General features: G+C 42.8%; 81 protein-coding genes, 1 pseudogene and 1 riboswitch (1 of these 83 only partly in view). Of the genes and pseudogenes, 76 read left to right on the forward strand and 6 right to left on the reverse strand.

Annotated features, from left to right (window positions below; all coding sequences use genetic code 11):
• A protein-coding gene (locus LI288_RS12640; protein ID WP_227090723.1) for an HAD-IC family P-type ATPase crosses the window boundary here: on the forward strand, positions 1-978 show its final stretch. The gene continues 1,377 nt to the left of window position 1, outside the view; 978 of the gene's 2,355 nt are visible here — the last part of the coding sequence; its start codon lies beyond the left edge, outside the window; the stop codon is at positions 976-978.
• Between the two features lie 36 nt (positions 979-1,014).
• Here the strand turns inward: LI288_RS12640 and LI288_RS12645 are convergent, their stop codons facing one another.
• The gene (locus LI288_RS12645) at positions 1,015-2,034 is read right to left on the reverse strand and encodes an ABC transporter substrate-binding protein (RefSeq protein ID WP_331464653.1); all 1,020 of its coding nucleotides are present in this window, start codon (positions 2,032-2,034) and stop codon (positions 1,015-1,017) included.
• Between the two features lie 200 nt (positions 2,035-2,234).
• Between LI288_RS12645 and LI288_RS12650 the strand changes: the two genes are divergently transcribed.
• From LI288_RS12650 to kduD, 19 genes are all read left to right on the forward strand, one after another.
• Complete coding sequence (locus tag LI288_RS12650) at positions 2,235-3,011, forward strand: PHP-associated domain-containing protein (protein ID WP_227090724.1); 777 nt, start codon at positions 2,235-2,237, stop codon at positions 3,009-3,011.
• 93 nt (positions 3,012-3,104) lie between these two features.
• On the forward strand, positions 3,105-4,514 hold the full coding sequence (locus LI288_RS12655; protein ID WP_022431629.1) for a methyl-accepting chemotaxis protein: 1,410 nt from the start codon (positions 3,105-3,107) through the stop codon (positions 4,512-4,514).
• A 133-nt stretch (positions 4,515-4,647) separates the two neighbouring features.
• A complete protein-coding gene (locus LI288_RS12660) occupies positions 4,648-6,294 on the forward strand; it encodes a putative manganese-dependent inorganic diphosphatase (RefSeq protein WP_022431630.1) in 1,647 nt (548 codons plus the stop codon).
• A 50-nt stretch (positions 6,295-6,344) separates the two neighbouring features.
• Positions 6,345-7,217, forward strand: coding sequence for a methionyl aminopeptidase (locus LI288_RS12665; protein WP_022431631.1), 873 nt, complete (start codon positions 6,345-6,347; stop codon positions 7,215-7,217).
• A gap of 298 nt (positions 7,218-7,515) precedes the next feature.
• Positions 7,516-7,674: a spore coat associated protein CotJA gene (locus LI288_RS12670; protein WP_227090726.1), complete on the forward strand. Its 159-nt coding sequence runs from the start codon at positions 7,516-7,518 to the stop codon at positions 7,672-7,674.
• A gap of 90 nt (positions 7,675-7,764) precedes the next feature.
• The gene (locus LI288_RS12675; RefSeq protein WP_227090728.1) at positions 7,765-8,289 is read left to right on the forward strand and encodes a spore coat protein CotJB; all 525 of its coding nucleotides are present in this window, start codon (positions 7,765-7,767) and stop codon (positions 8,287-8,289) included.
• A 3-nt stretch (positions 8,290-8,292) separates the two neighbouring features.
• Entirely contained in the window at positions 8,293-8,898 is a 606-nt protein-coding gene (locus tag LI288_RS12680; RefSeq protein ID WP_022431634.1) for a manganese catalase family protein, read from the forward strand.
• A 110-nt stretch (positions 8,899-9,008) separates the two neighbouring features.
• Positions 9,009-9,716, forward strand: coding sequence for a DUF6062 family protein (locus tag LI288_RS12685; protein WP_227090729.1), 708 nt, complete (start codon positions 9,009-9,011; stop codon positions 9,714-9,716).
• Between the two features lie 15 nt (positions 9,717-9,731).
• Positions 9,732-10,634, forward strand: a complete 903-nt coding sequence (locus tag LI288_RS12690; RefSeq protein WP_227090730.1) for a DNA-3-methyladenine glycosylase family protein — start codon at positions 9,732-9,734, stop codon at positions 10,632-10,634.
• Positions 10,635-10,822: 188 nt separating this feature from the next.
• Positions 10,823-11,107: a co-chaperone GroES gene (gene groES / locus LI288_RS12695; protein WP_022431637.1), complete on the forward strand. Its 285-nt coding sequence runs from the start codon at positions 10,823-10,825 to the stop codon at positions 11,105-11,107.
• A 59-nt stretch (positions 11,108-11,166) separates the two neighbouring features.
• Positions 11,167-12,792 (forward strand): chaperonin GroEL, encoded by a 1,626-nt coding sequence (groL, locus tag LI288_RS12700; RefSeq protein ID WP_022431638.1) that lies wholly within the window; start codon positions 11,167-11,169, stop codon positions 12,790-12,792.
• Between the two features lie 183 nt (positions 12,793-12,975).
• A complete protein-coding gene (locus LI288_RS12705; protein WP_227090732.1) occupies positions 12,976-13,485 on the forward strand; it encodes a DUF6106 family protein in 510 nt (169 codons plus the stop codon).
• A 109-nt stretch (positions 13,486-13,594) separates the two neighbouring features.
• Positions 13,595-15,055 (forward strand): IMP dehydrogenase, encoded by a 1,461-nt coding sequence (gene guaB, locus LI288_RS12710; RefSeq protein ID WP_022431640.1) that lies wholly within the window; start codon positions 13,595-13,597, stop codon positions 15,053-15,055.
• Between the two features lie 269 nt (positions 15,056-15,324).
• Positions 15,325-15,924 carry a chemotaxis protein CheX gene (locus tag LI288_RS12715; protein WP_022431641.1) on the forward strand — a complete coding sequence of 200 codons (600 nt, stop codon included), beginning with the start codon at positions 15,325-15,327 and terminating at the stop codon, positions 15,922-15,924.
• A 42-nt stretch (positions 15,925-15,966) separates the two neighbouring features.
• Positions 15,967-16,329 (forward strand): response regulator, encoded by a 363-nt coding sequence (locus LI288_RS12720; RefSeq protein WP_022431642.1) that lies wholly within the window; start codon positions 15,967-15,969, stop codon positions 16,327-16,329.
• 31 nt (positions 16,330-16,360) lie between these two features.
• The gene (gene truA, locus LI288_RS12725) at positions 16,361-17,101 is read left to right on the forward strand and encodes a tRNA pseudouridine(38-40) synthase TruA (RefSeq protein WP_227090734.1); all 741 of its coding nucleotides are present in this window, start codon (positions 16,361-16,363) and stop codon (positions 17,099-17,101) included.
• Between the two features lie 85 nt (positions 17,102-17,186).
• Complete coding sequence (argS, locus tag LI288_RS12730; protein WP_227090736.1) at positions 17,187-18,953, forward strand: arginine--tRNA ligase; 1,767 nt, start codon at positions 17,187-17,189, stop codon at positions 18,951-18,953.
• 136 nt (positions 18,954-19,089) lie between these two features.
• Entirely contained in the window at positions 19,090-20,106 is a 1,017-nt protein-coding gene (locus tag LI288_RS12735) for a glycosyltransferase family 2 protein (RefSeq protein WP_227090738.1), read from the forward strand.
• A gap of 11 nt (positions 20,107-20,117) precedes the next feature.
• Positions 20,118-20,879: a 2-dehydro-3-deoxy-D-gluconate 5-dehydrogenase KduD gene (gene kduD / locus LI288_RS12740; RefSeq protein WP_022431646.1), complete on the forward strand. Its 762-nt coding sequence runs from the start codon at positions 20,118-20,120 to the stop codon at positions 20,877-20,879.
• A gap of 131 nt (positions 20,880-21,010) precedes the next feature.
• Here kduD and LI288_RS12745 read toward each other — a convergent pair whose 3' ends face one another.
• Positions 21,011-21,532, reverse strand: coding sequence for a hypothetical protein (locus LI288_RS12745; RefSeq protein ID WP_227090740.1), 522 nt, complete (start codon positions 21,530-21,532; stop codon positions 21,011-21,013).
• Positions 21,533-21,705: 173 nt separating this feature from the next.
• On the opposite strand from LI288_RS12745, the gene LI288_RS12750 reads away from it, so the two are divergent.
• From LI288_RS12750 to LI288_RS12880, 27 genes are all read left to right on the forward strand, one after another.
• A complete protein-coding gene (locus LI288_RS12750; protein ID WP_227090742.1) occupies positions 21,706-23,868 on the forward strand; it encodes a sensor domain-containing phosphodiesterase in 2,163 nt (720 codons plus the stop codon).
• A 76-nt stretch (positions 23,869-23,944) separates the two neighbouring features.
• On the forward strand, positions 23,945-25,267 hold the full coding sequence (locus LI288_RS12755) for a dihydroorotase (protein ID WP_227090744.1): 1,323 nt from the start codon (positions 23,945-23,947) through the stop codon (positions 25,265-25,267).
• A gap of 37 nt (positions 25,268-25,304) precedes the next feature.
• Positions 25,305-26,228, forward strand: a complete 924-nt coding sequence (gene pyrF / locus LI288_RS12760) for an orotidine-5'-phosphate decarboxylase (RefSeq protein WP_227090746.1) — start codon at positions 25,305-25,307, stop codon at positions 26,226-26,228.
• 19 nt (positions 26,229-26,247) lie between these two features.
• On the forward strand, positions 26,248-27,015 hold the full coding sequence (locus tag LI288_RS12765) for a dihydroorotate dehydrogenase electron transfer subunit (RefSeq protein WP_022431651.1): 768 nt from the start codon (positions 26,248-26,250) through the stop codon (positions 27,013-27,015).
• Positions 27,015-27,917: a dihydroorotate dehydrogenase gene (locus LI288_RS12770; protein WP_022431652.1), complete on the forward strand. Its 903-nt coding sequence runs from the start codon at positions 27,015-27,017 to the stop codon at positions 27,915-27,917. Before LI288_RS12765 ends, LI288_RS12770 begins: the two co-directional genes overlap by 1 nt.
• A gap of 44 nt (positions 27,918-27,961) precedes the next feature.
• A complete protein-coding gene (locus LI288_RS12775; RefSeq protein ID WP_227090747.1) occupies positions 27,962-30,061 on the forward strand; it encodes an ATP-dependent helicase in 2,100 nt (699 codons plus the stop codon).
• Between the two features lie 171 nt (positions 30,062-30,232).
• Positions 30,233-31,351, forward strand: a complete 1,119-nt coding sequence (locus LI288_RS12780; RefSeq protein ID WP_227090749.1) for a 5-methyltetrahydropteroyltriglutamate--homocysteine S-methyltransferase — start codon at positions 30,233-30,235, stop codon at positions 31,349-31,351.
• Positions 31,352-31,564: 213 nt separating this feature from the next.
• Positions 31,565-32,425, forward strand: coding sequence for a MerR family transcriptional regulator (locus LI288_RS12785; RefSeq protein WP_227090751.1), 861 nt, complete (start codon positions 31,565-31,567; stop codon positions 32,423-32,425).
• Between the two features lie 186 nt (positions 32,426-32,611).
• Positions 32,612-33,637, forward strand: a complete 1,026-nt coding sequence (locus tag LI288_RS12790) for an NAD(P)H-dependent amine dehydrogenase family protein (RefSeq protein ID WP_227090754.1) — start codon at positions 32,612-32,614, stop codon at positions 33,635-33,637.
• Positions 33,638-33,838: 201 nt separating this feature from the next.
• Positions 33,839-34,897 (forward strand): FAD:protein FMN transferase, encoded by a 1,059-nt coding sequence (locus LI288_RS12795; RefSeq protein WP_227090755.1) that lies wholly within the window; start codon positions 33,839-33,841, stop codon positions 34,895-34,897.
• A 135-nt stretch (positions 34,898-35,032) separates the two neighbouring features.
• On the forward strand, positions 35,033-36,529 hold the full coding sequence (locus LI288_RS12800; RefSeq protein ID WP_227090756.1) for an FMN-binding protein: 1,497 nt from the start codon (positions 35,033-35,035) through the stop codon (positions 36,527-36,529).
• A gap of 162 nt (positions 36,530-36,691) precedes the next feature.
• On the forward strand, positions 36,692-37,318 hold the full coding sequence (locus LI288_RS12805) for a glycerol-3-phosphate acyltransferase (protein ID WP_227090758.1): 627 nt from the start codon (positions 36,692-36,694) through the stop codon (positions 37,316-37,318).
• A gap of 5 nt (positions 37,319-37,323) precedes the next feature.
• Complete coding sequence (locus tag LI288_RS12810; RefSeq protein ID WP_227090760.1) at positions 37,324-38,433, forward strand: MGDG synthase family glycosyltransferase; 1,110 nt, start codon at positions 37,324-37,326, stop codon at positions 38,431-38,433.
• Between the two features lie 184 nt (positions 38,434-38,617).
• Entirely contained in the window at positions 38,618-40,417 is a 1,800-nt protein-coding gene (locus tag LI288_RS12815; RefSeq protein ID WP_227090762.1) for a methyl-accepting chemotaxis protein, read from the forward strand.
• Positions 40,418-40,686: 269 nt separating this feature from the next.
• The gene (gene pyrE / locus LI288_RS12820) at positions 40,687-41,367 is read left to right on the forward strand and encodes an orotate phosphoribosyltransferase (protein ID WP_227090764.1); all 681 of its coding nucleotides are present in this window, start codon (positions 40,687-40,689) and stop codon (positions 41,365-41,367) included.
• A 176-nt stretch (positions 41,368-41,543) separates the two neighbouring features.
• Positions 41,544-41,696, forward strand: coding sequence for a hypothetical protein (locus tag LI288_RS12825; protein WP_022431665.1), 153 nt, complete (start codon positions 41,544-41,546; stop codon positions 41,694-41,696).
• Positions 41,697-41,722: 26 nt separating this feature from the next.
• Positions 41,723-42,190: a VanZ family protein gene (locus LI288_RS12830; protein WP_331464654.1), complete on the forward strand. Its 468-nt coding sequence runs from the start codon at positions 41,723-41,725 to the stop codon at positions 42,188-42,190.
• Complete coding sequence (locus tag LI288_RS12835) at positions 42,187-42,504, forward strand: DUF6142 family protein (protein WP_022431667.1); 318 nt, start codon at positions 42,187-42,189, stop codon at positions 42,502-42,504. The genes LI288_RS12830 and LI288_RS12835 overlap by 4 nt, the downstream gene beginning before the upstream one ends.
• 161 nt (positions 42,505-42,665) lie before the next feature.
• Positions 42,666-44,726, forward strand: a complete 2,061-nt coding sequence (locus tag LI288_RS12840) for an aminopeptidase (RefSeq protein ID WP_227090766.1) — start codon at positions 42,666-42,668, stop codon at positions 44,724-44,726.
• Positions 44,727-44,837: 111 nt separating this feature from the next.
• A complete protein-coding gene (purE, locus tag LI288_RS12845) occupies positions 44,838-45,344 on the forward strand; it encodes a 5-(carboxyamino)imidazole ribonucleotide mutase (RefSeq protein WP_022431669.1) in 507 nt (168 codons plus the stop codon).
• A gap of 57 nt (positions 45,345-45,401) precedes the next feature.
• Positions 45,402-46,427 carry a phosphoribosylformylglycinamidine cyclo-ligase gene (purM, locus tag LI288_RS12850; RefSeq protein ID WP_022431670.1) on the forward strand — a complete coding sequence of 342 codons (1,026 nt, stop codon included), beginning with the start codon at positions 45,402-45,404 and terminating at the stop codon, positions 46,425-46,427.
• A complete protein-coding gene (purN, locus tag LI288_RS12855; protein WP_022431671.1) occupies positions 46,421-47,011 on the forward strand; it encodes a phosphoribosylglycinamide formyltransferase in 591 nt (196 codons plus the stop codon). The genes purM and purN overlap by 7 nt, the downstream gene beginning before the upstream one ends.
• A 20-nt stretch (positions 47,012-47,031) precedes the next feature.
• Positions 47,032-48,306: a phosphoribosylamine--glycine ligase gene (gene purD, locus LI288_RS12860; protein ID WP_227090768.1), complete on the forward strand. Its 1,275-nt coding sequence runs from the start codon at positions 47,032-47,034 to the stop codon at positions 48,304-48,306.
• Positions 48,307-48,488: 182 nt separating this feature from the next.
• Positions 48,489-49,253 carry an NYN domain-containing protein gene (locus LI288_RS12865; RefSeq protein ID WP_227090770.1) on the forward strand — a complete coding sequence of 255 codons (765 nt, stop codon included), beginning with the start codon at positions 48,489-48,491 and terminating at the stop codon, positions 49,251-49,253.
• A gap of 207 nt (positions 49,254-49,460) precedes the next feature.
• A complete protein-coding gene (gene trkA, locus LI288_RS12870; RefSeq protein ID WP_227090771.1) occupies positions 49,461-50,819 on the forward strand; it encodes a Trk system potassium transporter TrkA in 1,359 nt (452 codons plus the stop codon).
• 74 nt (positions 50,820-50,893) lie between these two features.
• Positions 50,894-52,333, forward strand: coding sequence for a TrkH family potassium uptake protein (locus LI288_RS12875; protein WP_227090773.1), 1,440 nt, complete (start codon positions 50,894-50,896; stop codon positions 52,331-52,333).
• An 8-nt stretch (positions 52,334-52,341) separates the two neighbouring features.
• A complete protein-coding gene (locus LI288_RS12880) occupies positions 52,342-53,124 on the forward strand; it encodes an alpha/beta hydrolase-fold protein (RefSeq protein WP_227090775.1) in 783 nt (260 codons plus the stop codon).
• A gap of 15 nt (positions 53,125-53,139) precedes the next feature.
• Here the strand turns inward: LI288_RS12880 and LI288_RS12885 are convergent, their stop codons facing one another.
• Complete coding sequence (locus LI288_RS12885; protein WP_227090777.1) at positions 53,140-53,928, reverse strand: TIGR03915 family putative DNA repair protein; 789 nt, start codon at positions 53,926-53,928, stop codon at positions 53,140-53,142.
• Between the two features lie 36 nt (positions 53,929-53,964).
• Complete coding sequence (locus LI288_RS12890) at positions 53,965-55,398, reverse strand: putative DNA modification/repair radical SAM protein (RefSeq protein WP_227090779.1); 1,434 nt, start codon at positions 55,396-55,398, stop codon at positions 53,965-53,967.
• Between the two features lie 182 nt (positions 55,399-55,580).
• Between LI288_RS12890 and LI288_RS12895 the strand changes: the two genes are divergently transcribed.
• The 28 genes and pseudogenes from LI288_RS12895 to LI288_RS13030 all read left to right on the forward strand — a co-directional run bounded on the left by LI288_RS12895 (position 55,581) and on the right by LI288_RS13030 (position 85,626).
• Positions 55,581-55,766: a hypothetical protein gene (locus LI288_RS12895; RefSeq protein ID WP_022431679.1), complete on the forward strand. Its 186-nt coding sequence runs from the start codon at positions 55,581-55,583 to the stop codon at positions 55,764-55,766.
• A gap of 30 nt (positions 55,767-55,796) precedes the next feature.
• Positions 55,797-56,066, forward strand: coding sequence for a spore coat protein (locus tag LI288_RS12900; protein ID WP_022431680.1), 270 nt, complete (start codon positions 55,797-55,799; stop codon positions 56,064-56,066).
• A gap of 191 nt (positions 56,067-56,257) precedes the next feature.
• Positions 56,258-56,812: an HdeD family acid-resistance protein gene (locus LI288_RS12905; protein WP_227090781.1), complete on the forward strand. Its 555-nt coding sequence runs from the start codon at positions 56,258-56,260 to the stop codon at positions 56,810-56,812.
• A 35-nt stretch (positions 56,813-56,847) separates the two neighbouring features.
• Positions 56,848-58,536 (forward strand): ABC-ATPase domain-containing protein, encoded by a 1,689-nt coding sequence (locus LI288_RS12910; RefSeq protein ID WP_227090784.1) that lies wholly within the window; start codon positions 56,848-56,850, stop codon positions 58,534-58,536.
• A gap of 116 nt (positions 58,537-58,652) precedes the next feature.
• Entirely contained in the window at positions 58,653-60,695 is a 2,043-nt protein-coding gene (locus LI288_RS12915; protein WP_227090786.1) for a hypothetical protein, read from the forward strand.
• An 828-nt stretch (positions 60,696-61,523) separates the two neighbouring features.
• A complete protein-coding gene (locus LI288_RS12920; RefSeq protein WP_022431685.1) occupies positions 61,524-62,819 on the forward strand; it encodes a homoserine dehydrogenase in 1,296 nt (431 codons plus the stop codon).
• A 9-nt stretch (positions 62,820-62,828) separates the two neighbouring features.
• Positions 62,829-63,425, forward strand: a complete 597-nt coding sequence (locus tag LI288_RS12925) for a ribonuclease H1 domain-containing protein (protein ID WP_227090787.1) — start codon at positions 62,829-62,831, stop codon at positions 63,423-63,425.
• Positions 63,426-63,459: 34 nt separating this feature from the next.
• Positions 63,460-64,785 (forward strand): MATE family efflux transporter, encoded by a 1,326-nt coding sequence (locus LI288_RS12930; RefSeq protein WP_022431687.1) that lies wholly within the window; start codon positions 63,460-63,462, stop codon positions 64,783-64,785.
• A 48-nt stretch (positions 64,786-64,833) separates the two neighbouring features.
• Entirely contained in the window at positions 64,834-66,315 is a 1,482-nt protein-coding gene (locus LI288_RS12935) for an alanine/glycine:cation symporter family protein (RefSeq protein ID WP_227090790.1), read from the forward strand.
• Positions 66,308-66,835, forward strand: coding sequence for a nitroreductase family protein (locus LI288_RS12940; RefSeq protein ID WP_227090791.1), 528 nt, complete (start codon positions 66,308-66,310; stop codon positions 66,833-66,835). The genes LI288_RS12935 and LI288_RS12940 overlap by 8 nt, the downstream gene beginning before the upstream one ends.
• Positions 66,836-66,853: 18 nt before the next feature.
• On the forward strand, positions 66,854-67,438 hold the full coding sequence (locus LI288_RS12945) for a phosphatase PAP2 family protein (RefSeq protein WP_022431690.1): 585 nt from the start codon (positions 66,854-66,856) through the stop codon (positions 67,436-67,438).
• Positions 67,439-67,617: 179 nt separating this feature from the next.
• Complete coding sequence (locus LI288_RS12950) at positions 67,618-67,980, forward strand: GntR family transcriptional regulator (protein WP_227090793.1); 363 nt, start codon at positions 67,618-67,620, stop codon at positions 67,978-67,980.
• A pseudogene (locus tag LI288_RS12955) lies at positions 67,981-68,148 on the forward strand (ATP-binding cassette domain-containing protein); the annotation flags it as partial.
• Positions 68,149-68,307: 159 nt separating this feature from the next.
• Positions 68,308-70,701, forward strand: coding sequence for a phosphoketolase family protein (locus LI288_RS12960; protein WP_227090794.1), 2,394 nt, complete (start codon positions 68,308-68,310; stop codon positions 70,699-70,701).
• 177 nt (positions 70,702-70,878) lie between these two features.
• Positions 70,879-71,499 (forward strand): DUF4867 family protein, encoded by a 621-nt coding sequence (locus tag LI288_RS12965; RefSeq protein ID WP_227090796.1) that lies wholly within the window; start codon positions 70,879-70,881, stop codon positions 71,497-71,499.
• Positions 71,500-71,622: 123 nt separating this feature from the next.
• A complete protein-coding gene (locus LI288_RS12970) occupies positions 71,623-73,107 on the forward strand; it encodes an L-fucose/L-arabinose isomerase family protein (protein ID WP_227090798.1) in 1,485 nt (494 codons plus the stop codon).
• 87 nt (positions 73,108-73,194) lie between these two features.
• On the forward strand, positions 73,195-74,697 hold the full coding sequence (xylB, locus tag LI288_RS12975; RefSeq protein ID WP_227090800.1) for a xylulokinase: 1,503 nt from the start codon (positions 73,195-73,197) through the stop codon (positions 74,695-74,697).
• A 79-nt stretch (positions 74,698-74,776) separates the two neighbouring features.
• A complete protein-coding gene (gene fsa, locus LI288_RS12980) occupies positions 74,777-75,430 on the forward strand; it encodes a fructose-6-phosphate aldolase (protein ID WP_022431697.1) in 654 nt (217 codons plus the stop codon).
• Positions 75,431-75,519: 89 nt separating this feature from the next.
• Positions 75,520-76,710 carry an ROK family protein gene (locus tag LI288_RS12985; RefSeq protein WP_227090802.1) on the forward strand — a complete coding sequence of 397 codons (1,191 nt, stop codon included), beginning with the start codon at positions 75,520-75,522 and terminating at the stop codon, positions 76,708-76,710.
• Positions 76,711-76,744: 34 nt separating this feature from the next.
• Entirely contained in the window at positions 76,745-78,616 is a 1,872-nt protein-coding gene (locus LI288_RS12990; RefSeq protein WP_227090805.1) for a DUF2079 domain-containing protein, read from the forward strand.
• Between the two features lie 22 nt (positions 78,617-78,638).
• Positions 78,639-79,697: a histidinol-phosphate transaminase gene (gene hisC / locus LI288_RS12995; RefSeq protein ID WP_227090807.1), complete on the forward strand. Its 1,059-nt coding sequence runs from the start codon at positions 78,639-78,641 to the stop codon at positions 79,695-79,697.
• Between the two features lie 28 nt (positions 79,698-79,725).
• Positions 79,726-80,340, forward strand: coding sequence for an epoxyqueuosine reductase QueH (locus LI288_RS13000; protein ID WP_022431701.1), 615 nt, complete (start codon positions 79,726-79,728; stop codon positions 80,338-80,340).
• 93 nt (positions 80,341-80,433) lie between these two features.
• Positions 80,434-81,045: a hypothetical protein gene (locus tag LI288_RS13005; protein ID WP_022431702.1), complete on the forward strand. Its 612-nt coding sequence runs from the start codon at positions 80,434-80,436 to the stop codon at positions 81,043-81,045.
• 3 nt (positions 81,046-81,048) lie between these two features.
• The gene (locus LI288_RS13010; protein ID WP_022431703.1) at positions 81,049-81,729 is read left to right on the forward strand and encodes a hypothetical protein; all 681 of its coding nucleotides are present in this window, start codon (positions 81,049-81,051) and stop codon (positions 81,727-81,729) included.
• 120 nt (positions 81,730-81,849) lie between these two features.
• A riboswitch (THF riboswitch) is annotated at positions 81,850-81,948 on the forward strand.
• A 72-nt stretch (positions 81,949-82,020) separates the two neighbouring features.
• The gene (locus LI288_RS13015) at positions 82,021-82,593 is read left to right on the forward strand and encodes a folate family ECF transporter S component (protein WP_227090808.1); all 573 of its coding nucleotides are present in this window, start codon (positions 82,021-82,023) and stop codon (positions 82,591-82,593) included.
• Between the two features lie 178 nt (positions 82,594-82,771).
• Positions 82,772-83,311: a phosphodiesterase gene (gene yfcE / locus LI288_RS13020; protein ID WP_022431705.1), complete on the forward strand. Its 540-nt coding sequence runs from the start codon at positions 82,772-82,774 to the stop codon at positions 83,309-83,311.
• A gap of 129 nt (positions 83,312-83,440) precedes the next feature.
• On the forward strand, positions 83,441-83,824 hold the full coding sequence (locus LI288_RS13025) for a hypothetical protein (protein WP_227090810.1): 384 nt from the start codon (positions 83,441-83,443) through the stop codon (positions 83,822-83,824).
• A gap of 107 nt (positions 83,825-83,931) precedes the next feature.
• Complete coding sequence (locus LI288_RS13030; RefSeq protein ID WP_227090812.1) at positions 83,932-85,626, forward strand: S8 family peptidase; 1,695 nt, start codon at positions 83,932-83,934, stop codon at positions 85,624-85,626.
• Between the two features lie 93 nt (positions 85,627-85,719).
• Here LI288_RS13030 and fucO read toward each other — a convergent pair whose 3' ends face one another.
• Together fucO and LI288_RS13040 are read right to left on the reverse strand one after the other, a co-directional pair.
• The gene (fucO, locus tag LI288_RS13035) at positions 85,720-86,868 is read right to left on the reverse strand and encodes a lactaldehyde reductase (RefSeq protein WP_227090814.1); all 1,149 of its coding nucleotides are present in this window, start codon (positions 86,866-86,868) and stop codon (positions 85,720-85,722) included.
• Between the two features lie 63 nt (positions 86,869-86,931).
• Positions 86,932-88,608 carry a bifunctional diguanylate cyclase/phosphodiesterase gene (locus LI288_RS13040; RefSeq protein ID WP_227090816.1) on the reverse strand — a complete coding sequence of 559 codons (1,677 nt, stop codon included), beginning with the start codon at positions 88,606-88,608 and terminating at the stop codon, positions 86,932-86,934.
• A gap of 323 nt (positions 88,609-88,931) precedes the next feature.
• On the opposite strand from LI288_RS13040, the gene LI288_RS13045 reads away from it, so the two are divergent.
• On the forward strand, positions 88,932-91,619 hold the full coding sequence (locus LI288_RS13045; protein WP_227090818.1) for a calcium-translocating P-type ATPase, PMCA-type: 2,688 nt from the start codon (positions 88,932-88,934) through the stop codon (positions 91,617-91,619).
• The last annotated feature ends 372 nt before the right edge of the window (positions 91,620-91,991 follow it).

The following is a 91,991-nucleotide window of genomic DNA, read 5'->3' on the forward strand; positions in this document are numbered from 1 at the left end:
CATCCCAAAGCAGCGGCGGCAGTTGCAAAAAAGGCAGGGATTGCAGAAGCAGACAGATATATTGATGTTTCACAGCTTTCTGATGAAGAACTGGAAAAAGCTGCACCGGTGTATACGGTATTTGGCAGAGTATCGCCGGAACAGAAAAAGAAACTTCTTTTGGCACTCAAAAAAGCAGGCAATGTTGTTGCCATGACAGGGGACGGTGTCAATGATGTGCTGGCATTAAAAGAAGCGGACTGCAGTATTGCGATGGCATCCGGCAGTGAAGCGGCATCCAATGCGGCACAGATTGTTCTTTTGGATTCTGATTTTGCAAGGATGCCGTACGTGGTATTAGAGGGCAGACGCGTGGTCAACAATATCCAGCGTTCTGCTTCGCTGTTTCTGGTGAAAAATCTGTTTTCTATGTTGATGACACTGTTTACATTTGTGGCAGTCAGTAAATATCCGCTGTATCCGACACAGTTGTCTTTTTTGGGAACATTCACCATCGGTACACCGGCATTTTTACTGGCAATGCAGCCGGATAAAAGCCGCATAGAAGGACATTTTTTAACCAATGTCGTGCTTTTGGCACTGCCTGCGGCACTGACGGATTTTATACTGCTGGCAGTGCTTAACGTTGCAGGAAATTGTGCCGGCATCGGACATGAGCAGCTTTCTACAATGTGTATCATGATATTGCTGGCTGTCGGAATGGCAGCACTTATAAGAATCTGTATGCCGCTGGATAAAATCAGAACAGGCATCTGTATACTGATGGCATCCGGGGCAGTATTCAGTGTGCTGTTTTTAAAGCCGCTGTTCGCATTGTATCCGTTGTCACCGGTATGGGTAATGGTTACGGGGATTTTAATGGCAGCAGCAGTTCCGGTCTTTGCAGTGATGTGCCGTCTGGTGCTGTTACAGGTTCAAAGGCATGCAAAGCACAGCAAAAAATTCCGCGAACGACTCGGACGGCACTTTAAATCATGAAATGAAAAAGCGGCAGAGTTAAATCTTACATATGGCTTAATATGAAACAGATTCGGCCGCTGCCTGTTTGGAATATGTTGTGGTGACAAGGTCTTCATAAGGAACATCCGTGTTTGACTCGCCGTAGTTTCGTAAAATATCAGTCAGCAGTGTGAAACTTTCTTTGGAAAATACCGTATCGGTTTTCCATGTGTCCTGATTCTGATATCGTGCAACAATGACGGCGATATCGTTTTGGGTATTTTCCGGAAACTGTGGCGCAATTACCGCAGCAATTTCTTCGGCGGAGTGGGAATTACAGTAGTCAAGCCCTTTTTGAATGGCTCTGGTAAAGCCAGCAATCACATCGGAGTTTTTAGAAAGGAAGCTCTTTTTGGCACAATAGGCAGTATATGGCACATAGCCGCTTTCCACGCCCAAAGAAGCCACGACAAATCCGGCGCTTTCCTGTTCCAGAAGTGTTGCGGACGGTTCAAATTCCACGGTATAATCGGCAATGCCGGACGAAAATGCCGCGGCAGTTGAGCCGAAATCTACGTTTTGAATAATATTGACGTCTTCTTTAGTCAGTCCGTTCTTTTCTAAAATATATTCCAAAAGCATCTGTGGCATACCACCTGCCCTGCCGCCAAGAATCGTTTTTCCGCGCAGGTTTTCCCATGAAAAATCATCTTCTGCCGTTCTGGATACCAGAAAGTTGCCGGCGCGCTGTGTCAACTGGGCAAAATTGACGGCGTAATCCGATGCACCCTGTGCGTATACATAGATAGAAGATTCAGAACCCATAAGGCCAATCTGTGCATCATCTGAAATCAGGGAAGTCATAACGTTGTCAGCGCCGAATCCGGTCACAAGTGTAAGGTCAATGCCTTCTTCCTTAAAATATCCCAATTCAATTGCCGCGTACTGTGGTGCATAAAAAACGGAGTGCGCAACTTCATTTAAAGTGATGGATGTGCTGCCGGTGCTTTTTGTTTTGCTGCAGCCCATACATGTACAGCACAGGCAGACAACAGAAATACTGCATAAAATTTTAAGACAGTTCCGATAATTCATAAACAAAATCCTTTGATAGCAGAGTTATTTTAATATATGAAATAAGGGACCGGAAAGTGAAAAAATATGGAAAAAAAGGTGGCGCTGTGTTATAGTGTAGCTGGTTATGAAATTGTCAAATGATTTATAATGATAGGTAATATAAATGTTAAAATTTGTTTTTGACACTTATGTTAAAAAATACAGAATGGAGAATAAAAATGAAGCTGGATATGCATTGCCATACAAAAGAGGGGTCAATTGATGCAAAAGTGCCGATTCAGGAATATATCACGAAGCTGGTAAAAGAAGGCTTTGACGGAATGCTGGTAACAGACCACAACTCCTATGACGGCTACCGCAAATTTGAAAAGATTGCAAAGAATCTGCATCTGGAAAAGCCGTTTACGGTATTAAAGGGCATTGAGTATGATACAAGGGATGGCGGTCATGTGATTGCGGTACTGCCGGACTGTATAAATGATGCTTTTATGGAAATCCGTGGAATGACACTGGCGCAGTTAGAAAAGATTGTGCATGAAAGAGGGGGCATTTTAGGGCTTGCACATCCTTACGGGCCGGGATTTTTTGCATTTACCAATACGCGATTTGGTAAAAAACACAATGAATTCCTGGAAAAATTTGATTTCGTGGAAACATTTAATGCCTGCACCAGACCGTGGGCAAATGCCTGTGCTGATAATCTGGCAGGCTGTCTGCATAAGCCGAAAGTGGCAGGGTCGGATGCACATAAGATGCGCGTAGTCGGGGCAGCATATACAGAATTCACACAAAAAATTGCAAACAACAATGATTTAATCCGGGCAATTAAAGAAGGATGGGTGCAGGCACAGGGCGGCAGTGTTTTAAAAGAAATGGAAGAGGAGACAAATTTTCTGCTGCAAAAGGCGGCAAATGCAGGGTACTGGGTTTACAATAAACTGGGAGCATTGTGGAACTGGAAGAAATTGCGCTGGATTAGGAAAAAAATTTTGTAATATATGCAAAAAATAAGCAAAAATAAGTATTATTTTTTGTTATTATGTGATAAAATACGACTAAGATAAAAGCGAATCAGAGAGGTAATAGATATGTTTGGAAAAAAGACAGCAAATGGTTATTCAGAAGAAAAGGACTTGCAGCTGCTTATGCAGGCAATGGATGGTGTGATTGGCGGTAATTATGAAGATATTGATACAAGCGCATTTCAGAATCCGGCATATGGAGAAAAGTTTAATGAACTGATTCATGCATATAAGCGTTCCAATAACAATTTTGTAATGCGTCTGAATCAGGCAATGGGTTCAATCGGTGATAACTCTTATGTAAAAAAGACATTAGATCAGGTTCAGTCCCAGACAGAATCCATCCGGGATATGGAAAATGCAAGCCGTGACATGGAAACATCTATTAACAATATTTCGGAAGCAATGTCACATATCCGTGAGAATACACATGATGTCATTGCAACCGCTGACAGTAGTACGGAAAATATGAACAACAGCATACAGGTTGTCAATGAGTCTTCTGAAAAGATTCAGGCAATCAATGAACAGGTACAGGAATTTCAGGGCAAGATTGATAAAATCGGTGAAATTGTCGATGTGGTAAAGAAGGTTGCAAGCCAGAGTAATCTGCTGGCGTTAAATGCATCTATTGAAGCTGCAAGAGCAGGAGAAGCAGGAAAGGGCTTTGCAGTCGTTGCTGATCAGGTAAGACAGTTATCCGGCAATACCGCAGAATCTGCAGAAGACATTGTTAAATATGTAGCAGAACTGCGTACGGATATCGGGGAACTGGCACTTTCCATGAATGAAACAACCTCCAAGCTTGCAGAGGGCAATGAAAAGGTAGAACAGTCATTGGAATCAATCCGACAGATGAATCAGCAGATGAATCAGATTAAGGATCGTGTTGACAATGCTTTTGAGGATATTGATACACAGACAGACGTAACAAAAGACTTTACAAGGCAGATTGAAAGCATTTCCAAGAGTTATAAAGAACTTTCTGATGACTGTACGGAAATGGGAACGCATGTCTATAAAATCGGGCGTTACATTGATACAACAAGAAGTGATATGGTACGTGGATTTGCTGAGATTACACAGCAGGACTGGCTGGATGTATTTATTAATGACCACTTTATCCTGATGTGGAGAGTTTATAACAATGCCGTTGATTTTGAGCGGTTAAGAAAAGAACAGCTGAATAATCCGAAGACCTGTAAAATCGGTAAATGGCTTGCTGCACAGACGAATCCACAGATTACAGGCAGTGCAGAATTTAAAGAAGTTATTGAAACGCATAATAATATCCATAAATATGCGACACTTTCATGGGAGGCAAAAGACCGTGAGGATATTCAGGGAGCCATGGATTATTTCCAGCAGACATATGATGCATATTATGTTTATAAGAAAGCGGTTGAGAATCTTAAAAAGCTGCTGGCACGTCTGGGAGAAACAGATAAGACCAATATTGTTGTTTTCACAAATTAGTGCAGCGTGCTTACAGACAGATTAAACAGACAAAATAAAGGCAAAACGGTTGAAAACCATAAAGAACTGTTATAGTATGTATGTTAGGTAGAAACGGTACAGCTATAACAGTTTTTTAAGTGGAGAGGTGGATATGGAAGGAAAGGAAACAGTTTATGTGATTGGACATAAAAATCCGGATACAGATTCTGTATGCTCAGCAATTTGTTATGCAAGACTAAAAGAAAAAATAACAGGACAGCATTATGTGGCAAAACGTGCAGGACATTTAAATGAAGAAACGCAGTATGTCATGGATAAACTGGGTGTACAGCCGCCGGAATATATGAAGGATGTCAGACCGCAGGTGCGGGATATCCAGATTCGAAAAACACCGGGTGTTTCTAAAGAGATTTCAGTAAAAACGGCGTGGACCCTGATGAAAGAGCAGAATGTCGTGACACTTCCGGTAACAAAAGAAAATGTGCTGGAAGGACTGATTACGATTGGAGATATAGCAAAATCGTATTTTCAGGTTTATGACAGCACCATTCTTGCAACAGCCCAGACACGGTATCAGAATATTGTGGATACATTGGAAGGAACGGTTGTTGCAGGGGAAGCAGACGGTATTTTTAAAGAAGGAAAAGTTGTGATTGCGGCGGCTAACCCGGATATGATGGAAAATTATATCGGGACAGGGGATATTGTTATTTTGGGAAACCGCTATGAGGCACAGCTGTGCGCAATTGAAATGGAGGCAGGATGCCTGATTATCTGTGAAGGCGCACAGGTGTCAAAGACCATCACAAAAGTGGCAAAGGAACACAACTGTCTGTTAATTACAACTAAATTTGATACATATACGGTAGCAAGACTGATTAACCAGAGTATGCCGATACGTTTTCTGATGAAAGAAAAAGAAGGAATTGTCAAATTTCAAACAGAAGACTTTATTGAAGATATCCAGACGGTTATGGCAAAGCTTCGCCACCGGGATTTTCCGGTCGAGGATACACAGGGCAATTATGTGGGGATGATTTCCAGAAGAAATTTACTGGGAGCAGGAAAGAAAAAATTGATTCTTGTTGACCACAACGAAAGGGGTCAGGCAGTCAATGGCGTTGAAACAGCGGAAATTCTTGAAATTATTGACCATCACCGGCTGGGGGCAATTCAGACGGTATCACCGGTATTTTTTAGAAACCAGCCGCTTGGCAGTACGGCAACGATTATTTATCATATGTATCAGGAAAATCAGGCGGAAATTGATAAAAATACAGCGGCGCTGCTGTGTTCGGCAATCATTTCCGATACATTGATTTTTAAATCACCGACGTGTACGTCGGATGACGTGGCAGCGTGCATGCAGCTGGCAAAAAAGGCAGAGCTGGATATTGAAACATATGGGCGGGAAATGTTCCGTGCCGGAAGCAATTTATCCGGTAAATCTGCAAAAGAAATTTTTTATCAGGATTATAAAAAGTTTTCCGTTAACAATGTTGCAATTGGTGTCGGACAGATTAATTCTATGAGTGCGGAGGAGTTAGAAAAAGTAAAACCGCGTCTGGCAGAATTTATACAGGGCGTTGTACAGGATAACAGTGCGGGAATTGTTTATTTTCTGCTCACTGATATTGTATCGGAATCCTCTGAGGTACTTTGTGCGGGTAACAATGCCAATGCTGTGATTTATCAGGCGTTTGGCGTAGAAGTAAAGGATGCTTGTGTAAAGCTGCAGGGTGTCGTATCCAGAAAGAAGCAGTTTTTCCCGGCAATTGTGGAGGCATTACAGCAGTAACGGATTTTAGAAAAGCAGAAAAGAAAAATAAAAAGAAAAGAGGAAAACAATTGAAAAAGCTGACAAAGGACCAGCCATGCTGGTGCAAGAGTGGAAAGTTATACGGTGAATGCCACATGGATTTTGATAAAAAAATTGAAATGTACAGAAGAAAATTTCATAAGGTTCCACCGCGGGAAATTATTAAAAATGAAGCACAGTTACAGGGAATGCGTGAAAGCAGCAAGATTAATATTGCAGTACTTGATTATGTGGCAGAACACATTTGTGCAGGTATGACGACAGAAGAAATCGATCAGATGGTTTATCAGAAGACAACGGCAATGGGGGGTATTCCGGCACCGTTAAATTATGAAGGGTTTCCAAAGAGCGTATGTACTTCCATTAATGAACAGGTGTGCCATGGAATTCCTTCCAATAATGTACAGTTAATTGACGGCGATATTGTCAATGTGGACTGCTCAACCATTTATAATGGATATTTTTCAGATTCATCCCGGATGTTCTGTATTGGAAATGTTTCCGAAGAAAACCAGAAGCTCGTGCGTGTGGCAAAAGAGTGTGTGGAGCTGGGCTTACAGCAGGTAAAACCATGGGGACATTTAGGTGATGTGGCACAGGCGATTCAGGACCATGCAAAGGAAAACGGATATTCTGTTGTCCGTCAGGTCGGTGGTCACGGTATCGGACTGGAATTCCACGAAGCCCCATATGTCAGCTATGTGATAAAAAAAGGCACTGGAATGGTGATGGCACCGGGCATGGTATTTACAATTGAACCGATGATTAATATGGGAACAAGTGAGATTTACATTGATGAACAGAATGGCTGGACAATCTATACGGATGATGAAAAGCCGTCAGCACAGTGGGAAATTATGGTACTTGTAACCAATGACGGATATGAAGTGATGTCGTGGTAATAAAAAATGGATAAAAAAGCTCCGGATAATGCCGGGGCTTTTTTTGATGGGTGCGCCTGGCGGCGCACGTTTCTAAGTATCACGGACAGAAATCTGATACAAGGCGTACATGGTGGATGAGCTGACTTAGGACAGCAAAGTCCAAAAGGCAACCGTAACCCATGTATGTAGATCAGGCAAGTAGACGAGGAAAGACTGGCAGTCTTTTAGTGTGGCGGGGCAAAAGAGGGGAAGAACTCTTTTTGTGTGAAATCATATAATAGTATTAAATAAATTATATGGAGTAAGTATGGATTGTATGAATAAAAAAAATCCGCCGCAGGTTGTGGGCATGACATATGTGCCATGGCAGCACTGGGGCGAGGTGTATGAACCATGCAGAGCATTAAAATACGGAACATTGTTTCCAATATTAAATAAGCCGTTTGTCGGCTGCAGATGCGACAGAAGCCGTTAACGGGCAGAAAGCCGGTTAAAATGCAGAGTGCAGGCAAACAGCGGCATTGCGGACTCTGTGAAACAGTATGCCGCGTATAAAGAGAGGAGCATGGCAAACGTGAAGGATATGAGAAATCCATATATGCCAGGTAGAGGGGATTCCTGCGGCTGTCAGGGAATCCGGCCGGAGCAGGCAGGCAGTAAAAATCCTGCCGGTAGAAGGGCAGGAGAAAACTGTCCGTGTACTGACAGAATGGGAAGAGAAATGAGAATGCCAAACAGAATGGAGCATCGTCTGCCAATGCAGGGATGCCAGGAGAATATGCGTCTGGTGCCGGAAAACAGAATGTCAGAAAGAAGACTGCAGTCTGTACAGAATCAGCAGTGTAACAAAAGCCGTTATATCGCAGATGTGTATGAGCTGGGATTTGTTATGGTGGAAACGGCGCTGTATCTGGATACCCATCCCGATGACGGTGAAGCACTGGCATTTTATGCCGATATGAAGCATCAGTACGCAGAAGCAGTGCGGCTTTACAATGAAAATGTAGGTCCTTTAAGTTTTTATCATGTAACAAATGAAAACTACTGGAACTGGGTTGCAACACCAATGCCGTGGGAAATGGAGGGTTAAACGATGTGGAATTATGAAAAAAGATTACAGTTTCCGATTCATATTAAGAATCCCAATCCGGCACTTGCGGCAATGATTATCAGTCAATACGGAGGCCCCGATGGGGAGTCCAGCGCCTCCATGCGTTACCTGTCCCAGCGGTATAGCATGCCGTACCGTGAAGTTTCCGGGCTTTTGACGGATATCGCGACAGAGGAACTCTCACACCTGGAGATGGTCAGCGTTATGGTACATCAGCTGACGAGGAACTTAAGCGTTGACCAGATTAAGGGGACACCGTTTGAAGCGTATTATGTAGACCATACGACTGGAATCTGGCCGCAGGCGGCAGGAGGAATTCCGTTTAATGCGTGCGAGTTCCAGTCTAAAGGCGATGCGATTACAGATTTGGTTGAAGATCTGGCAGCAGAGCAGAAAGCCCGCTCAACCTATGACAACCTTATCCGGCTTACGGACGATGCAGATGTATTAGAGCCGCTGCGGTTTTTACGTCAGCGTGAAATCGTGCATTTCCAGCGTTTCGGTGAGGCACTTTCTTTAGTGCAGCAACGCTTAGACTTTAATAATTTCTATGCCTTTAATCCCGAATTTGATAAAAAATGTAAATAGCATTTGTGCATACAGTATGATACAATCAAAGAGTTTAGAAGGGGCTGCCGCAAAGAGTGCCGGCGGCCCTGTCTGTTATGCAGGCAGTATACATAAAAAGGAGTATAAAAATGAAAGAAAAGATATATACGATTCCCGTTAATGATGCATTTGACAAAGACTGCGAGTGTCCACTCTGCGCAATGTATCAGGAACTGGAAAATAATGCGGTAGAATATACGATGGGACCAAGTTACATGGAAGACGATATCCGTGCCGAAACAGACAAAATGGGATTCTGCCGGAAGCATTTGAAAAAGATTTATGCTGTAGAAAACCGTCTGGGATTTGCACTGGTGATGAAGACACATATGGACAAGGTGATTAACGAGATTGAAAAAAGAAATGAACAGCCGGTAAAGGCAAAGACGCTGTTTAAAAAGGCAGAAACACCGTCAGCATGTGATTATATTAAAGAACTGGAACAGTCCTGCTTTGTGTGTAACCGTATACAAAATACATTTGAGCGGTATGTGGATACGGTGCTGCATTTATATCAGTCTGATGCAGCATTTAAAGAGAAATACCTGCACAGCAAGGGTTTTTGTACAGCGCATTACGGCATGTTAATCGAGCGCGGTGCACAGAAGTTTTCGGGCAGTACGGCAGAAAACTTCCGTGTGGATACAGACCGACTGTATCTGGAAAATATGAAGCGTGTGCGTGATGATGTGGCATGGTTTATCAATAAATTTGACCATAAATATGCAGACGAGCCGTGGAAAAATGCGAAGGATTCACTGACGCGCGCCATGACAAAGGATAATTCAATTTTATAGCAGAAAGGACAAGCAATGCAGATTTCTTATGATGAGGGAAATGTTGTACTTACAGAAGTGAGGGATTTTGATCTTGCGCAGACACTAGAATGTGGGCAGTGTTTTCATTTTAAAAAACTCGCCGAACAGGAATATGCAGTCTGTGCATTTCATAGACTGTTACGTATCCGTCAGGAAAAAGACAGCGTAATTTTGTTTGATACGGCGATGCAGGATTACGAAATGATATGGCGGGATTATTTTGACTTTGGCAGGGACTACGGCAGGATAAAGGCGGCGCTTTTACAGACGGACGATACGTTAAAGGAAGCAGTGGAAACCATGCAGGGCGTACATATTTTACAGCAGGAATTTTTTGAAACTTTAATTTCCTTTATTATATCGCAGAATAAGCAGATTCCGCATATTAAGAAGATTGTGGAAACGCTTTCGGAGCGTTTCGGGGATGATCTGGGTGAAATAAACGGAATGCGATTCTTTGCCTTCCCAACGGTCAGCCAGATGTGCAATGTCACGGAAGAAGACCTGCGGGACTGCAAAACGGGCTTCCGAGCGCCGTATATTGTAGATGCGGTGCAGAAAACGGCAGACGGACAGATATCGGAGGCTGCATTAAAAGCGGCGGATACCGCAGAATGTGAGAAAATGCTGACAAAGATAAAAGGGGTCGGCAGTAAGGTTGCAAACTGCTGTATGCTGTTCGGGCTGGATAAGCGCGATGCATTTCCGGTGGATGTGTGGATTAAGCGGATTATGGAGCAGCTTTATTTTTCGGGAAAGGAAACGGACAAAGAAAAAATTGCGGCATTTGCAAAGACACGTTTTGGAAGCTACGGCGGCTATGCCCAGCAGTATCTGTTTTTTTACGGAAAAACAGTGCGTATCGGCACGCAAAATCAAAAAATTAAAAAAGTATAATCTAATTATTAAAAACAAAAGATATTTCCAATTATCTGTTGACAAACAAAAGGCAGAGTGATATTTTAATGATATTGAAATTAGCACTCAAATTAAATGAGTGCTAACAAGGAAAATAATAGCAGCTGTCGTATACAAGTTCGGGGCGGCGCAAAGGCAGCCTTACCGGCGGCGGAATGGAGGATAATATGAAGTTAGTACCATTGGGAGACAGAGTTGTAATTAAAGCGTTAAAGGCAGAAGAAACGACAAAATCAGGCATTGTATTACCGGGTCAGTCAAAGGAAAAACCACAGCAGGCAGAAGTTATTGCAGTTGGTCCTGGTGGAGTTGTAGACGGCAAGGAAGTAACAATGCAGGTTAAGACAGGCGATAAAGTTATTTATTCTAAATATTCAGGAACAGAAGTGGAATTAGACGGCGAGGAATATATCATCGTAAAACAGTCTGATATCCTTGCAATTATGGAATAGAAAAATCTGGTAAAAGCAGTTTTGATACAGTATAAAATAGAAATCGGAGGTCAAATATCATGGCAAAGGAAATTAAATATGGCATTGATGCAAGAAAAGCTCTTGAAGAAGGTGTAAATAAGTTAGCAAATACAGTACGTGTAACATTAGGACCGAAAGGAAGAAATGTTGTTCTGGATAAGTCTTACGGTGCTCCGTTAATCACAAACGACGGTGTTACAATTGCAAAGGACATCGAACTGGAAGACAAATTTGAAAACATGGGCGCACAGCTTGTAAAGGAAGTTGCTACAAAGACAAATGATGTAGCAGGTGATGGTACAACAACAGCAACCGTTCTTGCACAGGCAATGGTAAATGCAGGTATGAAGAATCTTGCAGCAGGCGCTAATCCAATCGTGTTAAGACGAGGCATGAAGAAGGCAACGGAGTGTGCTGTAGAAGCGATTGCAAAGATGAGCGAAAAGGTAACAGGCAAGGATCAGATTGCAAAGGTTGCTTCTATTTCAGCAGGTGATGCAGAAGTCGGACAGATGGTAGCAGATGCAATGGAAAAGGTTTCTAACGACGGTGTTATCACAATCGAAGAATCTAAGACCATGAAGACAGAACTTGACCTTGTAGAAGGTATGCAGTTTGACAGAGGATATATTTCAGCTTATATGGCAACAGATATGGATAAGATGGAAGCAGTTCTTGATAATCCATACATTTTAATCACAGACAAGAAGATTTCTAACATTCAGGAAATCCTTCCGCTCTTAGAACAGATTGTACAAAGCGGTGCAAAGCTGTTAATTATCGCTGAAGATGTTGAAGGTGAAGCACTTACAACATTAATCGTCAACAAGTTAAGAGGTACATTCAATGTTGTTGCTGTCAAGGCTCCGGGCTACGGCGATAGAAGAAAAGAAATGTTAAAGGATATTGCAATCCTTACAGGCGGTCAGGTTATTTCAGAAGAATTAGGACTTGAATTAAAGGATGCTACAATGGATATGCTCGGCCGTGCAAAGTCTGTTAAGGTTCAGAAGGAAAATACTGTTATTGTTGACGGTGAAGGCGAAAAGTCTGCAATCGAAGCAAGAGTTGCACAGATTCGTGCACAGATTGACGAAACAACATCTGATTTCGACAGAGAAAAGTTACAGGAAAGACTTGCAAAGCTGGCAGGCGGCGTAGCTGTTATCAGAGTCGGCGCTGCAACAGAAACAGAAATGAAGGAAGCAAAGCTTCGTATGGAAGATGCTTTAAATGCAACAAGAGCAGCCGTAGAAGAAGGTGTTATTTCTGGTGGTGGTTCTGCTTATATTCATGCTTCTAAGGAAGTGAAGAAACTGACAGAAACACTGATAGGTGATGAAAAGACAGGCGCAGAGATTATCTTAAAGGCACTCGAAGCTCCGTTATACCACATTTCAGCAAATGCAGGTCTGGAAGGTTCTGTTATTATTAATAAGGTAAGAGAATCTGAAGTGGGAACAGGTTTCGATGCATTAAACGGCGAATATGTCAACATGATTGATGCCGGTATCTTAGACCCTGCAAAGGTTACAAGAAGTGCATTACAGAATGCTACAAGTGTTGCATCTACACTGCTTACAACAGAATCCGTTGTTGCAACAATCAAAGAAGATGTTCCGGCAATGCCGGCAGGCGGTGCGGGCGGTATGGGAATGATGTAATTCCTGCTGTTAAAATGCATAAAAATAAATATTTTTTGGCTGGACGGTAAAACGGGCAGCAGACTGAAACCGGCAGAGGTGACAGATTTTGTCAAATCTGCCGGTTTTTATTGCTTTTTAGTACAAAAAGGATTATGATAGTAACAGACAGGCTGGTTTAAACTCCGGCAGAATGGAGAATTTATGTATAATATTACAACAGAACAGATTTTAAAAACGAAAGCCCCAAAGCAGGCGGCAGTATTTAAGACCGTTATGATTCTTGCATGTATTCTTGCAGTCACAACGATTCCGTCAACTTATGCACTGGGAATTCTGCTCACAGCGATATTTGCGGTATTTACGGTGATATTGTTTAAATATTACAATGCAGAGTATGAATATTCATTAGTGGACGGTGAGCTCACAATTGATAAAATTATGTCACAGTCCATGAGAAAACGCTGCGGGGTATACAATATTGCAAAAGCATCCATGCTTGCGAAACCGACCTGCCAGGCAGCGCTTGGAATGGAACACAAAAAACTGCGGACCGCAGAATACACTTCCAATACAGCACCAGAAAAGACGGTTGTTTTATATACAATGGATGCAAGCAATGAAATGGTGCGCATCATCTTAGAACCGGATGAAAAGATGCTTGAGGCACTTCGGGCGGGTGTACCGAAAGCCGCAGACCGCATGGATGAATAAAAAAGTGAATGTACAGAAAAAAGTGTTTGACATTATCAGCGTATTTTGTTATATTGTCAAATAATACACAAAACACATTAAAATGAAAGAAAGAGAGGATACAGTAGAAATGGGTACAATCATTGGCGAAGGCATTACATTTGATGACGTGTTATTAGTTCCACAGTATTCAGAAGTAACGCCGAATATGATTAATCTGTCAACACAGTTGACAAAGAACATTAAGTTAAACATTCCATTGATGAGCGCGGGAATGGATACTGTTACAGAGCACAGAATGGCAATTGCCATGGCAAGACAGGGCGGTATTGGTATTATTCATAAGAATATGTCTGTAGAACAGCAGGCAGAAGAAGTGGATAAGGTAAAGCGTTCGGAAAATGGCGTTATTACGGACCCATTTTATCTGCATCCGGACAATACACTCGAAGATGCAAATAATCTGATGGGTAAATTCAGAATTTCAGGTGTGCCGATTACAGATGATGATGGCAAGCTGGTGGGTATCATCACCAACAGAGATCTGAAGTTTGAAGAAGATTATAAAAGACCGATTAAGGAATGTATGACAAGCGAGAATCTGATTACAGCACCGGTTGGCATTACATTAGACGAAGCAAAGAAGATTTTAGGCAAGGCAAGAAAAGAAAAACTTCCGATTGTAGACAGCGAATTTAAGTTAAAGGGTCTGATTACAATTAAGGATATCGAAAAGCAGATTAAATATCCGTTATCTGCCCATGATGCACAGGGAAGACTGCTCTGCGGCGCCGCTGTCGGTATTACGGCAAACGTTATGGAACGTGTGGAAGCCCTTGTAAAGGCAAAGGTTGACTGTATCGTAATCGATTCTGCACACGGTCATTCAAAGAACATTATCACTACATTACAAAATATTAAGGCTGCATATCCGGACCTTCAGGTAATTGCCGGAAACATTGCAACAGGTGCAGCTGCAAAGGCTCTTTGCGAAGCAGGCGTAGATGCGGTTAAGGTTGGTATCGGACCGGGTTCTATCTGTACAACACGAGTTGTTGCAGGTATCGGTGTACCACAGGTAACAGCAGTTATGAGTGCTTACGAAGAAGCGAAGAAGTACGGTATTCCGGTTATCGCCGATGGTGGTATCAAGTACTCCGGAGATATCGTAAAAGCAATCGCAGCAGGCGGCAACGTATGTATGCTCGGAAGTCTGCTTGCAGGCTGTGACGAAAGCCCGGGAACATTTGAATTATTCCAGGGAAGAAAATATAAAGTATACAGAGGCATGGGTTCTATCGCTGCCATGGAAAACGGCAGTAAGGACAGATACTTCCAGACCGGCGCTAAGAAGCTGGTACCGGAAGGTGTTGAAGGACGTGTGGCATATAAGGGACTTGTAGAAGATACCATCTTCCAGTTAATGGGTGGTCTTCGTTCCGGTATGGGATACTGTGGCGCGCAGGATATTCCGACATTACAGGAAACAGCACAGTTTATCAAGATGTCATCTGCAGCATTAAGAGAGAGTCATCCACATGATATTCATATCACAAAGGAAGCTCCAAACTACAGTGTAGAGGATAAGTAAAAAACAAATAATCATAACAAGACAGCCGTCCGGTAATGTGTTGACCGGGCGGCTGTTGTTATGTTCAAGGAAAATATTATTACAGGCACAGTAACAGAAAAAGAGCGGAGAATGCCAGTGCTGCCCGAATATGGTATGATATCATTTTATTGGGAAACTGCTTGATTAATATAGTTTATGTGTTGTATAATGTAATAAATAATTGTGCTGATATTCATAGGGGATTGTACGAGCAGTATAATGATGGATGGGTTAAGAGAGGTATAGCAATGAAGGATATGATGTTTGGCGGGTATATCGCCCGCAACCACGTTGGCAACAATCTGACAGACAGGGAACTGCGGGTATTAAAAGATGGGGATATTGATGCAATGGTGTCTACATTTGTAAAGATGCGTCAGGAGGAGTATATTTTACAGTTAAAGTGTGTATTAAAAAGCCTGAAACATTATCTTGGTGACGAAATGACACTGGAAAAGATTACGATAAAAGAGGAGTATGAAGGGGATTTTATCGGCAGTCAGATGATGGATGGCGATATGGATATTTTCTTTGGGATTATCGGAAGCGATGAGGTATTGTTAAAGGTTGCATCGGATTTTGCAATGGAAGATTTTCAGGAATTTGATATGGATGCATACGATGCAGTCTGCGAACTGATTAATTGTACGAATGGTGCATTTGCAACAAGACTTTGCGATGATGATATAGATGTGGTATTATATCCACCGGTATTTTATGATAACGTGCATATTACAAGTGAAAAAGGATTTTATGTCGTAACCATCGGTTACGAAGGCAGTCAATTTGACTTGATTATGGCAATCAATGAGAATGTGGAGCTTGCCAGCCAGGAAACCTATTTGTAAAGAAATGAAAAAACCGCAAAAGCGGAGGAATGGAGAAATAGTATGGTTACAGTATTAATAGTAGATGACTCAAGAACATCAAGACGTTTTTTAAGAAATATGCTTACAGAGGCGGGATACGAAGTTGTAGCAGAAGCAGTTGACGGCGAAGATGGCATGAAAAAATATGAGGAATTTAAACCGGATATTGTTACAATGGATATTACCATGCCAAAGCTGGATGGGATTGATGCAGTCAGTGAGATTTTAAAGATTAATCCGGCAGCTAAGATTGTAATGGTTACCGCAGCCGGACAGAAGACCAATATTGTAGAAGCATTAAAGAGAGGTGCGGCTGATTTTATCCAGAAGCCGTTTGAGAGCAGTGCAATCGTATCTGTACTCGAAAAGGTTATGGGAGAATAATAAAGCCGTATAAGCGGCAGAATGAGGCAGTATGTATAATTACAGAATTTTGATACAGTATGACGGCGGACGTTTTGACGGATGGCAGCGTCTTGGCAAAGATGCTTCGGAAAATACTGTGGAATTTAAAATTAAAGAGATTTTAAAAAAGATGACAGGTGAGGAAGCAGAACTGTTCTGCGGGTGCAGAACAGAAAAGGGCGTTCACGCTTATGGACAGGTGGCTAATTTCAAGCTGAATTCCAGACAGAACTGCATGGAATTAAGGAATTATCTGAACAGATATCTGCCGCGTGACATTGCCGTGTTGAAAGTGGAAGCAGTTGATGAACGTTTTCACAGTCAGCTGCTTGCAAAGGAAACAACGTATCTGTATCGGATTGATACGAAGTCTATTGCCAGTGTGTTTGAAAGAAAGTATAGTTACCACACATTTCATCCGCTCGATTATGAAGCAATGAATAAAGCAGCCGCTTATTTTCTTGGAAAGCATGACTTTAAGGCTTTCACCACAGCAAGAAAGAGCAAGTCTACCGAACGGGAAATTAAGAATATTACTATCAGCTGTGATGAAAGCGGTATTGTGCAGCTGCGTATTACGGCAAATGATTTTTTGCATAATATGGCAAGGCTGATGATAGGAATTCTGCTGGATGTTGGAACCGGTCTAAAAAAGCCGGAAAATGTACGGGACATTCTGGATGGAAAAGATGTTCAGATGTCACTGCCGGCAGAAAGTTATGGACTGTTTTTGGAAGAAGTCCGATATTAGTGTATGATGAGGTGCTGTTTCGTTAATGAACATAGATTCTTAATGAAGCAGCCCTTTTATATAGTAAAAAGAATTGGAGAGAGTCATGAATACAATTGTTGAAAAGATTACGGAACAGTTACAGAATGCATTTGCCGAATGTGGTTATGATAGAAAGTATGCAAAAGTTTCTTTATCAAACCGCCCGGATTTGTGCGAATATCAGTGCAACGGTGCGATGGCAGCGGCAAAGGAATACAAAAAAGCACCTTTTATGATTGCAGATGAAGTTGTTGCAAAATTGGACAAAAATCCGCTGTTTGACCGTATCGAAAGCGTTAAACCGGGATTTATCAATATTATTTTAAGCGGACAGGCAGTTGCAGACTATGTCAATGAAATGACACAGGCAAAGCAGTTTGGTTATGAAAATCCTGAAAAGCCAAAGACGGTCATTGTGGATTACGGCGGAGCCAATGCGGCAAAACCGCTTCACGTAGGACATCTGCGCTCTGCGGTAATCGGTGAGAGTGTAAAGAGAATCCAGCGTTTTGCGGGCAATAAAGTAATCGGTGATGTACATCTTGGCGATTGGGGTCTTCAGATGGGATTAATTATTGAAGAACTGCGTGATAGAAAGCCGGAACTTCCGTATTTTGACGAGCAGTTTACAGGTGAATATCCGGCAGAAGCACCGTTTACCATTTCCGAGCTGGAGGAAATCTATCCGGCAGCCAGTGCAAAATCCAAAGAAGATGCAGCATTTATGGAAAGAGCGCATAATGCAACCTTAAAGCTGCAGAGCGGGGATAAGGCATGTACGGCAATCTGGAAACATATTATGGCAGTTTCCAAAGCGGATTTAAAGAAAAACTATGATAATCTGAATGTGTCCTTTGATTTGTGGAAAGGGGAAAGCGATGCACAGCCGTATATTCCGTCTATGGTACAGGAGATGATTGACAAGGGACTGGCTTACGAAAGTCAGGGTGCTATGGTTGTGGATATTCAGGAAGAAGGCGATACCAAAGAACTGCCGCCATGTATTGTCAGAAAATCAGACGGTGCCGCACTGTATGCAACTTCCGATTTGGCAACGCTGGTGGAAAGAGAAAAACTGTATCAGCCGGATGCTTATATTTATCTGGCTGATAAAAGACAGGAACTGCATTTTACACAGGTATTCCGTGTGGCAAAGAAAGCAGGCATCGTAAATCCGCAGGCAGAAATGACATTTTTAGGCTTCGGAACAATGAACGGAAAAGATGGAAAGCCGTTTAAGACACGTTCAGGCGGTGTGATGCGTCTGGAACATCTGATTGCCGATATCAATGAAGCGGTCTATAAAAAGATGATGGAAAACCGTACAATGGATGAAGAAGAAGCAAGAGCAACGGCAAAGATTGTTGGACTTGCAGCCTTAAAGTACGGGGATTTATCCAATCAGGCATCCAAAGACTATGTATTTGATATTGAACGTTTTGCATCATTTGAAGGAAATACAGGTCCATATATTTTATATACAATTGTAAGAATTAAATCTATTTTAAACAAATATACCGATAGCGGAAAGACACTGGAAAATCTCAGCATTAATCCGGCGGACTCCGCAACGGAAAAGGCATTGATGCTTTCTCTGGCAAAGTTTTCGGAAATTATGGCGGCAGTCTATACAGAAAAAGCGCCGCATAAGCTGTGCCAGTTTATTTATGAAGTATCCAACGCATTTAACGGATTCTATCACGATACCAAGATTCTTGCAGAAACAGACGAAGCAAAGCAGAAGGGCTATATTGCGTTAATTTGTCTGACAAAAGCCGTATTAGAGCAGTGTATAGAACTGCTGGCAATTGAATGCCCGGACAGAATGTAGGAATATATAAGAATATCAAAAGAAAAAGCTAAGATTTTGTGCGGCCGCAGATAAGAAAAGGACGGTATGCTGTACAGGTCAGAAGCTTAGAGGGATAGGATTTATAGAAGGAGGAAACGGAAATCCGTATAAAGTTATGAAATTATTATCATTTGCTATTCCATGCTACAATTCGGCGGCATATATGGAAAAATGTATTCAGTCTGTTCTGGCAGGCGGTGAGGACGTAGAAGTTATCATTGTAGATGATGGTTCTACCAAAGATGAAACAGCAAAAATTGCAGATGAATATGCAGCAAAATATCCGACGATTGTTAAGGCGGTTCATCAGGAGAACGGTGGACATGGACAGGCAGTTAATACAGGACTGGCACATGCAACGGGTAAATATTTTAAAGTGGTTGACAGTGATGACTGGGTGGATTTAAAAAGTTACCGCAGAGTACTGGCAACGCTCAAAAAATTTGACGAGGCAGAAGAACCGGATATGGTCATTGCAAATTACGTCTATGAAAAAGTGGGTGCAAAGCGTAAGAAAGTCATCCATTATGACAATGTATTTCCGGAAGAAACTCTTTTTACATGGAATGATATCGGACATTTTAAGATGGACCAGTACATTTTAATGCATACGGTTATTTATAAGACGGAATTGCTGAAAAAATGTGGATTGCAGCTGCCAAAACATACATTTTATGTGGATAACATTTTTGTATTTGAACCACTGCCGTATGTTAAGAAAATGTATTATATCAATACGAATTTTTACCGCTATTTTATCGGCAGGGATGACCAGTCTGTCAATGAGACGGTCATGATTTCAAGAATTGACCAGCAGCTGCGCGTTACACGCAGAATGGTAGATTTTTATACAGAGCAGAAAATCAGCAATCAGAAATGCCGTATGTATATGCGCAATTATCTGCGTATTATGATGGAAGTATCATCGATCTTTCTGATTCTTTCAGGCACACCTGAAAATTTTGCCAAAAAGCAGGAATTGTGGAATTATGTCAAGGCAAAGGATAAGGAAGTTTATAAAATGCTTCGTTATAGTATGCTTGGTTTTTCAGTCAATCTTCCGGGGAAATCCGGCAGATGGATTTCAAAGACAGGTTACAAAGTAATGAATAAGTGGATTGGATTTAACTAGGAGGAATGTGAATGATTCTTGATTTGTTTAAACTGGATGGAAAAGTTGCAGTTGTGACCGGTGCCAATACCGGACTGGGACAGGGAATGGCAGTCGCACTTGCCGAGGCAGGTGCAAAGGTTGTCGGTGTCGGAAGACGTTCCTGTGCGGAAACGAAAGAAAAGATTGAAGCATTTGGCGGAAGCTTTACAGAGGTATTGGCAGATTTGTCAACAACCGCAGCAGTAGATACCGTACTTTCCGGTGCATTGGACGCGTACGGCAGAGTAGATATTCTGGTAAATAATGCAGGAATTATTAAGCGCTGTGATGCTGTCGATGTGACAGAAGCAGACTGGGATACGGTCATTGATATTAATGAAAAGGTCGTCTTTTTCTTAAGCCAGGCATTTGCAAAGCAGTATATCAAGCAGCAGGACGGCGGCAAGATTATCAATGTGGCTTCCATGCTTTCCTATCAGGGCGGAATCCGCGTGCCTTCCTATACGGCAAGCAAGAGTGCCATTATGGGGCTGACAAAGGCGCTTGCCAATGAATGGGCAAAATACAACATTAATGTCAATGCGATTGCGCCGGGTTATATGGCAACGAACAATACCGCACAGCTTCGCAGTGATGATGACAGAAGTGATGAGATTCTTTCAAGAATTCCGGCAGGCCGCTGGGGAACACCGGAAGATATGCAGGGCGCAGTTGTATGGCTGGCTTCCAAAGCATCGGATTATGTAAATGGCTACACTGTAGCGGTAGACGGTGGCTGGCTCGCACGATAAACGATGTAAAAAAGCAACGTAAATAAAAACCGCAGGAACTTCCGGTAAGCACAAGTCATAAGACAGGTGCAGATACAAAATGTTCCTGCGGTTTTATTTTTAAATTAAAAGACTTTGTGACCCTGATATCATTAAAATAATACGCGGCAGATATTTTGATTGACATTCTTTTTAATAAAATCTGCGGCGGCATGACGTTCCTGTTCAGGCATATCTGCCTGACACAGCATGACGGTCATTTTCCCTTTCTCAAAAAACATATAATAACCAAACTTATCATAAATGGTTGTAAAATCGTCCCAGCTATAATTATAGGTCAGTTCAAATTCCGGGATTTCAGCAAGGATGCCGCTTTCCATCAGTGTAATTGTACATGGTGCGGATTCGGAAGCATCTCTGTTCTTTAAGTGATAATTCACGCTGCTTTTAAACTGGAAACCAAAAATATAAATGGGATAGCACCAGCATGCTGCATAAATGACGGCAAGATAAGAAGAAAAGCAGCCGAGTGCAATGCAGACAATTGTAATCGCGGCGGGAAGCCATGTTAAAATCAGCTCGATGGGATTTCTGATAAAACGGTTCCAGAATACAATCTTAGAATATTCTCTGCCACTTGCCTTGAGTGTGGTTTCGTATTTAATATAATCCATAATGTTCTCCGTTCCAAAGTGCAGGACACTTTGTTCTTTAAGTCTATATCAAATAATACCATGCCGGCAAAATGAATACAATGAAAAATAAATAAAATTCTAACTGAAGGTTTCCAAACCTGTGCAAATAAGGTATAATAGTACAAAACACAAGTTTTGGGGTATGAGGTAAAATGAAGGTGAAAAGTCAGGTCATGTCTAACATTGTTCGTATGCTGGAAAATGAAGGACCTTTTAAAGATGTCATTTATGTCATTTTGGAAAATGTATCAAAGTATCTGAAAATGCCGGATGTCACTGTTATGCAGTATGATGAAGAAAGAACCTGTCTGTATCCGGTACTTTCCTATGGCGGCAGACACCATCTGATACAAGCTGCAGAAGTGCAGGCGGCAGCGGCACAGACTGCGCCGCAGGGAACTGTAGAACGGCAGGTAAAAGCGGCGGCAGATAGTCCGCTTTATGGTGAGAAACTGTGCTATTACAGGGCAGACACGGCACAGGAGCCGGTGCGTATGGCACTTGCGGATGCAAATATCAAAACGAGCGTGACGGCTCCGGTAAAAGCGGAAGATAAAGTCCGGATGTATCTGTGTGTATCGGACAGTACAAACGATGTAGAACTGGATGCAGAACAGCTTCGTTTTGTATCGGATGTAGCAAATGTAATTCAAAGCATTATGCAGGAACGTATCAGCAAAGATTCCTTATCCTATTCCTATGAGGTATTAAAGGGAATTCTTGGAAGTATTGATTCGGGTATTATGGTGTATGACAGACAGACGAAAGAAGTGCTGTTTGAAAATGATATTGTGAAAAACTGCAATGATATTAAACGGGTCATTCAGACCTGTGTGACATTTTATTTTACAGGTGAAAATACAAAAAGCATCCAGGAATACTGTGATGCCCAGTCCGGGCTGTGGTACGAGGTCCGCTTTTCGGATTTGAGGTGGTTAAACGGCAATCCGGCAGTAGTCTGCACGGCGGTTGATGTAACACAGAAGAAAAAGAACCAGCAGAAAATCGAGTATCAGGCACATAACGATTTCCTGACCGGTTTGTATAACCGTATGAAATGTGAAAATGATCTGCGCCACATTGTCCGTAAAGCGGTGCGGGACAAAGAAAAAGGTGCCGTGCTGTTTATGGATTTGGACGATTTTAAACATATCAATGACGGACTGGGACATCAGTACGGCGATGTACTGTTACAGCAGGTCGCCGCAGGACTGCAGGGAATTGCGGGAATCCGCGGACACTGTTACAGAATGGGCGGTGATGAATTTGTCATCATTATTCTGCCGCAGTATTTTAATATCTGGGAAAAGATTGTTAAAAATATTATTGCGATGTTCCGTAAACCGTGGTATCTGATGGAAACAGAATACTTCTGTACGATGAGTATGGGTGTTGCCTTTTTTCCGGACGACGGAACGGAAGTGGACGATATTATAAAGACGGCGGACATTGCCATGTATGAGGCAAAGAAAGCCGGTAAGAACCAGTACAGCATTTACGACAATACATCGAGTGAAAATGTCAGCAAGCGGCTGGATATTGAAAATAATATGCGGCAGGCAGTGGCCTCAGAGATTCAGGAGTTTCTGGTATACTACCAGCCGGTAGTAGATGCAGTGACAAAAAAATGCACATCCTGTGAAGCACTGGTGCGATGGGACAGCAAATCTCTCGGATTTATGGGACCGAGCGACTTTGTACCGCTTGCAGAATATCTTGGACTGATTACCTCCATCGGGGACTATGTGTTAGAAGAAGCCTGCAATCAGTGCAGATACTGGAACGAGCACGGCTATCCCGACTTTCATGTCAATGTCAATTTGTCGGTAGTTCAGCTGCTCCAGAAAGATGTGGTAAAAAATATTGAAAAAATCCTTTTAAAGACGGGTGTAAATCCAAAGAATATTAATCTGGAAATCACGGAGTCCTTTGCTATTAACGATATGAACCGTGTCCTTGAGATTATCAAGGGGCTTAAAAAATTAGGTCCGCGGATTGCATTGGACGATTTTGGAACCGGATATTCTTCGTTAAATTATATCAAGCAGCTTCCGCTGGATTTAATCAAAGTGGATAAGACATTTATCGATGATATTCTGGAAGATGAATATGCACAGGCATTTGTACGGCTGATTGTGGAACTGTCAAAAACCATCGGCACGAAGCTGGTCGTTGAAGGCGTGGAACATCAGGAACAGTACGAGCTGCTCAGAGGTCTGGGGGTGCATTATATACAGGGATTCTATTTTGGAAAACCGGCAGCTGCAAAAGATTTTGAACAAAAGTACTTAGCATCATGGAAGCCGGAGCAGTAAGGAAGAACCATAAATATAAGAACAATAAAAGAAATTAAAATGCGAGGGCGGCGCATGCCGCAGAAATGAGGTAGAGATGAGAACAATTATCAGAGGTGGCAGGGTGTTAGACCCGGCAAGCAGCACAGACGGCATCAGGGATATTCTTGTGGAAGACGGTATTATTAAAGAGGTTGCAGAACATATCAGTAACGATGCGGAAAATGTAATTGAGGCAGAAGGTCTTTATGTCATGCCGGGACTGATTGACCTGCATGTACATTTCCGGGAGCCGGGATTTGAACATAAGGAAACAATCCGTACCGGAGCCAGAGCAGCGGCAAGAGGCGGATTTACAACCGTTTGTGTCATGCCGAATACCAAGCCGGTTGTAGACAGCGTGGAAATGGTGAAGTATGTGATTGACAAGGCAAAGGAAGTAACAGATATCCATGTTCTTCCGATTGCAGCAATTACGGCGGGACAGGACGGAGAATTTATCACAGATTTTGAAAATCTGTACAAAAACGGTGCGGTTGCGGTCAGCGAAGACGGCAAGTCTGTTATGAATGCGAGAGTGGCAAGACAGGCAATGCGTCTGGCTGCGGAAGTCGGAATCCCTGTATTTGCACACTGCGAAGATAAAAATTTAGTTGCAAGAGGTGTGATGAATGCCGGCAACAGAGCCAAAGAACTCGGACTTTACGGCATTATGAATGCGGTGGAAGACGTCATTGTGGCAAGAGATATCCTGCTTGCAAAAAACACAGGCGCAAGACTGCATCTGTGCCACTGCTCAACCGTGGACAGTGTGAAGATGACAAAGCTTGCAAAGGAAGAAGGAATAGATGTAACAGCAGAGGTTACGCCACACCATTTTACACTGACGGAAGATGATATCACAGGTGATGATGCAAACTACAAAATGAATCCGCCACTGCGTGCTAAGGCAGACCGCGAAGCGTTAAAGGAAGGCTTAAAGGAAGGGGTTATGGATGTGATTTCAACAGACCATGCACCGCACCACAGAACAGAAAAAGAGCGTCCGTTTGCTGAAGCACCATTTGGCATTACGGGACTTGAAACTTCTGTGAGCCTGACGATTACGGAGCTGGTGGACAAGGGTGTTTTAACACCGCTTCAGATGGCAGAACGCATGAGCTATAAGCCTGCGCAGATTATCAACAGCGACAAAGGAACACTGCTTCCGGGACGTGCGGCAGATATTACGATTATCGACCCAAATGAAGAATATGTGATTGACAGCACCCTGTTTGCATCCATGGGAAAAAATACACCGTTTAACGGAAAGACAGTTAAGGGCAGAGTCAGATATACAATGTCAGACGGCAAGGTTGTATATTCATACAGGCCGGGCTGTGAAATTATAGTAGACAAAGACGTTCCAAAACTCATATAATAAATACGCCTGTACCGGCAGAAAGAGGAAGACAAAAATGATTAACAAGTTAGTAGACAAAATTAAAAAGCAGAACGCACCGGTTGTAGTCGGATTAGACCCGATGATGAAGTTTATACCGGAACATTTAAAGAAAGCCGCATTTGCGGAATACGGTGAAACATTAGAAGGTGCGGCAGAAGCAATCTGGCAGTTTAACAAGGCGATTGTAGATAATATTTATGATATTGTACCGGCAGTCAAGCCACAGGTTGCAATGTATGAGCAGTTTGGCATTGAAGGCATGAAGGTATTCCAAAAGACCGTAGACTATTGTAAGTCAAAGGACATGGTCGTTATCGGTGACGTAAAGCGTGGGGACATCGGTTCGACATCAGAAGCGTATGCCGTTGCACACTTGGGAAAGGTGCAGGTTGGAAGCAAGAAGCTTTCCGCATTTAACGAAGATTTTGCAACGGTGAATCCGTATCTGGGTTCAGATGGCATCAATCCATTTGTAAAGGTCTGCAAGGAGGAAAAGAAGGGTATCTTTATTCTTGTTAAGACTTCCAATCCGTCCAGTGGCGAATTTCAGGACCGTTTAATTGACGGCAGACCGCTCTATGAGCTGGTAGGTGAAAAGGTTGCCGAGTGGGGCAGTGAATGTATGGGTGATGACTACAGTTATGTCGGAGCCGTTGTCGGTGCAACGTATCCGGAAATGGGCAAGACCCTGCGTAAGATTATGCCAAAGGCTTATATTTTAGTACCGGGTTACGGTGCACAGGGCGGTAAGGCAGAGGATTTGGTACATTTCTTTAACGAAGACGGTTTAGGTGCGATTGTCAACAGCTCAAGAGGCATTATTGCGGCTTATACAAAGGAACAGTACGCAAAATTCGGTGAGGAGCATTTCGCAGAAGCTTCCAGACAGGCGGCACTCGATATGATTGCCGACATTAACGGTGCATTACACAAGTAGGCGGAAATGAGGAGCAGAAATGGCATATAGAGAAAAAGTAACGATTGTACGTGCAGATGAAATCGCAACGGACATTTATGAAATGTGTTTTTCAACAAAAAATATTGCAAAGGAAGCAAAGCCGGGACAGTTCGTGTCCGTCTATTCTAACGACGGTTCGCGGCTTCTTCCGCGCCCAATCAGTATCTGCGGCATTGAGGGTGATACCCTGCGCATTGTATACCGGGCAATCGGAAAAGGCACACAGGAATTTGCAACAATGCACGCAGGACAGACCCTTGAAGTACAGGGACCGCTTGGCAACGGCTATGACATTTCAAAGGTATCAAAGGAACGCAAAGCGATCTTGTTTGGCGGCGGTATCGGGATTCCGCCGATGTTGGAGCTGGCAAAGCAGTTAGATTGTGAAAAGAGCATTGTATTGGGTTACCGTGATGAATTGTTTTTAAATGATGAATTTGAAGCATACGGTAAAGTGTATCTGGCAACAGAAGACGGCAGTGCCGGAACAAAGGGCAATGTATTGGATGCCGTAAAGGCATGCGGCATTGAAGGTGACATTTTATTTGCATGCGGTCCGACACCGATGCTTCGTGCTATTAAGCAGTATGCAAAAGAAAACGGACTGGAATGTTACCTGTCCTTAGAAGAAAAAATGGCATGCGGAATCGGTGCGTGCCTTGCCTGTGTATGCAAGTCCACACAGGTAGACGACCATTCGAAGGTACATAACAAAAGAGTCTGCAAAGAAGGACCGGTATTTAACGCAGAGGAGGTAGAACTGTAATGAATTTATCCGTAAATATTGCAGGAGTTGAATGGAAGAATCCTGTTACAACCGCTTCCGGCACGTTTGGTTCCGGTATGGAATATGCAGAATACGTTGATTTGAATAAGCTCGGTGCCGTAACGACAAAGGGCGTTGCCAATGTACCGTGGCCGGGTAATCCGACACCGCGTATTGCAGAAACCTACGGCGGCATGATTAATGCAATCGGTCTGCAAAATCCGGGACTGGATACGTTTATTTCAAGAGATATTCCGTTTTTAAAGCAGTATGATACAAAGATTATTGTCAATGTCTGTGGAAAAACAGAGGAAGATTATGTCGATGCGGTGGAAAAGTTAAGCGAACAGCCGGTGGACATGCTTGAAATCAATATTTCCTGCCCAAATGTCAAGGAAGGCGGTATCGCTTTCGGTCAGAATCCGGCTTCGGCAGAACGGATTACGGCGGCAGTGAAAAAGGTCGCAAAGCACCCGGTTATTATGAAGTTAAGCCCGAATGTAACCGATATTACGGAAATGGCAAAGGCAGTAGAAGCGGGCGGCGCCGATGCGGTTTCACTGATTAATACGATTACGGGCATGAAGATTGATATTAACAGGAGAACATTTGCAGTTGCCAATAAAACAGGCGGTATGTCCGGTCCGGCAGTAAAACCGGTCGCAGTACGCATGGTTTATCAGGTAGCCAATGCAGTCCGTCTGCCAATCATAGGTATGGGTGGTATCGCAACCGCAGAAGATGCCCTTGAATTTATCATGGCAGGCGCGAGTGCGGTAGCTGTCGGCACGGCAAATTTCCATAATCCGACAGCAACCGTTGAGATTGTAGACGGCATCGCCGCTTATATGAAGAAAAATAACATTGAAGACATTCATGAACTGATTGGATGTGTAAAATAATAACCGCTGACGCTGCGGAGTGGAAGCGGCGCAGGAGGTAGAAAATGTCACAAAGACAGGCAACAAAGGAACAACAGCAGATTATAGAAGCAACAGAAGGCAATATCCGCGTGCGTGCGGTACCGGGTTCGGGAAAGACATTTGCACTGACGAAACGAATCGTCTATCTGATATTGGAGCTGTATGTCGAGCCGTCGTCCATCGTTGCCATGACATTTACCAATAAGGCGGCGAATGAAATGAAGTACCGTCTGAAAAAAATGATAGGGGACTTTGCAACGTGTTATGCGGGAACCTTTCATGGATATTGTAATTTAATTCTAAAAGAAGAAATCTACCGCCTTTCTTATCCGAAGACTTTTGTGATTCTGGATAAGAAAGCGCAGGTGGATTTGATTCGTGAAGTCGCCGATGAACTGGGATTTTCGTTAAAAGATTTTACGGCAAAGGAATATGCGGACAAAATCTGTGAGGAAAAGCAGGACAGAGCCTATATTCCGCTGATGTTAGATACCGGCAGGGAAGCCCTGCAAAAGAAAATCAGTCACACACAAGATCCGTTTTATCAGGTGTACTATTCTTATCTGAAAAAACAGCGCGATAATTATGTGCTGGATTTTGAGGATATCATACAGTTTGCAATCTACATTCTCACGCAGTATAAAGAGGCACTCGAAAAATGGCAGGGACGCTGTCAGTATCTGCTTTGTGACGAATATCAGGACGTAAATAAAAATCAGGAATATTTACTTTATTTATTAAGCGGAAAATATCATAACCTGACAGTCGTGGGCGATGACGACCAGTGCATTTACGGCTGGCGCGGGTCAGATGTGGAATATATGGTGCATTTTAATGAGCGGTATGAAAATGTTGTGGATTATTCGTTAAGCCGTAACTTCCGCAGTACGCCGGAGATTGTAGCGGCGGCAAATTCTTTAATTGAGAAGAACCAGAACCGTCTGGAAAAGCAGATGTATACCAAAAATCCACATGGCGCAAAGCCGGTGTATAACTGTCTGCCGTATGAAAAAGACGAAGCGGTATGGATTGCAGAACAGATAGACGCGGCGGTTTCAACCGGGAAAAAATATGCGGACCATACAGTACTGGTGCGGGCGGCTTCCCAGACAAGGGCGTTGGAAGAAGCCTTTCTTGCAAAGAAAATCCCGTATAAGATTTTAAACGGTGCAAGATTTTATGATTCGGAGGAAATCCGTACGGTGCTTGCCTATCTGCGCATGGTTTATGCACCGAATGATTTGGATTTCTTATGGACGATAAAAAGACCGCGCAAGGGTTTCGGCAAGAAATCCATAGAAGATTTGAAAAAATATGCCGCAGAACACGAAATTGGGCTGTTTCAGGCGCTCGGCGAACAGATTGAACAGGGCATTGTCAAAAAAGAGGTTATTGATACTTATTATAAAAATATATCGGAATTACACAAAGAATATGATAAGTATTCATGCAAAGAGCTTGTCAACCGGGTACTGGATTTCGGATACCGCGAGGAACTGGAGCAGGACGTGGAACAGCGAAGGCTGGATAATGTGACGGAACTGATAACAGCCATTGCCGCAATGGAAGCGGAAAATCAGGATAAGCTTTCGCTGGAAGAACTGCTGGCACATTTTGCATTGTTTACGGCTCAGGATGATGACGATGAAAAAAATGTTGTGAAAGTCATGACGATTCACACGGCAAAGGGCCTGGAATTTGATATTGTGTTTATCTGTGGACTGGTAGACGGGCAGTTTCCAAGCAGGCGCCTGCGCAATGAAGATGAGCTGGAAGAAGAACGGCGGCTGTTTTACGTGGCGGTGACACGGGCAAAGACACGGCTGTATCTAAGCAGCTACGCGGCAAAGTCGGAAGGCTTTCCGGTGCGTCCGTCGGCATTTATACAGGATATTGACTACAACCTGCTGGAATGTGTGGGAAATGTCGTCCAAAACGGTCAGACCACACCGCAGATGCTGCCGAAGAAGACCTTTGATGTGGGCGATAAAGTAGAGCATAAAATTTTCGGTGTCGGAACGATTGTAGACATCAATCTGTCCACCCAGTCGTATGAAATTGATTTTGAAAAATTAACCGGAACGAGAAAGATTATGTTTCGTGCAGAGTTAAAAAAAGTGTAAGCTCCTTATCAGGAGTGGTGATAAAAAGTGTAGGCTGTCAGTGCGGCTTACATTTTTTTAGCTTACAGATATAGTTTTAAACTATGGACAACCTTAATGAATTCATATTATACAGATAGGAAAATGTCCGTTATAATACGACAAAACAAAGGAAGCAGGAGGAAACATAAAGTGAGCCAGTTATATACACCTTTCAGATATGATTTTGTAGGAAGCTTTTTAAGACCGGAGTATTTAAAGAAAGCAAGAGCGGATTACGAAGCAGGAGCAATGAGCGCAGAGGAATTGAAAAAGACAGAAGATAAGGCAATTACAGAGTTGGTTGCAAAGCAGAAGGAGGCAGGTTATCACGTTATTACAGACGGAGAATTCCGCCGTGCAACATGGCATCTGGATTTTATGTGGGCATTTGACGGAGTCGGACACAGCAAAACCGAAACGGGACTTCCGTTCCACGGTGAAGCTGCAATGATTGATGATACATATGTGACGGGAAAGATTTCTTATAAGAAAAATCATTCGTTTGTAGAGCATTTTAAATTTGTAAAGACACTGGAAGATGAAAATACGGTTGCAAAGCTGACCATTCCGGCACCGGCACAGTTTCTGGAACAGATGATTATGCCTTTTGCATGGAGCAATACCAAGAAATTTTACGATACGCAGGAAGAAGTGGCAAAGGATATTGCCGAAGGATACCGTGAATTTATCAAAGAGGTTTATGCAGCAGGCTGTAGAAATCTTCAGTTGGACGACTGCTCATGGGGCATGGTGGTAGACCCGGCGGCTTGTAAATTATTCGGCGTAACACCAAAGGGACTTGAAAAGATTAAGGAACAGCTTTTAGAGATTAATAACAGCGCGCTTGAAGGAAAGCCGGAAGATTTAATTGTCAATACACACGTATGCCGCGGCAATTTCCATTCTACCTATGCAAGCAGCGGTGCTTATGACAGCGTAGCGGCAACATTATTTGCAAAGGAAAATGTCAATGCATATTATCTGGAATTTGATGATGAGCGTTCAGGCGGATTTGAACCGTTAAAATATGTAGAGGGCGATAAGAAAGTTGTACTCGGACTGGTTACAACAAAGTCCCCGAAGCTGGAAGATGCGCAGGCAGTAATTGACAGAATCCACGAGGCAGCAAAATATGTGCCGTTAGACAGACTGTATTTAAGTCCGCAGTGCGGATTCGCTTCCTGTGAAATCGGTAACAAGCTCACAGAAGAAGAACAGTGGGCAAAGCTGGCACTGGTAAAGGAAATCGCAGAAAAGGTGTGGGGATAAATAACAGATTCATATTAGAATGTAAAAGAATATGTCAGACAGACATACAGGGTATTTTTATATATGCCCGTGTAATTTACGAGGATGGTCGGGGTTAATGTAAAACTATAAAAAGCAGTCCCGGATTGGAAAAATAAGAATATTTATGATAAAATAAACTCTAATGTTACATTAGGGTTTATTTTTTGGCATTAAAATGTCTGCAAAATAGGAATGAAAAATTATATGGAGAAAAAAGACAGATATATCAGCATCGGTGAAATGGCAAAAATCAACCGCACAACTGTACCGACACTGCGGCTGTATGATTCAATGGGACTGCTGACACCGTATTACACAGACGAGGAAACACATTACCGGTATTATGACATCAAGCAGAATGCCCGGTTTGATATGATTCAGTACATGAAAGAACTGGGCATGGAATTAAAAGAAATTAAAGAATTGTTCGATAAACAGGATATTAATCTGATTGAGCAGATTTTACGGCAGAAAAAGGAACAGACGGTTGTCCAGATGCAGGAATTAAAATTTAAAATGCAGGCGATTGACAGGACGGTTGCAAGCATTGAACGGTATAAGAAATCGCCGAAAAGCGGCACGATTACACTGGAATACATACCGGACAGGACGATTTACTCGATGTGTGTGGATACCAATTTTTACGATTATAACATTGATATGTACGAATTGATTTTAAAGCAGTTAAAAAATAAGCTGATGGAATTTCATATTCCGCAGGTTTATTACTGCAATGCAGGGACGATTATGCGGCGGGAGCTGTTTGAAAAACTGACCTTTTATTCGGAAGAAATCTTTATCTTTGTAGATGACGATTTTCCGATGAAAGACTGTGTGCAGACAATCGAGAATGGCATGTATGCATGTATTTATACGGAAGATTTTGATGAGGAACGCGACTGTGCGAAAAAGCTTTTGGCGTACTGCCGCGAACACGGCTATCAAATCTGCGGTGATTATATTTGCGAAGAAATTATGGAAATGAACGTCTTTGACAGCCGCAAGCGCTCGATGTATCTGCGGCTTCAGGTGCCGGTAAAAATGGAAAAATAGGCTTGACTCTCATCTAAGATTAGACATTATACTGAATACAACGGAAAGTTAAATAATTAACAATCAGTTCGCGTAATATATGCTGAATAGTGAAAAGCGAAAGCGTGAATGAGGATTCGTCTGAAACTGTCCTTGCACCGCAGGACACAGATTTTAAAAGGAAGCGGTGTAGAATTGGAGGATGTTATGGAGAAGATTAAAGTAATTCAGTATGGCTGTGGCAAGATGAGCAAGTACACAATGCGGTATCTGTATGAAACCGGCTGTCAGATTGTCGGTGCAATCGACTGTAATCCATCTATTGTCGGCATGGATATCGGCGATTATGCGGGACTGGGTGTAAAGACCGGCGTATTAATCAGCGACAATGCGGAAGAAGTGCTTGACAACACGGATGCGGATATTGCCGTTGTAACGCTGTTTAGTCTGGTAAGTGACTGCTTTCCACATTATATGAAATGTCTGACACGTGGAATCAGTGTGATTACAACCTGTGAAGAAGCAACGTACTGCTGGACAACAGACCCGGTTCGTGCCAATATCTTAGATGTTACCGCCAAGAAAAACGGTTGTACTTTTGTAGGAAGCGGCATGGAAGATATTTTCTGGGTGAATATGGTCGGCATGGTAGCAGGCGGCTGTCACAAGATTGAAAAAATTGAAGGCGCAGTCAGCTATAACGTAGAAGATTACGGACTGGCACTTGCAAAAGCTCACGGCGTAGGCTTAACATCGGAAGAATTTGAAAAACAGATTGCACACCCGGAGGAGATTGAACCTTCTTATGTATGGAATTCCAATGAGGCACTTGCATCAAAAATGGGCTGGACGATTAAGAGCCAGACACAGAAATGTGTACCGTATTTCCATGACAGTGATTTGTTCTCATCAACCATGAATGCAACGATACCGAAAGGCAACTGTATCGGTATGGCGGCAGTTGTAACTACCGAAACATTCCAGGGACCGGTTATTGAAACACAGTGTATCGGCAAGGTTTATGGTCCGGACGATGGTGATATGTGCGACTGGAAGATTACAGGTGAACCGGATACGGAATTCCATGTTGTAAAACCGGCAACGGTTGAGCATACCTGTGCAACGATTGTCAACCGGATTCCGGCAGTGCTGCGCGCTCCGGCAGGGTTAGTTACGATGGATCAGCTGGAGGAAATCGCTTATCCGACATATCCAATGGAATACTATCTGTAGTTTAAATATTAAAACTGGAATAACAGAATACTGTGCAGACATGGTTTGTAAAAAAAATCCCCGCATAAAGAGAGTCGAACAGATTCTCTTTATGCGGGGATTTTTTTTTGCGGATTTTGGACACGATGTAGCAGCTTGACAATTCCAACGATGTGGCATATAGTTTTACGTGACTAACTACGGTCAGAATGGAGAAACAAAATGACAAAAGCAGCGATTATATTAAAGAAAACAGCCGTCGCCGCAATGTGCGTGATACTGGCGGCAGGCATGACGGCATGCGGCAAAAAAGCAGACAGCGTGCAGAGCGAAAGTGTTTCAGAAAATGACAAATATTCATCCGATATTTTTGCAATGGATACCTACATGTCATTGACGGCATACGGAGCAAAGGCAGAGGATGCCGTGACGGCAGCAATTCATGAGATTCAAAGACTGGATGCGATGTTTTCGGTAGGAAATACGGACAGTGACGTCACAACTGCCAATATGCAGGGAAGCGCTACAGTGTCTGACGAAACAGCATATTTAGTGGAGCAGTCCCTTGAAATTTCAAGAAAGACGGACGGTGCATTTGATATTACAATCTATCCGGTCATGGAGCTGTGGGGATTTACCACGAAAAATTACAAAGTGCCGCAGGCGGACGAATTACAGGAAACGTTAAAAAGAGTATCCTATGAAAATGCATCGTTAAAGGACCACGAACTGGTCTTAAAAAATAATGCGCAGATTGATTTTGGCGGTATTGCAAAGGGGTATACGTCCAGCCGTGTCATGCAGATTTTTAAGGAATATGGCATTGAACACGGCATGGTCAATCTCGGCGGCAATGTGCAGACACTCGGCACGAAAACGGACGGTACGGCATGGCGCGTAGCCATTCAGAGTCCGCAGGGAGGCAATCAGTATCTTGGCATTCTGGAAACCAGCGATCAAGCAGTCATTACATCCGGCGGATATGAGCGTTATTTTGAAGAAAACGGAGTGACTTACCACCACATTATCGACCCAAAGACCGGGTATCCGTCAGACAGCGATTTGACGTCTGTTACGATTGTGTGCGCAGACGGAACAAAGGCAGATGCGCTGTCTACCTCATTTTTTGTAATGGGACTTCAAAAGGCAGAAAGCTTTTATGAAAATACGGATTTGGATTTTGATGTTATTTTACTTACAAAAGACAATCAGATTTATATTTCTGAGGGAATTGCACAGAATTTTACCTCGGATTACACCGTAAATGTCTTGAAAAAGTAGTTGATAATTATTGTCAGTAACAGACCTTGACAGAAAAGGATTCTATATTTATGATAGAGCAGAGTTAGAAAAAGCTAACAGTAGTACATCTTTCTAACTTGGATAATAAAAAACGAACTTGATAAAGGAGAAATTATGTTACTGATTATTGCGCTTGTGATAGCTTCCTTATTTGTATACTTTTTAAAAGACAAGCTAAAGCAGTATCCCAATATTTTTTACATCGGTGCGGCAGTTGTAACGATTGTTATTTTCAGCCTGCGCACGGTGGCAATGCCGCAGTTTGTACGGCAGAATATTGTGGGCATTTTTGCAAAGGGAACGATAGGAACGGCATTTTTTATCATTGTCATGATAACAGGTGCATTGCCGAGAGGTTCAAAGCTTATCGGACCGCTCATGCGGATTCGCGGGGAATTGTCCATTATGGCGGCAATTCTGGTGCTTTCGCACAACCTGACCTACGGCATGACGTATTTTAAGATGTTATTTTCGGCACCGGCGGCATTACCGGCAGTCCAGCGGTGTGCAGCGGTGATCAGTCTGATACTGATTGTATTGATGATTGGATTAACGGTGATTTCATTTCCGGCAGTCCGCAAAAAGATGAATCCGAAAAAGTGGAAGCAGATTCAGCGGAGCGCCTATGTATTTTATGGACTTTTATATGTACATATTATGCTGATTAATATTCCGTATGCGCGCATGGGACTACACATGTATGCCGTAAATGTGCTTGTATACAGTATCGTATTTGCAGGATATGCGGCGATGCGTATCCGTAAATGGGTGCTTACAAAAAATCCGGATGCCGACAGCATTTTTATAAAGAAAGTCAGTGTGGCAGTATCTGTGTGTGCAGTGCTTGTGTGTACTGCGGCATTTTCAATGTGTTTTATGCGGAACGGAAATAAAGTATCTGCGCAGGAAACGGCGGCAGATAAAACACTGAGTCAGACACAGACAGAAAAAGGTGTAAAAAAGAACGGAGAAGCAGGCACAACGGCAACAGTTTCAAATGCGGACGGTGTGACACAGGAACAGCAGACTTCGGGCGAATCCGGTGATAGCGCAGGTGATTCACAGGAAGCACAGGAGAACGAGAACGCGCAGGACGGTGAAAATGCGGCAACGGCGGCAGTTGAAAACACAGCCGGAGAGGAGAATAGACAGGAAAAACAGGACACTGACAGTCAGAACTCCGGCAGTTCCGGCACAGTATCTGAAAGTGGCAGTGATACAAATAGCAGTGCGGGCGGAAGTTCGGGTTCGGACAGCGACAGTGCGGGTCAGCCGGCGGAAGAAAGAACAGAAGCAGCACCCAAGCCGACAGAAGCACCGAGAACATTTAAGGCAGACGGCGATTATACAGGAACTGCCGTATGCGATACATACGGATACACGGTTACGGTTGTTGTGACAATTTCAGGTGATGCCGTTACAGGCGTATCCGCATCGGCAACGGCAGGAGGCGCAGATGAAATGTTTTTCTCACAGGCAAATGCCAAAGTTCCGGGAGCGATTCTTGCAAACGGTGGTGTCAGTGGTGTGGATGGTGTATCGGGTGCGACAAAGTCCAGCAATGCCATAAAGGCGGCATATACGAGTGCGTATCAGTCTGCAAAAAATTAAAAATATTTTTAAATAAATATCAGGCACCAACAAAAGCAGGGAATGTCCAAGTGGACAGACCCTGCTTTTCTAAAGCTGTTAGTCTGACAAAGAATTGACGAAAAAGGCGGGAAGTGCCATAATGAAAATACAAATATCAGAGCGTAATCAGGAGGGAAAAAGATGCCATATGCAGTAATATATGCATTGATTGGATATTTATCCGGCAGTGTATTATATGCGGAAGTATTTTGCAGAATTTTTGGTAGAAAAAATGCAATTGAGCAGAGCAGGGATGCCAATCCGGGAACGGCAAACGCATTTTTATACGGCGGGTTCTGGTGCGGAATCTGCACATTGATTTTTGATATGGCAAAGGGCTTTGTCCCGGTTTATGCCTATGTTCACATGACACAGATGAATTTAGCAGAAAGCAACGGACTGGCACTGGTGCTGGCAGCACCGGTAGCGGGACACATTTTCCCTGTCTGGCATCATTTTAAAGGTGGAAAGGGAATTGCAGTCAGTTTTGGCAGTCTGCTCGGACTGATACCGATGTGGTATCCGGTACTTTCTCTTGCGGTGTGTTTTTTATTCTTTTCACTGGTAATACAGATTTCACCGAACTTTTACCGAACCGTAGCGGTATACATTGTAAACTGGCTCATCATTGTATTTTCAGAGACTAATCTGCCCAAAGCCGTGCATATCGGTGTAGGATTGATATCGCTGCTGATACTGCTTAAAATGCATATGAGCCAGGAAGAACGTGAAAAAATGACATTTCAGTTATTGTGGATAAAGAGGTGATACCGATGAATGTTTTAATTTTATCCTGCGGAACAGGCGGTGGACATAATGCCGCAGGGGCAGCAGTCCAAAAACAGCTCCAAAAACAGGGACATCAGGTGGTAATGATAAATCCTTACCAGCTAAAAAGTAACAGACTGGCAGGTGTGATTGATAAAGTGTATATCGGTCTGGTACAGAAAAACAGCACACTTTTTGGATTCGTATACCGGCTGGGAGAATTATACCGCCGTCTGCCGTTTCCGTCACCGGTTTATTATATTAACCGTAAAATGGCATATATTTTACAGGAGTATCTTTTACGACATCCGGCAGATGTCATCATTACACCGCATTTATATCCGGCGGAGATTATCACAAATATGAAAAAAATGGGGATGGAAGTGCCGCCAAGTATTTTTGTGGCTACCGATTATGCATGTATTCCGTTTACGGAAGAAACCGACTGCGATGATGTTGTGATTCCGTCAGAAAAGCTGATACCGGAATTCAGGAAATACGGAATTCCAAAAGAAAAGTTATATCCGCTTGGGATACCGACGGCGGACACGGGTGTAGAGCGCATTTCACCGGAAGAAGCCAAAAGACAGCTGGGGCTGGATCCTGCAAAAGAGTATTTATTAATTGCGGGCGGCAGCATGGGGGCTGGTGCGTTGGAGGAAGTTGTGGAAATTCTTTACCGTGTGCGTTCCCTGCATAAATGTAAGCTGATTATGGTCTGTGGAAACAATCAGCAGCTGTACAGCCGGCTGCAGAAGCGGTATGCGGACAAAATTGAACTGGTCGGATATACTGATAAGATGCCGCTGTATTTAAAGGCAGGCAGTATCTTTATTACAAAGCCGGGTGGGCTTTCAAGCACAGAAGCCGCCGCTGCACGGATTCCACTGATTCACATCTGTCCGATTCCGGGCTGTGAAACAAAGAATATGCAGTTTTTTAAAAAGACAGGCATGGCACTGGCAGTCACCAATCCCAAAGAGGAGCTGACCGCGGCAGTTCTGTCATTACAAAAACAGGAAAACCGCAAAAAAATGATTCAGTGTCAGGAAAAATATGTGCCGGGAACAGCAGCAGCGCAGCTTGGACAGTTGGTGGAAGAAGGGAAAGAATAAATAATGATAAATAATTGACGAAGTGTGTAAAAAGTGACATAATAAATATAGATTGTACGTGATGGGAGACAGAAACCTGGGAAGGACAAATGCATTTTTTGTACGTTGGATTCCGGTGTGTGGTCTGTACATTGAAAATGCATGTGAGTAAGGACGAACGGGAAACAATGACAGCAGGATTATTATGGGGAAAGAGGTAAAGAGTATGAATAATGTAAAGGTAAGAACAAAGCTGATTATTGTAATGCTGGCCGCATTTTTGGCAATGACGGCATGTGTTGTTTTTTCGACAGAATCTATGAAGGCGATGCAGACAAAGGCACTGGAAGCGATAGAGTCAGATAAGCGTGCATCTTATGATGAGATGATTCAGAATCAGGTTGACAATGTGATTTCATTGTGCCAGAACATTTACACACAGTATGAAGCAGGGGTGTATACCAGAGAAGAGGCAAAAAAACTGGCAGCAGATGAGATACGTCAGCTCCGATATGGGGATGGCGGCTATTTCTGGGTTGATCAGTATGATGGAACCAATGTTGTGCTGCTTGGCAGTCAGACAGAAGGAACGAATCGTCTGGAAACAAAGGATGGCAACGGTTACCAAATGGTAAAAGAGATTATCCGTGTAGGAAAGCAGGCTGAAGGAGGCTTTACAGACTATGTTTATCCGAAGGAGGGTGAAACCGATAATCAGCCTAAACGTTCTTACAGCAAAGCATTTGCACCATTTGAATGGGTTATCGGAACAGGAAATTATACGGATTATATTGATGAAAAAATAGATGGTATACGGTCAGAATATGCGGCTTATGTGCTTGGCAGGGAAGGGATTTTTATTGGTCTGGTCATTGCAGTTGAAGTTTTACTGATTATCCTGCTGATTGTCATTACACGCAGTATTACCGTGCCGTTAAAGAAGGCGGTAGTTTCTATAAAGACAATGGGGCGGGGAGATTTTTCACAGCCGACTGCCCCGGCACTTTTAAAGAGAAAAGACGATTTCGGGCAGCTTTCAGTATTCCTTGAAAATATGCGTTGTGAAGTAGGTACATTGATTGGTGAGGTAAAAGGCCAAGCATCGAATATCAGCGGTATGGTTGAGGAGATTGATGAAAATGTCCGGTCCCTTGACCATGAAATTGAAGAGGTGTCAGCTACAACACAGGAACTGGCAGCAGCCATGGAAGAAACTGCGGCATCCTCACAGCAGATTGATGCAATGTCACATGAAATTGAAACGGCAGCGAAAAGCATTGCAACACGTTCACAGGATGGTGCGCTTGAAGCAGACAGTATCCGTGACCGTGCAGTTGTGATTAAGGATACAACGCAGAAAAAATATGAACATACACATGAAATTCATGAAGACATTAGTGACCATTTGACAAAGGCACTGGAAGATATTAAAATCGTAGACCAGATTGGCATACTGGCAGAATCTATTATGGGGATTACGGCACAGACGAATCTTTTGGCTCTTAATGCATCCATTGAGGCGGCAAGGGCAGGAGAAGCCGGAAAAGGCTTTGCGGTTGTTGCCGAGCAGATTCGTGTACTTGCTGAACAGTCCAAGGAAACGGTTTCTAATATTCAGGAAGTAACACAAAGTGTTGTGGGTGCGGTTGATAATCTTGCAGGGGATTCTGCAAGACTGCTTGAATTTGTCGGAACAGATGTTGTACAGAATCTGGAAGACTTTTCACAAATGGCAGATTCGTATAATGATGATGCGCAAAAGGTTGACGAACTGGTTACGGATTTTTCGGCCTCTTCAGAAGAATTGCTTGCTTCTATCAGTGGGGTAATGAATGGTATTGGTGATGTAAGTAAGGCGGCATCGGAGGGAGCTTCCGGTACAACGGATATTGCACAAAAGACAACTGTTGTGGTTGAAAAATCGTCAGATATTAAAGAAAAAGCTTCTAAGGCACATGCATCGGCAGATGTATTAAAGTCACAGGTTGAAAAATTTATCGTATAAGAGTATGCCGGCCGGGTGTAGAAACAGGCTTTCTTTTCGGCTGCATATATTGATTGGGCAGTTTGTATTGCAAATTGCCCTTTTTCTTCCAAAAACAACCATATATTGAAACACCGGGAAATTTATGCTAGAATAAAAAGAAATGTCAGGGTCAGAAGGTCTAAAACCACATAAGTCTGCTTATAGGTGGGTGAGTGACCTTTTGTCGCCAACATTAAAAAGATATTAAAAATTGTTAAAAGTATTACAAACAGGAGGCTTTATAGATTATGGAACAGTACAAACAGGAATTTATAGAATTTATGGTAGACTGCAATGTGTTGCGGTTTGGTGAATTTACTTTAAAGAGCGGCAGAAAGTCCCCGTTTTTTATGAATGCAGGACTTTATGTAACGGGTGCACAGCTTGAAAAGCTGGGTGAGTATTACGCGAAGGCAATTCACGATAACTACGGTGATGATTTTGATGTGCTGTTCGGACCGGCTTACAAGGGTATTCCGTTAAGCGTGGCAACAACCATGGCATATCACAGACTTTACGGTAAAGAAATCCGTTACTGCTCTAACAGAAAAGAAGCAAAAGACCACGGCGATGCAGGTATCTTACTGGGCAGCCCGATTAAAGACGGAGATAAAGTAGTTATTATTGAAGACGTAACAACTTCCGGTAAATCCATCGAAGAAACATTTCCGATTATTCAGGCACAGGGCGATGTGACAATCAAAGGCTTAATGGTGTCTTTAAACAGAATGGAACGTGGCAAAGGCGAAAAGAGTGCCCTTGTTGAAATTCAGGAAAAGTACGGTTTTCCGGCAAATGCAATTGTCAGCATGTCAGACGTTGTAGAACATTTATACAACAAGCCTTGCAACGGCAAGGTGGTTATTGATGATGAAATTAAGGCTGCCATTGACAAGTATTACGAAGAATACGGTGCGAAGGAAGCATAAGGAAGTAAATGTTTGCGAAATGAGGATAGTGTGAAAAATAACGCTGATGCGCTTATTTTTCACACGGAGATTTGTTTCTGAGCGAAAACAAATCTCCATGATTGCAGATGAGAAATCGCCTGCGCGAATTTCTCATCGCAGCTTCGCGATAAAGTCGCTCAGAAATGAGGAGTAGTATGGACGAAAAGTTATATAAAAAAATCAAGTCAATTGGCGCCGGGAATATTGTTTTTGGCATTATTTCAGTCGTATGTGGTGTTACAACAGGAGTTTTGCTGATTGTAAATGGTGCAAGACTTCTGGCACATAAATCCGACACATTATTTTAAGCGTATCAGGAAGGTATGGGCATTGTGTGAAAAATAGAAAAATGAAAAAGACATTGAAATGGCTGATTTTTATTGCGTATATTGCTGCACTGGTATATTTTATGTTCTTTGCGGAAATTCTCGGAAGGACGGATGTATCACGCACGTACCGGTATAATCTTGTACCATTTAAAGAAATCAAGCGGTTTGTTAATCACTTCTGGCAGCTTGGTCTGACGGCGGTGCTTGCCAATATTGCGGGAAATGTGGTAGCATTTATGCCATTCGGGTTCTGCCTGCCGCTGATTGCAGACCATCGGATTAAGTTTTTTGGGTGTATGCTGTATACATTCGGGTTAAGTCTTGCAATCGAACTGATTCAGCTTGTATCTAAAGTGGGAAGTTTTGATGTAGATGATTTAATGCTCAATACACTCGGTGGTGTATTGGGCTATCTCACGTTTTTGTGTTACAAAAAAATGTGTCAGTTTCATAGGAAAAGGAAAAAATCATGAAACTTTTTAATAAATATAAATTTTCGGATAAAAGCCAGACCTTGGGGGGCATGATATCAACAGTCATGGGATTGGCGGCACTGGTGTCGTTTGGCTATGGCATTTATATTGCATTCCAGGCAAAAGGAAACGCAGGACTCGAGGTAGGAAGCCTTGGACTGCTCAGTTTCATGCTTTCTGTTATTGGGTTGGTTATCGGACTGTTAAGCTTTAAAGAAGAAGATAAGTTTTATACATTTTCAAGAGCAGGTTCCCTGATGTGTGGTATTTTTGCAATATTTATGGTAGCAGTGCTGATGATGGGCATAGTGTGAAAAATATGCTTGATAGCATATTTTTCACACGGCTATTTGTTTCTGAGCGAAAACAAATAGCCATGATTGCAGATGAGAAATCGCCTACGCGAATTTCTCATCGCATCTTTGCGACCAGTCGTTCAGAAATGAGGTATAGTGTGAATAGTGAGGATTTGTAAATGTTTGAAGATAATCTGAAGGAACGATACGGTCTGGCAATTGATCGTATTGCGGAAATTAAAGAAAATTCAGAGATAGAAGATGCCGGACTGGCAGCATATTTTACGTACACGGCAGAATTTCTTTTACTTGTGGATAAATGGAATGAGAAAAGAAAAGCCGGTGGATATGATAAACTGCCATTGGAAGAATTGCAGCACTGGAATACGGTTTTGTATGAAGACATTATCGGGAAACAATATGATAACAGCTTTGCCAATCCGTCTTATGCCTGTGCACGGCTTGGAGAAGACATAGGCAGGATTTTATCGTTTTTGTATACAGAACTGCGCGGGTGTATCGTGTTTGCAGCAGAACAGCGTAAAGCTGATTTTACGGTATTGTTAGAACTTTTTGTTGAATGTTACTGCATTTGCAAGGACGGTGAAAATATTGCGGCACAGTTAAAGGATTCCATTTACTGGTATATGAGTGATTACAGCGATGATTTTATCGAGTACAGGGTGCGGGAGCAGTTAGACCCGTCGCTGGATTTTGCGGTGCGCATTATTATGGACAGCGATTTGACGGATTTGAGATATTTATACCGGTATGGTGAGTATATTACGGAAAATGAACTTCGTACCGCAGCATTTTTAAATACGCTTTCCCAGACAGAGATTGAACAAATGGCATCGACCTTTACGGAAGGATACCGCATCGGATTTGAACTGGGCAATAAAGATATCAGCAAAAAGAAACTGGTTAATATCCGTTACTGCATCGGATTTGAACGGCTGGTAAGAGAGGAAATCCGTCAGTTTGAACAGATGGGCTTAAAGACGACGATATATCGTGCGGCACAGCATTCTATCAATAAGCGCATGCACCACAAAATCGGTTATTACGCAACCAGCCCGAACAAGCAGATGGACTACGACCATCGTTTTGACAATGCGTTGTATTTAGATGCGCAGTTTGTTGAAAGGAAGCTTGGGGCACTTCGCTTTGCATATGAACAGCATAAGGAAGCAGCGGCAGTTTTTGGCGGTCCTGCGGTCATGGAAGTGTTCGGCGAAAATCCGTTTGAGCCGGAAGATAAAAAAGAAGCCCTGCATTTAGATGAAAAACAGCAGAAGCTTTCTGTAAAATATGACAGCGAGTCTTCGGCAGTTGTCAATAAATATATTAAAGGCGAGGAAAGAAGCTTTACGATTATTGCATACCCGCTGCCGGAAATCAGTGAAAATGCGGACGAATATGAAAAAATCTTTCATGAAATCGTGCGGATTAATACCCTCGACTACAATCAGTATAAGGAAATCCAGCAGACGATTATTGATACCTTGGACGGCGCGGAATACGTGCATGTCAAAGGATGTGGTAATAATCAGACGGATATGCGTGTGTCTCTGCAGAAAATCACCAATCCGCAGAAGGAAACGGTTTTTGAAAACTGTCTTGCCGATGTCAACATTCCGTTGGGAGAAGTCTTTACCTCTCCCGTTTTAAAAGGAACAGAAGGCATTTTAAATGTCAGCAGTGTTTATCTGAATGATTTGAAATTTATTAATTTAAAGGTGTCTTTTAAAGATGGTATGGTCACGGATTATTCCTGTGATAATTTTGAAGATGCGAAAAAAGGCAGACAGTATTTTAAAGAAAATGTGTTATTGAACCATGACACCCTGCCAATCGGTGAATTTGCAATCGGAACGAATACAACAGCGTATGTGATGGCAAATCAATACGACATTGTATACAAGCTGCCGATTCTTATTGTGGAAAAAATGGGACCGCATTTTGCAATCGGTGATACATGTTATTCCAGAGCGGAGGACAATATTGTATACAATCCGAACGGTAAGGAAATTATTTCACGGGATAATGAAATTTCCATACTGCGAAAGACCGAGCCGGAAAAAGCATATTTTAACTGCCATACGGACATTACGATTCCGTATGATGAAATCGGCAGTATTTCGGCAGTATCGGAAGATGGCAGCGAAACCGTCATTATTGAAAACGGCAGATTTGTACTTGCAGGCTGTGAAGAATTAAACAAACCGTTTTTAAAATAACAGTTTTTGGATTAAGATATTGACGGAAAATATAAAACAAAGTACAATTAAATAATACTACAAATAAAATCAAAATGCAGGTATGAACCGGCAGAATGGAGGAATCAAGTTATGGCAAAAGTAGGAATTGTGATGGGAAGCGATTCTGATATGCCAGTTATGGCAAAGGCAGCAGATATTCTTGAACAGCTGGGAATCTCTTATGAGATGACGATCATTTCGGCACACAGAGAACCGGATGTATTCTTTGAATATGCAAAGACAGCAGAAGAAAAGGGATTTAAGGTTATTATTGCAGGTGCAGGAATGGCAGCACATTTACCGGGTATGTGTGCGGCAATTTTTCCGATGCCGGTCATTGGTATTCCAATGCACACCACTTCTTTAGGCGGCAGGGATTCTCTTTATTCGATTGTACAGATGCCAAGCGGTATTCCGGTTGCAACCGTAGCCATTAACGGCGGTGCCAACGCAGGACTTCTTGCAGCGAAGATTCTTGCAACATCCGATGCAGAACTTCTTTCAAAGTTAAAGGATTATTCTGCGGGCTTAAAGGAAAGCGTACAGAAAAAAGATGCGCACCTTCAGGAAGTCGGTTATAAGAATTATACAAAATAATTATAGATTGAACGCTACAGAAAAATTAAGCTGCAAGGCAGCAGAATGGAGAAAAAAATGGATTACAAAAAAGCAGGTGTGGATATTGAAGCCGGTTACAAATCAGTTGAATTAATGAAGGAGCATGTGGCAAAGACCATGCGTCCGGAGGTGCTTGGCGGTCTGGGAGGATTCTCAGGTGCATTTTCAATGGATAAGTTTAAGGATATGGAAAAGCCAACACTTGTATCCGGTACAGACGGTGTCGGTACAAAGTTAAAGCTTGCTTTCACAATGGATAAGCATGATACAGTCGGCATTGACTGCGTGGCAATGTGTGTTAATGATATTGCATGTGCAGGCGGTGAACCGTTATTCTTCTTAGATTATATTGCGTGCGGTAAGAATGAACCGGAAAAGATTGCACAGATTGTAAAAGGGGTTGCAGACGGCTGTCTTCAGTCCGAATGTGCATTAATCGGTGGTGAGACCGCAGAAATGCCGGGATTTTATCCGGTAGACGAATATGACCTTGCAGGTTTTGCAGTCGGTGTTGTAGATGAAAAAGATTTAATTACAGGAAAAGACATCAAAGCCGGGGATACTTTAATCGGTATTGCATCAAGCGGTGTACACAGCAATGGATTTTCTCTGGTAAGAAGTGTATTTAAAATTACAGAAGAAGCATTAAATACATATTATGATGCATTAGGAAAAACTTTAGGTGAAGCATTACTTGCTCCGACAAAGATTTATGTAAAGACATTAAAAGAAATTAAAAATGCCGGTGTAAAGATTAAGGGCTGCAGTCATATTACAGGCGGTGGTTTTTATGAAAATGTTCCTAGAATGTTACATGACGGTGTACATGCAGTCATCGAAAAGAACAGCTATGAAGTACCTGCAATCTTTAAGATGCTTCAGAATGACGGTGAAATCGAAGAAAAGATGATGTACAATACCTTTAACATGGGTATCGGTATGGTACTTGCTGTTGATCCGGCAGATGCAGACAAGGTGTTAGCCGCTGTTGCAAAAGCAGGTGAAACAGGTTATGTAATCGGTCGTGTAGAAGCCGGTGAGAAGGGAGTAACTGTATGCTAAGAGTTGCAGTTCTGGTTTCCGGAGGCGGAACAAATCTCCAGGCAATTATTGATGCCGTAAAAGACGGTACAATTACCAATACAGAGCTTGTAGCAGTTATCAGCAACAATGCCAATGCATATGCGCTGACAAGAGCAAAGGAAAACGGGATTGAAGCACTCTGCATTTCTCCGAAGGACTATGCAGACAGAGCAGATTTTCATAAGGCGCTGCTTGAAAAGATCAATGAGCTGAAGGTGGATTTAATCGTTCTGGCCGGGTATCTTGTTAAGATTCCGGAAGAAATGGTACACCAGTACAGCCACCGGATTATTAATATCCATCCTTCTCTGATTCCATCTTTCTGCGGTGTGGGCTACTATGGTCTGCACGTGCATGAAGCGGTGCTTGAAAAAGGTGTAAAGGTAACAGGTGCAACCGTTCATTATGTAGATGAGGGAATGGATACCGGAGAAATTATCGCGCAGAAGCCTGTTATGGTAGAAGAAGGCGATACACCGGAAATCCTTCAGAAACGTGTAATGGAACAGGCAGAGTGGAAATTGCTTCCTGCTGCCATTAATATGATAGCTAATCAGAAATAAGAATATTGGAGAGGTAAAAGATGAAAGTACTTGTAGTAGGAGGCGGCGGCAGAGAGCATGCAATCTGCTGGAAGATTTCAAAGAGCAGTAAGGTGTCAAAGATTTACTGTGCGCCGGGAAATGCAGGAATTGCAGAAGTTGCTGAATGTGTCAACATCAAAGCAATGGAATTTGATAAGCTGGCAGCCTTTGCAAAGGACAATCAGATTGACCTGACGGTTGTCGGTATGGACGACCCGTTAGTCGGCGGTATTGTTGATGTATTTGAAGCAGAAGGTTTAAGAGTGTTCGGACCGAGAAAGAATGCAGCGATTCTGGAAGGTTCTAAGGCATTTTCAAAGGATTTGATGAAGAAGTATCATATTCCGACAGCGGCTTATGAAACATTTACATCACCGGAAGAAGCCAAAAAATATCTTGAAACATCAAAGTATCCGATTGTGTTAAAAGCAGACGGACTGGCACTCGGTAAAGGCGTTTTAATTTGTGAAACAAAGGAAGATGCAATGGCTGGTGTCAACGAACTGATGTTAGATAAGAAGTTTGGTTCGGCAGGCAATACCATTGTCGTAGAAGAATTTATGACAGGCCGTGAAGTGTCAGTACTTTCGTTTGTAGACGGTAACACGATTAAGATTATGTCTTCTGCGCAGGATCACAAGCGTGCAAAAGACGGCGATCAGGGCTTAAATACAGGTGGTATGGGTAATTTTTCACCAAGTCCGTTCTATACAGATGAAGTGGATGCGTTCTGTAAGAAGTATGTTTATCAGGCAACGGTAGATGCAATGAAAGCGGAGGGAAGACCGTTTAAAGGTGTTATTTTCTTCGGATTGATGCTGACACCGGAAGGACCGAAAGTATTAGAGTATAATGCAAGATTCGGTGATCCGGAAGCACAGGTTGTTCTTCCGAGAATGAAGAATGATATTATTGATGTATTTGAAGCCTGCATTGACGGCACACTTGATCAGATTGACTTACAGTTTGAAGACAATGCATGTGTCTGCGTTGTACTGGCATCTGACGGTTATCCGCTGGCATACGAAAAGGGCTTTGAAATTACGGGAATGGAAAATTTCAAGGATAAGGACGGATATTATCTGTTCCATGCCGGTTCAAAATTTGACGAAAACGGAAAAATTGTTACAAACGGCGGACGTGTATTAGGTGTTACGGCAACCGGAAAGACGTTAAAGGAAGCCCGTGCCAATGCTTATGAAGCAACAGAATGGGTTAACTTCGACAATAAGTATATGCGTCATGATATCGGCAAGGCGATTGATGAAGTTTAATAGCCCTAAGGGCAGATGAGAAATCGTTTTGCGGCAAAGCTGTTCAGAAATGAGGCTTATATGAAAAATAAATTTGCATGGGGTGAAAATGCCTTGTGCAAATTTATTTGATTTTTACATACAAATTTAGTATGATTAATACGTATGGTATTTTATGGGAACAAATTAAAGGGGGTGAAGAAGTGTTTTGGTTTAAGAAAAAAGGCGGAAAGCCGAAGGCAGCAATTTTTGTAGATTATGAGCATTGGTATTATGGCTATCGCAACAATTTTCAGATGAAACCCAATATTGAAGAATGGTTAAAAGAACTGGAAGATGAATATGAAATCAGCAGATTGTATATATTTGGAGATTTTTCAAAGTATAATATCGGCATGGATTTAGAACGTCTGAAAAGCCTGACTAAAAATGTAATTCATACAGCGAGTGAAAAAGACGGCGTAGATAAGGATTTTACAGATGTGATTATGCTGGATGCTATATATAGAAGCGTTGCAGATAAAGAAAACGAAGAAGTTTATGTTTTATTTACAGGGGATGCACATTTTACAAAAGTTGTACAGTATTTGAAAGAGTTGGAAAAAAAGGTAGTTATTTATGGTGTGAAATACGGATTCAGCAACAGGTTGAAATCAGAGGCAACCAGTTATGTGGAGATGCCAAGACAGTCACAGGAAAAGAATCATTATAACGAATTAATTCTGACAAGCTTAAACAGATTGCGGAATAAACCGAAAACGACGGTCACATACGGAAAAACAGTAAAGAGTGTTTCGGAATATAATCATGTTCCATATGAGAAGGTTAAACTTGCATTAGATAATCTTTTGAAACAAAAATATATCCTGGAAAAAGAACAGATGGGTTACAGGGGGCATATGGTAACCGTACTGGAAGTGGACTGGGATCGTCTGAATGCAGACGGACTGTGGACAGAAGCAGAGTAAGGAAACAAAAATAAAATACCATAAAGTAAGAAGTATCCGGAAGTGTTTTCCGGGTACTTTTTGCAGTTTATAAATAAGAAATCTGTTGAGTTATTTAAGAAATCTGTTATAATACATAGCATACAGCTATTTTTTATATAACAAAAAGTGGCATGCCACTCATAGCGCTAATATTGAAGAGGTTAAGGGAAAGGGTATCGGATTAAAATGAATATTATAATTGCCGGTTGTGGAAAAGTAGGCACAACCCTGGGAGAACAGCTTGTCAGAGAAAGACATGAGGTAACATTTATTGATACGGCACCGGAATTATTAAAAAAGGTAATGGGAATGATTGATGTACAGATTATTGAAGGAAACTGTACCGTATATTCCACATTAAAAGAGGCAGGAATTGAGCATGCGGATTTATTTATTGCTGTGACAGACAGTGATGAGATTAATCTGCTCAGCTGTCTGATTGCAAAAAAAGCATCAAACTGTCATACCGTGGCAAGAGTGCGTAACCCGGAATATAATGAAGATATTCAGTTTATTAAGCAGGAAATGGGATTGTCGCTGACAATTAATCCGGAATGGGCAACGGCAGTTGAAATTGCAAGACTGATTCAGATTCCGTCTGCGATGGAAGTGGATTCTTTTGCAAACAACCGGGTGAATATGATTCGTTTTCTGATTCCGGAAGGCTCTGTGCTTGCAGATATGAAGGTTGCTGATGTGGGCGGCGCATTTAAAGGAAGTTTTTTAATCTGTGTGATTGAAAGAAATCATGAAATTATCATTCCAAGCGGAGATGTTGTCTTAAAGAAGGGCGATAATATTTCCGTAATTATGCCCCTTGCTGAGGTTGATAAGATGTGCAAAGAGGTTGGAATCCACACAAGAAATATTAAAAATGTAATGATTGCCGGCGGCGGTACAATGTCTTATTATCTTGCAAAGATTTTGAATAAGGCAAATAAAAGGGTGAAAATCATTGAAATGAACCGTAAGCGCTGTGAACTTTTAAGCGGTCTGTTGCCAAAGACGATGATTATTCATGGAGATGCAACGGACAATAAGCTCTTAGAGGAAGAAGATCTTGCGGCAACAGATGCCTTTGTTGCACTGACCGGATTTGATGAGGAAAATCTCTTTTTATCTTTACATGCAAAAAAGGTTGCCAATGCTAAAAATATTGTTAAAATCAATAGAATCCGTGTTGAAGAAGTCAGTGAAGAATTAAATGTTGGCAGTGTCGTTTCACCAAAGTTTATTACGACAGAATTTATTTTACAGTATGTGCGCGCAATGGAAAATTCAAAGAGTAATAATAGCATAGAAACACTGTACAGACTGATGGATAACCGTGTGGAAGCACTGGAGTTTGTTGTTTGTGACACACCGGGACTGACCGGCGTGCAGCTTCAGGACTTAAAGTTAAAAAAGAACCTGCTGCTTTGCTGTATTAACCGTGGCGGAAATATTATTACCCCGAGTGGACAGGACTGCCTGCTGGAGGGAGATTCCGTGATTGTGGTAACGACCCATCTTGGTTTAAAGCGTCTGTCAGACATTTTAAAATAACAGCAACGTGATTTGAAATGAAGATTAGTTTGAATCTGAAATTTGCTGCATTTGCAGCAGAATGGTGAAGAAAGATGAATTATTCAATTATTAGAACAATTTTAGGACATGTCATCCGTTTTGAGGGGGCATTTCTGTTGATTCCGGTAATAATAGCATTAATTTACGGAGAGTCCAGCGGCATATATTTTGCGGTATGCGGGGCAGCCTGTCTGGTGGTGGGAACGCATATGACCCATAAGAAAAGCGGAAACCGTTCCTTTTTTGCAAAAGAAGGCTTTGTGTCTGTTTCATTAAGCTGGATTGTATTAAGTATCATTGGTGCGCTGCCATTTGTATTAAGTGGTGTGATTCCCAATCCTGTTGATGCAATGTTTGAAATTGTATCCGGTTTTACAACAACCGGTGCGAGTATTCTGCCGGAGGTAGAGAGCCTGCCAAAGTGTATGCTGTTTTGGCGGAGTTTTTCACACTGGATTGGCGGTATGGGTGTACTGGTATTTATTCTGGCAATTCTGCCTCTTGGAGGCAGCTCAGAAGTCTATTTGATGAGTGCGGAAAGTCCGGGACCGAAGTTTGGCAAATTGCTGCCAAAGCTGCAAAAGAGTGCAATGACACTTTATGGGATTTATCTGACAATGACAGTGATTGAAATGCTGTTACTGCTGGCAGGCGGAATGTCTTTATTTGATTCCATCTGTACGGCATTCGGTACGGCAGGTACCGGTGGCTTTGGTGTTTACAATGACAGTATGGGCAGTTTTAGTCCGTATCTGCAAAATGTCGTAACGATTTTTATGGTGCTTTTTGGCATTAACTTTAATTTTTATTTCTTTCTGCTGGTGAAAGAAGTAAGAGAAGCTTTTGCAATGGAAGAAGTACGCTGGTATCTGATTATTTTTGCAGCCGCAACGCTGATGATTGCAGCCAACCTTACGATTGTACAGGGGGGAAGCCCGTTTTATTACCTGCATCATTCAGCTTTTCAGGTTGCGTCCGTGATGACAACAACCGGTTTTGCAACAGTGGATTTCAATTTATGGCCGAATTTTTCAAGGTCGATACTAGTTGTATTGATGTTTATCGGTGCCTGTGCGGGAAGTACGGGCGGCGGTATGAAAGTATCGAGATATATTATTTATTTTAAAACATTGAAAAAAGAATTATCTACGCTGATTCATCCGCGCAGCGTGAAAGTAATTCAATGTGATGGCAAAGCAGTGGATCATGATACAATACGTTCAGCTAATATTTATCTGATTGCATATATTTTTATTTATATGCTTTCCGTGTTGTTAATCAGTTTTGATAAGTTTGATCTGACGACGAATTTTACAGCGGTTGCGGCGACCTTTAACAATATCGGACCGGGCTTAAATGTCGTTGGACCGACCGGGAATTTTGCAGGATTTTCCATGTTTTCAAAAATCGTGCTGATTTTTGATATGCTGGCAGGACGGCTTGAAATATTCCCAATGCTGATACTGCTTGCGCCGGGAACGTGGAAAAAATAAGGAGTAGTATGATTTTTTTATTGGAAGAAAAGACGTGCAGGGCGGAGGTGTTTTGCACGGAGCAGCAACATTCCATGGCAGAGGCAGGCGGGGAGAAATTCCCGCTTGTTTTTGCGTTTGTGGGAGAATATACACAAAAGCTGCATGACAGCTTAAAAGAAGCAGTTATGCCGCAGATAGAAGCGGGCAAAGTCAGACCGTTTGTGCTGGCACTATATGGTCCGATAGAATGGGATGCGGATTATTCACCGTGGTATGCCACGGCATTGCAGGGGCGTGAATTTGCCGGGAATGCACCGCAGTATCTTGATTTTATACAATACCGGTTACTGCCGTATTTAAAAGAAAGCTTTCCACTGTCGGGAGAGGTGTATACACTGGGGTATTCGCTCGGTGGGCTTGCAGCACTGTATTATTACTTTGAACTGGGATTTGCGGGCTGTATCAGCTGTTCTGGTTCACTGTGGTATCCGGGATTTCAGGACTACTGCCGGGAACAGATTGAAAAGAAATTGCAGGAAAAGGAAATGCGGATAAAAGATAGTGTGTATTTCAGTCTTGGCGGCAAGGAAAAGAATACAACAGATCCATCAATGTGCCATATCGAAGAAGATACCAGATGGACATATGAAGCATTTCAGAAAGTGGCGCAGACTACTTTTGTCCATGAACCCGGCGGACATATGTGCAAGGTGGAGCGCAGACTGGCACATGGGCTGATATGGCTGCTGTCTGATAAAAAGCAGCTGCCGGGAAAGCGCAGTCTGCGCCTGCACCAAAATCAGAATTAAATATTACCATTTGTCTTATTTTGTGATTTCCGGCATATAAGTGCGGTAGTGTAACGGCATAAGACTGCGCTGCAGGTCGGTGTTTCTACGTTCTTGAATCGCAATGGTGTTAAAAAAGCAGGACCAGAGCTGCTCCCAGTCTTTTTCATGGTCTGAAACCGGAACGGATAAAAGCATTTCTTCTGTCACACCCCATTGTAAGAAATAAGGTTTTCCAGCCGGGTGGATTGCAGCAAAACGGCGGATGGTATCTAAAATAATCCAGTTTTCAGGCTGCAGCCGGTCGGCAAAATGTGCGGCAAGCACCGGCAGGACATTTGATTTGGGCTGAATACGTGCTGTCAGCAGATTTTCATTGCGTTCTTCAAAACGCACAAAACCAAGATACTTGTGTGCTTCATGCCCGACGGTGCGTGACAGTTCAAAAATCCGGAAAACGTCGGGGTCGTTAAGCCGGTTTAAAATGTCACTGCCGCAGCGGAAGGCTTTTTGTAAAAAGTGATACAGCGTGGAAGCTTTTTTATCATCATCGGAAAGCATCGCCTGATAACAGGTTTCATAAATATCAACAGATAACTTTTGGATGATAGAACGCTGGACTTTCCGGGCAAGGGTTCCATCGCTTTCACTAAAGATATAGGTTTCAAATAAGGACATTGTATCGTTGGTGCGCACACGGACATCAGTATGGCTGGTGCCGTCTGCCCATGCACGGTAAATGGCTGTAAAAATACCGTCAATGGTATCTTCGCAAAGATAAACGGTAACGGGGCATAGTGGTGCTTTGGGTCTGGATGTATACATCAGGCGGTCTTCCTTTCATTGTTTATTGATAACATTCTATTTGTCAGATGATGGTGTATCCATGTGAAAATCATCAAAGAGCGACAATTGCCGGTAGCTGTCATGGTGTTCAATCTGATACCGGTTTAAGGCTTCAACACCGATAATTCTATTGGTAATAAAATCTTCATTCATTCGGATTGGGTAGAGTGTTCTGCCGGAGCAGGTGATAAAATAAAGCGCCCGCTTTAATACAACACCCATCTTTTTAATATCCTTAAAATCCAGTCTGGCACTGCGGCGGGCTTTTACAATGCGCTGGGCAGAGCGGACACCGATACCCGGAACTCTTAGCAGTGTGTAGTAGTCTGCACGGTTGATTTCAACCGGGAACTGCTCTAAGTGCCGGATTGCCCAGTCACATTTGGGGTCTAATAAAACATTAAAATTCGGCTTTTCCTCAGATAGCAGTTCACCGGAATGAAAACCATAAAATCGCATCAGCCAGTCTGCCTGGTACAGGCGGTGTTCGCGTAAGAGCGGTACACCTTTTCCGTCAGGCTGCGCCGGCAGGGCTTCATCGTGATTGACATTGACAAAAGCCGAATAAAACACACGTTTTAAATCATAGTTGTGATAGAGGGCTTCTGCAACGGTCACAATATGATAGTCCGTTTCTTTTGTGGCACCGATAATCATCTGCGTGCTTTGCCCGGCAGGCACAAAGCGGGGCTGCTGTCTTTGTAAAGAACGTTGCGGTGGCTGGTATCCCGAAGCAGACAGGACACCTGTGCCGTGGGATAAGCCGGTCTGAACAGGGGCATTTTCTGAAAGTAAACCATGGGAAGGCTCCTGTATTCCCAGTGCGAGCTGGCTGGCATGAATACCACGCTGTAACTGCCGCATCGGGGTCAGAATATTTTTACGGCTCTTATGCGGCGCAAGGGTCTTTAAACCATCAGCAGTCGGAAGTTCCAGATTCACACTCATGCGGTCGGCATACCACCCGGCGGTTTCAATCAGGCTTTGAGAAGCACCGGGAATCCCTTTAAGGTGGATATAGCCGCCAAAGTGATATTTCGTGCGCAGCAGCATCACGGTTTCGGTAAGCCGTTTCATCGTTTCATCGGGGCTTACGATAATGCCGGAACTTAAAAACAGTCCTTCAATATAATTGCGGCGGTAAAACTCAATTGTCAGGCGGCAGACTTCTTCCGGTGTAAATGTGGCACGCAGGACGTCATTGGAGGAGCGGTTCACACAGTAGCGGCAGTTGTAAATACATTCGTTGGTAAAAAGAATCTTTAATAGGGAAATACATCTGCCATCGACTGAGAAACTGTGGCAGATGCCGCAAGCTTTCGCATTGCCAAGTCCCGCACCGTTATTTTTTTTATCGACACCGCTGGAGGTACAGGCGGCATCGTACTTCGCAGCATCAGAAAGAATCGTCAGCTTTTTCATCAAATCCATATCTTGTTGAATAATCATAACATTCCCCTTTTTAATTAGAACATTTGTTTGATTTATTATAACACACAAACAAATGTTCGTAAAGTGGTAAATTCTGAAAAAGTGAAAATATGTTCGGGAGTGAAAAAGCAAAGAATGGTTATACTCTTATGGTGCAGATGTATTTTGCGCTGCAAATCAATCAAAAAAGGAGAACCGGGATGAATTCAATTTCAGAAAAAGAATTACTGGCATTAAATGACCTTTTAGGTGAAGAAGAATTACTCATCAAAAAGTTTAAGATGCTTGCAAACCATGCAGAAGACGAGGAAATTAAGGATAAATTTGAACAGATTTCAGAAAGACACCAGAAACATTTTGATTCCCTTTACAAGCAGCTTGGCTAAAACAAAATAAAAGAAAAACGGAGGTTTGTTATGGAACAGCTTTATACGGATAAGGAAGTGTTACAGGATGCATTAACAGCCGAAAAGACGGCAACCAATAATTACAACACGTATGCAAATGAATGTGTGCATGATACTGTGCGCGAGGCAATTTTAAACTGTCTGTCTGAGGAACACAAGATTCAGGAAGAAGTTTTTAATGCCATGCATACAAGAGGACTTTATCCGACACCGGAGGCAGAGGATAAAAAGGTCGATGAAGCAAAGCAGAAGTTTTCATGCACCTATAAATCCCTGTAAGCAGAGGAATTTCCATAAGCACCGTTTCCGGTAAACTTGCAGCAGGCGGTGATGCTTCTTCCTTATCAGAGGTTTTGTCCTGAAGTTTATGAAAAATTTAACAAACAAAGGATGGCATTTATGCTATAATGATAAAAAGATGTCAGGGACAAAAGTCCAGGACAGCGAAACCTAAGGAAGGAGCATGACTTATGGAAAGCTTGGTAAAGAAAATTAAAGGAATTAGAAATGAAATGATAGGATTGTCCATTGTGCTGATGCTGGCGGGAATTTTTATGATTCTGTTCCCGAATACTTCGGGTAATATCATCTGCCGCGGTGTGGGTGCGGTTCTTTGTATCTGGGGTGTGGTTCGTCTGGTTGCGTATTTTAGAAATAATGAGATTCTTGGTTCATTCGGACTGGTTCAGGGCGTTGCACTGGCAGGCTTTGGATTGTATATTCTGATTCGTCCGGGCATTATTGAAGTATTCTTAACCACTGTTTTTGCAATTATCATTATTGTGGACGGTATTTTAAAATTGCAGTATGCATTGGATTTTAGAAAGCTGGATGCCGGTGGCTGGTGGATTGAGGCAGTCTGTGCGGCAGTTATGATTATTTTGGGAATTGTTGTCCTGTTTAATCCGTTTGCAACGGTAGCGGCGGTTATGCTGTTTATCGGTGTGGTCTTTGTATTTGAAGGAGCATGGGATTTAGCTTCTATTTTATACATTTCAAAAATTGCAAAAGAATTTAATAAGTAGATAAGACGCTTAGAAAGGTCAGAATGGAGTAAATTTTGAAATCGCAGGAAGTTTTAAAAAATATGCTGGCAAGAATAGACCACAGGGGGTATCCGGCATATAAAGAATTGCAGGGAATGTATGACTTTGGTGCATATATGCTCTCTATTGACCATGTGCAGGGAGATCCGTTTGCAGCACCGTCAAAGGTACATATAGAAGTGTCGGGACAGAAAGCCGGTTTCCCAAAAGAATATTATGATACAGAGGATAAGCGTACAGCAGTGCAGGATTTTGTGCTGCGCCTGTTTGCAGGGGAAGTTCAAAACTATTCTTTTCAGGCAAAAGGTTCGGGGAAAAGCGGTTTATTATCTGTAAGCCGCTGCGGACAGGAAATTTTATCCCGCTCAGCGTGTCAGATGGATAATCATACAGGCAGTGTGACAGTGCGGCTGGAAATTGGTTTTCCGGCGCATGGAAGGACAATTGATGCAAAAGCACTGGAAAAGATTTTATTCGGATATCTGCCGGAGTGTGTAAAAAAGACGCTGTATTTTTCGGCAGTTCCGGCAAAAGAATTACAAAAAGCAGTCCACCTTGCAGAAGATACGGCATGTCTGCGCAGACAGTTAAAAGAAAAAAATCTGGCGGCATTTGTAGCAGACGGTGCAGTGCTTCCAAGACAGTCCGGGGTATCTGACCGTCCCATGCGGCAGGCATTTCCTTTTCAGTCGCCTAAATCCCTGCGTGTTGAAATGCACCTGCCGCATGCGGGCGTGATAACCGGCATGGGCATTCCAAAAGGCGTGACATTGATTGTCGGCGGCGGGTATCACGGCAAGTCAACGCTGTTAAAGGCACTGGAAGCCGGTGTGTACAATCATATTGCAGGGGACGGCAGGGAATATACGGTGACGGATGATACCGCGGTAAAGGTACGGGCGGAAGATGGCAGAAGCATTCACGATGTGGATATTTCCATGTTTATCCGCAATCTGCCAAACGGAAAAGACACGGTACATTTTGTTACGCAGGATGCCAGCGGCAGTACATCGCAGGCAGCAGGTGTAGCAGAAGCTGTGGAAGCACAGACAAAGCTGCTGCTGATTGATGAGGATACCAGTGCAACAAATTTTATGATTCGTGATGTGCTGATGCAGCGGGTTGTACATGGCAGTCAGGAGCCGATTATTCCGTTTATAGACAGGGTGCGGGAACTTTATGAAAAAGAAGGCATTTCCACCATACTTGTAGCGGGAAGCTGCGGCTCGTATTTTCATAAAGCGGACCTGATTATTCAGATGAACCGCTACGAACCGGTGGATATTACGGAATATGCAAAAACACAGGCAAAGGAATTTCCGCTGGCACAGTCCGAAAATCCGACATATAAAAAGAGCAGTCATAAGCGCTGTCCGAAGGCTTCAAAAAGAGCAGACGACAGGGTAAAAATCAAAACAACAGGACTGGATACCATCTGTATTAATAAGGAAAATATTGATGTCCGTTATATTGAGCAGCTGGTAGATTCAGAACAGTTAAATGCACTGGGGTATATGCTTGCTTATGCACAGAAACACCTGTTTGACGGTAAAAAGACACTTTTACAGATAACAGATGAACTTTATGAAAAAATTCATCGTGACGGAATTGAATCGGTCTGTGGGCTTTCGTATGTTCCGGCAGGACTGGCACTGCCAAGGAAGCAGGAATTTATGGCGGTAGTGAACCGGTACAGAGGATAAGTGCATTTTATCTTTTATGCATTTAAAGCAGAACTTCAATATTGTTTTTTGTTCCGGACTATTCTATAATAGGGTCAGCAGGGCTTGTAAAAGCAGCCCGGAAAAGAGGATAGTGTATGAAGTTGAAAAAATTTGCAACAGGCGTATTTGCCATGGCAGCGGTGGCAGCTGCACTCATTTTTACAGGCGGTACATCCGTTACGGCAAAGGCTGCGGTGAACACAAAATCAGATATTGAGATAGCAACACGTTTGCATAATTATTCCAGAAGTGCAAGTCCGATTGGTTCTTATCTTGTAGATATCGGAAATGGGAATATGATGCGTGTCCAGTTTGATTATGATTCAAGCAATATATATGTTGAATATTACGATTCACAGTATAACGTTACAGGTGTCAGACAGCTTGCCCCGGAACTTCCTATATATGGCGGTTTCTACAGCGGCAGTGATGCTTACTATATTGTAACAGGACAGAAAAATGAGGAAGAATCAGATACGGTGGAATGTTACAGAATTACAAAGTATGACAAGAACTGGAACAGAATCGGTTCAGCCGGATTGTATGATTGTAACACATTTCTTCCGTTTCGTGCAGGATGTGTAAGGATGACAGAAGCGGACGGCTATCTTTTTGTAAGAACCAGTCATCAGATGTATTTGTCGTCAGACGGACTTCGTCATCAGGCCAATGTAACCATTCAGTTTGATGAAAACAAGCTGGTGATTACAGATTCTTATACGGATGTTATGAATTCGAAATACGGGTATGTGAGCCACTCATTTAACCAGTTTATTAAAACGGAAGGAAACCATCTTGTTGCAGTGGATCATGGAGATGCCTATCCGAGAAGCATTGTACTGACAGAATACCAGACAGATTTTACAAATGGTCAGTTTATTTCCAATATGAATTATTGGAAAAATCCTTGTAAATCGACAGACCTTTTTGAATTTACGGGAGAAATCGGAGATAATGCTACAGGTGCATCCGTAGGTGGATTTGAGGTCACAGACAGTGCATATCTTGTTGCAGCCAATTCCATTAATCAGGAAGATACAAGTGATGACCGCAGCAGGCATGATTATCGTAACGTATGCATTGTCGGAAAGTCAAAAAGAGACGGACATACATTTGTGAATTGGCTGACGAATCTGGAAGGTGATTTATCAGCAACAACTCCGTATTTGGTAAAGATAAATGATAATAAATATCTTGTGATGTGGTCCTATCAAAAACGGTCAGTCGGAGCAATAGATTATACATATATTGATGCGGACGGCAGTCAGATCAGCCCGGTATATACCATGAATGGAATGCTTTCAGATTGTGAACCGGTATATATCAATGATACCGTAGTGTGGTATACATCCGATAGCGATGGAAATGTAACTTTTTACGGTGTGGATAGTAATGGAAATGCGTTGGGAAGCCTCAATGGATTGATATATGATGGTGATAACTGGGTGTATTACCGCAATGATAATCCGGATTATGGATATACAGGACTTGCAGCCAATGAGTATGGCTGGTGGTATGTAAGTAACGGGACAATTGATTTTGATTATACGGGACTTGCAGCCAATGAGTACGGCTGGTGGTATGTAAGTAACGGGACAATCGATTTTAGTTATACCGGAATGGCAGCTAATGACTATGGCTGGTGGTATGTAAGCAACGGAGCAATCGATTTTAATTATACGGGAATGGCGGTGAATGATTACGGCTGGTGGTACATGACCAACGGCGCATTAGACTGGAACTATACGGGAATGGCAGCCAACGATTACGGCTGGTGGTATATGACCAACGGTGCATTAGACTGGAACTATACGGGAATGGCGGTGAATGATTACGGCTGGTGGTATATGACCAACGGTGCATTAGACTGGAATTATACGGGAATGGCAGTGAATGACTACGGCTGGTGGTACATGACCAACGGTGCATTAGACTGGAACTATACGGGAATGGCGGTGAATGATTACGGCTGGTGGTATATGACCAATGGCGCGTTAGACAGGAATTACACCGGACTTGCAGTGAATGAGTATGGCTGGTGGTATATGACCAATGGCGCACTGGATTTAACGTATAACGGAACAGCAGATAATGAATATGGAACATGGAATGTTGTAAACGGACATGTAGAGGTCTAGGGTACACACAGGAAAGACAGGGAGAACGAATTGCTCCCTGTCTTTTTGCACTTTATTCTTTAGCACGTTAAAGTGATTGTAATTCTGCATTTTATTTCAAAGATTGCAAAAGAATTCTGCGATTATTATTCGATAGGTGATTTTATAATAATATGAAATTTGAATTAAAGTACATATATTTATACGAAATACTGGCAAAATGCTAGGAAATGATTTAAAATATATTGGTGTTATGATTAAGAGTGTTGAAAGAGTGATTTGGATAAACAAAATCTTAATCATATAGTATATAAATAAAATGAGGAGGGGAATCTAAACGAAAAAAACATCGAAACAAACACAAAAAATTCTGGGTATAATTGTACTAATAATAATTCTTATTTGGGCAGTACCGTTTATTCATAATGAATTGCTGACGGTATTGCATGGAAAGGAATTTTATAATCGTTATATAGATACAGGTTTTTTTGATGAGAATAGTGAACAGGAATCATGTAAGGTATTGTCTTATTCAAAAAAACTGTCAAAGGTATATTATGTAACACCGGAAAAAGAGCAGGGGCTTATATTATATTTTACCAAAAATGAAAACAACACATGGGAAATGAGTAGCTGGGATTGTATCTGGTCAAAATCGGGAACAGCAGCTGGAATCCAGTGGCCATACTTTTGGCAGAATGGTTTTTAGTAACGACACATATTATACAGGGAAAGCAGGGTGAACACGCCTTGCTTTTTCTGTTTAGCACGTTAAAGTAATTGTCATTTAGCATTTTATTTGCTATAATAGATACCAATTACCGTTTTTTCGGTAGATGGGAGGAAGAAATGCAGAGCGAAAATCATAAAAAAACAATATATGCGGCAATTTTAGGCGCGGGTACAGTCGGTACCGGCGTCTATAAGTTGTGCCAGGAAATGAAAAGTGAATTTGTACAAAAGACAGGTGCGGATTTAGTCGTAAAAAAAGTGCTTGTAAGAAATGCGTCAAAGAAAAGAGAGGGCATTGAGGATGCAGTTTTAACCGATAACTGGAAAGAAATTATAGAAGACCCGGAAATTGACATTGTGATTGAAGTCATGGGTGGTATTGAACCGGCAAAGACCTATATTATTGAAGCACTGGAAGCCGGAAAGCAGATTGTAACGGCAAATAAGGATCTGTTGGCAGAACACGGACAGGAAGTGATGGCTGCAGCAGAAAAAGCCGGTGCGGACCTTGAATTTGAAGCGGCAGTTGCCGGTGCGATTCCGATTATCCGTCCGTTAAAGCAGAGTATGGCGGGCAACCGTATCAGCGAAGTCATGGGTATTGTAAACGGAACGACCAACTACATTTTAACAAAAATGTCCGAAAAAGGCATGGATTATGCAGAAGCACTGGCACAGGCAACAGAGCTTGGTTATGCGGAAGCAGACCCGACAGCCGATGTGGAGGGATATGATGCGGGACGAAAGATGGCGATTATGGCATCGATTGCGTTTAATTCGCGTGTGACATTTCCACAGGTATATACAGAAGGTATTACAAAGATTTCAGCTGATGATATCCGTTATGCCAAAGAATTCGGCTATGTGATTAAGCTGCTCGGACTGGCAAGAAACACACCGGAGGGCATTGAAGTCAAGGTACATCCGATGCTGATTGATGAAAATCATCCGCTTGCAGGCGTAAAAGACGCATTTAACGCGGTGTTTGTACATGCCGATGCGATGGATGATGCAATGTTTATGGGCAGGGGCGCAGGACAGATGCCGACAGCCAGTGCAGTGATGGGTGATGTTGTGGATGTGATGAGAAATCTTGTCTATAATTGCTGCGGCAGAGTGGGCTGCAGCTGTTACAAGCAGCTTCCGGTCAAGCAGATTGGTGAAACAAAGAGCAAATTCTTCCTGCGGATTCATGCACAGGACAAGCCGGGCGTTCTTGCCAATATCGCAAGTGTCCTCGGCAACAACGGTGTCAGCATTGCGCAGGTTGTACAAAAGAGCCGTAAGGGCGGTATCGCGGAACTGGTGATTATTACCGATGAAGTACAGGAAAATAACTTCAATGATGCAATGACCATTTTTAGCGGAATGTCTGTTGTAAAAGAAATTTCAGGTGTAATCAGAGTTTATTAAGGTGGAAAAATGGCAGTAAAATATTATGCAGTAAGAAAGGGAATTAAACCCGGCATTTATAAGGACTGGAATACGTGCAAAGCAATGGTGACGGGATTTTCCGGTGCACAATATAAAAGTTTTACAACCCTGCAGGAGGCAGAGGCGTATATTAAAGAAGATGCAGAAACAGCGCAGGCTGGAAAAGAACCGGAAGTTTATGCGTTTGTCGATGGTTCATTTAACCAGAAGACACATGTATACGGTTATGGCGGATTTCTTGTCCATGACGGCGTTAAAGAAGTACTGCAGGGGTCCGGCAAAGATGCGGACATGGCTTCCATGAGGAATGTGGCAGGCGAGGTGCTTGGCAGTATGGCGGCGATTGAAAAAGCCGTTGAACTCGGACTGGAAGAATTGTCCATTTATTACGATTATATGGGAATCGAAATGTGGGCAAAGGGACTGTGGAAGCGCAATAAAAAGGGAACAATTGCCTACTACGATTATGTGCAGTCTGTAAAAAATCAGATTACGCTGCATTTTATCAAAGTAAAAGGACATTCTGGGGTTGCCGGAAACGAAGAGGCAGACCGGCTTGCAAAACAGGCAGTCGGGATTGTTTAGAGTAAAAGCCGCATGAAAATGTGGTGGAGGTAAAATGGGTAGATTAACAATTGCAACGAAATTTAATACGGCACGGCTGTTACAGTTTGTTTTTCCGGCAGTTGCCATGATGATTGTCACTTCAATTTATGTCATGACGGACGGTATTTTTATCAGCCAGTTTGCAGGAAGTGAACAGCTTTCGGCGACCAATATCGTGTATCCGGTGGTGTATCTGTTAAACGGAATCGGTGTCATGCTTTCCATGGGCGGCAATGCCATTGTGGCAAGGCTGCTCGGTGAAGGAAAGGGCAGTCTTGCCAGACAGCGGTTTACACAGCTTGCATTTTTTACAGTGGTTTCGGGTGTGGTGCTGGGAATTCTTTTTGCACTGACAATGCGTCCGATTTCACTGGCGCTTGGCGCAAAGGGAGAACCGCTGGTTACGTACTGTGTGCAGTATGGCACAATCATGGCACTTGGCGCGCCGTTTTCCATGTTACAGATGTTATTCATGCCGTTCTGGACGACGAATGATAAGCCGAAGTACGGACTGATTTTGTCGCTGACCTGCGGATTCAGCAATATCTGTCTGGATTATCTGTTTGTAAAATGTGCGGGCTTCGGACTGATGGGTGCGGCATTTGCAACGGTTATCAGTTATGGTATCGGTGCGGCTGTACCGGTGATTGTATACAGCCGGAAGAATCTCAAACTGTATTTTGAGAAGTTCCGGTGGGATACGTCCTTTTTGTTAAAGGCGATGAGCAACGGGGTATCGGAAATGGTGACGAATATCGCAAGTGCGGTGACGACATTTATTTTTAATATCATTCTGATGCGCCTTGCGGGTGCAAATGGTGTTGCGGCGATTACGGTGCTTCTATATGCACACTTTCTGTTTTCGTCCGCGTATATGGGCTTTACAAATGGTGTTGCACCGATTTTCAGCTATAATTACGGCGCGGGCAATTATGCGGATTTAAAAAAGCTGTTTGCAATGTGTATCAGGATTCTTCTGGCAGCAGGCGTTGTGATATTTGCAATATCCCAATTAGCAGCTGGATGGACAATGCGCATTTTTGTCGGAAATAATACAGCGTTATATGAAATGTCGCTGTCCGGTTTCAGGCTGTTTGCGGTTTGTTTTTTAGTAAATGGCATTAACATTTTTGCATCGGGATATCTTACGGCACTCGGCAACGGACGGGATTCTGCGGTGGTGTCGATTCTTCGTACACTGATTGTTGAGGTGATAGCGATTGTCGGACTGGCATATCTGTTTGGAATAAACGGCGTGTGGATGGCAATTCCGGTGGCAGAGTTTGTGTGTCTGTTTGTTTCGGTGTATATGTTTCATAAGAACAAAATACATATTTGATGATATTGCGAAAGAAAGTTTTAATCAGGAAAGGATAAGGGAAAATTCATGTTAGATACCATTAATACCGCATTGACAACGATTGATGATTTTATCTGGGGACTGCCGCTTATTATAGCGATTCTTGCAGTCGGACTTTTTATGACATTCCGTTTAAAAGGACTTCAGGTAACGAAATTTCCGTTGGCGGTCAAAGAACTGTTTTCAAATGAGAGAAGCGGCGAAGACGGAGAAGTATCCAGCTTTGCGGCATTGTGTACGGCACTTTCGGCAACCATCGGTACGGGAAATATCGTCGGTGTTGCAACGGCTATGGTAGCAGGCGGTCCGGGCGCGCTGTTCTGGATGTGGATTGCGGCGATTGTCGGAACAGTTACCAAATATTCAGAATGTCTTCTTGCGGTGAAATACCGCGTTGTCAATGAAGACGGTCATATCTTAGGCGGACCGTTCTATTATATTGAAAACGGCATGGGACACAAGTGGAAGTGGCTGGCAAAGATTTTTGCATTTTTCGGTGTAGGTGTCGGTCTTTTAGGTATCGGAACCTTTACACAGATTAATGGCATTACCAGTGCAGTCAACGGATTTTTTGATGCCAATAACGAATGGACCGTTGATTTATTTGGAAGAACGTATTCATGGACTGTTGTTATTACGGGTATTTTACTGACTGTCTGCGTGGCACTTGTTATTATCGGCGGAATCCAGCGTATTTCTTCCGTAGCACAGGTAATTGTGCCGTTTATGGCAGGCTGTTATGTGGTTGCGGTTGTTTTGATTCTTATTTTTAATTTTACGGCAATTCCGGGCGCACTGGTTGAAATTGTGCAGAGTGCCTTCGGTCTGCGTGCGGTAACGGGCGGAACAATCGGCGGTATGCTTATGGCAATGCAGATGGGTGTTGCCCGCGGTATCTTTTCAAATGAAGCCGGACTTGGTAGTGCGCCGATTGCAGCGGCAGCAGCCAATAGTGATTCACCGGCACAGCAGGGCTTAATTTCCATGACGGGAACGGTTATTGATACCATTATTATCTGTACGATGACAGGTCTTGCCATTACAATTACAGGTACATGGAACGTCGGCTTACAGGGGGTTGCGGTTACAACGGCGGCATTTCAGCAGGGACTTCCGGTTCCAGCTAAGGTATCGGCATTTGTCCTCATGATGTGTCTGGTATTCTTTGCATTTACAACGATTCTCGGTTGGGATTATTACAGTGAAAAATGTCTGGAATATCTGGTCGGCGGCAGACAAAAGGTTGTAAAAGGCTACAGATGGCTGTATATTGTATGTGTATTTATCGGACCGTTTATGACGGTATCTGCGGTCTGGAAAATTGCAGATATTTTCAACGGCTTAATGGCGATTCCGAATCTGATTGCCATTGTGGCATTAAGCGGTGTAGTAGTTGCGGAAACCAGGAAATATATGGAACAGGTTGCGCAGGGTGAACGTGCCGGAGCCAAAAAGAAGGCAAAGGGCATGGAGAACGCACAGGAAAGCGAGGTAGTGTCAAATGAGTAACAATGCGGTATTAGACAATATTTTAACAAGAAGAAGCTGCCGGGCATATACAGACAGACCGGTCAGCAAAGAAGACTTAGATACTATTTTAAAGGCGGCAATTTACGCACCGAGCGGCATGAGCCGACAGTCATGGCAGTTTACGGTAATCCGTAAAAAAGAAAACATACAGGAACTGGCAAAGGTGGTAAGGGAAACGTTAAACCGCCCGGAAAGTTACAATTTTTACGACCCGGATGTCATTATTCTGGCATCCAATGAAAAAGACAATACAAACGGACTTGCAGACTGTGCCTGTGCAATGGAGAATATGTTCCTGATGGCACAGGAGCTTGGCATTGGTTCCTGCTGGATTAACCAGTTAAAGGAAATCTGTGACGAGCCGCAGGTACGTGCCGAATTAAAGAAGTTCGGTGTGCCGGACAACCATATCGTATGGGGCATTGTAGACTTAGGTTACGCGGCACAGGAGCCTGCCTGCAAGGAAAAGAATGAAAATGTTATTGTATTTGCAGATTAAAGCTGCGGAAAGGTGCGTATGGAATTAAAAATTTTGCACTGGTTTGAAGAACTGCATAATCCGGTGCTGGATTTTCTGATGTATCAGATTACCTGTCTTGGAAACGGCGGATTGATCTGGCTGGTGATTGCGGCGGCAATGCTGTTTGTGCTGCCGAAGCGTTACCGGAAAACCGGTGCGACCGTGGTTGCGGCACTGCTCATTTCGCTGGTTATCTGTAACGGCATCATGAAAAATCTGTACCAGCGGGTGCGTCCGTTTCATGCAGACCCGACCTTTGAAAATCTCTACCGGGTCTTTGACAGGATTTACGACTGGTCATTTCCGTCAGGACATACCTCTGCCTCCTTTGCGGCGGCGGTGGCAATCCGCCTGTGGAATAAAAAAGAAGGCATCGGCGCACTGGTGCTTGCGGCACTCATTTCATTTTCAAGACTGTATCTGACGGTTCATTATCCGACCGATGTACTGGCAAGTGTCGTATTCGGTTCGGCATACGGCGGGGCAGCTTATCTGCTTATGAAAAAGGTGCTTGAAAAGCCGGGCAGACTGCGGAAAGTGCTGGTGGAAGGCGCATCGTATAAAACATTGTGGAAAAAATAAAGAAATAGCACTTGACGGTAAAGACCTCAAGTGCTATTTTTAGTTCATATGTTAGTTACTTAACTAATTAACCATGTAACTGCGCAAGATAAAATAACATTCATGCGATTGATGTAAGCAGGAGCAAATTTTTATATCCGCCGGTGTGCGGTTAAATAGCATAAGGAATGAGGAGCAGAATGAATGAGATTTTAACACAGGAAAAGTCAATATATATCCAGATTAGTGAAATGATTGAAAACGACATTTTACGGGATATACTCTGCGAAGAAGAACGGGTGCCAAGTACGAATGAACTGGCGAAGCTGTATGCCATTAATCCGGCAACTGCCGCAAAAGGAATCAACATTCTGGTTGAAGCAGGGATTGTATACAAGAAAAGAGGAATTGGTATGTTTGTGGCGAAGGGAGCAAAGGAAGTGATTCAAAAAAAACGAAAAGATGCATTTTATCAGGACTATATTGCGTCCATGCTTGCTGAGGCGCAGAGCCTTGGTATCACGAAACAGGAACTGGTGCAGATGATTATGGAGGGAAAGTAAATGGAGAATCTGATTTGTAAAAATGCAGGAAAAAGCTATAAAGAAAAGACAGTTTTAAAAAATGTGAATTTGGAGCTTGAACCGGGTAAGATATACGGACTGATAGGAAGAAACGGTGCGGGAAAGACGACACTGTTATCCCTGATGTCCGCCCAGAATCCCGTATCGGGTGCAGGCAACAGGTGACACAATTCTAAAATTTATCGGAAAAGTTTCATAAAAGAAGATATTGACATTGGGCGGTTGTGTGATATTATGTAAATGGCTTTTGTAAAAACATTTTACAAAACGTTGAAATGAAATCAACAGGAAGAAAGGAAGATTTACATGAACACAGAAACGACATGCGTTGAAAAACAGCCTTTGACAGATGCTTACCTTGAAAAAATGAATGCGTACTGGAGAGCGGCAAATTATTTATCAGCAGCCCAGCTGTATCTGCTGGATAATCCACTGCTTCGCGAACCGTTAAAGCCGGAGCATATCAAGAAAAAGATTGTCGGACACTGGGGAACCGTTCCGGGACAGAATTTTGTATACTGCCACATGAACCGTGCGATTAAAAAGTACGACCTGGATATGGTATTGATTTCAGGTCCGGGACACGGCGGCAACTTCTTTGTATCCAACTCTTACTTAGAGGGTACATACAGTGAGGTTTATCCGAATGTCAGCGAAGATATGGATGGATTAAAAAAGCTGTGTAAGCAGTTCTCGTTTCCGGGCGGTATTTCAAGCCATGTAGCACCGGAAACACCGGGTTCTATTAATGAAGGCGGTGAGCTGGGTTACTCCATTGCACACGCTTTTGGTTCTGTATTTGATAATCCGGATCTGATTACAACCTGTATTGTCGGTGACGGTGAAGCAGAAACAGGCCCGCTTGCAACAGCATGGCATTCCAATAAGTTTTTAAATCCGGTAACAGATGGTGCAGTGCTTCCGATTCTTCACTTAAATGGATATAAAATCAGCAACCCGACAATTTTCTCACGAATTTCACATGATGAGATTGAAAGCTTTTTCCACGGCTGCGGCTGGAAGCCTTATTTTGTAGAAGGCGATGACCCGATGACGATGCACCGCAAAATGGCAGAAACCGTGGATACGGTTATTGAAGAAATCCATCAGATTCAGAAGGAGGCAAGGGAAAACGGCAAGACTGAAAGACCGTTCTGGCCGATGATTGTACTTCGTACACCAAAGGGCTGGACAGGACCGAAGGTTGTAGACGGAAAGGAAATCGAAGGAACATTCCGTGCGCATCAGGTTCCGATTATGATGGATAGACCGGAACATTTACAGATGTTAGACGAATGGTTAAGAAGCTACAAGCCGGAAGAACTGTTTGATAAAGAAGGAAGATTGATTCCGGAATTAAAGGCACTTGCACCGGAAGGGGATTCAAGAATCAGTGCCAATCCGCATGCAAACGGCGGTAAACTGTTACGGGATTTACGCCTGCCTGATTTCAGGGAGTATGCAGTAGATGTTCCGTCACCGGGTGCTAAAGAAGGTCAGGATATGATTGAGCTGGGCGGATTTATCAGAGATATTTTTAAGCTCAATGAAAAGACCAGAAACTTCCGTATCTTTGGACCGGACGAAACGATGTCTAACAGACTGGGTAAAATTTTTGAAGCAACCAACAGGGATTGGAACAATGCATTAAAGGACAATGATGAATTCCTTGCAAAAGACGGACGTGTTATGGACTCTATGCTGTCAGAGCATATGTGCGAGGGCTGGCTGGAAGGTTATCTTTTAACAGGACGTCACGGTTTCTTTGCAAGCTACGAAGCATTTATCCGAATCGTGGATTCCATGGCGGCACAGCATGCAAAATGGTTAAAGGTATGTTCACAGCTTCCGTGGCGCCAGTCTATTGCCTCATTAAACCTCATTTTGTCTTCTAATGTATGGCAGCAGGACCACAACGGATTTACACATCAGGACCCGGGCTTCTTAGACCACATTGCCAATAAGAAAGCAGACGTTGTCAGAATGTATCTGCCACCGGATACAAACTGCCTGTTATCTTGCTTTGACCACTGTATCAGAAGCCGTGATTATGTCAATGTACTGGTAACTTCAAAGCACCCAAGACCACAGTGGCTGACCATGGAACAGGCTGTAAAGCACTGTACACAGGGTGTCGGTATCTGGGAGTGGGCAAGCAATGACCAGGGACAGGAACCGGACGTAGTTTTAGTCGGCTGCGGTGAAACACCGACCATGGAAGCCCTTGCGGCAGTCACCATTCTGCGCGACAATCTGCCGGAATTAAAGATTCGTTTCATCAATGTTGTCGATTTGTTTAAATTGCAGTCCAATACACAGCATCCGCATGGATTGTCTGATACGGACTATGATGCACTGTTTACAAAGGATAAGCCGATTATCTTTGCATTCCACGGCTATCCGACACTGATTCATGAACTGACATACTACAGACACAACAGAAATCTGCACGTATTCGGCTATCAGGAAGAAGGAACGATTACAACACCGTTTGATATGCGTGTCCAGAATGAAATCGACCGTTTCCATCTGGTAGAAGCCACTGTCAATGCGCTGCCGCAGCTTGGAAACAAGGGCGCGTACCTGCTTCAGAAAATGCGTGACACACTTGTAGCACATAAGCAGTACATCAGCGAATACGGCATGGATTTACCGGAGGTACGCGACTGGAAGTGGCATACACCGGAAAACAACGATTAAAATGAATAAAAATTCATACTTTATTCATAAAAAAACAATAGAAAATGATTGAAAAACATTGACATAGGTGTTAAAATAATAAAAGCTTTTAAAAAACACTTTTCTAAAAGCTCTAAAGTTTAACAACCTATGTCAATGTTGTATTTGACAGAAATATTTATCTGAAATGGAGAAACGATGGAAATTATCAGTGTGAAAGAAAAGGAATTTAAGGAGTACGGAAAGGTTATTGAGGGGCTGGACGTAGCGCAGCTTTTACAGAAAATGCAAAAGACACCGCTGCCGGACGATGTCATTTACGAACCGTCTGATGCATCCCTTGAAGCGCTTGATGTGTGTGAAGTTTTAAGGAGAAGCGTATACGGCGGACTGCCGGTACAGATTGGATACTGTAACGGACACAACGAAAAGTTGAACGGTTTAGAGTATCACAGAAGCTCAGAAATCAATATCGCTGTGACCGATATGATTTTACTGCTTGGAAAACAGCAGGATATAGAGTCAGATGACACGTATGACACCGCAAAGGTTAAAGCCTTTTTCGTACCGGCGGGAACGGCGATAGAAGTTTATGCGACAACCCTGCACTATGCACCGTGCGGTGTAGATAAGAAGGGTTTCCGCTGTGTGGTAGTGCTTCCGAAAGGAACAAATTATCCGATAGAACAGCCGTATTTATTAAAAGAAGATAAGCTTTTAGCTGCGTCCAACAAATGGCTGCTGGCGCATGAAGAAGCAAAGATAGCAGGCGCATTTAACGGGCTGAAAGGTGAGAACATTTCCATCGGAAATCTGTAACAGCACAGACGGCAAAACAGCCGGTTTAAAAAGTAAATGCAAAAAACAAATGTTAAAAATAAAAAACATCAGGAAAATCAGAAAATATAAGGGTGCCGCAGTGTCGGCAGAATGGAGGACAAAATGAATAATATGCCAGAAATGAAGGTCGGAATCGTCGCAGTCAGCAGAGATTGTTTCCCGGAATCTCTTTCCGTAAACAGAAGGGAAAATTTAGTAAATGCATATACACAAAAGTATGGAAAAGACGACATTTACGAATGTCCAATCTGTATTGTTGAGAGTGAAATCCATATGCAGCAGGCATTAGAAGATATTAAAAAGGCAGGCTGTAATGCGCTCTGCGTATACCTTGGCAACTTCGGACCGGAAATTTCAGAAACCATGCTTGCAAAGTATTTTGACGGACCGAAAATGTTTGTTGCGGCGGCCGAGGAAACCTCCGCAAACGGCGGACTTGTACAGGGCAGAGGTGATGCATACTGCGGTATGTTAAATGCAAGCTACAACTTAAAACTGCGTAATGTCGGCGCTTACATACCGGAATATCCGGTCGGAACCGCAGAAGAATGTGCAGACATGATTCATGAATTTTTGCCGGTGGCACGTGCAGTATATGGACTCAATCACTTAAAGATTATTACTTTCGGTCCGCGTCCGACGAATTTCCTCGCCTGCAACGCACCGATTCAGCAGCTCTACAACTTAGGTGTTGAAATCGAAGAAAATTCAGAACTGGATTTATTTGAAAGCTTTCACAAGCACGCAGGTGATGAGAGAATCCCGGCAGTTGTAAAGAGCATGGAAGAAGAACTCGGCACAGGCAACAAAAAGCCGGAAATATTAAACAAGCTTGCACAGTATGAACTGACACTGCTTGACTGGGTAGAAGCCCATAAAGGCTCCAGGGAATTTGTGGCAATTGCAGGAAAATGCTGGCCGGCATTCCAGACACAGTTTGGTTTTGTACCGTGTTATGTCAATTCAAGACTGACTGCCATGGGAATCCCGGTTTCGTGTGAAGTCGATATTTACGGTGCATTAAGCGAATTTATCGGCTACACGGTAAGCAAAGACGTTGTAACACTGTTAGATATTAACAATTCCGTACCGGCAGACATTTATAACGAAGATATCAAAGGAAAGTTTGACTATACACAAAAGGATACGTTTATGGGCTTCCACTGCGGCAATACGGCGGCATGCAAGCTGTCCTTCCATGAAATGCGCAATCAGATGATTATGGCACGCTCCCTGCCGGAAGAAGTAACAAACGGTACATTAGAAGGGGATATTGTTCCGGGCGACATTACATTCTACAGATTACAGGGAACGGCAGAAGGCGGTATCCGTGCTTACATCGCACAGGGCGAAGTCCTTCCGGTAGCAACAAGGTCTTTTGGTGCAATCGGTATTTTTGCAATTCCTGAAATGGGCAGATTCTACAGACACGTATTAATCGAAAAGAACTTCCCGCATCACGGTGCGGTTGCATTCGGACATTTCGGAAAAGCCATTTTTGAAGTATTTAAGTATATTGGTATCGAGGATATCGGATTTAACCAGCCAAAGGGCATGCTTTATAAGACGGAAAATCCGTTTGGCTAAGATACCATAGATAAAAATATACGGCCGGTTTATACCGCAGGCGCATGAACCGGCGCAGATAAAAATGCCTGTGGAATGGAGAAAAATATGTATTATATTGGTGTGGACTTAGGGACTTCTTCTGTAAAGCTTCTGCTTATGGATAAACAGGGAACGGTTGTAAAAACGGTTTCAAAAGAATATCCGATTTCGTTTCCAAAGCCCGGCTGGTCAGAACAGAATCCGTATGACTGGTATGAACAGTCGGTTGCGGGAATCCGTGAACTGACAGTGGGCATAAAGAAAGAAGAAGTGGCAGGTATCAGTTTTGGCGGACAGATGCACGGACTGGTAATTTTAGATGAAAATGATAAGGTGATTCGCCCGGCAATCCTTTGGAATGACGGCAGAACGACAAAAGAATGTGAATATTTAAACAATACAATCGGCAAAGGAAAGCTGACAGAGTACACGGCAAACATCGCATTTGCGGGATTTACGGCACCGAAGATTTTGTGGGTACGGGAAAATGAACCGGAAAATTTCCAAAAAATCCGTAAAATCATGTTGCCAAAGGATTATCTGGCATACCGTTTTTCCGGTGTACACGCAACCGATGTATCGGATGCATCCGGGATGCTTTTATTTGATGTCAAAAACCGCCGCTGGTCTGAGGAAATGTTAGAAATATGCGGTATTTCAAAAGACTGTATGGCAAGAGTTTTTGAAAGCTATGAATGTATCGGACATCTGACAGAGGAAGCAGCAGAAAAACTGGGGCTTACAACAGATACGGCAGTCATTGCGGGAGCCGGGGACAATGCGGCGGCAGCAGTCGGCACGGGAACGGTCGGTGACGGAAGCTGTAACATTTCACTGGGTACAAGCGGTACAATTTTTATTTCAAGCATGACATTTGGTGTTGATGCAAATAATGCCCTTCATGCATTTGCCCATGCAGACGGTCATTATCATTTAATGGGATGTATGTTGAGTGCTGCCTCTTGTAATAAATGGTGGCTTGATGATATAATAGGTACAGGTGACTATGCAAAGGAGCAGGAAGGCATTACCGATGAGATGCTTGGCAGCAATCATGTTTTTTATCTGCCATATCTGATGGGTGAACGTTCTCCGCACAACAATCCGCTGGCACGGGCAACGTTTACAGGCATGACGATGGACACGACAAGAACCGATATGACACAGGCTGTTTTAGAGGGTGTTGCATTTGCAATCCGGGATTCCTTTGAAGTGGCAAAAAGCTTAGGTATGAAGATTACCGAAACCAAAATCTGCGGCGGCGGTGCAAAAAGTCCGCTGTGGCGCAAGATGATTGCCAATATTTTAAATATAAGGGTATGTGTACTGGATAAAGAAGAAGGACCGTCCCTTGGTGCGGCAATGCTTGCGGCAGTCGGCACGGGTGCTTATGAAACGGTAGAAGCGGCGGCAGGACAGATTGTCCACGTTGTGGATACGATTGAACCCGATGCGGAAATTGCGGCACGCTACGAAGAAAAGTATCGTCAGTTTCAGCAGATATACCCGGCATTAAAACCGGTGTTTGATAGTATAGCGAAGTGTGAATCCTCCTTAAATTTAAGATGATTCACACAGGAAAATTTGCTTCCGGGCGAAAGCAAATTTTCCTGCTATCGTGACAAAGTCGCTCGGAATGGAGAAGAGTATGAAGTTTTTTATTGATACAGCGAATGTAGAGGATATTAAAAAGGCGAATGATTTAGGGGTGATTTGCGGGGTGACGACGAATCCGTCACTGATTGCAAAAGAAGGACGGGATTTTAAAGAAGTCATTCAGGAGATTGCATCTATCGTAGACGGACCAATCAGCGGGGAAGTCAAAGCCACGACAACCGATGCCGAAGGCATGATTGCAGAGGGCAGGGAGATTGCCGCAATCCATCCGAATATGGTTGTTAAAATTCCGATGACGGCAGAGGGCTTAAAGGCAACCAAAGTATTATCAGGCGAAGGCATCAAGGTCAATGTCACTTTAATCTTTTCAGCCAATCAGGCACTGCTTGCAGCAAGAGCGGGTGCGGCTTACGTATCGCCGTTTCTTGGCAGATTAGACGATATTTCACAGCCGGGGATTGACTTAATTCAGACGATTGTAGACATTTTCAGCAATTATGACATTCAGACAGAAATCATCTGTGCAAGTGTCAGAAATCCAATCCATATTACAGACTGTGCACTCGCAGGTGCGGACATTGCGACCGTACCGTACAAGGTTATTGAACAGATGATTCACCATCCGCTGACTGATGCGGGCATTGTAAAATTCCAGAATGATTATAAAGCAGTTTTTGGTGAATAAATTCAGTTCGCGATTCCTTAGGCATTAAAATGCCTGCGGAATGGAGATTAGAAGATACAGATAAACGCCGTCTGCGGCATGGAGGAAGTATGATTACAACGGAAAAAATCACAACAACGGACGTAAAACGTTTCAATAAAAACCGAATATTCCGGCTGATTCATTATGCGGATAAGATTTCAAGACAGGAGATAGCGGATATTTTACAGTTATCCCTGCCTACGGTTAATCAGAATTTAAAGCTTTTATTAGAGAAAAATCTGATTGACTTTGTGGGAAATTTTGAATCAACAGGCGGTAGAAAGGCACAGGCAATTACGGTAAACGGGATGTCAAAGTGTGCGGTCAGTGTCAATCTTTCAGATGCCGGCATTAAAGTGTCCCTTGTCGATTTAAAAGGGGAGATTGTCTTTTCGGAAAAAAAGAACATTTCTTTTACGGAAGATGCCGTTTACAGTGAGAGTATTGCGCAGCTTGTAAAAGATGTGATTTTCCGCAACAATGTCGCAGACGAAGATGTTTTGGGTGTGGGAATCACAATTCCCGGCATTTTTGATAATGACAATAAGACAATGGTGTTCTCCCCGACCATGGGAATCCGCAATTATCCGATAGCGGAGCTTACCAAAGCAATTCCTTATACCTGCCGTGCAACCAATATTACAAGGGCAAATGCGTATGCGGAATTCTGGTTTGACAGAAAATTTGAGAATCTGACGATGAATAATGTGGAGGATTTTAACCGTTCTGCGGCATCGAGTCAGTCTGATGCAAAGCTGTACGTCATGCTAAATACAGGTGTCGGCGGGGCATATATCGATAAAGAAAAATTACAGACCGGTGTGCATAACCGTTATGGCGAGTTCGGACATATGACAATTCATCCACATGGCAGAAAGTGTTTTTGTGGAAAAGAAGGCTGTTTTGAAGCGTATGTGTCAGCAAGACGGCTTTCGACGGAGCAGGATTGTACGCTGGATGAATTTTTCAGCCAGTTACAGCAGGAAAATCCGCGTTTTATCAAGGTATTCGAGGAATATTTAGATGATTTGACAACAGGCATTAACAACTTGTATATTATGTGTGATGGAAATGTTGTTGTCGGCGGTCCGGTTGCAAAGTATCTGGTGCCGTATCAGGATAAAATCCGCAGAATGCTGGTTGAAAAGTATTCATTTGATACGGACGGTTCGTATTTCAGTTTTGCACAGTGTACGGCAGAACAGGCAGATACCGGTGCGGCACTGATGTTTCTTGGAGAGTTTATCAGTAATATCTAAGGAGTAGCGGGGCAGATATGCCACGGTGTAAAAAATGATGAATACCATGAAGAATTTCAGAAAGAATTTTAATTTAAAACACTGCGTCATAAGATTTATTATGGCGTGGTGTTTTGTCTGTCTTATAGAGGCAGTATGGATTGCGGTGACGGCAAAAAAGAAGATGAGTACTTTATCGTATGTAGGTGAAGTGCCGGTTGCTTTACATATACTGACGATTGCCGTTTCGTTTGCCGTATTGCATATCTTGTTTGAAAAAATAAAAAATATCTGGACAGAAAAAATGCTGCTGGTACTGGTAACGGTGCTGTATGCATTCACCGCAGTTATTCAGACACCGGATGTCTGGTTTTGTACCGGGATGGTGCTGTTGCTGACATTTACGTTTTCTTATGCGTTTGAGCCGGAAGCCTGTACAGATATCGATATGGATAATACAGCCGGAATGGCGACTCAGGCGGGAACATCGCAAGTCAATACGCAGAAAAAAGGCGAACTGTCCAGCAGAAGGGGTCTGCACATCATTTGTATTGTATCCGGTGTCCTTTTTGTGTTGTTTACGGGTGGCTGTACAGCATTGCGGGTGCTTGCCTATGAAGCACCGAATTTTGACTGCGGGCTGTTCTCACAGATGTTTCACTATATGAAGACAACATTTACGATGAATACAACCAGTGAGCGTGACCACCTGTTATCGCATCTGTGTGTGCATATCTCGCCGGATTTTTATCTGCTTCTGCCGTTTTATGCACTGTATTCAAAGGCAGTGACATTACAGGTCATGCAGGCAGTGGTGATTGCACTTGGGATTGTGCCCCTGCTCGGCATTTGTAAAAATCACGGCTTAACCCGCATGGAATCCGCATTGACAGTGATTGCATACTGCCTCTATCCGGTAATGAGCGGCGGTTGTTTTTATGATATCCATGAGAATCTGTTCCTGCCGCTGTTTATATTGTCGTTTTTGTATTTTCTGGAAAAGGAAAATTTAAAGGGCAGTATCATCAGTCTGATCTTGCTGCTGGGGGTAAAAGAAGATGCGGCGGTGTATGCGGTGTGTATTCTTGTTTACATGCTATTTGTCAAGGAAAAGACAGGCTGGAAGCGCCACAGTATCATGCTTGCGGCAAGTCTGCTGTATTTTATTTTTACAACGGTGCTTTTGTCGGTCATCGGGGACGGTGTCATGACATACCGCTTTGACAATATGGTGTACGGGGACAGCGGCAGTATGTCTGGCATGATCCGCACCGTGCTTGCAGACCCGGCGTATCTGGTGACACAGGTACTTACACAGGAAAAGCTTGAATTTATCATGCAGACAATGGGCGCACTACTGTTTTTACCACTGGTGTCAAAAAAATGGTCCCGCTATATTTTAACAGTACCTTACATTTTGTTTAATTTAATGTCGGATTACACGTATTTTCACAGCATTTATTTTCAGTATGCATTCGGTTCGGGTACACTGCTGTTTTATCTGGCAGTAGTCAATCTTTCGGAATTAAGACGGGAGCTGCGCTTGCGTGCCGTTCCGATGCTTGCAGCGGCATGTCTGCTGTTTTTCGGGGCAACGGTATATCAGAGAAGCTCGGTTATAGAGCGCTACAATTCGGCATATAATCAGGAAGTTTATGCCAATTTTAACGAAGCACTGTCCCTGATTCCAAAAGATGCCGGCGTGACGGCAACCACCTTTTTGTGTCCGGCGCTTTCCGACAGGGATATTCTTTATGAATTGTATTACACTGATAAAACCACAGAGTACATTGCGCTGGATCTGCGCACAGGCAGTACGGATTTTAATGTGGATGATTATTTAAATAACGACCGTTATGAAACCATTTATTATAAGGCATTTCAGATTGCAGTGTTTAGGGATTTGCAGTATAATGATGAAAAATGAGCATTGGAGGAAAGTATCAGCGATGAGAGCATGGGAAAAGAACATTAGGAGAGTAGAACCATATGTACCGGGCGAACAGCCAAAGGTGGATAATGTCATTAAGTTAAATACGAATGAGAATCCGTATCCGCCTGCACCAAAGGCATATGAGGCAGCAAAAGCATTTGATATGGATAAGTTAAGATTATACCCGGACCCGGAGTGTTCTGCACTGGTTCATTCAATTGCACAGTATTACGGCATGGATGATAATGAGGTGTTTACCGGTGTCGGTTCGGATGATGTGCTTGCCATGTGCTTCATGACCTTTTTTAACTCTGAAAAGCCGGTATTATTCCCGGATATTTCGTATTCATTTTACAGTGTATGGGCGGATTTATACCGGATTCCGTATGAAACACCGGCGTTAAACGACAAGTTTGAGATTGTGCCGGAGGATTATTTTAAGGAAAACGGAGGTGTGATTTTCCCGAATCCGAATGCACCGACAGCCCTGCATATGGATTTGGAAAAAGTCGAAGAAATTATCCGTCACAATCAGGATGTAGTTGTCATTGTGGATGAAGCGTATATTGATTTTGACGGCAGGTCTGCAAGAGAACTGGTTCATAAATACGACAACCTGCTGGTTGTACAGACATTTTCAAAATCCCGCTCCATGGCAGGTATGCGAATCGGCTATGCATTTGGTAATAAGGATTTAATCAAGGCATTAAACAATGTGAAGTTTTCATTTAACTCTTATACAATGAATGCACCGACACTGGCATACGGCGTGGCGGCAGTGGAAGATGATGCTTATTTTAAAGAATGTGTGGAAAAAATTAAAAATACAAGAGAAGAAGCGAAAAAGCAGCTTATGGCACTTGGTTTTACTTTCCCCGATTCTACGGCAAACTTTATTTTTGCGACACATCAGCGCGTACCGGCAAAGACGATTTTTGAAGAATTAAAGAAAAGAAATATTTATGTGCGCTATTTTAACAAGCCGCGGATTGACAATTATTTAAGAATTTCCATCGGAACCGATGCGCAGATGCAGGCACTGTATGCCGCATTAAAAGAAATCGTAAATGCATAGGGCAGAGGGAAAAAGAACGGAGTAAGAAATGGCAGTCCCATTTGAAAACAGAAATTTTCAGAAAGAACTGGAAAAAAAGTTACAGGAATTACAGCAACAGGACGTAAAACATCTTTTACTGCACAGCTGTTGTGCACCGTGTAGCAGTTATGTGATTGAATATCTTTCACGATATTTTCGGATTACGGTGTTTTATTACAATCCAAATATCTCTGCGGAGGAAGAATATCGCAAGCGTGTTCTCGAACAGCAGCGTTTTATCAAAGAATTTCCGGCAAAGTATCCGGTTGATTTTGTCGAAGGTGATTATGAGCCAAGGGTCTTTTTTGATACGGTGAAAGGATACGAACAGTGTAAGGAGGGCGGCGAGCGGTGCTTTTTGTGCTATGAGCTGCGCCTAAAAAAGACGGCGCAGCTGGCGGCAGAAAAAGGATATGACTATTTTACAACCACGCTTACTATCAGTCCGTTAAAAAACAGTGTGAAACTCAATGAAATCGGACTGCGGCTCGGAGAAGAATACGGCGTGCCGTATCTGCTGTCGGACTTTAAAAAGAAAGAGGGCTATAAGCGCTCCATTGAGCTGTCAAAAGAGTATGGTCTGTACCGTCAGAATTATTGCGGATGTGCGTATTCCCGTTGATTTTTCACCGGAAAATGTTATATACTAAAGAGTAGAAAAACCGGATATTCATCATGGAAAACCGCCGGAAAACGGCAGAAATGAGGTATGATTATGGCAAAAAAATTTGCAAAGACATTAGTGGGAATCGGTGCGGCAGCAGTTGCCGGAAAAGTTGCTTACGATAAGTACAAGACCGTAAAGGAAGCTTTTACAAAAGAGGAAAATGAAAGCGTAGATGCAGAAGTTAAAAAGTACAATGCTATTTTTGAAAAGAAAGTTGTAGAAGTAGAAGATGAAGAATTTTCAGGCTGTGAAATCAAGACCGTCGGTGCAAAGGCAGTGCTTGATTTAGGTCTGGCAGTTTTTGAAAAAGACGTTTATATTAACTTTAACAGTACGGCAAGTACACTCACAATTATTCTGCCGGAAGGTGTGAATGTGGCATGTGATATTGAAAAGAGCATCAGTAGTGTGAAAAATCTTGTGGATAACGTCGACGAGGAAGGAATCCATACGGTATATGTCATCGGTAAGGCGGTTGGCAGCAGTATCGAGATTATTCCTGTGAACTTCTATATGGATGATGACGATGATTTTGAAGATACTGATGAAGATATTTTTGTAGATGAAGACAAACAGGAAGCTGCAGCAGAGAAAGAAGCGTTACAGCCATCAGAAGATAGCGAAGCAGACGACAAGCTGGATATTGAAGAAGTTGAATAACCGATGAAGTACAGGGATAAAATCATTGCATATTTAGATACGATAGAGCCGGGGACAGTTTTAAACCTCAACGGACTGTATGAGAAGCAGTTTTATAAGATGTCGCAGGCGGCATTCTTTAAGGCAATGGAGCGGCTGGTGACAGACGGGATTTTACTGCGTGCCGCAAAGGGCATGTATGTCAAAGCCGGCTCGCCAAAGGAAGCACAGGAAGCCGTGTTAAATTACTACTTCGGAGAGAATAACGACAATGGAATGTACATCGGGTATCATTTGTATCACAAGTATGGAATCACGGAAGAAAAAAGTGATGTTGTCGAACTCTATTCCAATAAAATGACAAAGCAGACGGCAAATATCGGCAATATTCATGTGAAAAGAACAACGATTGTATTAAACTATGAGAATACAAGAGTGGTGGAAGCACTGGAGATTTTAGAACATTTTGATGAAATCGAAGGCTTAAACAAACACAAATTTGCACGGTATGCCAGACAGTTTGCAACCGGTTATCAGGATGCGGCGGCAGTCTACGTCATTGAGAATATGAAGTATAAAAAGCGCACGGTTGCGTTTATGAAGAAGATTCTGGATATGTATAAAATGGAAAATTCACTGGGACAGTTTATCAGTTTTGCCACGCGTTACCGGCTTCCGGCAGTACAGCGGGTTGCAAAGTTATAGCCGGCATGATGGCAGCTTTGCCGTGGTATTCTGTAAAAAAATGAATTTAGGGCTTTACAACAGTAAAATATGTGTATATAATACGTGTTATTGCGAGAGCAATAAAAATAAAACATAAGAAGCAGAGTAGGATTGTGCGCGTTAAGTGCCGGATGAACAGGGAGTTGTCATCCGGACGAAAAGAAAGATCTTGCGGTGCACAATCCGCATCCCGCTGCTACATAAATATACATATATACATCGTGTACCTCTTTATGTAGAGCGAAGGCTACTGCAAAGGAGGTATTTTTTATGACAACATTTTTACAAAACTTCAAGGATTCTTCACAGGAATTCAAAAACGTCAGGTCACTGGTAACAGCCGCACTGCTGATTGCACTGCATACGGTTTTAGCGTACTTTGTATCGTTTCAGGTGACACCGTCCCTGCGTATTTCCGTTTCGTTTCTGGCAAATGTCGTAACGGGTGCAATGTTCGGACCGGTTGTGGGCTTTATCTGCGGCGGTGTGGGTGACATTGTGCAGTTTGTCATTAAACCGACAGGACCGTATTTCTGGGGCTGGACAATCAATGCAGCACTTGCGGGACTGATTTATGGCGCATTTTTATACAAGAAGTTCCCAAGAAAAGGGAAAGTATTTGACATTGCCTTTTTTATCCGTGTCGTACTGGTGCTGGTAATTGACACACTGCTTGTCAATGTCCTTTTAGGAACATACTGGGTTCATGTGATGTACGGAAAAGGATTTGTATTTTATCTGACGACACGCTTTATGAAAAATATCATTCAGCTGCCGGTAAATATTATCCTCACCTACTATGTCCTGTATTTTGTAAGGGTTATTAAAGAAAAAATAGAATAACGGAAATGAGGTATAGTGTGAACAAGCCATAAACGAAAGCTTGTTCACACGTCAAGTGTAACTTGACGTTGGCGGTATTGTGTCGCAGGCACCACAAAGCCGCTTTTTATCGCAGAACTGAATAAATTCAGTTCGCGATTCCTCCGGCATTAAAATGCCTGCGGAAAAGAGGTATATTATGAAAAAAATTATGATTGCATCGGATATTCACGGCTCAGCATATTATTGCAGACAGCTGCTTGAGCGTTATAAGGAAGAAAAAGCAGAACGCCTGATTCTTTTAGGAGATATTTTATATCATGGTCCGAGAAATGACCTGCCAAAGGAATATGCACCAAAGGAAGTGATTGCAATGCTTAATCCGCTGCGCAATGAAATCCTTTGTGTCCGTGGTAACTGTGATACGGAAGTTGATCAGATGGTACTCGATTTTAATGTATTATGTGAGCAGGCATTTGTCGATGTGAATGGAAAAACACTGGTACTGGCACACGGACACAAGCTGGATGAGAAAAATATTCCGGCGTTAAAAGAAGGAGATTATCTGGTATGCGGTCATACACACATTCCAAAGTGCGAAAAGCGCGGTGATTATACCTATATTAATCCGGGTTCTGTGTCTATTCCAAAAGAAGGAAGCGCACACAGCTATGTTATTTTAGAAGATCAATTTTACTGGAAAGACCTTGACGGAAATGTTTATATGACTGAAAGATAATCTACACAATAATTTATACTTTATTAATTGATTTTGTGGATAAGTATGATACAGTAGATATAGTGAAATGATAAAGAAAGGGCGCTGTTTACCGGCGCGTGTACTGCAATGGAAAGATGGAAAGAACGGATGGCACGGTTTATGATTGGCCGTTACGGCATGGACCAGCTGTCTAAGATGGTAAATTATATCAGCTTTGCTTTATTGATTCTTACTTTATTTACACATAGTATGCTGCTGTATATCCTGGCTGTGGGAGGAATTGTATATTCCTACTACCGTGCATTTTCAAGAAATATTTCAAAACGTTACAGTGAAAATCAGGCGTATTTAAAGGTGAAATACGATGTGTTAAAACGGTTCAATCAGTGGAAGATGCGTATAAAGGACAGCAAGACCCACCGCATTTTTAAATGCCCAAGCTGTTCCCAGAAAATCAGAGTGCCGCGCGGCAAAGGAAAAATTCTGATTAAGTGTCCGAAATGCCGGATTGAATTTACAAGAAAATCGTAGGTTGAAAGAATAAAATTGCCAGAACAGTCTGTGACAAAAGGCATATAATAAAAGAAAAGCAAGAAAGCTGCTGTGCATAGGTGCATAGCAGCTTTTTTAGGAGCAAAATGGCAGACCAGAAACTTGAAAACCTGTTAAATATCAGCCTGCAGGCGACGAAGGAGGAACGGGAAAAGTCAGAAGAACTCGGCATCGGATATGACCCGGAGCAAAATACATGGGAGCTGATTGTGCGCTATACGGGCAGCTTAGACGGGCTTAGGACACGCTATCCGCAGATTCGGATACGGGAACTGTTAAACCAATATGCAGTGCTTATTGTGCCGGAAACGCTGGTAGATGCAGTTTCACAGGAAACGGTCATAGAGTATGTCGAAAAACCCAAACAGCTGTATTTTGAATTACAGGCAGGCAAAGCTGCATCCTGTATCAATGCAGTACAGCAGGGGATGAATAATCCGTTTGGACTTTTCGGAAAAGGAACGATTGTTGCCGTGATTGATACTGGTATCCGCGCAGAAAGCATGGAATTCCGTAATGCGGACGGCAGTACACGCATTTTAAATATATGGGACCAGACAACTGGAACCGAGTATGACAGAAGCCAGATTGATGAAGTTTTGCAAAATGAAACAAAAGATACAGCAGGTATTCCCGGAGCGGATGTATTAGGACACGGTACACAGGTTGCTGCGATTGCCTGCGGCAGCAGCGGTGTGGCAGCTCAGGCGGACATTCTGGTGGTAAAACTGGGACTTGCGGCTAAGAACGGATTTCCACGTACGACACAGTTAATGGAAGCACTGGATTATGTAGTCAGGAAAGCGATAGATTACGGGAAGCCGCTTGTGGTCAACATCAGTTTTGGCAACAATTACGGGGACCATACCGGTAGTTCTCTGTTAGAAAATTTTATTAATGATATTGCAGACAGCTGGAAATGTTCTATCTGCATCGGGAGCGGCAATGAGGGGCTGGGAGCAGTCCATACAGGCGGAACGCTGACAGAAGATACGGAAGAAACGGTTGAGCTTGCTGTCAGCAGTTATGAAACGGGACTCAGTATCCAGATATGGAAAGATTACTGGGACGATATTGCCGTGGAAATCATTGCGCCGTCCGGCAGAAATCTGGGGCGGATTCAGGAGAACAGCCGTGTCAGCCGGATCCGTTATGAAGATATGGAACTGCTTACATATTTTGGAGAACCTTCGCCGTTTAGGATTCGTCAGGAAATTTATATTGATATGATTCCACAGACAGTATATATACAATCCGGATTGTGGAAACTCAGGCTGATTCCGCGTTCTATCCGGAACGGACGATATGATATGTGGCTGCCGGCACAGGGCGCGCTAAACTTTGGGACGGGATTTACAAGCCCTGACAGTGCATCGACATTTACCATTCCGTCTGCGGCGGCAAAAGCAGTGACAGTGGGGGCGTATGATGCGGGAACGGGCAGTGCGGCTTCGTTTTCGGGGCGGGGTTATATCGTGGAAATCGGTGGAAGCCTGATGGTAAAGCCGGAGCTTGCAGCACCCGGTGTTAATGTGCTTGTACCGTCGGTATCCGGCATGGCACGTGTGAGTGGAACGTCCTATGCCACACCTTTTGTAACAGGCAGTGCGGCACTTTTAATGGAATGGGGCATTGTGCGTGGCAATGATGCATTTCTTTATGGTGAAAAATTAAAGGCATATCTGATTAAAGGGGCAGAACCGCTGGCGGGAGCAGCAGTGCCTGATACACAGACAGGCTGGGGAAGACTGTGTCTGAAAAACAGTCTTCCCCAGGCATAAAAGACATAATAATCAAGATATAATATCCGGGAACTAAAAAAGTGGCGTACCACAGTAAGAAGCTGTAGTGCGCCACTTTTTTAATATGTGCTTTTAAATTAAGGATTCATACAGTTCTGTAATATCAGCAACACTGGTTTCCTTTGGGTTGCCCGGACGGCATGCATCATCATAAGCAGACTGTGCAAGGAAAGGAATATCCTCTTTCTTTACAATATCTTTTAAGTTTTCAGGGATACCAACATCCTTTGCGAGCTTCTTAACAGCATCAACAGCAGCTTTGCGGTATTCTTCCTGAGTCATGGATTCAGTTCCTTCCACACCCATAGCCTGTGCGATATATTTATACTTATCACCGGTTGCTTCTGCGTTATATTCCATAACAGTCGGAAGAATAATTGCATTTGCGATACCGTGCGGTGTATCATATAATGCACCGAGTGGGTGTGCCATGGAATGTACAATACCAAGACCGACGTTTGAGAAGCCCATGCCTGCGACATACTGACCGAGTGCCATGCCTTCCCTGCCTTCCGGTGTGTTATCAACGGCACCGCGCAGAGAGCGGGAAATGATTTCGATAGCCTTTAAGTGGAACATATCGGATAATTCCCATGCACCGGCAGTAATATAACCTTCAATGGCATGTGTGAGGGCATCCATACCGGTTGCGGCAGTTAAGCCCTTTGGCATAGAAGACATCATATCCGGATCAATAAAGGCAACAACCGGAATGTCATGTGGGTCTACGCACACCATTTTACGGTTCTTTTCTGCATCAGTAATAACATAGTTAATCGTAACTTCGGCAGCAGTACCGGCAGTCGTAGGAACTGCAAAAATAGGAACAGCCTTATTTTTTGTATCAGCAACGCCCTCTAAGCTACGTACATCAGCAAATTCAGGGTTTTTAATGATAATACCGATGGCTTTAGCTGTATCCATAGAAGAACCGCCGCCGATTGCTACGATATAATCAGCGCCGGAAGCTTTGAATGCTTCTACACCGGTCTGTACATTTTCAATCGTTGGATTCGGTTTAATGTTAGAGTACAATTCATAAGGCAGTCCGGCGCCGTCCAATACGTCCAATACCTTTTTTGTAACACCGAATTTTACCAAATCCGGGTCAGAGCATACAAAAGCTTTTTTAAAAGAACGTCCTTTTGCTTCATCTACAATGCTTTTGATTGCACCTGCACCATGATAAGAAGTTTCGTTGAGAATAAATCTGTTTGCCATAATAAAGTCCTCTCTTTCTGTTAAAACTTATATAACATCCTTTTGCTTTTAAGAAATGCAGTTTCAGGCACTGCACTTTGCGACAAAGTCTTCGTGAAACTGTTTATAAGGACAAGGACGTCCGAAGAAAAAGCCCTGACTATAGTCGGGACCGACCTGCTGGAGGCGGATACGTTCTTCTTCTGTTTCAATGCCCTCTACACAAAGTTTCAAATCCAGATGATGTACCATGTCGCTCATTAAAGACAAGAGGTTGTAATCATACTCGTTTGACAGTGCCTTTGCAGTAAAGGAACGGTCAATTTTAATAATGTCCGGTTTTAATTCATACAGATAGTGGAAATTAGAATAACCGGTACCAAAATCATCTAATGCAAGACGGATGCCTTCGGATTTTAAAGAACCCCACAGGCTTGTAAAGCGCGGGTCGGATTCCAGCAGTCCGCTTTCTGTTAATTCAATTACGACATTAGCCGGGTTGACTTCAAATTCTTCAATGGCAGCAGCAATTTCACTGATAATGTTACTTTTCATAATTTGAATATAAGAAACATTAATACTGATTTGAAAATTTGGAATCACCCGCTGGATTTTCTTACCGCAGGCAAGTGCCTGCCGCATAATCCAGCGTCCTGCCGGAATAATCAGTCCGGTTTCTTCCAGAATCGGAATAAATTCGGCAGGAGAAATCATGCCAAGTTCTGCACAGTGGAAACGCATTAAGGTTTCAGCACCGTACAAAGTGTTGTCTTCAGCGTGAAACAGTGGCTGAAAGTAAGCTTCAAAACCTTCAAAGTGATTTAAAATAGACTGGCGCAGAATTTTTGTAATCTGTTTTTTACGCAGAAAATTTTCATAATCCTTTGAAGTGAAAATATTGTAACGGTTTTTGCCGTTGCGTTTTGCTTCATTTAAGGCAAATTCTGAAATCTTCATAATATTGGAATAAGACTTTTCCCAGACATCTGCACAATTTAAAATGCCGCCGGAAATTGTAAATACAACTTCATAGTGGTTATCTTCCACAAACTGCTGGAGCTGCTGGCGGATCCGTACATACAAAGCGCAGGCTTCATCGACAGTGCCACCCATAAAATCCACAATGACAAATTCATCTGCGACAATCCGGTAGAGCATCTGACCGGGTTTGATACAGGAAGAAATACACTGTGCGGTCTTTTTTAAGACCATATCGCCGTATTCTGTACCGAATTTTTCATTAATTTCCTTAAAATCATCAAGACCGAGCCGCAGCAGATATCCGGATGGAAAGGCTGCATAATAATCCTCCAGATAAGAGCGGAGACTGGATTCGCCTAAAAGACCGCTGACATCATCGGCTTTTTGTCTGCCTCCGATTTCATTAATACAGCCAATCATATAGTGCGGAACATTCTTTTCATGTACAATATATCCACGGCAGTTAATCCATACAGGCTGCCCTTTTTTATCAATCCAGCGGTACTGCATATTGTGAAAATCTTTTCTGCCTGCAATCAAATCATTCAAATCGGTCTGCAATGCCGCAAGGTCAGGGGCATAGACAAAATGCCGGTGATTTTCAATGACATTGTGAAAAGCAGTTCCCGGAATCGGAAAACGTTCCGCTGCGTGAGGGGAAATATAATAATAGTCATTTGTAAAATCATATACGTATAAATGATCATCAATGCAGGGGTTTAATAAATCAATGACTGTACAAATTTGTTCAACAGTCATATCAGGCGATGAATGTTCCATAATAAGCGGCCTCCCTATAGCTAAGCTGGTATAGTTTTATAAATGTCTTTACTAAAGATGATTATATGCTATATTGTTAGACAATGCAATGAGAAAAAGGGACTTTTTTGTTAAAATAGACTGAAAAATGTTGAATAAATAGAAATTTACATCACTTTTACATAAAGCACACATAAGTAAAAAGTGTGTAAATTTAAAAAAATAAAAATACATTAAAACAAATAAAAAATGGAATAATGGGTTGAAGTTTAAAACGAAATCTAGTATCCTATTATAAATAAGAAGTTATTAACAGGCATACAAAATCAGGAGGAACATTATTTATGAAATTCAGTGGACTGACAGATCGGGAAGTTGAACATTCCAGACAGCAGTATGGGTCAAATGCAATACCGGATTCACAACCAACGACATTTTGGGAAGCGTTTAAAGAGACTTTTGGCGACCCGATGATTCGGATTCTGCTGATTATCGCAGGATTGATGATTGTTATGTGGGTACTTGGATATGCAGATATTTATGAGCCTGCGGGAACGATTGTGGCAGTATTAATTGTAGCATTTGTTTCGGCAAAGACCAGTGTGGCAAGTGATACAAAGTACAGGGAATTAAAAGGCAGTACAAAAAAGGATCAGTGTAAGGTCTACAGAAATGGTGTCATTACAGTACTTGATGTCGAAGACGTGGTTGTGGGTGACAAGATTCTTTTGCAGTCCGGGGATAAGATTCCTGCAGACGGGGTGCTGCTGTCCGGCAGTTTGCGTGTAGATAATTCTGCATTAAACGGAGAAGCGGAGGAATGTAAAAAAGAGGCAGCAGATGGCAGCACTGCATTTCCGGAGGACATTACAGGCGATACATTTGTCGATGAACATTCACTGTTTCGCGGTGCGGTCGTATTTGATGGCGAAGGAGTGTTGGATGTCCGCAAAGTCGGCTTAAAGACAATGATGGGGAAAATGGCAGAGGAAATGCAGGAGGATGAACCGGATTCTCCGTTAAAGGTCAAGCTTGGAAAGCTGGCAAATCAGATTTCGCGCTTCGGTTATATTGGCGCAGTTGTCATTGCAGTGCTTTATCTGGTACATTTTATAATTCTTGCAGGCGGGGCGTCTGCATTTTTTGCAATGGGATTTGAAGCGGTGTTTACAAAAATTGTAGAAGCCGTTTCGCTGGCAGTTGTTATTATTGTATGTGCCGTGCCGGAAGGTCTGCCATTGATGATTTCACTGGTACTGATGCAGAATACCAGTAAAATGTTAGACCATAATGTATTGGTAAGAAAAGCTGAAGGGATTGAAACAGCAGGGTCTTTAAATATTCTGTTTAGTGATAAGACAGGGACAATTACAAAGGGAAGTCTTGAAGTCGTGGAATTTTTCACGGCGGACGGAAAAACCATTCCAATAGATGAATTGAGCCGTCACAGTAAGGTAAAAGGCTACGTAGACCTTGCAATCGGCAAAAATACACAGGCAATGTTTGACAGCCGTCATCAGGTTATCGGCGGTAATGCGACCGATCAGGCGCTGATGAAATTTATCGGTGAAAATACATTCCGCGCATTTCAGGAAGATAAGGATTGTCAGGTAACGGCATTTCAGGGCTTTAATTCCAAAAATAAATTCAGCCAGGCAAGAGTGGAAAGCTTCGGCAAGACTTTTTATAAGGGTGCACCGGAGCGTCTGCTTGCAAAGGCAGAAAAGTATCTGGATGCAGAAGGCACGGTTTGTCCGTTAGATCAGGCCGCATTAAATGCAAAAATCGATGAATTGGCAGCAAAAGCAATGCGTGTACTGGCATTTGGGTATTCCGGGCGTGAACTCAAAGAAAATGAAATTCAGGATGATGTTGTTCTGATTGGTCTGGTGGGAATCCGCGATGATGTAAGAAGTGAGGCAAAAGAGGCTATCCGGGAAGTACAGGAAGCCGGTATACAGGTTGTCATGATTACAGGCGACAGACTGGAAACGGCAGTCGCCATTGCAAAAGATGCGGGACTTTTACAAAATCCGGAAGATAAGGCAATTTCATCTGCCCAGTTAAATAAAATGTCTGACGAAGAAGTGAAGCGTATGATACCGCATATCCGCGTAATTGCCCGTGCACTGCCAACAGATAAATCCAGAATGGTGCGGCTGTGTCAGGAAATGAATCTTGTTGTCGGCATGACGGGGGACGGTGTCAATGACTCTCCGGCGTTAAAGCGGGCAGATGTCGGCTTTGCCATGGGAAGTGGTACAGAAGCTGCCAAAGAAGCCGGAAAAATTGTAATATTAGATGACAATTTCAAATCTATTAAGGATGCCATCTGGTATGGAAGAACAATTTATCACAATATTTTAAAGTTCTGCCGTTTTCAGCTTGTGATTAATATGGCGGCGGTGATTATCAGTGCCGTTGCTCCATTTTTTGGAGTAGAAGAGCCGTTAAAGGTGACACATCTTTTGTTTGTCAACCTTGTTATGGACGGACTGGGGGCGATGATGCTCGGAAATGAACCGGCGCTTGAAAAATATTTAAAGGAAAAACCGCGCCGCCGAGATGAAAGTATTGTCAGCCCACAGATGATGATACAAATCGGAGTAATGGGAGTATGGCTGGTTGTTATCAGTTTCTTATATTTAAAACTGCCGTTTTTTAAGCAGTTATTTGCAGTAGACGGACAGTATAATGTGTTGGCACAGCAGCAGCATTTAACAGGATATTTTGTATTGTTTATACTTAGTGCGTTATTTAATGGATTTAATGTCCGTGATGACGGTTTTGGAATATTTAAACGATTAAAGGAAAATCCCGATTTCTTAAAGGTTTTCTTTATCATTATTGCGGTTCAGGCATGCATCGTCAATGCAAAAAGAGTACCATTTGTGGTATTTGACTGGATTGGCAGTATGTTTAGCTGTGTACCGTTTAGCATGAAAGGCTGGATTGTGGTTGTTCTGCTTGCAATGACCATGATACCGGTAGATTTGCTCCGGAAATGTATTCAGAATACAAAGAACAGATAAAATTAAGAAAAAATGGCGGAAAGTCCGGAAAATAAAAATAGTGAAAACACACTGTTTATGCGGCTTTCCGCTGTTTTTTTAACAATAAGAGGAAATAAAAAAAGAAAAAAATCAAAAAAAGTTGAAAAATGGTGTTGACAAATACCAGACCGGGTGCTATTATAATCAAGTCGCCGCGAGCGAGGGCAACAAAAACAGCCCACAGCGGTAACGAAATAAAACAAATCAACAACGGCTTATAAGCCGGTATTGATAAACGAACATTGATAACTGAACAGTAAAACAACCCTGAAAATTCTTTGAAATTTTCAATTTACGAACTGACAGGAAGTAAGCAATTACGGAATGTCGTCCTTTAAAGCAGTAAGTTTT

It is taken from the genome of Lachnospira pectinoschiza, from assembly GCF_020564355.1.
GTDB lineage: Bacteria > Bacillota > Clostridia > Lachnospirales > Lachnospiraceae > Lachnospira > Lachnospira intestinalis.

Bases quoted from the DNA above. Each gene is read 5' to 3' on its own strand.
- LI288_RS12915 (WP_227090786.1), top strand. From the start codon at position 58,653: ATGAAGTTGAAAAAATTTGCAACAGGCGTATTTGCCATGGCAGCGGTG.
- LI288_RS12775 (WP_227090747.1), top strand. From the start codon at position 27,962: ATGTCACAAAGACAGGCAACAAAGGAACAACAGCAGATTATAGAAGCA.
- LI288_RS12790 (WP_227090754.1), top strand. From the start codon at position 32,612: ATGGAGAAGATTAAAGTAATTCAGTATGGCTGTGGCAAGATGAGCAAG.
- LI288_RS12655 (WP_022431629.1), top strand. From the start codon at position 3,105: ATGTTTGGAAAAAAGACAGCAAATGGTTATTCAGAAGAAAAGGACTTG.
- LI288_RS12715 (WP_022431641.1), top strand. From the start codon at position 15,325: ATGAAGGATATGATGTTTGGCGGGTATATCGCCCGCAACCACGTTGGC.
- LI288_RS12930 (WP_022431687.1), top strand. From the start codon at position 63,460: ATGGGTAGATTAACAATTGCAACGAAATTTAATACGGCACGGCTGTTA.
- yfcE (WP_022431705.1), top strand. From the start codon at position 82,772: ATGAAAAAAATTATGATTGCATCGGATATTCACGGCTCAGCATATTAT.
- hisC (WP_227090807.1), top strand. From the start codon at position 78,639: ATGAGAGCATGGGAAAAGAACATTAGGAGAGTAGAACCATATGTACCG.
- purE (WP_022431669.1), top strand. From the start codon at position 44,838: ATGGCAAAAGTAGGAATTGTGATGGGAAGCGATTCTGATATGCCAGTT.
- LI288_RS12795 (WP_227090755.1), top strand. From the start codon at position 33,839: ATGACAAAAGCAGCGATTATATTAAAGAAAACAGCCGTCGCCGCAATG.
- LI288_RS12690 (WP_227090730.1), top strand. From the start codon at position 9,732: ATGCAGATTTCTTATGATGAGGGAAATGTTGTACTTACAGAAGTGAGG.
- xylB (WP_227090800.1), top strand. From the start codon at position 73,195: ATGTATTATATTGGTGTGGACTTAGGGACTTCTTCTGTAAAGCTTCTG.
- LI288_RS12940 (WP_227090791.1), top strand. From the start codon at position 66,308: ATGAGTAACAATGCGGTATTAGACAATATTTTAACAAGAAGAAGCTGC.
- truA (WP_227090734.1), top strand. From the start codon at position 16,361: ATGTATAATTACAGAATTTTGATACAGTATGACGGCGGACGTTTTGAC.
- LI288_RS12875 (WP_227090773.1), top strand. From the start codon at position 50,894: ATGAATTATTCAATTATTAGAACAATTTTAGGACATGTCATCCGTTTT.
- LI288_RS12755 (WP_227090744.1), top strand. From the start codon at position 23,945: ATGAGAACAATTATCAGAGGTGGCAGGGTGTTAGACCCGGCAAGCAGC.
- LI288_RS12895 (WP_022431679.1), top strand. From the start codon at position 55,581: ATGAATTCAATTTCAGAAAAAGAATTACTGGCATTAAATGACCTTTTA.
- LI288_RS12800 (WP_227090756.1), top strand. From the start codon at position 35,033: ATGTTACTGATTATTGCGCTTGTGATAGCTTCCTTATTTGTATACTTT.
- LI288_RS12685 (WP_227090729.1), top strand. From the start codon at position 9,009: ATGAAAGAAAAGATATATACGATTCCCGTTAATGATGCATTTGACAAA.
- LI288_RS12670 (WP_227090726.1), top strand. From the start codon at position 7,516: ATGAATAAAAAAAATCCGCCGCAGGTTGTGGGCATGACATATGTGCCA.
- LI288_RS12660 (WP_022431630.1), top strand. From the start codon at position 4,648: ATGGAAGGAAAGGAAACAGTTTATGTGATTGGACATAAAAATCCGGAT.
- LI288_RS12770 (WP_022431652.1), top strand. From the start codon at position 27,015: ATGAATTTATCCGTAAATATTGCAGGAGTTGAATGGAAGAATCCTGTT.
- LI288_RS12885 (WP_227090777.1), bottom strand. From the start codon at position 53,928: ATGTATACATCCAGACCCAAAGCACCACTATGCCCCGTTACCGTTTAT.
- LI288_RS13025 (WP_227090810.1), top strand. From the start codon at position 83,441: ATGGCACGGTTTATGATTGGCCGTTACGGCATGGACCAGCTGTCTAAG.
- LI288_RS12920 (WP_022431685.1), top strand. From the start codon at position 61,524: ATGCAGAGCGAAAATCATAAAAAAACAATATATGCGGCAATTTTAGGC.
- LI288_RS13010 (WP_022431703.1), top strand. From the start codon at position 81,049: ATGAAGTACAGGGATAAAATCATTGCATATTTAGATACGATAGAGCCG.
- LI288_RS12675 (WP_227090728.1), top strand. From the start codon at position 7,765: ATGGCAAACGTGAAGGATATGAGAAATCCATATATGCCAGGTAGAGGG.
- LI288_RS12970 (WP_227090798.1), top strand. From the start codon at position 71,623: ATGAATAATATGCCAGAAATGAAGGTCGGAATCGTCGCAGTCAGCAGA.
- LI288_RS12990 (WP_227090805.1), top strand. From the start codon at position 76,745: ATGATGAATACCATGAAGAATTTCAGAAAGAATTTTAATTTAAAACAC.
- LI288_RS12985 (WP_227090802.1), top strand. From the start codon at position 75,520: ATGATTACAACGGAAAAAATCACAACAACGGACGTAAAACGTTTCAAT.
- LI288_RS12925 (WP_227090787.1), top strand. From the start codon at position 62,829: ATGGCAGTAAAATATTATGCAGTAAGAAAGGGAATTAAACCCGGCATT.
- guaB (WP_022431640.1), top strand. From the start codon at position 13,595: ATGGGTACAATCATTGGCGAAGGCATTACATTTGATGACGTGTTATTA.
- LI288_RS12765 (WP_022431651.1), top strand. From the start codon at position 26,248: ATGGCATATAGAGAAAAAGTAACGATTGTACGTGCAGATGAAATCGCA.
- LI288_RS13040 (WP_227090816.1), bottom strand. From the start codon at position 88,608: ATGGAACATTCATCGCCTGATATGACTGTTGAACAAATTTGTACAGTC.
- argS (WP_227090736.1), top strand. From the start codon at position 17,187: ATGAATACAATTGTTGAAAAGATTACGGAACAGTTACAGAATGCATTT.
- LI288_RS12880 (WP_227090775.1), top strand. From the start codon at position 52,342: ATGATTTTTTTATTGGAAGAAAAGACGTGCAGGGCGGAGGTGTTTTGC.
- LI288_RS12965 (WP_227090796.1), top strand. From the start codon at position 70,879: ATGGAAATTATCAGTGTGAAAGAAAAGGAATTTAAGGAGTACGGAAAG.
- groL (WP_022431638.1), top strand. From the start codon at position 11,167: ATGGCAAAGGAAATTAAATATGGCATTGATGCAAGAAAAGCTCTTGAA.
- LI288_RS12805 (WP_227090758.1), top strand. From the start codon at position 36,692: ATGCCATATGCAGTAATATATGCATTGATTGGATATTTATCCGGCAGT.
- LI288_RS12890 (WP_227090779.1), bottom strand. From the start codon at position 55,398: ATGATTATTCAACAAGATATGGATTTGATGAAAAAGCTGACGATTCTT.
- trkA (WP_227090771.1), top strand. From the start codon at position 49,461: ATGAATATTATAATTGCCGGTTGTGGAAAAGTAGGCACAACCCTGGGA.
- LI288_RS13005 (WP_022431702.1), top strand. From the start codon at position 80,434: ATGGCAAAAAAATTTGCAAAGACATTAGTGGGAATCGGTGCGGCAGCA.
- pyrE (WP_227090764.1), top strand. From the start codon at position 40,687: ATGGAACAGTACAAACAGGAATTTATAGAATTTATGGTAGACTGCAAT.
- LI288_RS12960 (WP_227090794.1), top strand. From the start codon at position 68,308: ATGAACACAGAAACGACATGCGTTGAAAAACAGCCTTTGACAGATGCT.
- purN (WP_022431671.1), top strand. From the start codon at position 46,421: ATGCTAAGAGTTGCAGTTCTGGTTTCCGGAGGCGGAACAAATCTCCAG.
- LI288_RS12720 (WP_022431642.1), top strand. From the start codon at position 15,967: ATGGTTACAGTATTAATAGTAGATGACTCAAGAACATCAAGACGTTTT.
- LI288_RS12735 (WP_227090738.1), top strand. From the start codon at position 19,090: ATGAAATTATTATCATTTGCTATTCCATGCTACAATTCGGCGGCATAT.
- LI288_RS12745 (WP_227090740.1), bottom strand. From the start codon at position 21,532: ATGGATTATATTAAATACGAAACCACACTCAAGGCAAGTGGCAGAGAA.
- LI288_RS12645 (WP_331464653.1), bottom strand. From the start codon at position 2,034: ATGAATTATCGGAACTGTCTTAAAATTTTATGCAGTATTTCTGTTGTC.
- LI288_RS13000 (WP_022431701.1), top strand. From the start codon at position 79,726: ATGGCAGTCCCATTTGAAAACAGAAATTTTCAGAAAGAACTGGAAAAA.
- LI288_RS13045 (WP_227090818.1), top strand. From the start codon at position 88,932: ATGAAATTCAGTGGACTGACAGATCGGGAAGTTGAACATTCCAGACAG.
- kduD (WP_022431646.1), top strand. From the start codon at position 20,118: ATGATTCTTGATTTGTTTAAACTGGATGGAAAAGTTGCAGTTGTGACC.
- LI288_RS12750 (WP_227090742.1), top strand. From the start codon at position 21,706: ATGAAGGTGAAAAGTCAGGTCATGTCTAACATTGTTCGTATGCTGGAA.
- LI288_RS12905 (WP_227090781.1), top strand. From the start codon at position 56,258: ATGGAAAGCTTGGTAAAGAAAATTAAAGGAATTAGAAATGAAATGATA.
- LI288_RS12810 (WP_227090760.1), top strand. From the start codon at position 37,324: ATGAATGTTTTAATTTTATCCTGCGGAACAGGCGGTGGACATAATGCC.
- LI288_RS12825 (WP_022431665.1), top strand. From the start codon at position 41,544: ATGGACGAAAAGTTATATAAAAAAATCAAGTCAATTGGCGCCGGGAAT.
- LI288_RS12900 (WP_022431680.1), top strand. From the start codon at position 55,797: ATGGAACAGCTTTATACGGATAAGGAAGTGTTACAGGATGCATTAACA.
- LI288_RS12705 (WP_227090732.1), top strand. From the start codon at position 12,976: ATGTATAATATTACAACAGAACAGATTTTAAAAACGAAAGCCCCAAAG.
- LI288_RS12785 (WP_227090751.1), top strand. From the start codon at position 31,565: ATGAAAAATTATATGGAGAAAAAAGACAGATATATCAGCATCGGTGAA.
- LI288_RS12945 (WP_022431690.1), top strand. From the start codon at position 66,854: ATGGAATTAAAAATTTTGCACTGGTTTGAAGAACTGCATAATCCGGTG.
- LI288_RS12840 (WP_227090766.1), top strand. From the start codon at position 42,666: ATGTTTGAAGATAATCTGAAGGAACGATACGGTCTGGCAATTGATCGT.
- groES (WP_022431637.1), top strand. From the start codon at position 10,823: ATGAAGTTAGTACCATTGGGAGACAGAGTTGTAATTAAAGCGTTAAAG.
- LI288_RS12650 (WP_227090724.1), top strand. From the start codon at position 2,235: ATGAAGCTGGATATGCATTGCCATACAAAAGAGGGGTCAATTGATGCA.
- LI288_RS12950 (WP_227090793.1), top strand. From the start codon at position 67,618: ATGAATGAGATTTTAACACAGGAAAAGTCAATATATATCCAGATTAGT.
- LI288_RS12680 (WP_022431634.1), top strand. From the start codon at position 8,293: ATGTGGAATTATGAAAAAAGATTACAGTTTCCGATTCATATTAAGAAT.
- LI288_RS13015 (WP_227090808.1), top strand. From the start codon at position 82,021: ATGACAACATTTTTACAAAACTTCAAGGATTCTTCACAGGAATTCAAA.
- LI288_RS13030 (WP_227090812.1), top strand. From the start codon at position 83,932: ATGGCAGACCAGAAACTTGAAAACCTGTTAAATATCAGCCTGCAGGCG.
- LI288_RS12835 (WP_022431667.1), top strand. From the start codon at position 42,187: ATGAAACTTTTTAATAAATATAAATTTTCGGATAAAAGCCAGACCTTG.
- fucO (WP_227090814.1), bottom strand. From the start codon at position 86,868: ATGGCAAACAGATTTATTCTCAACGAAACTTCTTATCATGGTGCAGGT.
- LI288_RS12815 (WP_227090762.1), top strand. From the start codon at position 38,618: ATGGGGAAAGAGGTAAAGAGTATGAATAATGTAAAGGTAAGAACAAAG.
- fsa (WP_022431697.1), top strand. From the start codon at position 74,777: ATGAAGTTTTTTATTGATACAGCGAATGTAGAGGATATTAAAAAGGCG.
- purD (WP_227090768.1), top strand. From the start codon at position 47,032: ATGAAAGTACTTGTAGTAGGAGGCGGCGGCAGAGAGCATGCAATCTGC.
- LI288_RS12935 (WP_227090790.1), top strand. From the start codon at position 64,834: ATGTTAGATACCATTAATACCGCATTGACAACGATTGATGATTTTATC.
- pyrF (WP_227090746.1), top strand. From the start codon at position 25,305: ATGATTAACAAGTTAGTAGACAAAATTAAAAAGCAGAACGCACCGGTT.
- purM (WP_022431670.1), top strand. From the start codon at position 45,402: ATGGATTACAAAAAAGCAGGTGTGGATATTGAAGCCGGTTACAAATCA.